This is a genomic window from Pedobacter sp. CFBP9032 (assembly GCF_034045265.1).
Classification (GTDB): domain Bacteria; phylum Bacteroidota; class Bacteroidia; order Sphingobacteriales; family Sphingobacteriaceae; genus Pedobacter.
In genome coordinates this window covers 1-115,343 of the sequence record NZ_JAXCWE010000005.1, presented here as the reverse complement: position 1 = coordinate 115,343, position 115,343 = coordinate 1, and the positions used below count along the sequence as shown (strand labels likewise).

Here is a 115,343-nt window from a genome sequence, read left to right as displayed (position 1 = left end):
TATATGTGTTTCGGCTTGTAACTGGTTTAAATCACCACCTGAAATTGGAAAAGTACTCTCAGAGCACTTTAAAAACAAGATTTACAAAGATTTCGATACTGTTGCTTATGATAGTATTTTCGTTAAAACACTAGATAGCCTCTCCAAAGGTTTTATCAATCCTAAAACAGTCAAGGCTTTTTACGAGCAAAACCACCGGGAACCCCGATTGGTTACTAAATTCTACGTTAACGGTGAATTGGATTCACTTACTTCCTATTTAGAGAATAGTAAAGTTCATGGTTTTAATCCCGAGATATTTAAAGTCGCACAGATTAAATCATTATTAAAAGACCTTTCTGACAATCAATTTAAGAAAGTGGAAGACACTTATCCTGTTATTGCCCAGCTGGAAGTGCTTTCTGCAAATGCTTATTTAAACTATAATAACTTCCTGAAATACGGTGTAGTGAATCCCAGAAATATCTTCTCAAGGTATTATATTAAAGTTAAGCGTCCTGATAGTGCAGGAATGATCAGGTTGCTGGCATCCGAAAATATTCTGGATACTTTAAAGGCTGCTCAACCTACATCTGAACAATACAAAGGCTTGCAACGCGCTTATCTAAATGCCAATACAGAAAGTGAAAAGCGAATTTTGCTTTTAAACATGGAGCGTTTCCGCTGGAAAATGCCTGAAACCGGAACGAATTACGTTCAGGTAAATATCCCCGATTTTAAACTGACCTGGTTTGATAAAGCAGATACTGTTATCAGCATGAAGGTTTGTGTAGGCGGGAAGCGTGAAAACGGTTATGAAGATAAGCTGAAAGCCTTTGCAAAATCAGGCAATTTAGATGATAAACCGAAGAACCACGAGACGCCATTATTGTTCAGTAAAATTAACTCTATTCAGGCCAATCCGGTATGGAATATTCCAGTAAGTATTGCGCAAAGTGAGATCTATTGGATGGCTCGAAAAGACCCTTATTATTTGTCGAATAGTAACATCAAAGTTTACTATAAAGATAAGCTAATCGGCGAGCCGGATACGATCAATTGGAACCGGTATTCCAGAGATAAACTACCCTTCAAATTTAAGCAGGGATCTGGTAATGGAAATGCGCTTGGAAAGTTCAAATTTATCTTCGACAATGGCTCCAGTATTTACCTTCATGATACGAATAATAAGAACGGTTTTAACCTCACCAACCGGGCAATTAGTCACGGTTGTGTACGTGTAGAAAAGCCCTTAGAATTTGCCGAAAAACTAGTAGGTGATACTTATACTTATGATAAGTTAAGAGCCGAAGTTGATCTTCCTCCAATTGACAGTGCACACGTGAAATGGTATAAGAAAAGATTGGCTGCAAAGGCCGATACTACAAAGGCATTTCAGTTAAAACCAGCTTGGTTTGGTCCAAAAAAAGCGGTGCCTTTATTGATTACTTATTTTACAGCCTGGTCACAAAATGATCATATCGAGTATCGCCCCGATGTTTACCAGATGGATGAAAAACTTTGGGTGGCGATGAAGAAGTTTAGGTAGATTGTATTGACGTAGATTGTTTCATAGTATAGTTGGTAACTTTCATCAGATAAATCAAGCGAACTCCTGTCCTGATATTTAAATTTTAGGAGGTCTAATCGCGCATTAGATTTAAGAGAAAGAAATTTCTTAGCTTTGTGTTGTTCTTACACAAATTAAGAAATGATCAATCAAAATATTAAAATCGCTGTTGATGCCATTGTTTTTGGCTATGAGAAGGGAACACTTTATGTACTGGTGGTGAAGCAGCGTTTTGGTAAACTGGCCGATCGATGGGTTTTACCTGGTGGTTTTATCAAAGATGACGAACCGTTACTGGCTGCTGTAGAGCGAGAGCTTAAAGAAGAAGCAGGAATAATGGTTAATTACCTCGAACAGTTGGGTACTTTTGGAGATGACATCAATCGGGATGATCGGTTCAGGGTGGTTTCTGTAGCTTACTTTGCTTTGGTAAATCCTCAGAACTTTATTTTAAAAGCAGATACAGATGCAAAGGATGCGAAATGGTTTCCTTTAAATCAACTACCACAATTGGGATACGATCATAATGAAATGGTTAAGCTGGCACATCTGCGCTTAAAAAGTAAATTAACTTATCAGCCTATAGGGTTCGACCTTTTAGATCAGGAATTTTTATTCTCAGATCTGGAAAACTTGTATTGTTCCATTCTCGAAAGGGATATTGATCGAAGAAACTTCAGAAAAAAAATTCTCAGCTTCGGAATTGTAAAAGAAACTGGCAAATTAGTTAAAATAGGGGCTAGTGGCAGACCAGGTAAGCTTTTTGTTTTTGATAAGCCAAAATACAACCAGCTTTTGAAAGAGAATTTTCAGTTCGATATTAGGTTTGCGTAAAATAAACACAAATTATTTTTTGTTATTTGAAAATGATTTCTATATTTGTGTAAATAATACGCAAATATATGTTGAATTTAGATCCGAGTTTCACTCCGCTAGGCGAAAACAACTCAATAGTACACCAGTCCTTTTTGTTCGCAGGTGGCGAACCGCACATCAAAATTTCTGATAAATTCAATCAGAACGAACCAGTTACCATTACGCAAAGAATAAATTCTTTCAACGATTTAGGGTTAATCTGTATCACTGTAGATGCCTTGAAGCGAATGGGTGTGAAGGAAATTCACCTTTATATTCCTTATTTCCCTGCAGCCAGACAGGATCGGGTAATGATTCCCGGTGAACCCCTTTCTGTAAAAGTGTATGCAGATATTATTAATGCATTAGCGTTGGCAAGTGTTACTGTTTTTGATCCACATAGTGAAGTAACCCCTGCATTGCTTAATAATTGTATCACCATTTCCAATCACGAATTTATTAAAAAAGTGATAGAGGAGATTGGAACTGATGTAAAGTTAATTTCGCCTGATGGTGGTGCTTTGAAGAAAATCTATAAAGTTTCTGAGTTTCTAGGCGGTGCCGAGGTGGTAGAATGTTCAAAAAGCAGGGATGTTAAAACAGGGCGGCTTTCTGGTTTTAAAGTGTATACAGACGACCTTAATGGTGCTGATTGTTTAATCGTAGATGACATTTGTGATGGCGGTGGAACATTTAATGGTTTAGCTGAAGCACTTCAGGCAAAAAATGCAGGCAAACTTTATCTGGCCATTAGTCATGGTATTTTTAGCAAAGGCTTTGATGACTTAAGCAAATACTTTGAACAAATTTTTACTACAGATTCGATTAAACAGGTGGAACATCATGGCGTAACGCAAATCAAACTCCAGGCTATTCTGTAATTTGAAATTTAATATCACGGTTCAATCCTAATTTACAGTTTTTAAACCCCCGGTTTGCAAGCACTCCTTCGAAAGGAGGGAATTATGATCGCCAGTCTTTCCTTAAGGGAATACCCCAAGGGCGTGGTGGTTAAAAACTAAAAAATAAGATGTTTAAAGGGTATTCTAATACATTTATTAATCGAATCACAGCTTATACTTACCAAATCAATATCAAATGAAAAGCAAGATTATTCACAGCGGGCTATTTGGTTTAGCCATTGGAGACGCACTCGGTGTACCGGTTGAGTTTCAGTCAAGAGCCTCTTTGAAACAAAATCCGGTTAAAAAGATGCAGGGTTTCGGTACCCATCACCAGCCGGAAGGTACTTGGAGTGATGATAGTTCACTTACCTTTTGTTTGGCTGAAAGTCTTTGCAATGGTTATGATCTGAGAGATATTGCTAAAAAGTTTCTGAAATGGTACCATGCCGATAACTGGACACCACATGGTAAAGTATTCGATATTGGTATTGCAACGAGTAAAGCCATTAATGAAATTGCCAATGGAACAGATCCGGTTTTGTGTGGCGGTAATCGCGAAACAGATAATGGAAATGGCTCTTTAATGCGGATTTTACCAATGGTATTTTATCTCCGCCATGAGGCTGATCTTCAAACCATCTATGAGCGCATTAAACAGGTGTCTGCTATTACTCATGCACATTTCCGCTCCGTATTTGCCTGCTTTATTTACGTGGTTTATGGCTTGCAATTGTTAAAAGGTTGCGATAAAAAAATGGCTTACCAAAACATGCAGGTTATGGTGAATCGATTTATTGCAAAAAATGCTTTTGAACCCACAGAAATCGATTTATTTAAACGGATTTTAGACAGCGATATTTCAACAGTTCCTGAAGCCGAAATCTTTTCTTCTGGTTATGTATTGCACAGCCTGGAAGCAAGCTTCTGGTGTATTCTTACCACAGAAACTTATCAAGATGCAGTTATAAATGCCGTTAACCTTGGCGAAGACACGGATACCACTGCCGCCATAACTGGTGGCCTTGCGGGCCTGATCTATGGCTTTGAAGGTATTCCGGCACAGTGGATAAATGTATTAGTAAAGCGAACAGAAATTGAAAAACTTTGCAACGAGCTGGAAACGAAGCTGATTAAGAGCCCGAAGTATACGGTTTCAACCATTAAAGAAACGGATGAATTCTTTTTCTTTTGGGAACACCAGGCATCGAATGGTGGAACGCTCACCAAATCCTGTTTAACCCAATGGTGGGCTGCTCCTTTTGTAGTCGATCAAATTGAATATAAAACCGCTGAACATTGGATGATGAGCAAAAAGGCAGAACTGTTTAATGATCAAAGTACATTAACTAAAATTTTAGCGGCTACCTCGCCAGAAGAAGTTAAAAATTTGGGCAGGCAAGTAAGTAATTATGATGATGTGATCTGGGCTGAAAATAGATATGAAATTGTAAGAGAAGGCAATTTTCATAAATTTAGCCAGCATAAAGTGCTAGGTGATTATTTAATCAATACGGGGAAGAGGATTTTGGCAGAGGCGAGTCCGGTGGATAAGATTTGGGGTATCGGCCTGGCGGAAGAAAATCCTGATGCGAAATATGTTGACCTATGGAAGGGATTAAATCTGCTAGGTTTCGCATTAATGGAGGTTCGAGACCAAATACAGCTTAGTTAATAAACCCTTCCAAAACTAAAAGAAAGTTTGATTAAGCAATCAGGCGTAGACGATACAGAAAAAGTAAATATGAACAGAACATTGGTAATAGGAGATATTCATGGAGGCCTGAAAGCATTGATTCAATTATTTGAACGTGCTGAAGTATCAACGAATGACCAATTGATTTTCTTAGGTGATTATGTAGACGGCTGGAGTGAATCAGCTCAGGTAATTGATTACCTCATTCAGTTGGATCAAACACATTCGTGTATTTTTATCAAAGGCAATCATGATGCGTGGTGTATAGACTGGCTTTCGGAGGGGATCATTGATGAGGTTTGGTTTGCTCACGGTGGAAAATCGACTATAGCCAGCTATCAACAGCGATCGGATGCAGGAAAGCAAGCACATCTTGAGTTTTTTAACAAAATGAAAGACTACCATATTGATGAAGAAAATAATCTTTTCATTCATGCCGGATTTTCCTCTATGCATGGTCCGGAAAAAGAACGTTATTCTTCCAATTATTCATGGGATAGAACACTTTGGGAAATGGCATTAACGGTAGACAATAAAATTGATCAGGACTCGCCACTTTACCCGAAACGATTACGCCTTTATCGTGAAATATACATTGGACATACACCAACACTTTATTATGGTGTGGATATTCCCATGCAAGGAAGCAACGTCTGGAATATAGATACCGGCGCTGCTTTTACCGGCAAGCTCAGCTGCCTTGATCTTCAAACGAAAAACTTCTGGCAAAGTGATGCATTGCCGGATCTTTATCCAAATGAAAGAGGGCGAAATAAAAATTAACCAATTTAACAGAAACCATAAAAATAGAATATCATGAACCCATTATTATTAACAGACGGATACAAAGTAGATCACCGCAGGCAATACCCTGACGATACTACACTGGTTTATTCAAACTGGACACCCAGAAAAAGCAGGCTGGATCAAGTAAGCCACGTTGTTCTTTTTGGTTTACAATATTTTATCAAGAAATATATAATCGAAGATTTTAATCAAAATTTCTTCAATCAACCTAAAGAAGAAATCCTGAAAAAATACTCGAGAAGAATTAACAATTATCTTGGTGAAAACTTAGTTGGAACACAGCACATAGCTGATTTGCACGATCTGGGTTATATCCCAATGGTTTTTAAATCTTTGCCAGAAGGTGCTGAGGTGCCACTTCGGGTGCCGATGTTTACCATGTATAACACTTTGCCAGAATTCTTTTGGCTCACCAATTATTTTGAAACCTTGTTATCTGCTGTGGTTTGGTTGCCCTGTAACTCAGCCACTATTGCCAAACAATATCGGGCAATTATGGATAAATATGCTGCGGAAACATCATCAGTGCCAGAATTTGTAGATTGGCAGGGACACGATTTCTCCATGCGCGGAATGGGCGGGATCGAAGCAGCAGTAACCTCGGCCGCTGGCCACTTGCTAAGTTTTACCGGAACAGATACTATTCCGGCGATCGATTTTCTGGAAGAATATTATAATGCAAATTCAGATTTGGAGTTAATTGGCGGTTCCGTGGCAGCTACGGAACACTCAGTGATGTGTATGGGCACGAATACAGGTGAATTGGAAACCTTTAAAAGATTAATTCTGGAAGTTTATCCAAAAGGCATTGTATCCATCGTATCCGATACCTGGGATTTATGGAAAGTACTCACTGTTTACTTACCAGCTTTGAAAGATGATATTATAGCACGGGAAGGAAAAGTAGTGATCAGGCCAGATTCCGGAGATCCGGTTGATATCATCTGTGGGAATCCAAATGGTAAAGATGATAATGAGAAAAAAGGTGTAATTGAATTACTTTGGGATGTTTTCGGCGGAAAAACTAACGATAAAGGTTATAAGGAATTGGTTCCGCAAATTGGCGCTATTTATGGCGATAGCATTACAACAGAACGTGCTACCCTCATTTGCGAACGTTTAAAAGCTAAAGGTTTTGCCTCTACCAATGTCGTTTTTGGCATTGGTTCTTTCACTTATCAGTACAATACCCGCGATACTTTTGGTTTTGCAATGAAAGCTACCTATGGTGAAGTAGCTGGCGTTGGACGAGAAATTTTTAAAGACCCGATTACAGATGATGGTACTAAAAAATCTGCAAAAGGTTTATTGCAGATTTTCAAAAACGCTGCGGGCGAATATGAATTAAAAGATCAGTGTACCTGGGAAGAAGAAGCGCAAGGCGAGCTAAAAGAAGTTTTTAGAGATGGTAATTTATTGATCGATTATTCTCTCGCTGAAATTAGAGAAAGGCTAAAGAATAGTTAACTTCGCGAAGTTTTTAACCGACCAGCATCAGTGTTGGTCGGTTACTGTATGAACGATATGTTAAAAAATGCAAGAAAATCCAACCTTTAACCATCAGGCTGATATTGTAAATAGTGCCGTGAGGTTTATTAACTCATGGTTTAAACAGTCAAAATCAATAACAGGAGAATTGAGCGACTTCTTCATTTTACCAGGCGGTAAGGTGATTGGAAAGGATGTGATTATCGCCAGATTAAAAGGCATCTTTGGACAAGCTGACGAATACGTGGGTGGAAGATATGATATTATCGATGTGCATTTTGAGTTATTAAGCGAAGGAAAAGGAATGGGATTTGTAGAGGGAGTTGTTGGCTTTAGGTCAATGTTAAAGAAGCAGTCCAAAATAGTTAGTGGTCCTTTCAAACTATATTTCGCATTGCAAAATGGCCAATGGAAAATTGTAAACATCGAGTTTCCGGGTTTTGCCTATTGAAATTATTTGAAGTAACATTGATAAAATAAATAGGGAATTTGATACCCGCTTACATAATTTTTCTATCTTTGGTTTTTAATGAATTTCCTTTATCCGGGCTTTCTTTTCGCACTATTATCGGTTGCAATTCCGGTCATCATTCATTTATTCAATTTTCGAAAATTTAAAAAGGTTTATTTCTCCAATGTTCAGTTCTTAAAAGAAGTAGAACAGCAAAGTTCATCAAGGGAAAAGCTTAAAAATTTACTCATTCTTTTCTCGAGGATTTTAGCCATCGTTTTCTTGGTACTTGCTTTTGCACAGCCATATATCCCGGCAGGCAAACAAAAAAATAGTTTGTTAAACAATGTGGTCAGTATTTATATCGACAATTCTTACAGTATGGAAGCCGTTAATAAAGATGGCAGCCTATTGGATGAAGCGAAGCGAAATGCAAAAGAACTGATTAAAGGCTTTGGGATAAATGATCGGTTCCAATTACTTACTAATGATTTTGAAGGAAAACATCAACGCTTATTGAACAAAGAAGAATTTCTTAAGGCACTCGATGACGTTGAAATTTCTGCCACTTCCAGAAATCTTCAGCAGATTTTAAACAGGCAGGGAAACGTACTCAGTGGACCAGCTAATAAGTATAGCTTCGTGTTATCAGACTTTCAGAAAAACATCTCTTCAGCTAAGAAACTGAATACAAACCCTGATATCCAGTATTCTTTTCTAAAATTAAATGCCACCGCGCTGGCCAATATAGCGGTAGATAGTGTGTGGATGTTATCGCCAAATCACCAACCGGGTGCCAACGAAAGACTGGTGGTTCAACTTCGAAATTATTCGCAGGAAGCAGCAAAAAATATTTCGTTAAAATTAACAGTTAACAATCAGCAGAAAGGTTTGGGCGCAGTTTCCATTCCAGCAGAAAAGACTGTCCGCGATACATTGAATTTTTCTGGTTTAACAGCAGGCTGGCAAAAGGGTGTGATCAGTATTAAAGATTTTCCGGTTACTTTTGATGATACATTATCCTTCAGTTTTCAGGTTGATCAAAGTCTGCCTGTTCTCAGTATTAATGGCGCCATGGCAGGAAACTACATTAAAACGCTTTTTGCGGCCGATGGCTATTATAAGCTTACTGAAAATGCAGAACAGAATGTTAATTATAACGGGTTTTCAAATTACAGACTGATTGTAATTAATGGACTGAAAAACCCATCAACAGGTTTAGCACAGCAGTTAAAAACCTATTTAAATGCTGGAGGTTCAGTGGTGATATTTCCAGATCTGGATGCAGATATTAAGGTCTACAATTCCTTTTTAACAGCCTTATCACTGCCTGCTATTCAAAATTTAAATAAGGAAGAAACGAAGGTTGACCAGATCGACCTTCAACATCCAATTTTTAAAACGGTTTTCGAAAATATTCCAAAAAATCTGGATTTACCAGCAGTTAGCAGATATTTCTCTTTTGTTGAAAGCAATGGAGCCAATAAAGAAAATATTTTATCACTACCCGGTAGAAAACTTTTCTTCTCAAAATATGGTATAGGCAATGGCTCGGTATTTTTATCTGCAACAGGTTTAAATACAACCGATGGAAACCTAGCTCGTCACCCGGTTTTTGTACCATTAATGTATCGTTTGGCATTAAGTGCCGGCGCAGAAAGTTCACTTTATTATAATCTTGGAAGTGAAAATGTTTTATCAGGAAAGAAGCTCACCCTCGGCAAAAACCAAACTTTAAAGCTAACTGCCAATAACTTCGAAACTATTCCTGAAATTCGTCAGGCAGATGGAAAAACATTAATTTACATTGCCGATCAAGTTAAAAATGCAGGTTTCTATAGCCTTACGCTAGCGGATTCTACATTAGCGGTTTACGCATTTAATAGCAGCAGAACAGAATCTGATATGCATTACCTCAGCAAAACCGAGCTGAGTAATTTAGCAGGAAAAAGTAATTTAAAGATTTTTGATACCGAGCAAAATGCTGTAAAACTCACTGCTGGCGCAGATAAAATCGGACAAACGTTATGGAAACTTTGCTTAGTTTTGTCGCTGATTTTTATCGCAGCAGAAATTCTCCTTATCCGATTTTTTAACAACAATAAAAAAACAATATGAATCTCCTGGTTAAAAATGTAATCATTGCCGATCCGCAAAGCAGTTTCAACAAGCAAGAATGTGATGTTAGGGTAGTTGATGGTCTAATTCAAAACATAGGTAAATTAACACCAAAACCTGAAGAAAGCGTTTTTGAAGCGGCAGGTGCTTTTCTTAGTCCTGGTTTTTTTGATTTGAACTGTGTGGCTGGCGATCCGGGCTTCGAAACGAAGGAAGATATTCAAACGCTTACCGAAGCTGCAAAGGCTGGTGGCTTTACTGGTGTGGCCTTATTGCCACAGGCAAATCCTGTTGTGCAATCAAAATCGCAGGTAGAATATATTATCAATAAAGCTAAAAATAACCTGGTTGATGTTTTGCCGATAGGTGCAATTAGCCAGAACCGCGAAGCCAAGGAACTGGCAGAATTATTTGATATGCAACAGGCTGGTGCCGTTGCTTTTTCTGATGGAGATAAAGCATTGCAAGATGACGGCTTTATGAGCCGAGCATTGCAATATGCAAAAGGCTTTGATGCCTTATTAATGGTTTATCCTGAAAATAAATCCATCGCCGGGAAATCTCAGATTAATGAAAGTAAGAACTCCGTGTTGTTGGGCATGAAAGGTTTGCCGGCTTTGGCCGAAGAAATGCATATTGCCAGAGATATTTTTCTCGCCACCTATAATGAAACAAAAATCCACATCAGCAATATTTCCACAGCGGGTTCGGTCGCTTTAATTCGGAAAGCAAAGAAGGATGGTGTTCAGGTTTCTTGTGATGTAACGGCACATCACCTGGTTTTTACGGAAGAACTGCTCGCCGATTTTGATAGTAATTATAAGGTGAAACCACCATTACGTGGCAAAGCGGATGTGAAAGCACTTATTGCTGGCTTAAAAGACGGAACGATAGATGCGATCACTTCGCAGCATCGTCCGGAGGAAATAGAATTTAAAAATGTCGAATTTGAAATCGCTCATTACGGAATCATCGCTTTGCAAACCGTTCTTCCTTTGTTGCTGAGAGCTGGTTTGGATATAGGTTTAATCGCAGAGAAATTAGCTATAAATCCACGTAAATTACTAAATTTAGCCATTCCGGTTATCGCAGAAGGGGAGAAGGCAAACTTTACCATTATAAACCCAACAGAAAAATGGCTTTACAATGCGAAGACTAATTTTTCTAAATCTGCTAATAGTCCGCTTTTGGGCACAGAGCTTACCGGAAAAGTGATTTTGGTATACAATAATAATCATTTTTTTGAGGGTTGAAAGCTAAAAGACTAAAGCTGAAAGGTTAAAGCTAAGATTAATAGAAAAAGGTAAAGCAATTTTCCAGGGCTTGATACTTAATACTAAATACTTGATACTAACAATATGGATAATAGGGTAAAAAAAGCGCTGGTCGCATCATTAAATAAATACGCTGAAGTTGCGGCGATTAATGTTGAAGGTTTCGAAACGGAATTATTGGCAGCATTCGAACTGGATACTAATTTTTTAGATAAAGTGACAGCATTTGATGCCGTTTTCGATTCACATCCGAAATTTGAAGAATTACGTGAAGTGTTTTTCGATTTACTGATGGTAAACTTCTTTAGTAGTGATGTTCAGAAACTGGAAGAAGATTATCTGGAGACTGATGAATGGGCAAAAATTGAGGAAGAAACAATCGACCGGGGAACAGAGTTACTAAACCTTTTACTTTATATCAAAGAATGTAAAGACGAGGATATTGATCCTGAATTGGGCGATTTCTTAAAAGAGTTCTTGTTGGTAGAGGATGATGAGTTTCAGGATGAATTTGAGATCTATGAAGAGATGATCAGCAATCAGCAATTGGCTGAAGGCAGTGTGGAAGAAATTTGCAAAACTGCGCCAACCTTAAATATCAGTGAAGAAATGCAGGATTTGTTTGTTCCTTTTATGGTGTTTTTCCTTGATGTAGAAGGTAGCGCCACTACAATTAAAGAAATAATTCAATTTAGCAGTAACAAATCGTTCGATTCTGCGACTTATATATTAATTACAACAATTAATAGCTAAACTAAACATTCTTTATTATGGACAAAAGTGCTCAAATTTCCCAGTTATCCCTTAAGTATGGTTTCATATTAGCCGCTGTATCAGTGGTGATATCCTTAACCATGCATTTCATCAATCCGGTTTTGGTTTATACCAATGTAATGGCCTCAATTGGTATTTTCGTTGTGTTTATTGCCCTTTTGGTCGTTTCAGGTATCAATATCCGTAAGGAAATCGGTGGGTTCTGGACGTTTGGAGAAGCTTTTAAAGCCTTTTTAATTATCTCTTTAATTTTGGCAATTACGGCTACGCTTTATAATTTCATATTAATGAAGTTTATTGATCCGGATCTTCCGGCAAAAGCAGCAGCAGCGATTGAAGATGCGCAAAGAGCGATGATGGCTAAATTTGGCCTTGGTAATGATGAAATTGATGAGGCGATGGCTAAAGCAGGTAATATGCAGGAGAAATTGGAGCCAAGTTTCAAAAATACCTTCACTAGTTTTGGTGTTTCCATTGCTTCTTATGGTGTAATCTCATTAATCCTGGCTGCGATCTTAAAAAAGAAACCACCAGTTGTTTTTAATACTTTCCCAACAGAAGCTTAATTCACTTATAATATTTGGAACGTGCAGGTTTTATCATTTAATTTGATGAAATTTGCACGTTTTCAATAATACGTCATTGCGAATGAAGCGTAGGGATGAGCAGAGCGTGCGGCAATCTTAAGTTAATAGATTGCTTCGTAATACCTCCCCGCAATGATGAAAAGGCCCAATAAATGGATATATCAGTTGTAGTACCCTTGTTTAATGAAGATGAATCTTTGCCAGAGTTAACCGCATGGATTGATAAAGTAATGACAGACCATCAATTCAGCTACGAAATTGTGCTGGTTGATGATGGAAGTACAGATAAGTCCTGGGAAGTAATAGAAGCATTAAGGTTACAGAACCCGGCAATAAAAGGGATAAAATTCAGAAGAAATTATGGTAAATCTGCTGCGTTAAACGTAGGCTTTGAGGCTACACAGGGCGATGTTATCATCACCATGGATGCCGATTTACAAGATAGTCCGGATGAAATTCCGGAACTCTACCGCAGAATAAAGGAAGAAAAACTCGACCTGATCTCCGGCTGGAAAAAGAAAAGATACGATCCCATTACTAAAACTATTCCTACCAAGTTATTTAATGCTGCCACCCGTAAAATGAGTGGAATAGAATTGAATGATTTTAACTGTGGTTTAAAAGCTTACAGAAGCGACGTTATTAAAACCATCGAAGTTTATGGGGAAATGCACCGCTACATTCCCGTGATTGCGAAATGGGCTGGTTTCAGTAAGATTGCAGAACAGGTAGTAGAACATAGAGCAAGAAAATACGGTACCACTAAATTTGGTTTCAGCAGATTTATCAACGGATTTTTAGACTTACTTTCTATTTTCTTTGTTGGTAAGTTTGGTAAACGACCAATGCACTTCTTCGGTTCGTTAGGTGTGTTGAGTTTCTTCCTCGGGATTATCATGTCGCTTTATACCTTAATTGAAAAGCAATACTTAATCTGGAATGGTTTAGCTTATCGTGATGTAACGCAGCAACCACTCTTCTATTTGTCATTAGTGGCTATTGTAGTGGGCTCGCAAATGTTTCTGGCTGGGTTTATCGCCGAATTGTTATCCAGAAATGCACCAGAAAGAAATCAATACTTAATCGAAAAAGAACTTAAATAAGCTTAAAGACTAAAGCTTAAAGCAAAAAGCGCTTTGGTCTTTAGTTTTTCCGCTTTCAGCTCCAAGAAATGTTTTTCTCCATCATCATTCCGCTTTATAATCGTCCGCAAGAAATTGATGAGCTTTTGTATACCTTAACCAAGCAAACTTATACCAGGTTTGAGGTTTTGGTAATCGAAGATGGTTCTGTTCAGGATGCGAAGGCCATTGTGGCTTCTTATGCTGACCGCCTGGATGTTAAATATTATTTTAAAGAGAATGCCGGACAAGGTTTTGCGCGTAATTATGCCTTTGAAAGGGCCTCTGGTGATTATTTCATTATATTCGACTCTGATATTCTGGTGCCTGCTGATTATCTCGAAATTGTAAGTAATTACCTTCAGGCACATCAGCTGGATGCCTATGGCGGGCCGGATGCAGCGCATGAAAGTTTTACACCAGTTCAAAAGGCGATTAGCTACGCCATGACTTCTCCTTTCACAACGGGGGGAATCCGTGGGAATAAAAAACACGTCGGTCAGTTTCATCCAAGAAGTTTCAATATGGGTGTTTCAAGGAGGGCCTGGGAAAAAGTAGGCGGTTTCATTCTAACGAGGCTTGGCGAAGATATAGAATACAGTATTCGGATTCATGAAAATGGATTTAAGATCGGATTAATTCCAGAGGCAAAGGTTTACCATAAAAGGAGAACCAGTTTTAGTCAGTTTTACAAGCAGCTACACTTCTTCGGCAGGGCAAGGATTAACATTTACAAACATTTTCCAAAAGAATTGAAGCTGGTTCATTTCTTCCCGGCAATTGCCACAGTGGGGATGATTGGAACATTCCTAATGAATTTTATCTATCCGCCTTTGGCTTATATGTTAGATTTCCTGGTGCTATTGTATTTTATGTTGATATTTTTTCACTCCTGGTCTGTAAATAAATCGTTAAAAGTTGCATTTTTGAGCATTATATCTTCGTTCATCCAATTAACGGCCTACGGTTTAGGTTTTATACAGGATTTATTTAAAAGAGTGCTTTTTTCAAGGGAATAGAAATAATGGGGAATAGGAAATAGAGAGGATAAAGAAATGGTAAATAGGGGGTGAGCAGCGAAACATCGAACAGCATGAACGAAAACAGAATAACTAAAGAACTGGAAAACTAAAATGATCAACTACCTAAAAGAAAGTACATTTGCAGTTAATGATGTCATCCGTAAGGCATGGAGCATTATGACGAAACATTATTTTTCGATTGCTACACTGTGCTTCCTCATGTTTATCACAGCGAGTGCATCCAGTCTGATGGCTTTTTTTATTAAAGATGTAAGCCGCGTTTTAAGTTTTTTTATGGTGATTATTTTCACCATGCTGTATTTTACACTCAATCTTTCGTTGTTTAAATATATTTTTCATCTTATTGATAATGAGGATGAAGATGTGACCATTGTTGGTACATTACCCACAAGACAACAGATCATTAGATTTTTAATTGCTACGCTTTATTTTATTGGCTGTATCTTATTTATTGGCCTTATTTTGTTCCCGGTGTTATATGTGCTTGATCCGGTGTTGAGGTATCTGGTTCAGATAGGTTGGGTAGAAAGTTTTCAAGCCACGGGGGTTATTATTACGCAGATTGCAGTGGGAATTGGTATTCTTGCCTTATTTATTACCTGGTTAAGGATTTCATTTTTCCCCTTTTTTATTATTGATAAAAACGTTCCCCCTTTCGAATCCATTAAACTGAGTTTGGCCATTACTAAAGGAAATTTCACTAAAATTTTGTTGTTGTTACTGGTTTTGGGTGGTGGATATTTGATCTATTTATTATTTAATTTTTTACATTGGCCGTTTGTAGCTTTTGTTGTCAATATTTTGAGTTCGTTTATTATTGTTCCATTATCCAGCGTAGCCTTAACAGTAGCTTATCGTAAAATTGCAAGTGAATATAAGGGCGATGAACATCCTGATATTTTGCATAACATCGTATAACTTATGGCAGTTTCAGTAGATAAAATTTTAAGCAATTTAAATAATTTTACAGATTTGGGAAGAAAAAGGGCTTTAGAACTTAGCAATCCTTACTATTATCATTTTATACAAGCATTTTCAAGATATGCGTTTAGAAATGATAGACTAAGTGAGGCTGCATTTAACATTATTAGTTTAAATGTAGATTTTCCTAATTAATACTTTAAAATTCAACTATAACTATGGGATTCAAGGCAGCATTAAGTAAACCCTTTGCCGCATTTGCAGTTTGGCAAATCAACAAATGGAAAAAAAATGCCGTTGCTTCCCAAAATAAAATACTTAAAAATCTGATTGATCAGGCAAAAAACACTGCTTTTGGAAAAGATCATCGGTTTGCTGAAATTACCAATTATAGTGATTTCAAGAAGAATGTTCCGGTTCAGGATTATGAAGGACTTAAACCTTACGTAGATCGGGTGGTTAACGGTGAGGCTGATGTATTGTGGAAAGGCAAACCACTTTACTTTGCTAAAACATCTGGCACCACCTCTGGTGTAAAATACATTCCACTTTCTAAAGAATCAATGCCAGAGCATATCAAAGCCGCCCGAAATGCTATTTTAACTTATATCAACGAAACCGGGAAGGCTGATTTTGTAAATGGGAAAATGATTTTCTTACAGGGAAGCCCGGTTTTGAGTGTTAAAAACGGCATTAATGTAGGTCGTTTATCTGGTATTGTTGCACATCACGTACCGGCATATTTGCAGAAAAATCGTTTGCCCTCTTATGAAACTAACATCATTGAGGATTGGGAGCAAAAAGTGGATGCAATAGTTAGCGAAACCATCCACGAAGACATGACCCTGATTTCTGGAATTCCACCCTGGGTACAAATGTATTTCGACAAGCTTTCTGAAAAAACAAATGGAAAGAAGGTTGGCGAGATCTTCAAAAATTTCAGCTTGTTTATTTATGGCGGTGTCAATTTTGAACCTTACCGGGCGAAGATTGAACAAAGCATCGGCAGGAAAATCGATTCCATTGAAACCTATCCGGCATCTGAGGGGTTTATCGCCTACCAGGATGCTCAGCAAGATAAAGGCTTATTATTATTGGCTGATGCAGGTATCTTTTACGAGTTCATTCCTGCAGATGAATATTATAATGAAAACCCAACCAGATTAGCACTCGGGGAAGTTGAATTGGATGTTAACTATGCATTGATTTTAAATACCAATGCAGGTTTATGGGGCTATAGTATTGGTGATACCATTAAATTTGTTTCCAAAGATCCCTATAAAATTGTGGTAACCGGGCGCATTAAACACTTTATCTCCGCATTTGGGGAGCATGTGATTGGTGAAGAAGTGGAGCAGGCTTTGTTAAGTATTGCAAATGACGAAAAAGTAGAAATTACGGAGTTTACGGTTGCACCACAGGTAAATCCAGAAGTGAATCAGCTCCCTTATCATGAATGGTTTGTGGAGTTCTCCTCTGCGCCGAATGATTTGGCTGCTTTCAGTAAAAGGGTAGATGAAGCTTTGCAAAAGAAAAATATTTATTACTTTGATTTAATAGAAGGGAACATCCTTCAGCCATTAATTATACGTACGTTGCAAAAGGATGCTTTTGTAAATTACATGAAAAGTGAAGGGAAATTGGGTGGACAGAATAAAGTACCCAGGCTAAGTAATGACAGGAAGCTGGTAGATGGGTTGGAGAAATATATTGTTTAATCTCCATCGTCATTGCGCGGAGGTAAGACGCGGCAATCTCATTTGAGCTTTCGTCCTGGCCGGACGGGCCGTTTTCTTTTTGATGTCAAAAAGAACCAAAAACACCGGCTGAAAATTTTTGTTTTGAAGTTTCTGCCTGGGCTTAATTTGTGCATGCCCAAAAATTTGTTAGGCCGAAATTAGGTAGAACGGGGAAACATTACTTAGGCCAAGTTAAGTGGAAATGCCACATTAAAATTTATGTTGTTCAGAAAAACAACTAGAAAAAAAAGAAGATTTGAAAAACATAACCATATTAGGTTCTACAGGAAGCATCGGTACGCAGGCACTCGAAGTGGTTCGGGATAACCCATCGATTTTTAAGGTCTCTGTATTATCTGCATTAAAAAATTCAGCATTACTGGTTCAGCAGGCGATCGCCTTTAAGCCTGATATAGTGGTCATTTGCGATGAAAGTCAATATTTATATGTTAAAGATCAATTGTCGTCTTTTAACATACAGGTTTTAGCCGGCGAAGAAGCTTTGACTGAAGTGGCCGCCTACCCCAAAAGCGATATTGTATTAACTGCATTGATGGGTTCGGTAGGACTAAAGCCTACAATAGCAGCAATTAAAGCCGGGAAAAACATTGCGCTGGCAAATAAAGAAACTTTAGTAGTTGCGGGTGAATACATTACTGCGTTGGCTGCCGAGCACCAGGTGAAAATTCTTCCTGTTGATTCGGAGCATTCGGCAATCTTTCAATGTTTGGTGGGTGAGGCGCAAAATGCAATTGAGAAAATTTACCTTACTGCATCCGGCGGGCCATTCCTTGGTAAAGGAAAAGATTTTCTTTCCACTGTAAAAAAAGAACAGGCCTTAAAACATCCCAATTGGGTAATGGGTGCTAAAATTACCATCGATTCTGCAAGTTTAATGAATAAGGGGCTTGAAGTTATTGAGGCAAAGTGGTTGTTCAATCTTGATGTAGACCAAATCGATGTGATTGTACATCCGCAGTCGATTATTCATTCGATTGTGCAATTTACGGATGGATCTATGAAAGCGCAAATGGGGGTTCCGGATATGAAACTACCTATTCAGTATGCCATAAATTATCCCGACAGGCTAAAAAACAATTTTAAGCGTTTTAACTTTCTGGATTATCCGAATTTCAGTTTTCAGAAGGCTGATCTGGAAACTTTCAGAAATCTGGACCTGGCTTTTAAAGCGCTAAGAAAGGGAGGAAATATGCCTTGTATCTTAAATGCGGCGAATGAGATTGTAGTGGAAGCATTTTTGGAAGATAAAATCGGTTTCCTTCAAATGAGTGAAGTTATTGAACTATGCATGGCGGAAATTAACTTCATTGAAAAACCACAATTGACCGATTATTTAGAAACTGACAAACATAGCCGTATCTTAGCCGGCGAATTAGTAACAAAAAGTAAAATTTAACATCTAAAATAAAATATTTAGCATAGCATATGAATGGATTGATTATGGCGGGGCAGCTGCTGCTCGGATTGTCTTTATTGGTAATATTACACGAATTAGGGCATTTTCTGGCAGCCAGGGCATTTGGTATTAAAGTAGAAAAGTTTTATTTATTTTTTGATGCCTGGGGTTTTAAACTCTTTAGTTTCAAAAAAGGAGATGTAGAATATGGTGTGGGATGGTTACCACTTGGTGGTTACGTAAAAATTGCCGGAATGATTGATGAGAGTATGGATACTGAGCAAATGGCTCAACCTGCTCAGCCTTGGGAATTTCGCTCAAAACCTGCATGGCAACGTTTAATTGTAATGCTTGGTGGTATTATTGTTAATGTTATAGTAGGTATTTTCATCTTTTGGATGCTTACTTATAATGTTGGTAAAAGCTATACCGTTAACGGAAAATTAACCGATGGTATTTCGGTGGGTACCCTGGGTAAAGAAATTGGGTTAAAAAATGGAGATAGAATCCTCGCGATTAATGGGAATAAATTAATTCGTTTTGAGGATGCTATTTCGAGCAAGGTATTATTTGACGGGGCACAATTAACCATTTTAAGAGGGAGCCAGACTTTATATGTCTCCGTTCCGGATACGATTCTAAATAAGTTATCAAAGAACGATAAGGAGAATTTTATTAGTCCGCGTTACCGGATGGCCAGTGTGGCCACAGTGCTTGCGCCAGATGAAAAAGCAGATCAGCAATCATTCCTGGATCGGGTTTTCGGGCGTAAATTCGTGAAACCAGTTTATCCGGCGTATTCGGCAGGCATTAAAGTTGGTGATAGTATTTTGGCTGTAAATGGAAAGCCGATAACTTTCTTTGATCAGTTTAAGGAGGAGGTTTCTGCTAACAAAAACAAGCAAATTTCCATTCAGGCTTTGCGTAAAGGCAAGCCAGTTAATTTTAATTTAAAAGTGGGACCAGAAGGCACCATTGGTATTGCACCTAATTTTATCTTTCCTGAAACGGCTCACGTGGATTATGGTTTCGCAGAATCTTTGCCGGTAGGAGCAGGGATGGCCTGGAGTACATTCGTAGATAATGCAAAGGGAATTGGTAAAATGATTACCGGTAAATTGAGTGCGCGGAATATCAGTAGTCCGATTGGGATTGCAAAAGTTTACGGAAGTACTTTTGACTGGGTAAAATTCTGGACTTTAACCGGTCTGATTTCGATGGCATTGGCTTTTATGAACTTATTGCCGATTCCTGGCTTAGATGGAGGGCATGTAGTGTTTTTATTAATCGAGATGGTGCAACGGAAGCCAGTGAGTGAGAAAGTGTTGGAGAAGGCTCAAATTGTAGGCTTCGTAATCTTAATTTGTTTAATGGTGTTTGCTTTTGGTAATGATATTTTAAAATCTTTCGGTAAGTAAAATCTAATTTATATTATTGCCGCAGCTGCGCAGATTTGAACAATCGATCTGAACGGCTGCGGCTTTTTAATTTAATACCCACTATGAGCGAAGCACCAACACAACCAGATTATTTTGAGTTTTACGAATTGCCTGTTCAATTTAATCCGGATCAAGATATTGTAAAAGCCAAATTTTACGCTTTTAGTAAAAAGTTTCATCCTGATTTTTATGCGAATGAAAGTGAAGACAAACAGCAGGAAGTGCTGGAGTTATCTACCTTAAACAATAAGGCCTATCAAACTTTAAGTAATGCGAAAAAGCGGTTGAAGTATGTTCTGGAACTTAAAGGCATTGTTGCAACAGACGAAGGCTATCAACTGCCTCAGTCTTTTTTAATGGAGATGATGGATGTGAATGAAGCTTTAATGGATTTGGAGTTTGAGCCTGATGCATCGAAACTCGATGTGGTTAAAAAAGATATCGCACTTATTGAAAAGCAGCTGGAAGATCATTTAGGTAGTTTATTGAGCCAGTTTGATGAGCAGCCAGAAGGATCGGACAACCTGCTTCCGCAAATCAAGGATGTTTACTACCGACAAAAATACATTACCAGAATCAGATCGCGTTTGGCTGAATAGCCGGATCCGATTTTCATTACTTTCTTGTTATCTTAATGCGGGATAGGGTTTCTACATCGCCAAATTTTATACTGCTTCTGTTAACTGTGCCTGTGGGCAAAGCCAGGTTATACTGCAGGCGTATGCGGGGCATTGGTACTCCTGCCGTAAGGCAAGGGGCGACTTGATGCAGACTGAAGGTGGACTTGACGTGGAGAAAAGGTGGTTTTAACGTCTCGTTGCAGAATGATTTATTCCAGGTAGATTTAAGTTAATAAAAATTTTTCTTTATTTTATCACTTGTTATGGTTTTGATTTGCTTTCTGTTGGTTGGCCGCTCAATCACATTAAATTGTCAAATCATTTTTTGTTTTCGTTGAAGACCCGGCTTTCCCTTATTTTCGAAAAAAAACGGATTCATGAGTTCACTATCGATCTTTCGTAAAGTTGCTGTTGCTGAGGGGATTTCCTACCTAATGTTGTTATTTGTTGCCATGCCTTTAAAATATTGGGCTGATCTGCCATTGTATGTAAAATATACCGGATGGGCACATGGTTTATTGTTTGTGCTTTACGGGGCAACTTTAATTATGGCCTGGCAAGAGCAAAAGTGGAAATTTGGTAAAGCGGCTTTAATTTTTCTAGCCTCGTTATTGCCATTTGCACCATTTATAGTAGATAGAAAGTTAAAAGACGAAAGACCTGAAATTGTAAATGGCAGTTTGTAAGGAGGTTATGGTGTATTTGAAATGAAAGTGAAAATATTTTTGTGATTTACGCTTTCATTTTCTACATTTGCATCCCGTCCAACACATGCCCGGATGGCGGAATTGGTAGACGCGCTGGTCTCAAACACCTGTGGGAAACCGTGCCGGTTCGACTCCGGCTCCGGGTACATTTTTTTCTTAGGGATCCCCAAACGGGATCCCTTTTGATTTTACAATCAAATTACATTTTGGCAATCTTCTACACCTTAGCATTGTGTATCTCAAGAATGCTTCAGTCTTAACGTAAGCTATTATCATTATTCCACCGTTTTTTGATAGAAAACGAGATGAGTATTTGAGAATAAAGGATCACCGTTGTTTACTAGATTAATTCCGATAACGATGATTCTATAAAAGTTATTGATGACGTCAAAAGGGTGTACTAGTATCATCTGTTAAATGAAGTATGCTCATTTACATACTCAATAAAGTTTCGCTCTGAAGTCACGAATACACTTGTTTTCGCGAACTCTGCATTTCCATTATAAAGTTTGACACTTTTTTCCCCGGCATTTAACCTTACTAGCTGACCTGCCGTAATTCCCAAAGGTATATAGCCATAAAACTCGCCATAGCCCTTTTCTAATCTGTAGGGATAAAGCCATTTCGGGTCTGAGATATTAAAGTTTCCCTTGTTTGATGTGATCACTGTAAATTTGATTACACCATAAGCGCGATCTGTCGATCTGTTATAGGAAATAATACGTCCGGTGAAACAGATATTATTCTTTTCTAAAACAGTCTCAGCGGGTTTTTTTTCATCTTGATCTCCGTAATATTGCCAGACTGTGATCAGACATACAAACAGAACCAAGAAAAACATCTTTTTAAATCCCATTTTTTTACATTTACTTAATTTGTCAACAAATATATCGCAGCTGCAGAGGTTTGATGTGCATTCATGTTACTATGCATTATTCACGTTGGGTCATACTGCATTAACAAAAGATGCTTTAACAGTGAAATACTGTCATCAAGTAAAGGTGACAAAATTTATATTAATATTTTAAACTGTTGAAGGATACTCTTCCTAATAAGTGCAGATTAAGATGCGGGTCAAATTTCTTCACCTGAATATTAATCGATATATTATTAATGAAGCAATTTATCTCTATATAGTTCATGCTGATGTATAAGATTTCAATTAAACGCAAGTTCAAGTAATCGCTTATCATTATTCCTTCCTATTTTTGTAACTATACAACAAGTATCTCGTTATTCGACCGTCATTTGGTAGCGTTCCGTTTATTGAGAATTATCCGCTTGCCGCTCCTTTGATCTCAGTAATAATTCATTCTTTGATAAACCAATAGCTTGTCGACTCTTTCTTGATTTCTAAGTTCTAGGTTTTAGTTTTGGTGTGATGCTTTTCTTAAACTTTGTCAAGCATTAAAGTAAAGCTGTTTTGCAAAAGGCAGGCAACTTAAATAGTATGTGTTAAAATACCATACGAAATAGCAACAATGAAGGCGCCAATAGTACTAAACATAGCATAGATTAAGGCATACTTGGTATCTTGTCTTTCATATTTTAAATCATTTTGGTTCACTTGGAAACAGTTAGTGCAGTTAAAATAATAGTATTATTAATATTTAATTTGTTGGAAAGATCTAACGCTATCCAACTTACATAAATAGCCCCAGAACAAAATGTTTTGTATATTTAACTAAATCGTTATTGATGAACATAATAAAAATATTCGAAAGTAAATAAACTGAAAATAGTTTAGCTTATTTTACAATTGTGGGCAAGCGTGCGGTAAGGAATAAACCGACTATAGATAGCATACTTTTAATGAAAATTAGACATGAGTATTTTCAAAAATTTATTTAGGCACTCAACAAATACTAACCCTAAATATTCAGGAGGGCCTAGGCCTAGGCATGAACTAAATGTAGAAGGCGACTTTTATGTAGAAAAGGATTCTTGTATCCTGTGTGGTGCGCCTGAAGTAGAGGCAATAGGCTTAATGGCGAATTCTGACGGAGGTTGTTATTTTATTAGACAGCCTGAGACAGAAGAAGAAATCGAACAAGCAATAAATGCTATTGCTGTCTCTTGTGTTTCCGCCGTTAGGTATGGCGGAACAGACCAAAAAATAATTAAAAAACTTTATTCTTTAAATTTAGAGTTGGAGTGTGATTATAAATTGATAGTTTAATTCAAAATGTATAATACGCAGCCTATAACAGCAGGTTTAAGGGATGCCCTATCATAATGCTTTTACTTCCCTTCTAGCAAATTAAACACGTTTGTACTTGTAGGTGAGAGAACCTATACTTCGGTCACAGCTAAAAGTTGCAAGATCGTAGTCTCACATTAATAAAAACTTCTCACTATTCCCTCCATATTTGGTAATACGAAGCCAATGCACCATTATTCCACCGTTAAATGATTATATCTCCAGTTATGCTTTATTGATTTGAAGATTGCTTCCGATAGGACCACCCGTATAAGTATCGGTATGTGCTTTGTGACTGATAGACTTTCGCTTGTAAGGACGTAGCTCTAGCCCTTTATTGTGCAATACAATTTTAAAATGTGCTCTACAGATATCGAGTTTAAACTGCATCTTGCATATTTAAACGTTTAGCCAATTAAGCCAGCAAGTACCCCAAAGATTAATTAATGGATGATATTCTTACAATAGCACTTATTTTACTTGCCTTCCTCGGACTACCGATAGGATTTGCTTGTTTACTCTACTTTGTTCCTAAAAAACTTGGCCATCCTAAGATCGGGAAATATTTAGCTTTTACATTTGGATTGATTGTTTTGGTGGGTATCCTGTGGACTGTGTTTCAAGACCAGCTTTTCACACCCGCAAACGCAAAAGATCTTTTAAAAGAACAACAAATAGTCTTAAAGGATGAATTTAACATACAAGATAACCGATCAAGCTCTGCAATCGGCGACTATTATCACACTTTTACATTAGGAATATCTAACCGTGACAAACAACGATTAATAGCAAAAATTAAAAGCGCACACGACTTTAAGCGCAACACGAACGAAAATGAAAGTCTGCTTTATTCACGTCAAAACCGCTATCTGGGCCCGAAGGTCGTTCAAAATTTTGAAACCGAAGATTCGTACGTTAGAGAATACTTTCAACCAAGTGGGAAAAGAGGCTATGCACCTACTTTTAGAAGAATATCTGTAAGCAAAATAGAGAACAAGCTAACATTTGAAGACATTGATGAATAAGTAAGCGCTTTTAACAGCATAGATATAAGAGCTAAATTACTTCTAAAAAATTTGATTGGAATAAACTTAACTACTAGAAACCTAAGACATCATCAAGCCGAAAAACATTAATTAGTCCCTATATCACAATTCCCTCGTTATTTTATGAGTTTCAGGGAGATTGGACTTAGTAATTTTATAGTTTGCAAAGCCGCTTACTTTTATCCTGCTGACCTCGGCCTTTTTCCTAGATTTTCATAAACTCATTCCATTAATCAAATGAAATATTTAGTTTTTGATAATGAGTTTTTGATAATTTGAATTACCAAAAGCTTGGGCAATAAATTACTATCAATTAGAAAGTCAAGTTTTTCGGTTCAAAGTTTCCCGGTAAAGTTTTTTGGAGAAATAATTACTAAAATTTTTGGATCAATTATATGAATCCTTTCAATTTTAAATCGTCCACTATTTGTTCAATAAGCAATAAAAAGGCTTTTAAATATTGAAAGTAGTCCCGCTGATCGGTACAGATCCCTCTCTAAATCATCTAGAGAGGGATTTTTGTTTTTTGCCTATTTTGCAATATTCCTGTATTGCGTGGAAACAAAGATTGTGGTTCGATCTCCGGCGGGGGAGACCCAGACGGACTAAGGTCGAAACATTGGACTATGCGTTTTAGCAGCTCCCCTTTAGGTTCTGATTTTTTATCCGTCAGGTTTGTCCAGAAAATGGTATGCAGGATATACGATGAGAGGTGATAGAATAGCTTTCTAGTTCAATAGTCTATCGTTTCAATGTTGTTTTCATTCAAAGACTTTTTAATCATCAGCAAATCCTTGTTCGCTCCTTTAACGGCTCCGCCAAGATGAAAAGTATAGTGCAGGTTTAACGTTTCTTCGTCCATGTAGGGCTCAGGAAAATTTTGCTTATATGGCCCTGCCAAATGGATACAATTGCCATTGGCATCTACCAGTTTATCCATTCCATTTTCCGTAAGAATGTTACTAAAAACAGCATTGACAGGTAGTAAACTCGCCTCGCCTAAGATGGCAGAGGTCTTTAAAACTCATTTCTTTTCATCACAAAAATGTTTTAAGTATTATTCCGATTATAGCTGATGCTAATATGAGATGTGGTTCTTTTAGTTTTTTGATGTAGATCAAAGCAAGCATACTAAATATAGCGATTAAGACCGTAGGAATATCTACAATTGCCCGCATTGCAATAATAATTACCGCCCCAACCAGCGCACCAATAACTACCGCTGTAATGCCGTCTACAAATGCTTTGATACTGGTGTTCTTTGCGATCTTTTTAAATGAAGGAGCAAGTGCAACGGTAAAAATATAACATGGTAAAAAAGTGGCAAAAGCCGCTACACAGGCTCCGGGAAAACCAGCCACAAGGTAGCCGATAAAGGCGACAGTAATCACAACAGGCCCCGGAGTGATCATCGCAACGGCTACAGAATCCAGAAATTCATGTTCTGTAAGCCAGCCAAATTCCTGAACTACCCCACCATGCAAAAAAGGGACAATGGCAAGACCACTGCCAAATACAAATGCACCTGCCTTTAAAAAGAACCATCCAATTTCCTGCAAAGTCTTTCCATCATAATACCAAAAGCCAATTCCAAGTGAAATTATAGAGGGTGCGGTTGTCGGGCGTTTGATCCATTTTGGTGGTGACTTAACAACTATATAGATCAGGCCACAGCCCGCAAAAAGCAAAATATTCTCTTTTTCAGTTAGAACCGTAACCACAATTCCAGCCAGATAAAAAATCCACAGGAGCCATTTGGATTTGATTGCCTCAAGATTAAGGCTACTCACGGATTTAATAGTCAACTTATACGCACTAATAGCAATAATACCGATCACAGCGGCACTTACGCCGTAAAATACAGCCTGTATTCCCGGCAAACCACTATAAAGTTTATAAGCCATGCCCAATAGGACGACCATAATAAAGGAAGGGAGCACAAAAGCAAGTCCGGTTAAAGTAGCACCTATGATTCCGTAGTGGACAAAACCTACATAAATACCCAGCTGGGCTGCCAATGGCCCAGGTGCCAGTTGTGCCAGAGCAAGCCCTTCTTTATATTCCTCTTCCGTAATCCATTTCTTATTTTCTACTAAATCCCGGTACATATATCCTACAAGTGCAACAGGGCCACCAAATCCCCAGGTGCCCAACTTTAAGAAATAGGTGGTCATATCGCTTAGTTTGTAACTGGCTTTTTCTTTCATAGTAAAAGGTTTAAAAGGAGACTCCAAACTGGAAACCAATTCCAAATGAAGAGGGAAGATCGTTTCCAAACCGGGCAGGTAATGGAACAGCAATAAAATAGCTGCTGCCAGTATTTTTTTTAACCACCTTATTAAAAACAGGCGTTATCCCGTAACGTCCCGATGTCTCAAAAGCCGCACGGCCAGCAAAAGTGAAACCATTACCAAGTGCAACAAGTACACCGGGATGGAACAACACATTGTTTACTTTGCTTCCGGCCCCTGTTGCTTTTACAAAGGGTACAATTTCGCTGCTGAAGCCTATTTTTGCACTTTTCCAAATGTTGATGCCGATGGGCATTCCGACGATATAACTGTCTTTAAAATTGGTATGCGTACCCTCGGAGCTAAAAGTTACGATAGGATGGACAATGCCCACATATCCGGCAAGCTTTGGGTAAGTTTGTGGTGCCTGCCCGAAGGTATTAAAGGCAATAAAGGCTGTCAGAAATAATATTAGCCCTATAAATTTGTGTAACGGTGTTTGCATAGCACAAGACTACAACATCCATTTGCAGTAAAATAGAACGGAACTTACTCTTGGTACAGAATTTACCTGCCTAATAGCTTTTTCCTGAAATTAGCAGGTGTTGACCCGGTTTCCTGTTTAAAAATGCGTGTAAAATGGCTTTGATCAGAAAATCCTGTCAGATATGCAATTTCAGAAAAGGAATAATCAGTGGTTTCAATGAACACAATCGCTTTGTCTATTCTAAGTTTTCGGATATACTCACCGAATGACAGGTTATCAAAATATTTAGAAAACTCTCTGGAAACATAAGAAGGATTTACATTTAATTCCTGAGAAATCCCAGTCAGGCTCATCGCAAGGTTAGTGTCAATCTGATCCTGTATAATGGTTTTCAATTCAGTTGCCCATGCAGGTACTTTGCCAGTATTTTCTTTTTTCAGAAACTTCTGGTAAACATCAACCAATAATTGTTCAACAGGGCTTTCCGTGTGTTTTTCATTTTGAAGGTGTTTTGCCCATGTATAAAGTGCATCGTAAATAACTGTTCCTGCCTTTAAGAGCTCTAAGTCATCTTTAATGTTATACGCCATTCCGGCAGCAATCGCCCAAAGACCAGAGGCTTGACTGGCAAGATTATGACGGTCTGTATCTGCACCTCTTACGATTGGTGCCATCGCCTGTAACGCAGGATCATTCAGTTTATACTTTTTTAGGATTGCATCAAAAGTACATCGTCCATTTTGATGGGTAAGTTCAACACCCAAAACGTCAAATGGAATTGCATCCAGTTCTTTCGCTTTTTCAAGAACCTGATCGAATGGGACGTAAAAAAACACGGCATCTTTATCTATGAATTTCTTAATAAGCCAGGGACAAGCAATGCGGTCTATTTTTGGTCTTTCACGGGTAATCCAATTCATCTTTATCTTTAACAATTGATCAAACTTATGATTATTTCTTGATCCATTAATCAGCCATAAATATTTAGTTAATAAATATGCTGCCATTACAAATCCATTGGGGGAAGAACATTGAAGTGAGTGATTATCTGAGTTTGCGCATAGAAAAATATCTTTGGTTATCATTTCTATAATCACATTTGTTTTCTTATGCGTTTTAAAGCGGTATATGGGCTATTTTAAGTAGATCTTCTATAGATTGGTTCGACCTTAATACGTCCGGGGGTACAGATCCCTCTCTAAATCATCTAGAGAGGGATTTTTGGTTCTTGCTTATTTTCTAATATGCATATACTGCCGGGAAATGCTGATTTTGGTTCTATCACAAAGGCTTTTAATACGAAACAGGGCTATTTATGAGGCGGTGATTAATTTCTATAATAGGTAGGCGTAGTGTGAGCTTGTTTCCGAAAAAAGTGGTTAAAATGAGATACGTCTTTAAATCCTAGGTTGTAAGCGATTTCAGATACACTCCACGTAGTATGTTTCAGTAAAATGATAGATTCCTTTAAAATCCGTTCAAACAAAATTGTACTTGTAGACTTACCAGTCCTCTCTTTTAAGATTCTATTTAAATAATTGACATGAACATTAAGGGCATCAGCAAAATGACTCGCTGTGCGCAGGTGTTTGTGACTAGCGGTGTCCACAGGAAACTGTCGATCCAACAATTCGTTAAACACATTGTGCAATCGCTCTTTTGAAGAGCGCGCGTGATGCCTTTCTGTAGCCATCTGCAAGGTGTTTGCATAATGCATTAATTCGTTGAGGTAATTCCTGATTAGGTCATCCTTTAATGAATAATCAGAACGTTGCTGTTGTTCAATTTTTGAGAAGATTGCCTTTACTTCCTTTTCCTGATTTTCATCAAGCAGAAAAAGCGGCTTGGATTCATTATTAAATAAAGGACTATGCCTTATTCCCTTATTAAAGTAAGTATCATAATAGAGTTCAGTAAAGATCATATAGCCGGCATTTTCTTCTTCCTTTATCTGCTCTATCGTATAGGGAATCCAGGGATTAAAAAAGGAGAGCGTACAGCCAGAGACTTTTATACTCTCATCCCCATAATGAACAATATACTCACCACGCAATAGGCTCACCTTAAAGTAATCTCTTCTTCTGTAAGTAATCGGTGTTCCAGATAAGCAATCGGAAGAACTAAACAAACGGAAAGGCTTGTGCGGTGTTTGTTCTTGGTTGGACAGCAGTCTTAAGGTTTCAAAGTCTTCTAGCTTTTCGCTTTTATAGATCAAGTTATTTTTCTTATCCTGTTTCATTTTAACGCCGATGTTTTGGAGCGTTAAAGCTGCTTAAGATTTCCAAGCAGCCTTAAAAACATAAAATTACAAAAAATTATGCTCCAGTTGCCTGGTTCACCATTAATAAAGCCTCTTCTGGCGAGCGAAGATATGTTTGGTAGATCTCCTCGGAAAGTCCGGGGCGAATCTCATATTCATGATTTTCTATCCCTATGATCAAACGCTCAATAACGGAGCTGGCCGATACCTTAAGATCAGATTGAACGGCCTTCGAAAAAGGAGAATCGACCAGTGGCGCCATCAGTTCATACAGCTTAATTGAAGATTTTTTTCTTTGCAGCACCAACCTCAATCCTAAAATGTAATTGTGCAAAGCCGCCTTTGTTGCACTATAAGTTGGATGAGATAGATCTGGTGCAAATGCCACTCCTGAAGTGGTTATAATAAATGCGGCATCTTCTTTAAGCTCAAGTAGCGGTGCTAAGCGATGCGTTAAATAGACAGCTGGGTGAAAATTAGTCAACATTTCATTCATACTTGCCTCATATGCCTGGCTATTGTCAAGCAATGCATAATTTTTAGCCACACCTGCGTTCAGAAAAACAACATTTAGATCTCGAAAGTTTAGCTTGATGTTCTCTACCAAAGAATGTAATTGGTCCGCTTGTGAAAGATCACAAGCAATATAATAGGCATTTTTTAATTTTGTAGCTTCTTCCTTTAATCTTGCTTCGTTACGTGCAACCATCACCACCCGGCTGCCCTGTGCCGAAAACCATTTTGCAGCCTCGAGCCCCATTCCGGTGCCTGCGCCAGTGATAAGTACAGTGCTTTCTTTGAAATTCATATCTATTTTTTTGTGTTTAAATATTCTGGAATAAATCGTTCACGCATATAATCTACGTAGGCTTGATCGTTACCATCCTGCATCTTACCTAAATAAAGTTCTGTATCCTGACCTGCCTGATATCTCAACTGATCAGTTTCATCAGTTGCTGCAGTAAAAATGGTTTCTGCTATCTCTTCGGGCTGGGAAGCCATTGTATCATATTTAGCCCAATTTCCTAAACCAATATTTACAAATTGCTCGTATTCAGGTATTTCTCCGCCCGTGACTACTGCTCCACCAACAAATTTTGTCACAGTTGATCCTGGCTCTACAATTTTTGTTCTTATTCCAAAGGGAATCAGTTCATAGGAAATGGCTTCGGTTAACCCTTCGAGTGAAAACTTTGTTGCATGGTAGATGCTGCAGGTTGGAAAGGTAACTCTTCCGCCTTGCGAAGTAATGTTGATTATTGTTCCTGACCGTTGTGTTCTGAAGTAGGGAAGAATGGCTCTCAAAACACGCATGGGACCAAAAACATTAGTGTCAAATATTTTATTCACCTGATCTTCTGTCGCCTGTTCAAATACGCCAAATATTGCAGCTCCAGCGTTGTTTACTACGGCATCAATTTTTCCGTATTTATCGATACCAGCAACTATAGCATTGGCAATAGATGCTGATTTCTGAACGTCCAAAGCAACAACAAGAACATTATCCAATTGGTTTAACGCTGTTTCCTTTTCTGGTGCACGCATCGTAGCGATTACATTCCAACCTTCGTTGTTAAATTTTAGCACCGCGGCTCTTCCTATTCCTGAAGATGTACCGGTAATTAATACTGTTTTCATTTTAATGATTTAAATTTTGAAGAATAATATTATTCAGTTCGTTTTTTAACAGACCTGCTGCTGCAGCCGCATAGCCTTTTGTTGCTACAAGTTCAGCATGGTTTTGTAAATCCTTTTCAGATGCCCATTTTTCAATGATGTAATAGGTAAAAGGAATATTGTTTGCAGTAAACACTTCGTAAGCGATATACCCGGATTCCTCCAGAGTTTCCTCTATAAGTTTCTGGAAAATATCTTCTAATTTAGCTGCAGAGCGCATGTCCTTTGCTTGAAATTTGGTGATTATTGTAACCATAATTATACTTGTTGATTATTATGGCACAAAGGTATCATGGTATTGAATGCAAGAATTGTTCAATAAAAACTAAGGATTGTCTGATTCAAACTTTAATAGATGATTAAGTCAAATGTATGCGAAGTATAGAACGCAAACTGTTTCTAGCCTAATAGTCCTCGTAGCTTAAAGCTAAAGATGTGTAATTTCATCCAAGACAGATGATAGAGATCAGTTGGTATGGAAAACAATATGTTTGTGCTTTCGAAGGATTGATATTTAAATGAATAATCATTATTTCTTAGTTTAATGAAAATCTAAATTGGAGAATTCAAAAAGAGAGCTCAAGCATATAAAATCCTAGCTGATGTTTTTACAATTCTTATAAACTCATTTCATCAATCATTTGTACGCTTTAGACAGGTATTAGCGTGATTTTAAGAAGATCATCTTTAAATTTCTGCGGCTTCATTAAGGCCTTTGCTGTTTCCCTCACAAATTGGACTTGATGGGTAAAGAAGCTTAGGCCTTTTAATACCGTTTCGTTAGCGTCATGCAACTTGTTACCTGCTAGATTATCATTCGTATGCTCTGTGCAACGATAATATAAGTAATAGCTTTTGCGGCCTTTGGTATATCCAGCGGTCATTCTCTTTCCACACCAGCATTCGATAATTCCCCTCCATGGAAAATCTTCGGTCGGTTGCACTCGCATTTTTCTCTTGCTATTCTTCAACATCTTCTGCGCTAGCCAATATTCCGCATCTGAGATTATTGGTAAATGAATAGATTTAAAACTCCAGAACCCTCAGCTATATGATAATTTGTTATAGGAATAGTTGAAATATCTTATTATTGATACGGCTAGCCAATAAATTTAGTGAAAGAAACTTGAATTCAACATCCGATATAATACACAAAAGTGGTTTAACTGCTGCGGAATTTTTCCAAAGTTCATTCATTACGGTTTTCGCGATTTGTATAGTAAATGGATAAACCGGTATAAATTGACTCCGTCTCACCAGCAATAGATTTTTTGTAGGTTTTTGATTGGCTGCATATTTGTAAACTGGCGAGAAGGGGCCAGATGGATTGCTAAAGTAAATAACCAGCCGAGTAATCTTTTATAAGTTGATATTGGCAGACTTTTGCTGAAGTTCATATACGATATTTCGAATTTCAACAATGTGAAGACCAATACAGCATGGCATAAAACAGATGCTAATAAAGCCACTAATAACACTCGCGTGTCATGGCCAACATCTGCGAACATCCAGAGCATGCATTTAAAAAAAAACAGCGACAAAGCTTTGCACATCAATAGCATCAATGGCTGTTCATTCAGTAAATAAAATAATGGCCAGCTGAAAAATGGCCTTTTAACTTTAATATATGGATTGATTTGGTGTCTTTCTTCCTTTAAAAAACCAAACGTTACTGATCGATAAGAAAGGAATGATAAGCCAATTGCCAGCGCAACTAAGACGGCCAAAATAAAAATCAGGCTAAGAAAAAAGCGGTTATAAACACTTATCCCAATCAAAGCAAGAACATATATAATTATGGGTAAAAGAATTACGCAATATAAAGCCAGCCATAATTTTAACTGGGGGCTCTTGTACAGGGTGCCTACTTCGTTAATAAATTTATACTGAGCTAAGGCTAGTTTTTGCTTGATAAAGTAATGAACTTTAACACAATATAATACCCAGGAAACAAATACTATTGCAAGTCCGACTGGAGATGAAAGCCCGGCCAATAATAAAGATTTATGGTAACTGATTAATTGTGAGGGTTCAACAACTCCAAACAGAACATAAAATCCCATGAGGAAAAAGCCCGCATGCTGCTGATAGAACTCTTTCGCTAAACTGTTTATTAATAACCTCAACATTAAAGTTGAATAATTTGTTTATTAATGATTTGATATACATTATCTACTTTTAATTGATCATTGCTAACTTCCTGATGTGAGGAAATAAGAAAACTTTTTCCTTGTGAGGCTTTCTCTGTAATCAGGTTATTAAGCTTATCTGCTGATAGAATATCAATTGTGATTAGCGGTTCATCTAAAATGAATAAGTCAGCATCACCGACAAGTGCACAAATCAATGAAAGTTTTTTTAGCATGCCGCTGGAATAACTTCCTACTACATTGTCGAGGAAAGGTGTAATTTCGAAATGGTCAGCAAGATCTTTAGCTTGTTTTCTATCCGCCTTTCGGGTTTCGGTATAAAAATCAATCAGTTCTTTTCCTTTAATAAATAAGGGGTATTGTGGCTCAGCTTCAGCAAAACTAATTTTAGAGCGGAATTTTACCGGTTCTTTTCTTAAGTTCACTCCATTCAATTGCACTTCACCTATAAAAGGTATTTGCCCAGATATGATTCGGAATAAGGTTGACTTGCCAGTGCCATTTCCTCCTTTTAACCAGTAAATTCCCTTATTGACATTCCACTCACTGAAGTTTAGTACCTCATGACTACCGTATTTTTTGTTGATGTTAGTTAGGGTAAGCAAATTAGATTTTAGGTTATGATCAACTAAAGCCTCATTTGTTACTTAATTTTTATGAAAACTGGAATAAAGTCAATAGAACTATTCTCATTATTCCCGCCTTTGAAAAGACGGTCCTGGATGATTTGACCATAATTAAAGCTTTACGACAAAAAGAGAAAATTCAAACGGGCCTGTGCTAAATCTTGTATCTCCATTATCACACCTTTTTTTGATAAATAAGAACTTAACACATTAGGTTTGATTCGCATATCATCACTTTTAACGACAGTAAACTACAATTGAGCTAATGATCTGTCTCGGTATTGCCATTTGGGTATCAAAAAACCACATTTATAATAAACTGATCAGTTTATTATTACCTTTGTACCAATGGGAAGAAATAAGGAATTTGATTATGATCAAAAATTGGATGTTGCAATGAATCTCTTTTGGGCGCAGGGCTACCATAGCACTTCTATAAGTGATTTGGAAAATCATATGGGAGTTAATCGAAGTAGTATTTATCCTACTTACGGAGATAAAAAGGCTTTGCTTATGAAGTGCTTGGATAAATATTTAAAACTTAAAGTATCAGAATACAAGAATATTCTCAATGGCAGCCAATCAAATGCTGTCGAAAATTTGAAAAGGATTTTACGATTGGCAATAGATCAAAGTATCAGCGAAGGCAGGACATGTTTAGCTGTTAAAATTGCCTTTGAAATTTCTCCAACTGACGAAGAGATTATAGGTTTATTATCCCAAAATGAAAAAATCATTGAAAAAATCTATTTTCAAATCTTAAAGAGTGGACAAGAGGCAGGGGTTATAAAAAATAACCTAGACATAGAAGTAACAGCTGCTTTTTTTTCATGTTCCTCTGGTGCATTATTAAAAAAATATGCGCTGAATAAAAATCGAAAAGAAGTTTATGATATGATAGAAATCCTCATACAAATGGTTAAAGCCTGATTACAGGATACATTGTTAACTTCTTTAAGAAAGTAATTATGAGCATAACCTTCTCAAAAACAAAGTTAAAAAAGCATTATTAAACAAATAAAATTTTTTATCCATTTTTAAACCGATCAGTTTATTATGAATTTAATTACGAAAAAAAAGATAGCTTACATGGGTTGCCTCGGCGTTATCGGTATCATAAGTACCGAGTTTGGTATCATTGGTATTTTACCCCAAATTGCTGAACATTACGATATAAATATTGGAACAGCCGGTTATCTCTTAAGCGGATTTGCATTAGCAATCGCTATCACTGGGCCTTTCATGGTGTTAGTTGCATCTAAATTTGACAAAAAGAAAGTAATGATGTACGCTTTAGCATTATTTTTAATTTCTAACTTTTTATCAAGTTTCAGTCCGCCATTCTGGTTATTAATGATACTTAGAATACTGCCAACAATTTTGCATCCGGCATTTTTCTCCATGGCAATTGCTGCTGCAACAAAAGATACTGATCAGAAAACACAGATGCAATTAACTAGTATAATAATTGGAGGTATAGCGCTTGCACAGGTGACTATTATTCCCCTTACAACATTTATAGCCAGTATTTACATGTGGCAGCTGAGCTATGTTATTCAAGGCACTGTAATCCTTGTCACATTATTGGTTATTTTCAAATACTTGCCATCCATGCCGAACAAAGAAGTGAAGTCATTCAAAAATCAATTGAGCATACTCGTACGACCAACGTTTATTGCGGGTACAGCATTAAACCTATTATTAATAACGGCTTGGTTTTGTTCGTATAGCTATTTTGCCGACTACCTTTCAAAAGCAAAAGGTTTAAATACACAACAAATAAGCTACATGCTACTTTTATTTGGGGTTATGGGGGTAGTTTCAAACTTTGTAGCAGGTCGTTTATTAGGAAAACACATGGCGTGGACTACCTTCTTTTTCATTATAGGTACATTTCTATTGCCGTTTGCATTTGAATATATTAGTGGTTCAATAAGCAGTATTGCATTGGTAGTGGGATTTTGGGGAATTATGTATGGTCCTTGCTTTCTGATAGGTGTTGGTTATATGGTATCTGCGGCTCCTGATGCTAAAGAATTTGCAAATAGTCTGCAAACCTCTTTTGGGAATCTGGGTGTATCTTTAGGTACCGCTACAGGAGGATTGTTCATTAATCATTACGGTATACAAATCACTCCTTGGGTGGGGGTTGGTTTTGGTGTGCTTGCTATTATCGTGATCTTTTGGCGAGCCTATTTAGATAGAGCTATCAAAAACAGCAATCAAAATAAAATGACTAATCTTGATGTCTCTACATATCATTAAGCCGTCCTAAAGAAAAGATTAACTATGACTTTGTGATCAGGTCAGGCTTTTACTGGTTTTCTCTTAATAATTATTAGTATTCCCTCGTTTACCAGCAATAGATTTTTTGTAAGTTTTTGATTGGCTGTAACTTTGTAAGTTAGCGAGAAGGGGCCAGATGGATTGCTATTTCCAAGCATGGTTAACAAGTTGCTCAAACAAAAGGACCTTTCTATGGTTTAGATTGGGAATATCCATAATCACACCCATGACAAACCTGTACCAATCCCCGATTTTTCTGTTGGCTTCTGTCGTCATGGTTATGCTCTTTATGGCTCCGACTTTTGCACAGTCAAAAACCGCTATGAATAGGAAGGCCTACTCGGACTATAAAAAGGCATATGCGGGACTAAATGGCGTGTACCAAAAGATTCTGAAAGGCTATTTAGTGGAAACTACTTTTATTAAAAAATTCAGGAATGCACAGCGGCTCCGGATCCAGCTTCGTGATGCAGAGCAGGTTTCGAAATACCCCAACAGCGGAACCTATGGTTTGGTGTCACTCATATGCGAATCGATATACCTGGAAACGCTGACCAGAGACCGGATTAAATTTTTAAACGTATGGGTTACCGCAATCGAAGAAGGTGAAATTTGCCTGGGCTCGGTCAGCATAAAATCATAGCACATTCCGGTCTTTCAATGATGCATTAATCAATCCTATCAATTCCTTATACTTTTACCTAACACCAATAATAATGACTTTTTCTCAGCTCTTAAAACGATTCTTTTGTCTAATCTTATTGATCAGTATATTCACATGCTGTAAGAAAAAGGAAGATCAACCCCAACCCGAAATAGATGTGCCGACCGTGGTTACAGGAAAGCTATACGGATCGCCTTTTACGGCAAAAGTGACACTGGAGCGTTTTACAAAATTTGGTATGAACAACTACCGCCCCGAAGACCTGTTCAGTATATACCTGGCAGGAGATGGATCTAAAAACTGTAGCTCACCATTGAGTGATTTTTCGATACGCCTGACGGTGCCCAAAAAGATAGGTACTTTTTCGGGCAATGATACCTATATCCTGGTTAATGATCCGGGCGACCCAAGCGGTCAGAATGGTGCATTATTCTCTTCAGAACAAACCATTATCACCATCAGTTCCATCACAGGGGATAAGGTGAGCGGCCGAGTTAATGTGAAATGGCCGGAACAGAATATTGATTTTAAAGGGAACTTTGAGGCTCCCTTTTGCAAATAGGATCAGAGAATTTTACTTTCAAATAGCCCTTTTTAGATGAATTTACCTTCGATCAGGTTAGTTATTCAATATACCAATAATTTATGAAGCATATACTCAGATCATCCTTTCTGGGGGGACTATTATTAATCTCGCTCACTTCTATGGCCCAGAAGCGTTTCACGCCCGAATGGAGCAAGGGGATTGTGTGGTACCAAATTTTTCCAGAACGGTTCAACAATGGCGATCCTGCAAATGACCCCAAGGCTGAAGACCAGGACGGTGCTTACCCATTTGACACCACATCCCCTTTTCAAATTCATCCCTGGACGAGCGACTGGTATGAGTTGCAGCCTTACGAGCAGCGAAATGGTAAGGATCTTTACTACAACCTGCAACGTCGCCGTTATGGCGGGGATTTAAAAGGCGTTATCGATAAACTGGATTACATCAAGTCTTTAGGGGTTGACGCTATTTATATGACGCCTGTTTTTTGGTCTCCATCCTCTCATAAATATGACGCGTTGTGTTACCACCACGTTGATCCCACTTTTGGGCCCGACCCTAAAGGCGATATAGCCTTAATGGAAAAGGAAAATCCGCTTGATGTAAAAACCTGGGTATGGACAAAGGCCGATCTTTTAGCCTTGAGGCTGATTAAAGAGGTTCATGCCCGCAATATGCGCATCATTTTTGATGGTGTTTTTAACCACATGGGTGTAAAAAGTTTTGCCTTCCGCGACGTGGAGAATAATCAGCAGGCTTCGCCATACGCTGATTGGTTTTCTGTGAAAAGCTGGAACGATGCTGCCAAGGGCACTACTTTTGATTATAACGGATGGTTTGGCGTTAAGACATTGCCAGAATTTAGGGAAGATGATTATGGTATCGTGGCTGGCCCCAAACAATATATTTTTAATGCCACTAAACGCTGGATGAACCCCATGGATAAAGGCATTAAAGACGGAATTGATGGATGGCGCCTGGATGTGGCATATGATGTGGGGCATCCCTTTTGGAAAGACTGGAGAAAATGGGTACGCAACATCAACCCAACCGCTTACCTGACTGCAGAGTTGGTGTATCCTATCGATCAAACAAGGCCCTACCTACAGGGTGATGAGTTTGATGCGACCATGAACTACAATTTTGCTTTTATTATGCACGATTTTTTTATCCAGGACAAAACCGGGTCTTCCGTAACGGCGTTCGATGCCCGTTTGAGAGAACTACGTGAGGCGTTTGGAAATGATGTTGCGCTAAATATGCAGAATCTGATGAATAGCCATGACGCTACACGACTGGCAAGCGCGGTTGCAAATCCTGATGGCATGAAATTCGGCGATTGGGGAAATTATTTTAACTGGAGCCAGAAGAGCAATAACAAGAATTATAACGCGCGCAAGCCTACTGCCAGTCAGATACAGACACAAAAACTGGTTGCTGCTTTTCAGATGCTATATTTGGGCTCACCTATGATTTTTTATGGAGATGAGGCAGGAATTTGGGGCGGCAATGATCCTGATTGCCGCAAGCCCATGATTTGGGAAGGCAAAAAATACGATCCTGAAACCTATAATCCGAACCAGACCAAGCATGAGGCTGACCATGTTGAATTCAATAAGGAGCTATTTGACTGGTACCAAAAGTTTATGGGGTTGCGCAAAAGGTATAAATCCTTGCAACTTGGAGACTATACTACAATTGAAAAAAATGATCTGCAAAGGTTCTACGTTTTTAGCCGTAAATATAATAGAGAGGAAGTACTTGTGCTTGTAAATCGGTCAGATAAGCCTATACAATATAAAAATGCAATATTGGAGGAAAGCAGGTATAGGGACGTTTTTTCAAAAAAAGTGCTTAAATCCGTAACTGTTGCGCCTATGGATCTCGTGGTGCTCTCTAAATAAATCTTTCAGGATAAATAAAGAGGTTCACATTTGAACTTGTTAGGGGAGTGTAAGCTTTTTTGGAACAGCTGGCATAAATCCTAAATACATCACTAAGTTGAAAGGAGTGGGGCTTTGCTATTCGGTCAATGCTTTCGTTTCATCAGTGCTTCAATTGATTGAAGGAGCAATTTGTTAACAGCCGTTGATTTCGGCTTGAAGCCTGATTCTGAGGCCTAATTTAATTTATTGATTACGTAATCAGGGATAATCTGGAAAAGGATGATTTAATTTAAATCTTCGTTTTTTTTTAGACAAAATCTAAACTCTACGATTCTCAGCTTATCAAAAACGACCATAGATAATAATTATCTACCCCTTCCATAAAACATAATGTGAGGAGCCAATAAATAGCCAATTGTCTGCTTTTAATGTAGTTATTAATCTTAATTTAAACCTTTATTTAACGGGTGACGAGTGTCTAAAGATTTTTAACATCTTATCCAAGGCATCATCGGAATGCATTAAATTACCATTATCAAGCGATTGTTTGGCTGCCTTTGCTGCTCTATACCGCATACTTTTTTCATAATCAGCAATGGCTTCTTGTAATGTTGGGTATTGATCAGACGATAGACATTCGCTTAATTCCAATGCATCAAACATAGAAGTGTTTGCACCTTCCCCTGCAAAGGGTGGCATGACGTGTGCCGCATCGCCAAGCAGGGTTAAATTGGGCAGCGGTTCCCAGTTTTGATCTAAAGGCATACAATAAATTCGACGCGGAACAGCTGGCATTATTGCATTATCAAAGAGTTCATGCCAGATACTGCTCCAGTCGGCATATTCTTTTTTAAACCAGTTCAATAATTGCGTCCTATCAGAAAAATCCAAACCACTATATTTCGCCCAATTTTCATCAGGCTTAAAGCTTGCATAAAAACAAAGGTCGCCATTGCCTTTCTGACCTCCTAGTATATTCCTTCCGTTTCCATAGGCCATTATTTTGCCGCCATTCATCAGTTCATAAATGTGAGGTGTTGCTTTTTTTGCATTTTCAATATTTATTTCAACCATGGTAACGCCGGAATAAAAAGCCTTGATTTCCGTAAGGTATGGGCGGATTTTTGAATTCGCACCATCTGCTGCAATCACAAGGTCTGCGTAAACAGATGAACCATTTTTAAAATGCATTAGCCATCCTTCATTTTCCTTTTCCATCGAAATAAATTGACTGTCCCAGACAACTGTTTCCTGTTGCAAAGCGCCTAACAATACTTTTCTTAATGCACCACGGCCTATTTCAAGACGAGGCGGCTCACCGCCAAGTTCTTCATTTGATTTGTTTTCATGGTCGCTGAAAAAAACTTCAGCTTGTGCATTAACAATAACCTTTTTATCCGCACCTTGAATAACATGTTTCTTATACTCCTCTACCAATTTTGCGCTACGTAGCGCTGCCCATCCAGATTCTTCGTGCATATCAAGTGGCGATCCCTGCACCCTGGCATATTCATTAATATCACGTTCATATACCTGTACGTTTACACCTTTAAGCTGCAAAAGCCTTGCTAAGGTTAAGCCTCCAGGACCTCCACCAACAATGGCAACCTTTTTATTTTGAAGTAACATCGTTCGATTTTTTAATTATAATTCAAAATTGCCGACTATCTTAGAGATAAAATAATTGCATTGGACTTAAAAATAGCTCTATAAGACTTTTATGGGAGAAATAAAACGCGAAACGGAACCGAATGTCCTGAAAAGTTTCGCCTATTCACTAGGGACGGAATTAAAAAACGGGAGGTTAGACATACCCGGAAAATTTGGAACTGGTTATTGTGCAGGATTTATTTTTAATGCGCATATCCGAATGCTTATCCTCAATTATGAACTTAATGAAGAGCTGGTTATTGAGAATCCGGACATCAATGTTACTGCAAAAACAATACTTTTCAAGTTTCAAAATATTTTCCCTGGGGCCGAAGTATTACTTTCAGGGAACAAGGCTAGCACAACACCTACTGTTCTAATTGCAACGACTAGCTTTAGCACAGCGGTTGTAATTCCGATACATACCAATACCGCCACCATCAATATAGAAGTGGATGCAGATTATTTAAAAGGACTTTTTAATCCGTCAAAAGAATCGCTGGTTTTACATGGACTGTTACAGAACACGCGGCCCTTACTGTTCGAACAAATGATTTATCCATTTTTGTACAAAGTTGTGGATGAAATTTTGTCTGAATCTGTAGAAGAAACGTTCAAGTTATTTTTTTTAAGGGTAAAGGCTGAAGAACTGGTATGCAGATTACTAATGGAACTTGAAAAGCGGGAGTCGAAGCAGTTGTATGGTTTAAATAGTCGTGATATCGGGGCCTTATACAAAGCTAAAAGTCAAATGTTCGCGCATCTTGACACTCCTCCCGTTCTTAAAGAACTGGCTGCCTATGCTGGTATGAGCCCAACCAAGTTTAAACGTTTATTTAAACAAATCTTCGGAAAAAGTAACTTTGCTTATTATCAGGATTTCAGAATGAAGGAAGCTGCCGTTTTATTGAAACAGCAAAAGCTATCGGTTGCAGATGTAGGTTATAAGCTCGGCTTTACTAATCTGAGTCACTTCTCAAAAGTCTTTGAAGCACATGTGGGGCTGAAGCCAAAACAATATAGTAAGTCTTAAGAAAGGACAGATAAAAAATATCATTGTTTCAAAATTAACTATCTTTCTAAGATCTTCCTTTAAAAAGACGGTCTGGGCTAATCTAACTTTAATTAAAGCTTCACGGCAAAAAGAGAAAACTCGGGTTTATGCTACAAATCTTGTATACTCCTTATTCCACGGTTTTTTGATAAAGCGGTTCCAGGAAGTTTGTTAACATTTTTAAAAGATTTGGCTTATTATCTTCAACTGTCATTTAGCTTATGCAAATCAAGGAAATAATGCATCGTATAGTCACAACATTCAGGATTTCGATAGCAAATGTACTGGAAACTTAAAAATGGGTAATCGTTTGGTACTTAAACATCAATAAGCTTGCGAATTCTAATACTTAGCATATATGTCACAAAAAATCAGTTCAATCATATTAATAAGCTTAGTTTCATGCCTCCTAGCCTGCAATTCCGAGAGTCATAAAACATCTATAGAGCTACCGCCTAGGCTAATCCAGACAGATACGAATAACGAAACGCAGTTTATAGCAATAATAAAAAATTCAGCAACAAAAAAGACCATTCAGTTGACCAAAAATGACTTAGCAATAATTGATCAACAAATAAAAGTTGCAGTTAGCGACTACAACATCGAAAGGGAACGGTATCTCAAAAAAATTAGATTGGAAGACCCAACAACGACGATAAAACGAGAAGACTTCTTTATCGACCTAAAAAATTATAAGCGCCAGTATGTAGCACACATAAACGTAAAAAAACAAAAGGAGGTTTGGGTAAACTGCTTTTGTAGCCATGAAGGCAATGATGAATGGAAATCCAAAATCATAGAAGTGAGAGACGGTGGTAAATGTTATTTTAATCTAAAAATTATTATTGTGCAAAAAAGCTATTACGAATTCATGGTTAATGGTATAGCCTAACAACCCTTTTATGATAGAATTAATATTTCGATCAATTAAGTATGCTGCTACCATGTTTGTTTTTCTATCATTGTTCCCTGATTTGTTGATAAGTTTCAGGAGGTAGGGCTTAAGAATATTACAGTAACCAAAATTGCCTACTATTGTCCTAATGTACTCCGCTTTTTTCCTTCTTATAGTAAACTCATTTCATTAATCAAATTTAATTTTTAGTTTTTGATAATGAGTAAATGATAAAATGTAAAGGCAAATTAAAAGTTCGTTTAGTAAAACATTTTTTGTCCTTGCCGTAATTGAAACATTGATTTACAGTTGAAAGAACAATATACAATAGGGGATAGATACTTTTATTTCTGGATCTTGTTTCTATTTGCGATACCTGACATTAATTTATAGCTGAAAAATCGCAGGGCTGTATACCTTCGCCTTGCTAAATAAAGTTGACAGCGTTTTCTAATTTAGAATAGCGTAATTTGTTTTTCCAAATTTATGCCAAATGAACAATCATCTTCGTCATAATCTATTTGAGCCAAACGGCAGTTTTTTTTATTTAATTTAGATTTTTCCATTGAAGAAGGCGTTGAAACTACGAAAAAGATATATTGTATTATTGGTATTTATGGCCCTGTTCATTTATAATACCTACTTTCCTTCTTGGCTAATAACAGGCTCTTATACGAGTAGGGTAGATAACTCATTTGCAATAGCCGGAATAAAAAACAATGAAAATTTACTCATTAATAGTGATGGTACTTACAACAGTGATGCTTGGAGTAAAGGAACTTGGAAACTCCAACATGATTTTTGGGGGACAAGAATTATTTTCCACTCTAATAATGAAGGTTCCAGCATGTACTTTTATCGGAGCATGTTTTTTAGTAAACCACGAATAGTAATCTTTAGAGATTTGAACTCCGAGTTTCGTAAAGATGAATAACTAAAGGCAATAAAAAGCAAAGGATAGACTATCTCGGATACTAAATGTTGGTTTTTTGATACAAATCACTGTTTGTCTGGGGAATTTCAGCATTTCTTTAGTAGAACAAATACAATAGTCTAGATATTATTAGGAGAATGTAATAGGTTGAAGTTATCTTGTTTGATACTTATCAGATGACAAAAATTATTAGCTTAATCAAACTTATTTTTTCGTTTTAATATTTGCTCCCGCTCTTCTGAAAAGTAACTATAAAGACTTCTGATGAAAAAGGTGATCAAGAAAAAAATTACAAACATGATTGCCATTAGTACCCAATTTATTTCTTTTTTTGATTCAAATAAATTAAATATTAAAAAGCAAAGTGTTGCTATAATGAGTGACTGTTTAAAATTCTGAATAGTAAATTTCTTTTTCATAAATCTATCTTCCAAGTAACCATAAACAATAATCTATTCAGAAGATTTGCATGTGCACATAAAGTATAGTTTAAATATAGGATTTAATAAAATAAAAAAAAATCCTATATATATACTATAAATTTAGTTTCTGGCGATTTAGCTCGAAAATGTATTTTGTTGAGAATCAAAAATTTATCGTCAGATAAGAATTTACCTTTCTTTCGTAAACCTTTGTACTATATACCCTTTTTTGTTCATTTGTGTAAAATTAGTCATTTCTAAAAAGTTAATTCGATAGTTGAATATTTGATATTTTATGGTAGATTTAATTGAAATAACTAATAAAGATTCAATTTACTGTAAGGAATATTTATTAGTTACAACCTAAATTTAACTCTCTTAATAATGACGAACTCATTTAATTCTAATGTCGACTTAAAAATGCTATTAATAAGATTTTCGCCTGTTACGCTTTACTTTATCATGGTTTTATTTTTTGAGTCTTTCATCATCACGTTGCCAATTTTAGCGCCCTTTGTTTTAAGTTTGGCTCAACTTGCTAGGGCAAAGTATAGATTAACTGATACGGGTCATCTAATTGTTACTTTCGGCTTTTCTAAGTCAACAATCGACATTCAAAACATAACGAGCATTGTTTTTAAGAATAGCGTTTCTTTCGGAGAGTGGTTTCATACCTATGCCAACTCAACAAATGGTTTATTAGTAAGCTATGATGGTAATAAAGAAATAATCATTTCACCCAATGCCAAGGAAGAGTTTTTGACAGAAATTGAGAAATCAAACAAAGAATTTAAGCATGCGGGATTACGCTTCTAAGACGGGTTTTATTTAAGTTGCAGTGACGTGGTTTATTGACATGTTCAGCTTTAAAAAGCATAATTATTTTTAACCAGATTGTAGTCATGGCCCAAACATGGTGATATAAATGTCTTGTTTTTGTGATAAGAATTTTTTGAATTGCCAAGGTTTGACAAAAATGATAACCGCTGAAATAAAATTTAGAAATGAACGAATATTAAGTTCGTTTTTTATGAGACAATTCTTTAACTTTCTCTAGGTATTTGAATTGGTTTGTTCAATGACTTGATAATCCAGGGAAATACCTAATTTAGAAAAAATAAATCTCTTGATAAAACTAACGCCCATCAGGTTCGAAGGTAAATTAAAAGGAGGCTCAACTAAGCCCTGGAATGTTATTTGTATTAATGAGCATTCAAAGGAAATTGAAGAAATTGCCTGTGTTGTAAAACTTTTTACTCCCAGTAATATATCTCAGAGTTGTCACATTGCTAAAGAATTCATTTGTAGCGAGCTTGCCCGTGAGTTTGATTTAGATTGCCCTGAAAGTTATCTGATTGATATAAACGCGGCGGATTTTCGCTCAACACTAAATAAAACCGAGCTGGCTGACCTCGATACAAAGTATAAAGGCATCACTTTCTGCAGTAAGCTCGTAAATGCTAGTTTGGTGAATGACGAGCTAAAAAAAACTAGTTTTAATATATGGGATTGTGCCACCTTATTTGCTTTTGATTGTTTGATAATGAATGCGGACAGAGGCGGGCACCATAATAAGGCAAATTTGCTCATGGATGATGATGGGTTTATTCTCATTGATCATGAACTATGCCTTCACTTTTTAGATGGAGAGAGTTCCGCTGCGTTTGATAAAATTCTTGAAGACTTTAATCGCGGACGTTGGCAATCGATTTACCTTAAACATCTATTTTATCCTTTGTTAAAAAACTATAGAGGGACAAAGAAGAAACTGTTTGATACATTCAAGGAATATCTTGATAGACTGGAAATTAACAGGATTGAACAATTAATTGAAGAACTAAAAACACACGGAGTAAACGCGGGAGAGAGTACTCGATTAATTCAGTACCTTTATGCCCTAAAACAAAATAGCCACAAATATTGTCAAATAATGTTAAGTTTGGTATCATGACAAAAGGAATCTTCACATATGCACTATTGCAGTACCATCATTCTCAGATTTTGGGAGAGGTACTCAATATTGGACTGATTGCATATTTTCCTCATGAACAAAGGCTTGAGTTTATTTATCCTGAAAAATTAATACGTTTAAAATATGCTTATCCAAACGTTCCCGAAAAAACAATAAAATCTTATTTTAGATACTTTAAGGAAAGAATAGATAACTTAAATTTAAATCCTGACTTGTTTTTGGAAAAAGATCTGGAAATCGGGCTGCATAAGTTTTTAGAGAAAGAATTCCTTGCGCCAGATGCCTCTGCTTTGCAATTTGGGAATTTTAGAACCTCGGTGCTGTATACTCCTGATATTGTGAAAATAACCGATCAACTATATAACCTATATTTTTCTGTTTTTCAGGTTCAGGGTAGCAATCAAAAGCGTGTTGATGAATCTGTGCTGCTTAGAAGGTATAAGAAATATCTGGGTGATTTTCTAAACGAGGGGACGCTAAGCACGGCAAAAAACGTATTTCTTGATTATGCGATTGAGCCGCAGTCTAATGCACCTGTAAAATTTGATATTGCCTGGAAATCTGACACAGATTTACACCTGGTAAAGCCGGTAAGCTTTGATTTATTGCGCCCAGAGTCTATTCAACGGAAGGCTTGGCAATATTTTGGTCAATTTGAGGACCTCGAAGATTTCGCAACTAGGAACGATTACTTATTTGACGTAATTCTGGCTAAACCTAAGAGCAATAAACTATCTAAATCCTATGATAATGCGATTCGCCTGCTCGGAAAACCTAAAAGGGTTAACTTAATTGAGCTAGACAACTTACAATCATATTCGCAGCAGACTATAGAATCCTCTCTATTTTAGGTTCTTGATCTCAAGTCGAACGTTTTTAATAGTTATTAATTCTTAAATATTTTTTAGTTCATCGTTCTCAATAACTTTCATTTATCATTCTTAATAGAAAGATTTACAATATTATCAAGCACATTGGCATTTCCATTATCTATAATATCTAACTCCTCAGGTGTGAATGCGCTATGAGGCCAGACAAAATTATGTTTCTTGTATTCTTTCATATAATTGATCAACCCTTCCTGTAGCTATTGAGGCACCTAAAATCTTAACAAAATATTTATAAAGTTTATTACGATCGTCTTCGATAAACCGCTTTTGTTGGCTCTGCTCCTCAATTTCAAAATTCCACCTGTTCGCCGGTGAAAATCCTCGGTAGGGCGGCCCTCCAGCAATCTTAAATACGTTAATCAAAGTTGTAACACAAAAGTGAGATACGACTCTTTTGTCATCAACACTTTTTGGCTAACTTTGGCGGATTGAAAAAGCGCATTACTTTTACTATTTTGGTACTGTATTTATTCTCCACTACGGAGTTTAGGGAAATACTTAAGCTTCCCGTGCTGTTTCAACATTTCAGTGAGCATAAGCAGCTTGACCAGAATTTAAGTTTTTTTGGTTTCGTTTATGATCATTATAATTCTGTACCGCATACCGACAATGATCAGGAGAGAGATGATCAGCTACCATTCAAAACGATTGATATGAGTAGTTTTTTAACGCCTGCAATTCCTGTTTCGCATCTTAATACTTTCGAAAAGGCTGTTCGGATAATCATCAGAAATGATGCATTCCATTACACGGAAGGTCATGTTCCAAGTGCGGATAGTGGCAAAATCTGGCAACCTCCCAAAAGCATTTCCTTCATCAACGTTTAGGACATGCCCTCTTTTTGTGGTCATTCCTTTTTTAAATTGAGAAAGATCATATTCATTTTTTATGCTTGATAAAATCATTGGGTTTTCTGTAAAGAATAAACTCATCGTGGCGTTGTTTACCATCGCCTTAATTATATACGGAGTTTTTGAACTCTTTAATTTACCGGTAGATGCTGTGCCTGATATTACCAATAATCAGGTACAGATCATTACCGTAGCGCCTTCTTACGGCGCAACTGATATTGAACGATTGGTCACCTTTCCTGTAGAACAGGCCAGCAGCAATATTGCCGGGATAAAGGAAATAAGAAGTTATAGCCGTTTCGGTTTATCGCTCGTTACACTGGTATTCAATGATGATGTAGATGTTTACTGGGCCAGGCAGCAGGTTTCCGAACGCCTGATTGTGGTGCAGGAATCCATCCCAGATGGGATTGGAAAGCCAGAAATGGGCCCAATATCCACCGGGCTGGGCGAAATCTATCAATATGTGGTCAGGCCCGAAAAAGGTTATGAGGGGAAGTATGATATAACTGAACTTCGCACCATTCAGGACTGGATAGTTCGCCGTCAGCTGCTGGGTGTAAAAGGCGTTGCCGAGGTGAGCAGTTTTGGCGGTAAACTGAAACAATATCAGGTCGCCATCAGCCCGGGCAAGTTGCAGTCGCATGGAATTACCATTGCTGATATTTTTGATGCGCTGGAAAATAATAACCAAAATACGGGCGGGGCCTATATCGAGAAGCAATCTACTGTGCTTTACATCAGGAGTGAGGGATTGATTGGCAACAAGGAGGATATTGGGAATGTGGTAATCAGGACCAACAAGGGTGCTGCGCCTTTACTAATCAGAGACGTTGCAGAAGTAGTGATTGGTTCTGCAACCAGATACGGAGCGCTAACTTATAACGACCAGGGTGAAGTTTCTGGCGCCATTGTGATGATGTTAAAAGGAGCCAATAGTAATGTGGTAATTAAAAGTATCAAAGAAAAGATTGCCGAAATTCAGAAAACCCTGCCCAAAGGCGTAGTGATTGAACCTTTCCTGGATCGCACCGATATGGTAACCAATGCGATCAGTACCGTACAGACCAATTTATTGGAAGGTGCGCTGATTGTGGTTTTCGTGCTCGTGCTTTTTTTGGGGAATTTCAGGGCTGGTTTGCTGGTGGCCTCTGTGATTCCTCTATCGATGTTGTTTGCCGTTATTATGATGAACCTCTTTGGGGTGAGTGGCAACCTGATGAGTTTAGGCGCACTGGATTTCGGTTTGATTGTGGATGGAGCCGTCATCATCGTTGAGGCGGTCATGCATCAGCTTAGCCACAACAAAAGGTTTGCAGGACTAACCTTGCTTTCTCAACAGGAAATGGACAAGGAAGTAAAAAGCGCCTCTTCAAAAATGATGAACAGTGCGGTTTTCGGACAGATTATCATCCTGATCGTTTACCTGCCCATTTTTGCCTTACAGGGTATTGAAGGGAAGATGTTTAAACCGATGGCGCAAACAGTGGCCTTTGCCCTGCTTGGTGCATTTATCCTCTCATTAACTTACATCCCGATGTTGAGCAGTATTTTCCTGAGCAAAAAGATCAAAACCAGGCAGAATTTTTCAGATCGGATAATGGCTAAAATCGAATATCGATATCAATCCTTGCTGACAAGGGCATTGCGCATCCCGAAGATCATCATCGGGTTCGTTGTTTTTCTATTTGTGGTTGCTGTTATTCTGCTGAGCAGGATGGGAGGAGAATTTATTCCATCAATCGAGGAAGGTGATTACGCAGTTGAAACGAGGGTGCTTACGGGCAGTAGCTTAAACACCACAATGGAAAATGTACAAAAGGTTGCAGGTATTTTAAAATCCAGGTTTCCCGAAGTGATTAATGTAGTGGCCAAAATAGGAAGCAGTGAAGTGCCTACCGAGCCATTGCCAATGGATATGGGCGATATGATCATCAATCTAAAACCCAAATCGGAATGGACAACAGCCAAATCTTTCGATGAACTCTCTGAAAAGATGGGAGCGGCGGCAGCTGAAGTTCCAGGTGTAACCACCAGTTTTCAGTTCCCGGTGCAGATGCGATTTAATGAACTCATGACTGGCGCCAGGCAGGATGTGGTGTGTAAGATTTTTGGAGAAAACCTGGATACGCTGGGGATTTTTGGCAAGCAGTTGGGCAACCTGGTCAAAACTGTAGATGGTGCCACTGAATTGTATGTGGAGCAGATTACGGGTACACCGCAGATCGTGATTAAATACAACCGGGCAGCTATCGCACAGCATGGTCTTAATATCTCGGAAATCAATAGAAATATTAATGCAGCGTTTGCCGGACAGAGTACAGGGCTGGTATTTGAGGGAGAAAAGCGCTTTGATTTAGTGGTGAGGTTGCAGCACGATCAGCGGAAAGATATTCAGGATGTTCAGAATTTACTGATCCCGACACCTGCCGGGATACAGATTCCTTTAAACCAGGTTGCATCAGTAACACTGGTTGATAGTCCAAGCCAGATTCAGCGTGAAGATACGCGGCGAAGATTATTGGTTGGTTTTAATGTGAATGGCAGAGATGTGGAAAGTATTGTAGAAGAACTTCAGGAGAAAGTAGCGGCGCAAATTAAGTTGCCTGCTGGCTACACCATTAGCTTTGGCGGCTCATTTGAAAACCTCAATGAGGCCAAATCACGTTTATCTGTTGCGGTACCGGTTTCATTGGTTCTGATATTTTTACTCTTGTATTTTGCTTTCAATTCAATCAAATATGGATTGCTAATTTATACTGCCATTCCACTTTCGGCAATTGGTGGTATTTTTCTGCTCTCCATTCGAGGGCTGCCATTCAGCATCAGTGCCGGCGTTGGCTTCATCGCACTTTTTGGTATTGCCGTACTCAACGGAATCGTATTAGTGGCAGAATTTAACCGGATCAAAAATTCCGGAGAAACCGATTTAAGAAAAATTGTAACCAACGGAACGGTAACCCGTTTAAGGCCGGTACTGATGACCGCTTTCGTGGCCTCACTTGGTTTCTTGCCTATGGCGCTAAGTAATGGTGCAGGTGCATCCGTCCAAAGACCTTTGGCTACAGTAGTGATTGGTGGTTTAATGATTGCCACCCTACTTACTTTATTTGTACTGCCTATTCTTTATGTTGCCCTTGAAAAAGGCATTAAGGCTAAAGTTGCAAAACCAGTTATCGCCTCGATTTTAGTGTTGACGGCTTTTCAGCCAGCCAGCGCTCAACGAAGAATTTCCGTTGAAGAAGCTGTTGAAACAGCCGTGGCGAATAATTTATTGATCAAAAACCGTCAATTGAGGGCAGAACAAGCCAAGCTGCTCATTAAAACAGGAAGTAATCTTCCTAAAACTGTTATTGGGGCGGAGTACGGCAATTTCAATAGTCCGCTTACCGATGATAAGTTCAGCCTCTCTCAAACTTTGAGCTTACCAACTGTATACAAAAGGCAAACCAGGCAGCTGAGCGAAGAGTGGAAGGCTATTTTGATGGAGGTCGATGTGAAAGAAGCAGAAATTAAAAAAATCACGAGGTCTGTATTTTATGAGCTGCTGGTAATTGATGGGAAGGAGAAGCTGTTGAAAAGAATGGACTCGGCCTATACCGCATTTCTAAGGGTTGCTACACTGCGCCTTAAAGCCGGGGAAACCAATATGCTCGAAAAGGCATCAGCCGAGAATCAGTTGTCGCAATTAAAAATTCAGGAGAAAAACCTTGTTAATGAAAAAGAATTACGATTACGTGAACTGATGCTTTTAATGAATACCAATGAAAAACCTGTGCCCATCTCAGATAAGTTAAAACTGGATGTAATGCCAGCTGACAGTTCAACACTCGCCTCCCATCCTGATTTGATTTGGCAAAGGCAGCAGGAACAGGTTGCTGCAGCATCAATCAAAGCAGAAAGTGCAAAGCTCTTGCCTGATATTTCTCTCGCATACAACAATATGAGCCTGCAGGATGGAATCCGATATAACCGGGGGAATAGGTTTCAATCCGTTCAGCTGGGCATAGAAATCCCAGTGTTTGCAGGTGCCCAGCGGGCGAGGATAAAATCTGCCAGAACGCAACAGCTGATCGCTAAAAATGATACGGATTACCGTAACAAACAATTGCATACAGAATTTGAAAGCGTATTTAGGCAGGTAGGTCAATATGTAGATGTAGTGGAAGAATATGAGAAAACTGCGTTAAAAAATGCAGTCGCCGTAACGCTAACTTTAGATAGACAGCTTAAAAACGGAGAGATCAACTATCTGGAATGGACCATCCTCAATCAACAATCTTTACAGGTGCAGCTCGATTATTTTGACGCGGTAAATAACCTGAACAACAGCATCATTAATTTAAATTATCTTCTATCAAAATAACAATGAATTTTAAGTTATATCAACAGTTCTTAGCCTCTGCAGCCTTTTCTGTATGCTTATTTGCCTGCAGTAGCAAGGAAGAAAAAGTAACGGAAGAACCTAAAAAAACAAATAGTGATCTGGTGTATCTGAATGCGAAAGAAGCTAAAAACATCAACCTGGAAGTTGGCGAAACGAAACTTCAGGATGTGAGCAGGGTGCTAAAATTAAGCGGACAAATAGATGTTCCACCTCAGAATCTGATTTCGGTAAGCATCCCTTTGGGCGGTTACTTAAAATCGACAGAAATGCTGCCGGGAACGAGGGTTCACAAAGGGCAGGTATTGGCGATAATGGAAGATCCTCAGTACATTCAACTTCAACAGGATTACCTGCGGGCAAGCAACAGACAAGCTTTTGCTATCAAAGAATATGAACGCCAACGGGAACTGAACAGTACCAAAGCCAGTAGCGACAAGGTGCTTGAACAGGCAGAAAGTGAGTTGAAAAACCTAAATGTGGAAACTAATGCTTTAGCCGCTAAACTCAGCATGATCGGAATCAATAGCAGGAAACTGACGGACAGAAATATTTCGCGTTCGATCAGAATTTATTCGCCTATTAATGGTTATGTAAGCAAGGTAAATATGAATATTGGTAAATATGTAACGCCATCAGATGTGATGTTTGAACTCATCAATCCTGAAGATATTCATTTAAACTTAACGGTTTACGAAAAAGATCTGGACAAGGTTTCCATCGGACAAAGGGTAATCTCCTATACCAATAATAATCCCGATAGGAAGTTTAGCTCCAGCATTATTTTGGTCAGCCATTCCCTAAACGAAAACAGAAGTGCCGAGGTACACTGTCACTTCGATCAGGAAGATAAAAGCCTAACGCCTGGTATGTACATGAATGCTGAGATTCAGTTGAATGCCAAAAGAGAGAAAGTGCTACCAAATGATGCTATCGTTAATTTTGAAAATAAGGACTATGTATTTATCAAAGAAAACGATTCCAGCTTCCGCATGACTACTTTGCAAAAAGGGGTGTCGGAAAATAATCAAACTGTGGTTGGAAGCAGTTTAGATGGGAAGAAGATCGTTTTACGTGGTGCATATTCTTTATTGATGAAGTTAAAAAATACTGCAGAGTAAAGCAGAAGAAGGTACTCTGGTGAAGTTTTATATTTAAATCATCACTATACTAGATAAGTACTATTCAAATTTTATTCAACTGAGATAAAAAAATTGAATAGTACTTACACTTTTCCAGATGAGGTAAAAAATGATGGTTAACCGAAAAGTTTCATTTTTTGATGACTGCTAATAACTGTACATCCAGATGGTGTTGATATTTGTAAATCAATGATACCAACTTTTAACATTATCTTTTTTCCTGCTGATAAAGTTTATTTTGATAGAGAAATGAAGCCAGTTGATAATAAGAGATCGTTTCATTTGTTAACTTTTCATCATTGGGAACTTTTGTAGACTCACCTGTTTTGAAATCCGGACGAAACGTATTTACTTTTTTATTGGGATCAAGTACCACCAGTTTGCCATCTCGTATGTAGCCAAGGCTTTGATAAGTGCTGATGAATGCCCGCTGTTCTACATCTTCCATTTTAAAAACATCATGGCCAAAAAACTTACTTTGATACCTGAAGCTGAGATAACCTAAAATAGTAGGGCCAATATCCAGCTGCGCGGTAAGTTTATCAAATTTTGATGGCGCAATATGGCCAGGCGCATAAAAAATCATAGGAATATGGTACTTGTCTACCGGCAGTTCTACCTTGCCTGCACTGGAGGCACAATGATCTGCTACAATAACAAACAGCGTATTTAAAAACCAAGGCTTGTTTCTTGCCTCCCTTATGAATTTTCCAATCGCATAGTCTGTATATTTCACTGCACCTTCTCTACTGGTTTTAGAAGGAATATCTATTCTTCCTTCAGGATAGGTGTAGGGGCGATGATTGGAAACAGTCATGATTTGCGCAAAAAATGGTTTGCCATTTTGATAGTCTTTATCTAGTTCCCGTATCGAAAGTGTAAACAAATCTTCGTCTGCTACTCCCCATATATTAGAATAATGGATTTCAGAATCCTTCAAAGCGCTTCTATCAGTTACCTCATAGCCGTTATTGGAAAAGAATTCTGTCATATTATCAAAATATCCATACCCTCCGTAGATAAATCTTGAATGGTACCCTTTGGAACGAAAAACACTGCCAAGGGTAAAAAGGTTCCGGTTATCAGGGCGTTTTACGATAGATTGTCCCGGAGTTGGAGGTATGCATAGGGAAAGCGCTTCGAGTCCTCTTACCGTTCGGGTACCTGAAGCATATAGGTTAGTGAAAAGCATTCCTGCTTTTGCCAGCGTATCGAGTTCTGGTGTGATATGCTGATTATTACCAAAACTACCCAAAAATTCAGCACTCAAACTCTCCACGCTAATGAGCACCATATTCATTTTGTTTTCCCGCAGTTTATTATCTACCAACCTGGAAGTATAGCTATCTCTTTTAGTATCTGGTGCTTTACTCAAGATAAGATGTATAATAGATTCTACTTTTGATATGGGTAATGTTTTATAAAAAGTGTTGTAATCAAGCTGGTTATTCCAAAAAGCGAAACCAAAATCATACATGCCATTGCCGGAAAGCTCATTGACATACTGATTGCTACTAAGGTATTTCCATTTATGGCTTATTCCAAAATAGACCAGAACTGGCAGGGCCAACAGTAAAAGAGCGTATAAACTTCGTTTTTTGAAGCGCTGCTCAACATGATTTACCGGCCATATCAATTTTCGTAGCAGAAACAGCACTGCCACAACAAGCACAATCATGATCGATAGTATGGTGTTAATTGGATAGGATTGACGGATGTTCCCGATGACCTCGGTGGTGTATACAAGATAATCTACAGCTATAAAATTATACCTGACTGAAAACTCTTCCCAAAAAAACCATTCTGATACGGCATTAAATAGTAGTGAGAGTAAAACGATAAAAAAATAGGCAAATAGCAATATTTTGCTGGTTTTTTTACGATACCATCTGGCAGGGAAAAGCCATAGGTATACAACCAGTGGTACGCATGCGAATGAAGCAGCAGCCATATCGTATAGGAGGCCAATCATAAATATTTTTATAATATTTAAAAACGACCAGTCTATGTTGCGGGCAGAAAATAAGACAAGTGCAATTCTGGTTATTAAGGAAAAGCAGCATAGCAACACCAACGCGAGGAGAACAGGTGAGAACCTGTGGCTTAAAAATTTGGTTATTTTAGTCATTAATGAAACAGAGATTCATGAAGTTATTTGAATCATTTGCACGAATGTAGGCCCCAAATCTGTAGCAATTCTGTAGGCATATCTCTCAGGTGAGTTCATAATCCTGCCGATGTAGATTTGAGAATAAAATTAAACTGAAATGTAAGGGGTTGAAAGCAATTAAACAGGTTCATGTCACGTGAAAAATGCTCAAAGCCCATCTGGTTTTGAACGTCTGAAGTCACCCCCTAAAAACCATTCAATCACGTAAGCGTTACAGTAAAATCACCACACTGCCACCAACAATCATCAGGCCTCCGATTAAAGTTTTGGTTTCGATTGGTTCTTTTAGGATAAGAAAAGCAAGCCCCATTGCTATGGCAACACTAAGCTTATCAATCGGGGCAACTTTAGAAATATTTCCTGTTTCCAAGGCCTTAAAATAAAAAATCCAGGAAAGACCGGTTGCCACACCAGACAAACCAAGAAAAATAAGATTATTTTTACTTAAGGTTTTTAGCTCAGAAATTTCCCCGCTTGCCAGCACAATTCCCCATGCAATAAATAGAACAACCACCGTTCGTATTGCGGTAGCCAAATTTCCATTTACCCCTTTTATTCCAATTTTAGCAAGTATAGCGGTGGCTGCGGCAAAAAAGGCAGAAAGAATTGCATAGTATTTCCACATGATTTTTGTTTTTTAACCAGAATAAAAATACCACTCAAATCTGTAGACAAACTGAAGAATCACAAATAAAATGATGATAAATTAGATTGGTAATGTTTTAATTTAAAGTTGCACACGTGCTACAGATTTTCTTCAGATTTGAAACTTATTCTTGTCAGCATTAACATAAATTATGAAGAATGAAATTCTTTTGAGGAAAGTGGCTGTTTTTGTGAAGGAATGTCTTCAAAGTAGACTTTCGCTTCAGATGTATTTCCACAACTTCGGACATACTTTACTGGTCGTGAATGGAGTAAAGCGCATTGGTAAGGCAGAGGGGCTTAGCAAGGACGAACTTTTTATCCTGGAACTTGCCGCTTTTCTTCATGATGTAGGATATACCGAGAAATACTGGGGACACGAAGAGGAGAGCGCCAGAATTGCAGCAGAATTTTTAGGCGCAAATGGATTAGCCCTGGAAAAAATAGCGCTTGTTAAAAAGTGTATTGTCGCAACGAAATTTCCACAACATCCTGTAAGTAAATTAGAGCAGGTGATTTGCGATGCTGATTTCTACCACTTTTCCCTCCCTGACTATCAGGATTACGCAGGCCGGCTGAAAACGGAATGGGAAACAAATCTCAATCTTTTTTATACCGATGTTGAATGGGATGAATTAAATTTGAAGATGTTATCAGCCCATGTATATTTTACTGATTACGGTGAAAATATACTTCAGCAAAAAAAAGCGCTTAATATTGCAAAACTTAAAAGCCGCTTTGAATAACTGACTTGTATTATCTATCCGTTTTAAATATAAAATGTAAATTAAAAAAATGAAAATACTGATTGTTGAAGATGAGCATGCCTTGTACGAAAGCATCTTTGCTTATTTTACCGGAGAGGGGAACATATGTGAACATGCTCCAGATTTCGATACGGCCAGTGAAAAGATTGAACTTTATAGTTATGATTGTATCCTTTTAGATCTCGGTTTACCGGGGGGCGAAGGGCTGGAACTCTTATCCAAATTGAAGAAATCTAATAAAAAGGATGGTGTACTGATTATCTCTGCCAGGCATTCTCTGGATGACAGGCTTTCAGGACTTGATATCGGAGCAGATGATTATTTAGTTAAGCCTTTTCATCTTTCAGAATTGAAGGCAAGGGTGAGTGCGATTGTACGCAGGAAAAATTTTGATGGAGATAATGTTATTACTTTCCATGAGATTAGGGTAGACGTATCTGCAATGAAGGTTACTTTGAATGATAAGACCCTTACCCTGACCAGAAAAGAGTTTGATCTGCTCGTTTATTTCTTATCCAATAAAAATAAAGTTGTGACAAAAAATGCAATGGCAGAACATCTTTGGGGCGATGAAATGGATTTGTCTGATGATTTCGATTTTATTTATACCCATGTAAAAAATCTGAAAAAGAAACTGGCAGAAACAGGTGCAAAGGATTATATCAAATCTGTTTATGGCATCGGTTATAAATTTACAGATGCATGAAGTTATCTACCCGCTACAACAGGGTTAATATCCTGACCTCTTCCATTATCCTGGTGATCACCGGAATAATTTATTATTTCTTTATCCACCTGATCCTCACCAATAAACTGGATAAGGATTTAGTCGTAGAGGAAAATGAGATCAGGCAATACACCAGGACTTATCAAAAGCTGCCCCTTCCGGCAAGTTACCTCGATCAGCAGGTTTCCTATCGCGAATTGCCCGCAGATGCCAACAATATCCGGGAATTTAGCAATACGACCTACTTAAACCCAATTGAAAACGAGCAGGAGCCAGGAAGAAGTCTGGTGACGACTCTTCGGCTAAAAGGCCAGAACATTCAGGTTACCATTACAAAATCAAGGGTAGAGTCTGAAGATTTAGTAAGGGTAATCCTGCTAATCACACTAGGAGTGACGCTGATTTTACTCGTCTCCCTAATCATCATTAACCGTTTTGTAATGAGCAGGCTCTGGATGCCCTTTTATAACACATTGAAAAGAATGAAAGCTTTTGAAGTGACCAAAATGGAATCACTAAATAGCGATACGACAAAAATAGATGAATTTATTGAGCTTAACCAATCGGTAAATGCCATGGCCGACCGCGTGAAGAAGGATTACAGGGAGCTCAAGAGTTTCACAGATAATGCTTCACACGAAATGATGACCCCTCTGACGGTAATTAATTCTAAACTTGATTCGCTTTTGCAGACCGAACCCTTTACCGCCCAGCAAGGCACACTGCTGGAAGATATCTATCAGGCAACGGGTAGGCTTTCTCGGCTGCATCAATCCCTTCTGCTACTGGCTAAAATCGAAAATAACTTAATTACCGATGCACAGGAAATCGATTTAAAAGTTTTGATAGAATCCAAAGTAAGGCAGTTTCATGAACTTTTTGAAAGAGATAGCTTGATTGTTCAAACTAAACTGAGCAATAAAACAGTCAACATGAGCCGGTATCTTGCAGATATTTTATTAAATAATCTCTTTAGTAATGCGGTAAGACATAATCAACGCGGTGGAAAGATTTTGATCGAGCTCACTGAAACTACACTCATCATTTCTAACACAGGAAAGGATTTTAGCGGGAAAGACAGGCTCTTCGACAGGTTCTCAAAATCAAACGAATCTGAAGGCATGGGACTTGGTCTGGCCATTACCAAACAAGTCTGTAACCTATATGGCTATCGGATCAATTACCAGCAAATTAACGAATTACATATTTTTTCCGTTTTTTTTAATCCTGCATCATAACTTCAGAATTCCTACATAATTGGCTTATAGTTTTGATGAAAAATAAAAACTATGAAAAAGATTTTTGGAATTTTTTTATGGATGGGCGTTATGGTCACCGTTACATTCGCACAGAAAGTTGCAGCGGCAAAAGTACCGGCTGCAGTGAAAACTGCTTTTGCAAAAAATCACCCTGGCGTTAAGGTAAATTGGGAGAAAGAAAAAGAAAATTACGAAGCTGGCTTTAGTGTAAGTGGCAAAGAGACTTCAGAAGTTTATGCTGTATCTGGATCCTTAATAGAAACAGAAGTTTCTATCAAAACAAGTGAGTTTCCGGCAGCTGTAATGGCTAAGCTAAAAGGTATGAAAATTACCGAGGCTGCCAAAATTACCAAAGCTGACGGTACTGTCAATTATGAGGCCGAAGTAAAGGGAAAAGACTTATTGTTTGATGCAAACGGTAAACCTGTAAAATTTTAGTATGGCTAAGTACTTTTATATCATGTTGCTGTCTGTTACGGTAACATGCTCTTCATTTGCCCAAAATGTAGATTCGTTAAAAAATACGGCCAATTCAGATTCCCTGAGAAGATGGTATTCCGGTAATCCTATTCCAAAAAAGCAATTTAAAATAACCTCGTTCATCGCCCCGGCTGTTCTGGTGGGTTATGGTTTCGCAGCAGTTTATGATCATGGTGCCTTAAAACAGCTTGATTTGAGTACAAAAGCAGAATTACAGGAAGACCATCCTTTGTTTGCAGCCCATGTTGATGATTATTTACAGTTTGCCCCGGCGGCGGCTGTTTATGCGCTTAATCTTTCAGGTATAAAAGGCAAACATAACCTGTTTGATGCCTCGATGCTTTATGTAACTTCTGCAGCGATTATGGGGGTATCCACTCATTTTGTTAAACAGGGCGTTGGCAGGATGAGGCCCAATAATAATGGAGAAAATTCATTTCCTTCGGGCCATACTGCATCCGCTTTTATGGCTGCTGAATTTTTACACCAGGAATATAAGGATGTTAACCCCTGGATTGGTTATGCAGGATATTTTGTAGCCACAGCCACCGGAACGTTAAGAATGTACAACAATAAACACTGGTTTAGTGATGTTGTTGCTGGTGCCGGATTCGGGATTGCCTCTACCAAGATTGCCTATTTGGTTTACCCTTACATGAAACAAATATTCAATAAAAAGAAAGACAGCAAGTTTACTTTGATGCCATATTACCAGCCCGGAGCATCAGGCCTAATGCTTTCCGGAAGATTTTAATTTATAAGCAACTCCACTTAAAGAGGCCATATGTAATGCCTAGCTAAGCCTTTAGCAGAATTGCAAATATTTTAAATGGCGGAATAAATTTAGCACATGAGAACGAAATTCAAATATTTTTCCATTGTTGTACTTTGTAGCGCTTCACTTTTCGTGCAAGCGCAGGAGCCAGCAAAAAATCTTGATTTTTTTCTTAACCAGGCAAAAATCTCCAGTCCCGTACTTAAGGATCTGGAAAACCAGCGTAAATCGGCAGGTATCGACAGCCTTATTGTTAAGGCTACGGGAAAGCCTCAAATTACCGGAACTTCAAGTGGATTGTATGCACCGATTATTCGTGGTTATGGTTATGATGAGGTGATCACGAACGGGCAATCGTTAGATGCTTTGCTCAACGTGAATTACGATTTACTGAATAAGAAACGTATCAACAACCAATTGCAGGGAGTAAAATTGCAAAGCGATTCCATCAGGTACGCGAGCCAGCTGTCTACCTTCGATTTAAATCGTTCCATTGCCGACCAGTATATTTTAGCTTTTGCCAGTCAAGACCAGGTTGATTTTAACATTGAGGTTGTTAATTTACTTAAAAAGGAAGAAGCTTTGCTTAAAACTTTAACCAGGAGTAATATTTACAAACAATCTGAATATTTAACGTTTTTGGTTACCCTGCAACAGCAGGAATTAGGCTTACAACAAGCTGCTTTGCAGTATAAAAATGATTTGGCAATCCTAAATTATTTATCCGGAATTACCGATACCACATCGGTTCGTTTAGAGGAGCCGAAACTTAAATCAGATAAGCTTTTCTCAGAAACGAGTTTTTTCAAAAGGAAATTTGAATTGGATAGTTTGAAGAATGAAAATCAAAGAAATTCCATTATATTAAATTATCAACCCAAACTTGGCGTATATGCCAATGGCGGTTATAACTCATCGTTAGTGCTCCCGCCATATAAAAATTTTGGAAGCAGCGTAGGGTTTACATTTTCTGTTCCGATTTACGATGGTCGACAGAAAAAAATGCAGTTTAACAAACTGAATCTGGCCTCAGAAACCATATCGAATTACAGGGAATTTTTTGTTCGGCAACAAAGTCAACAACTCAACTTAATCCGTCAGCAAATTGACCAAACTGATAAGCTTTTCGTGAAAATTAACGACCAAATCAGGCTTAGTAAAGGTTTAATAGATGTGGATAGCAAACTGATGCATACCGGAGATTTACGTGTGGCTGATTTTGTAATCGCCATTAACAATTACATGTCTGCACAAAACCTGCTCAAACAAACCACCATTAACCGATTGAAACTGATTAATCAATACAATTATTGGAACCGATAATGAATAAATATTTAAAATTGATTTATGGCAGCATGGCTGTTGCAAGCATATTTTCTTCTTGTAGCAGTTCTGCACCTGAAGCTACAGCAGATACACCATCCCCGGTTATACCCGTACAGATTACGCATGTGGGAGATAGTTCTCTTGCTGAATATGTGGAGCTTTCTGCAACGTCTGCTTATTTAGAAAAGAGTTTTGTAAAGGCAAATATCAATGGTTATATCGAAAAAGCAAACGCACAAACCGGCCAAAAAGTAGGCAGCGGGCAAAATCTTTTTACACTGATTACCAAAGAAGCAAGATCGATTGGAAATGCCATCAATAAGCTCGACCCTGGTTTTAAGTTTTCTGGTATTTCTACTATTAGGGCAGAACAAGGCGGAATTATCGTTCAGGTTAATCACCAAAAAGGCGATTATGTGCAGGATGGTGAGGCTTTGGCAACCATCAGCAATCGCAATAGCTTAGTGTTTTTGTTAGATCTGCCTTACGAACTTAACCAAATCATCAGGCAAAACGGAAACCTGAATATATTGTTGCCCGACGGAACTTCGTTAGCGGGTGCGGTTTCAGGGACAATGCCTGCCGTAGATTCATTGGCGCAAACCCAGCGATATATTATAAAAGTTCCATCTGGAAAAGATATCCCCGAAGGATTAATTGCAAAGGTGAGATTAAGCAAGCTTACCCATCCAAATGCACAGGTGTTACCCAGATCTGCGGTATTGGCCAACGAAACGGAAGATGAATTTTGGGTAATGAAACTCATTAACGATTCTACAGCGGTAAAAGTAAATGTGAAGAAAGGCATCGACAACAGCAATACAACGGAGGTCTTGAGCCCTAAATTTTCCAAAATGGATAGAATTATAACATCCGGTAACTATGGAATTGCCGATACAGCAAAAGTTAGAATTCAGAAATAGCCATGAAGAACTTTTTTATTTCTCATCGAAACCCTATTCTGGCCGTTCTCGTCATCATTCTAATTGGAGGAGTTTATTCTTTTCAGCAGCTGAAAACCGGGCTTTTCCCTGAAATCACCTTTCCGAAGATTAAAATTATTGCCGATGCTGAGCTGCAACCAGTTGATAAGATGGTGGTAACGGTAACACGTCCGCTGGAAAATGCGGTAAAGCAAGTGCCAAATCTACAATTGGTAAGGAGTACCACCAGTCGTGGAAGTTGCGAGCTTTCGGCATTTATGAATCCAGGCGCAGACATCAATTTAAGTCAGCAACAAATCGAATCGCAGATTGCCAAAATCAGTGCAACATTGCCAGTGGGGGTAAACATTTCGGTTGAGAAAATGAACCCCTCCATTTTACCTGTTAGCGGCTATAGTTTGGAGAGCAATAATTATTCGCCGGCAGCACTAAAAAAGATTGCTACCTATACCGTGAAACCTTTTCTTTCGCAAGTTTCCGGTGTGTCTGAAATTCGGGTAATCGGTGGGAAAAGTAAAGAGTTTTGGCTTGAGCTTGATGTGGCTAAAATGCAAACGCTTGGTATATCGCCAGATCAAATTAGCGCTGTCCTTTCACAAACCAATTTTATAAAATCAAACGGTTACTTAGCCGACCATAATTATTTATACCTTTCGGTTACCGATGCAACGGTAAAAACCAAAACTGACCTCGAAGACCTCGTGCTCACCAGAAAGGGAAACCGTACCATAAAAATTGGCGATATTGCCAAGGTTAGCATACAACAAAGTGTAGAATATACGCGAATAAATGCAAATGGTAAAGACGGAATTCTGATTGCCGTTATTAAACAGCCTAACGCCAACCTTGTTGACCTTTCGAGCCAAATGGCCACAAAGGTTAGCCAGCTTGCAACCATACTTCCTGCGGGAATTACCATCAAACCCTATTATGTACAAGCCGATTTTGTAAACGAATCGGTCAGAAGTGTTCGCGATAGTTTATGGATAGGATTAGTATTGGCGATCATTGTCGCCATTATTTTCCTGCGTTCGCTCAAAGCCAGCGCAACGATATTAATTACCATTCCGGTAACGCTGTGCTTAACGGTAATTGTACTTTATTTTATCGGTTACTCCTTAAATATCATGACTTTGGGTGCGATTGCAGCGGCGATCGGATTGATTATTGATGATGCCATTGTGGTGGTAGAACAAATCCACCGTACCCACGAGGAGCATCCTGATGAACCCACTGTTCCTTTACTTGGAAGAGCGATTCATTATCTTTTTCCTGCGATGTTGGGATCATCAATTAGTACCATTGTGATTTTTGTGCCTTTTGTACTGATGACAGGGGTTGCAGGATCTTATTTTCAGGTAATGACCAACACGATGATTATCACCCTGGTTTGCTCATTTTTTGTAACCTGGATTGGCTTACCCGTAATTTATCTGTTGCTCACAAAAGATTCACATAATAATGCATCAGGCAAGCAAGCTGTTGTACATGAAGTTAAGCCACAAAACTGGGTACGTTATTTCATTCAGCGACCATACATCAGTTTTGTTTTTATATTGATCTTAATTGCTTCCATTGCAATCGTTTTTCCTCGTTTACAAACAGGATTTTTACCCGAAATGGATGAGGGGAGTATTGTTTTGGATTATGCATCGCCTCCGGGAACATCACTTGAAGAAACCGACAGGATGTTAAAGGAAGTGGAGAAAGAAATTGTTAAAATTCCTAGTGTTCAGGCTTATTCGAGAAGAACGGGTACGCAAATGGGGTTTTTCATTACCGAGCCCAACACAGGTGATTACCTCATTCAACTTAAGCCAAACAGAACAAAAAGTACCGATGAAGTGATTTCTGAAATCAGAACGCACATCGAACGTACACAACCTGCATTAGTGGTCGATTTTGGCCAGGTGATAGGCGATATGCTCGGCGATTTAATGAGTTCTACTCAGCCAATTGAGATTAAAATTTTTGGTAACGACCAGCAAAAATTACAAGGATTATCAAAGCAGGTAGCAGATTTGGTTTCCAAGGTAAGCGGAACGGCCGATGTGTTTGATGGGATTGTACTGTCCGGGCCAACTGTGAATGTTCAACCAAATTTTGCCATGCTTGCTCAATATGGGGTAACGCCAGCATCGTTTCAGTTACAGTTGCAAACCGCCATGCAGGGTAATGTTATCGGCGATTTGTATGATAAACAACAGCTTTCGCCCATCCGTATGGTTTATCCTGGCAGTAGAAAATTTAGTATTGCTGATATCTCGAAGATGAAGATTTTTCTCCCCGGTGGAACTGCTATTCCCATTCAGAATTTGGCTAAAATTGAGCTTAAATCTGGTAGTGCAGAAGTGAAAAGGGAAAATTTGCAAACCATTGGTGCCATTACCGCCAGATTAGATAACCGCGATTTGGGAAGTGTGATGACAGCTATTCAATCAACCATCAAATCAAAAGTAAACCTGCCTTCGGGCTATCACATTGAATACGGTGGTGCCTACAAAGAACAACAACAGTCTTTTTCGGAGTTGTTGACCATCCTTATTGCTTCAAGTTTATTGGTTTTTAGCGTGATTTTATTCCTTTTCAAGGATTTTAAAATTGCATTTCTGATACTTCTGATTTCTGTTTTGGGAATCTCAGGCAGTTATGTGGCGCTTTTTATAACAGCTACTCCACTAAATGTGGGAAGCTATACGGGATTAATTATGATTGTGGGGATTATCGGAGAAAATGCAATTTTCACTTTCTTACAGTTCAAGGAGTCGTTGAATGATAAAGAGATAGATGATGCGATGACTTTCGCCATTTCCACTCGCCTAAGACCTAAATTAATGACCGCACTTGGGGCAATTATTGCGCTGATGCCGTTAGCATTAGGCATTGGAGCCGGGGCGCAACTTCATCAACCATTGGCAATTGCTGTAATTGGAGGATTTATTGTGGCCTTACCATTGCTTTTGGTTGTACTGCCAAGCCTTATCCGTAAAATTTATTCAAACCAAAATCGCTTATAGAAGAAAATAGGTCTGATTGCTGCCGGGACAGCATTTCTGATCGCAAGATGAATGACTTAAGTCGTCTCATTTAGTAAAAATCATTCACAAATATTTAACAAATTTTAATTCAAAACTTCAGGATGTCTTCAGATTTAGTCTATAGTTTTGTTACAGGCGCTTGCTTTTTTTTAACTCATTCATTAATTGATAGCCAAAGCATGCGGAACGTTAAAGCCTTTTTACAGATAGCATTTTTACGCAGATTTTCTACTTTAAAAGTTTATTCCTAAAAATCATGAAACTACTTTTTATTACGCTAATCACCTTGTTTACAGTTCCAGTATCATGGATGGGAGACTTTACCGAAGCCCAGAAACAAGCTAAAGCCACACACAAGCAGATCCTGATCAATTTTTCAGGTTCAGACTGGTGCGGTCCATGCATCCGCCTGCGGAAAGAAATACTTGAATCTGAAACCTTTGAGCAGTATGCAGCGGCCAATCTTTTACTGGTCAGGGCCGATTTTCCAAGGCAGAAGAAAAATCAGCTTCCAAAAGAACAGGTCAAACTCAATGAATCATTGGCTGAGGTGTATAACAAGAATGGTAAGTTTCCCTTTACCGTTCTGGTTGATGAAAATGGAAAGGTGCTTAAAAGCTGGGAGGGGTTTCCTGATGTAAGTCCGCAGGCTTTCGTTTCAGAAATCGACAAACTAAACAAATAATTCACAAATGGCTAAACCTGTTTCCGTAAACCGGATGCTAAAACTCATGGGAAACCGGTTCGAGTTTACTGTGATTGCTGCGAACGAGCAGGAGGGTAATGTAGCTATAAATACTGCTATAGCGGAGGTGCAAAGGATAGAAAACCTGCTCACCACATTCAGCGATCTCAGCCAAACAAGCCTGATCAACGCACATGCCGGGCTAAGTCCGGTAAAAGTAGAGGAAGAAGTAATCAATCTGATCGAGCGATCTATCAGGGTATCAGAAATCACTGATGGTGCTTTCGATATTACTTACGGATCGATAGATAAAAGGCTGTGGAACTTTGATCCGGATATGACCAGTCTTCCTGATGAGGCAACCGCCCTGAAATCTGTTGGACTCATCGATTACCGAAACGTGATCTTGAATAAGGAGAAATCGACTGTATTTTTAAAAAATAACGGCATGCGTATCGGTTTTGGTGGAATTGGGAAAGGCTACGCAGCCGATAAGGCAAAGTTGGTGCTGCAGAAACTGGGCATTAAAAGTGGAATTGTAAATGCAGCCGGCGACCTGATTACCTGGGGCACGCAAGCCAGCGGCCACCCATGGACGGTTGGTATTGCTGATCCGGAACAAACCGATAGACCCTTCTCTGCACTAAAAATCAGTGATATGGCAATTGCCACTTCGGGCAGTTATGAAAAATTTGCGACGATTAATGGCAAACGTTATTCGCATACTATCGATCCCAAAACCGGACTTCCGGTAAGCGGCGTAAAAAGCGTGAGTATCATCTGCCGAAGTGCCGAGCTTGCTGATGCCCTGGCTACACCGGTTGTGGTAATGGGCGTAAAAATAGGGTTGGAGCTGATAAACCAGATTAAACAAGTAGCCTGTGTTGTTATCGACGATAATGATCGGGTGTATACCTCAGATAATATTAATGTGATATAAGTATGAAAATTTCAAGAACATTTTTCCTTTCGATGGTTACCGCAATTTCGCTGGGCAGTTTGCTTGGTGCATGCAGCAGCGTAAAGCCTTATCAGAAAAGTAAAGTTAACGATGCCGACATGATTCTTTCGGCCCGAAAGGTCCAGAAATTTGAACAGAGTTTTCAGCTTTACCGCGAGGGTGCTTCAGGTGCCAATGGGGGCAAAAGCGGTGGTGGTTGTGGCTGTAACTAATTTTAGGCTCAGAAAATGAAAAAAATATATCTCCATGTGCTTTTGATGTACTTCGGTATATTAAGCACTTATGCGCAGACCAGGCCTGAGCCTGCCAAAGCAGACAGCAGTAAATACCAGTCGAGAAAACTTAAAATTGATGAAATTAACCTGGTTTCGGCATATTATCATCAAGATGGAAACAACTCTGCAGTAACAGGTGGAATCGGTACCGAGAAACTGAGCGATTTTGCCAATACCATAGATTTGCAGATGTCTAAGTTTAACAAAAAAGGTAAGAAAAACACTTTTATTTTTGAGCTTGGTGTAGATCATTACACTTCTGCCTCTTCTGATAAAATCGATCCGAGTACCATTTCTTCAGCATCTTCTGCAGATACCCGTATCTATCCCTCTTTAAACTGGACACAGTCTAATGAAGAAACAGGTAATTCCTTTGGTTTCACAGGATCTTATTCAACAGAATTCGATTACCAGTCAATGGGAGCAGCCTTTAATTTAACCCGTTTATCAAAAGATAAAAATACCCAGTTTGATTTTAAACTCCAGGCATTTCTGGATCAGTGGACAGTCATCCTGCCTATAGAACTCCGAACCGGAAATACCGGAAGGGGCGGCGAAGCATATGATACCGCACCAAGGAATTCCTTTAGTGCATCTTTCTCCTTAGCCCAGGTGATTAACCAGAAATTCCAGGCTTCGCTGATTTTGGAACCTTCTTACCAGAAAGGCTTGCTTGCCACAAAATACCAGCGCAATTACTTTACAGATGGATCTCTTCGCTCAGAAACTTTACCAGATAAGCGTTACAAGCTGCCTATAGGATTGCGTATGGCCTACTTTTTGGATGACCGGTTTGTGATCCGCACTTTTTACCGTTATTATATGGATAACTGGGGAATAAAGGCGCACACTGCAGAGCTTGAAATACCGGTTAAGATCAATTCATTTTTCTCTATAAGCCCATTTTACAGGTATAATAACCAGGTGGGGACTAAATATTTTGCGCCTTATGGTCATCATCTTTCGTCACAGCAGTACTTCACCAGTGATTATGATCTGTCTACACTTACCAGCGATTTTTATGGTGCAGGTATTCGGTTTGCACCTCCAAAAGGTGTTTTCGGATGGCAAAGATTAAATATGCTTGAGTTAAGGTATGGGCATTATTCGCGCTCCACAAGTTTAGTATCCAATATTGTGTCTCTGAATTTAAAATTTAAATAGAAAAGCTTATCTGAATTGGCCTTTTTCCAGTAGAGAAATGGTACTAAGCTGAACTTTGTTTAGTCTTTCCTGAAGTTCCAGGGCTTTGTTCTTTTCATTGAGCAAAGCCCTCAAACGGTCAACTTCTTCTACTAATTGTTTTTTTTCATGTGATTCAATGCTGGAGAAAATCTTTCCACTTTCATAGTAGGTGAAAAAATTGTAGTTCAAGATTTCGCAGATGCGAACAAGTGTGAGTATATCTATCGTTGCACTGTTCATTAGCTCTTGCGCTTTGGATTTGCTGATCTCTAGCGCATCTGAAAGAACAGAAACAGAAATGTTTCTCTGTTTCATCTCTTTCCAGATCATTAGGCCTATATGAATACTCATTACTATTTTAATGTATTTAAGGAATGAAATTACACAAAGGTTGAGAAATGTTTATTCTTTTTCTAGTAATGATATTTAGTCTAAATATCATATCAGTGCCGCAGCCACATGTTTTTTATTTTTGCGCTTCATCTAAAAAATTTACAAATCCGTCTAGCGGTTTCCCCAGGGCGTTACTATTTGTTGGACTATTTAAAAAAACGCTTTATCATAACTGTTTTTAGAATAATTACGCGACTATCAATTAAAATGTCAGGTTTTTTGGTTCAAAGTTTCCGATGGAGGTTTTTCTGAAGAGATTATGTTTAAAATTTTAGACTCAATTTTAAATCATCTGCTATGGGTTCAATAAGTAATAAAAAACTTTTTAAGGATTGAAAGTATTTCTACGGATCGGTACTAATCCCGCTCTAAATCACTCAGAGAGGGGTTTATTTAATTTTATACAACATTATTATTTTGGACATCTAATTTGGAACCGCCAAACATCAGATTTTGTAAGTGTTTGTATCCTGCTGATGCTAAAATTTTTTTAAGGAGGTTGTATTTAATTTTTAACCTTGTAACTTGTATGCACTTAACTGAAATGCCTGCCATATGAAAGATCTGGGACTCGGTTTTACGCTTGTAGATAGGAGCATTTATCTGTATGATTCGGAAAAATTTACCAGCCTCAAAAAGACAATCGATTACGATTCATTTGAGATGGTCGAAGCTTTTGAGGACAAGACTTTTTACTTCAGGGATAAAAATAGGGTGTATGTCACCAGCTATATGTGCAATGCTTCTGTTATTGAGGGAGCAAAGCCTGAAACATTTAAAGTTATAAATGCCGAAGATGGCATTGGTTATGACGGGAACCATTATTATTGGTACGACACGTGCCTGCCATATGATTACAGCAAGGCAGAAAAATATAATGAGTATTATCTGCGGGCAGGTGATAAAGTTTATTTTCTTAAAGATATTGTGGAAGGAGCTGATACAAAGACCTTCAGCATTATCTGGCAGAATGTTGCCCGGGACAGGAAAAACCTGTTTTTCAGGGGCAGGAATGTGCCTGACGTGGATGTTGACACTTTTAAGAAAGTGCCTGGCTGTTTTGATGCTGATCATCTTGACCAAAGCCACACTTATTATGCAGCCGACCGAAACAATGTTTATTTTGTGAATACCATAGGCAAAGCCCTGAAGAGGCTGACCGGTGTAAAGCCTTCGGACTTTTCGGTAAAGATTGTCGATAACAGGCTCTACGGGATAACCAGTAAGGACATTTACTTTTTTGGCATTAAAAAGAAAGGCTTAGAGCTAGGATAGAGCGGGCATTCTTTGAATCAAATTATTGAATAACTAATATAAAACTTAGGCCATGAAATTCTGATTTACAATAAAAGTATTGTTTTTTGAGATTAAATAGACTAACGATTTATGAATAACATCACCGAAAGCTTTAAGACAATTCTTGTCAAGCAGAAGGATTAAAATTACCATTTCCCTAACATACTTAGAAAATCTGCAAGCCTTCAAGAAATAGCTAAAACAGAAAACACTTTGGGCTTAAATTTTAATGACGAGTTGAAAGAACTGTATTTGTTTGCAGACGGAACGAATATTGATAGCGTAACCCCTTCAGGCCTTACAGGGCTGATACCTATACACAACTTCCTATCATTGGAAGATGCGGTTATCTATTATAATCAAAGCATGGAGTTTGAAGAGAGTTTCCGGAATTGGACAAAAAACTTTCAGCCTGCCAAACAATTGTTTCCATTTTTAGAGGATGGGGCGGGTAATTGCTATTGGGTTGATCTAAATGAAAAGACGTCAAACTATGGAAAAATATTCTGGACGAATACGTTTGGTACCGATCCTGATTATACTTATGACTCTTTGACAAATATGTTTGAAGTTATTGCTAAAGCATATATTACGAACATTATATTCTTGGATAGTGATGGTTATCTGGATTGTGACTTCAAAGCGTTTGATAAGCTTTCTGAGGAAAAGTAATCAAAAATAGTCATTTCGGATTATTTCTTTGACATTAAACTAGCAAGGCGCTAATCATATATTAGCGCCTTTTAAACCAAAGTGTTTAGCTATTTTATAGCATTCGATCTTTTTCATCAATGGCCAGATCATTGATGCTTGCGAACCGTTTCTCCATTAGTCCGTATTTATCAAATTCCCAAAGTTCATTACCAAAACTGCGGAACCATTGCCCTTGATGGTCATGCCATTCATATTCAAAGCGAACTGCTATGCGGTTGTCAGTAAATGCCCAAAGTTCTTTTTTAAGCTTGTAGTCGAGTTCTTTCTCCCATTTAGTTGCTAAAAATACTTTGACTTCTTCGCGTCCCGAGATAAATTCCGACCTATTGCGCCATTCTGTATTAAGGGTATAAGCCATACATACCACTTCAGGATTGTGGCTATTCCACGCTTGCTCTGCAAGCATAACTTTCTTCACCGCAGAATCATAGCTAAACGGTGGTACTGGGTTTTTTATTTCCATTACTTTATTTGATTTATTTGTTATTTGTGAAAGTCCGTATTACACTCGAAAATCTTATTTTGGAAGGGTGGAGAGAAACTTCAGTATTTCATTTCCGATCTCCTGTGCATGGGTTTCTAACGCAAAGTGGCCAGTATCATAAAATTTTACTATTGCGTTAGGAATATCTTTTTTATAGGCCTCAGCTCCGGCTGGAAGAAAAAATGGATCTTTATTTCCCCATACCGCAAGCAATTTTGGTTTATTGGTTCTAAAATACTTTTGAAACGATGGATACAACTCCACATTTGTTTTATAGTCTTTCAACAGGTCAAGCTGAATTTCTGCTGATGCTGGCCTATCTAAAAAATGCTGGTCCAAAATGTAAGCTTCGGGGGCTATAAGGGATGAATCGGTAACACCAGTAAAATACTGGAATGCTGTTCCTTCCTTGCTATAAAAAGACCTCAGCGCATCTCTGTTTTCCTGGGTGTCATTTTCCCAATATTTCTGAATTGGATTCCAACCCGTACTCAATCCTTCTACATAGGCATTGCCATTCTGCGAAATAATCCCCGTAATTTTCTCTGGATTTGCAAGTGCCAGACGAAATCCGGTCGGTGCACCATAATCGAATACATAAATTGCAAACCTTTTTAAACCTAATTCATCTACAAAACCCTGCATTGTTTTAGCCAGATTTTCAAAAGTATAGGTATAAGTTTTACGATCTGGTAAATCAGTATATCCAAAGCCAGGAAGATCAGGAGCTATAACGCGGTATTTTTTGTTTAAAATCGGTATCAGATTGCGGAACATGTGTGATGATGTCGGATAACCATGCAATAATAATATGGTGGGTGCTCCGGCTGGGCCAGATTCTCTATAAAATACGCTGAGTCCGTTTACATTTACCTTGCGGTGATGAACAACCCCAACTTCTAAAGCCGGAATTGTTTTAACTGTGCTTGATTGTGCCATAATTTCTGTTCTCCCTAATAAGCCAGTCAGCATGACCGTGAAGGCTATTTTTAGTTTTTTCAATTTTTTATTCAAAAGTAAACCTGATATTTAATCTTTCAAAATGATTTATAAAGATACTATGTATCTCAATTTAAGATTTATGAACACGAATGACCTTAACTTATTTGAAGCCGTTGCGCATTATGGCAGTTTTACAAAGGCTGCTGAAGCGATGTTCACAGTTCAATCCAATGTAACTACCCGTATAAAAAATTTGGAAGAGGAGTTTGGCGCACTGCTTTTTACCAGAAACAACCGCAAGGTCGAATTAACTCCAGAAGGTGAAAAACTTATTCGCTATACCAAGCAGTTCAACCATATTTTGGATGAGGCAAAAAGGTCGATTGGTAAAAGTGACATCGTAAAGGGCCAGATTAAAATTGGATTTTTAGAAACCATGATGACCCTGAAAGGGCCTGAACTTGTTAATGAACTTGCCGCTAAATTCCCTTTTGTTGACCTGGATTTTAGATCCGCGATGAGAGACAGCTTAATCAGTGATGTTTTGAATTATAAACTAGATGCAGCATTTATCCCTGCTCCACTTGACATTCCTGAGCTTGAACAAATTAAAATAAAGGAAGAACAGGTCGTAATTGTTGCGCCAGCGCATTGTAAAAACCTGGATATTCTTCTTAAAAAAAATCCGCTTAAAACAATAGTTTTCGATCAAGGCTGCGTATTCAGGGCTAAACTTGACTCTTGGCTTGTAAGCAAAGGCATTGCCCAATATCATAAAACAGTAATGAATTCCATTGAAGGCGTTGTTAATTTCATTGCATCTGGCATTGGGTTTAGTGTGATGCCAGAAGAAATCATAAGTACGTTTTATAGTAATAGAAATATAAAAACATTCCCCCTGCCAAAGGAGTTGGGCCTTATGACCACGATTTTGGTCTACAGAAAAGATGTGCCACTTTCCCCTGCTTTAGAAGCTTTTATCAGCATCAGTGGTGGAACAAAAATGGAGTAACGGATTCAATAGCGTGATTCTAGCTAGCTTTTTGTATTCTTTTACACTGATTAAATTAAATCTTATTCAGAGCAGGATCCATATTCAAAACGGATTCCAAGTTGAAAGACTAAAGTGGATTTCCTTCTTACGGCAGGTATTTACGGTAAATGGGCTGCATCTGAAATAATACCATTCCAGATCTAAAGTTGATAGGCGGCAATTTTAGCGGTGTCTTTATGTTATGGTGCGTGCACGCCATTCTCAAAACGCTATTCCTAATGGCAATGATCTGATTGATTTGCAAAATCTTTAAATCGTTATCTTTTGCCAAATCGCTGATCCTGCAGTCTGTCATACTCTTTAACGTAATCTGGGTTTTCAGTACCCATAATACGATCCCATATTCTAAAATATAACCCGTAATTACCTTTAAACTTACTATGGTGTAAATTATGGTGCACCGATGTATTCAGAACTTCAAATAACCAAGTGTGGCGGAACCATTCGGGCGTGATTTCATAACCCAGATGACCATAAACATTAATAATAAATGAAGCGATGGTAAACAACAAAACGCTAAGGGGATGCAAAGGCAAAATAAAAACGAGTACAAGTAATATTGCGCCTTCTGTAACAGCTTCAAGTAAATGAAAACTGTATGAAGTCCAGGGAGAGGGATTAGTGCTTTGATGATGTACAACATGGGTGAGCTTAAAGAGTTTTTTATGATGCAGTAAACGGTGCATCCAATAAAAGTACGTATCATGAAGAATCAGGCAAAACACCACACTTAATGCAAAGTACCATGCTGGATAGTCGCTAACCTGATCATAAATTCTGGTATAAGATCTGAGTGGCGTAAATAATAATGCCACAGCAATGATCGTGAAGATGAGGTTGCTTTGCAAGGAGTGCCATACCTCACGAAGGAAATCTTTTTTTACGGCCTGCTTTTGCTGGATTTTTGACCGATTTGCTTTTGCTGGCAGTAGCAGGTAGAATAAGATAAAGGGGATACCTGCCAGTACAAAATACCGAACGGTTGAAATACCGAATATCCTGACCACTTCTTCTATTATTTTTTCCATAATTGTTTAAAATTTATGATTCAAAAATAGAAGGTGAGCGATGACAAACTGCTTAACAAAAGTTAATTTATAGGCTTAACAAAGGATAATTAATGTTATGATTTTCCCTTAGTATGCATCCTTTTCCGGATTCGGCTTAAAGATACGGGAGTAATGCCGAGCATAGAAGCAATGTATTTATCAGGCACGCGATTGATCAGATCAAAGCGTTCGGCAAGAAGTTCCCGGTAGCGTTCTTCTGGAGATTGGGTTACAAAAGATTCCATAATTTTAAGTGAATCTGCCAGCATGCGCATGAGGAAGAAGTTGCGCAACGGTTCGTATTCCGGGTGGTTTTTTAAGATATCTTCTAATACATCATAATCGATCTGTAGCAGCGTAACAGGCTCCAGCGCCCTGTAAATAAAACGAGAGGGCTGCCGATGAATGATTGTATCATGTGATGCGATAAATTGCCCTTCACAGCGTAAGAATAGGGTGGCTTCATCACCATTATCTTTCACAATATAGGAACGTATAATGCCTTGTTCGATAAATGCAAGTTTACGGCTGGTATCACCTGTGCGAATATACGCCTCGCCGGCTTCCAGCAATACCCGGCTGGCCATATCAAATAGCGGCTGAGTGTCGGTAGGCATCACTCCGGCCAAATCAAATAGTAATTGTTGTAACATGTCTATGGAAGCGCTCATATAAAAATTGCTATTTGACCCTAACAAGGCAGGGCACAATTTAGAAATTACTTGCCATGCCTGCAAGAGTGTTACTTTCAATTTGCCAGATTTTTCGACTGGTAATCTCAGAATTAAAGTACATAGCAACATTCTAAAGCTGTAAAAAATAAGGCTGTTAAAGGCAACTAAGCACTCATCATCATTTCAATGGACGGTAAACCGCAGGCTATTGAAATATAATTGATTTATGGCAAAACTTAAAAATAACACTTTGGTCTCCGGCTCTTTTTAGTTTCGATATAATAACCTACAGAAATTTCGTGCGAACCGTAATCGTAATTACTCAGCTTATTCAGGCTATAATCATAACCATAACCAATACGCAGGTTAGACCGGATAAAGAATTCGCTGATAAAACCAGCTGCCGCCTTACTGTTCAGACCACGCTGCAGATTTTCTTTAGGGTAAAGTTTTACCGAGGTTCGATAAACTGCACCCAACCAGAAACGTTCTTTGATTAATAAAAACGCATTTAAATCTAATGAGGTTGGGCCATGTAAATCATCTTTAATTAAAAAGGTGGGTTTAAAAACAAAATCGTCATTTACAGGAAATGCCATGCCTGCAGCGAGGTAGAAATGGGGTTGAACTTTTACGTTAAGCGCATTGTAATCATTAAATATGGATAAGCTTTTAGCCAGGAGATTGTTGGCCGAAAACCCGATAAAAAACTTTTCGTTAGAATAATGTACACCAGCCCTTACACCAGGCATGGTTTGACTTACCACTCCATTAATAATGCGGTTATCTCCTTGTTCGATAGGATCTAACAAGTTACCGTTTAAGGAAGATTGGATTACGCCTACGCCTAAACCAAAGGCAAGGATATTGGTTTCGGTACGATCTAGTTTTATCCGGTAGGCAAAGTTTGCCGATGCGTTTAAACTATTTTGTGCGCCTATCTTATCTTTGGTAATCATTAGACCAATGCCTAAACTTTCATCATTAATGGCCTCATCTGCTGATAGGGAAAGGCTTTGTGGCGCACCCCGAACGCCTGTCCATTGTGTTCTTGCAAAAGCCTGGAGGTAAAGTTCTTCCTTATAACCCGCATAGGCAGGGTTAATGTACAGGCCATTAAATACATATTGGCCAAACTGGGCATCCTGCTGCGCCAAAAGCTTTCCAGCTGATGTAAGCATGATTAAAACAAAAAATATTCCTCTCAAAATGTTCATGTTTATATATTTTATCCTATTTACCGTATTACGGTTACATAACCTTTGTAGTCTTGCCATGCTGAAGTTCCGTTTCTTACTTTAATTATATAGAAATAGGTTCCGTCTGCCAGTCCCGGAGCAGTCCAATCGTTCAGGTAGTGATTGGATTGGTAAACCGTACTTCCCCAGCGGTTAATAATGGTTACTTCATTTGATTCAAAGGATTCTAGGTGCTGGATATAAAAAGTTTCGTTTTTGCCGTCCCCATTAGGCGTAAAAACATTTGGTATTCTTAAACCTGAAATCTCTTTTTGATCAGTTGATGTATTATTGGCGAGGTTCGGATCAAATTCCGTTGCCGTAACCACTGCCGTATTGCTCACCATACCTGGCTGTTTAGACCTTACTTTAACTACCAGTTCTGCAAACTTACCATTGGCCAGTAAAGGGATGTTCCAGGTAATGGTCTGATTTAGCTGATCGAAGGTGGCTAAGCCATCTGTGGGTTGCCCCAGGTTTTCAAAAGATAAGTTTTTTGGCAGCACATCTTTCATCACCAGTTGGGTAGCATCATCGGTACCATTATTTCGAACGTTGAGGTAATAGTCAAAAACCTGGTCAACCACTACTACCTTTGATTCGGATCGCTTGGTGATGGCGACATCTGCAACAGGCTGGCGTAGCATGGTTACTTCTATTTCATCAGATATCTCAGACATACACCCAAGCGTATTCCATGTGGCCACTCTATAAACCCCAGGCGTTGCGGTAATTAGTGACGGTCTGTTTTGCCCATTAACCAACACATTATCCTTATACCAGATATACGAAGATCCCCCTACCGAATTTGCGCGCAAAACCACCGACGATCCTGGTGTGATCGCAATCGTTTGCCGCCCTTCGGGAGCAGTCTGGCCCATAGCTGTTTGTATAAAAAACAACATTATAGCCAATGACAGAAAGGAGGATATCCTTCGCCTCATTTATACCTTATATTTCAGAAATGTAAACCTTCTCCTTAGAAAGTAACTGCTGTGGCAGTACCTGTAAGGGTTCCTGGTACAATGGTTGGTTTTGTTGGCTTAGGCGTAACTGTAATATCATGATCAGCAACTTGCGCACAATAGTTTTTGCCGCCAATTACATAACCTACTTTTAACCTGTGTTTTTTTGTTCCAACTGTAGCAGGCGCTGTTGGGGTATAATCTTTTGTTGTTATGCCAGGTATTGCAGTTTCTACATTTGCTCCATCCACTGTATACCATTGGTAGGCAAAGGCTTGAGTATTAGCATCTGGACTTGATACGTTGCCTATTTGAGCAAGCGGGCTTTCCAAACAGAAATTGGCAGGTGTGAAATCAACCAACAAAGGTTTAAGCACATAGACTGGTATTTCCTGTAATTCAGATTCGCAGGCACCCGCTGTGGTAGATTTAGAACTTAAATAATAATAGCCGGTATTTAAATCAGCTGCAGCGATTTTACCCGAAACTAAGGTGATACCTGTACTTGGCGTAGTGGTTTGAGTTGCACTGTACTTTACAATCCACTCTTCCCCTGTAGGAGCATTGGGTAAGGTGAGGTCTGATCCTTGACAGAATAAACTCACCCCAATAGTGGTTGGGAGTACCTGAGCAGATACCTTTGTGCATGCGCAGATGATTACGAAAATAACTGCGAAGATTGTTTTTGTAGTTGAATTGTTCATGGGGACTTTTTTTTTGTTTGATTAATATTGTGATGTAGTTTGTACCAGCACATGTGGCGCTGATGGTTTTGGATTTATTTTAATGTTGAAATTTAGCTGAGTACTGCAACCTGTAGCATTTTTAAGGGTAAGTATGCCTGCATGCATACCCACCGGGGCATTAACAGGAAGATTAAAAGGGATACTTCCTGCTGGTAAAGGCTGGTTGGTAATGGGCGCAAAACCTGCGGTTTTCCAGGTAATGCTATAGGTTACAGGGTTATTTAATTGGTTCGTATAACTTAATGATAAGGCGGTAAAGCCCTGGCAAATTTCGGGTTCGGCACCAAGCGTTAAATCTGGGAGGGCACTTACCGAAACGATAAAATCTGTTTTTTTCTCTTCGCAACCCTTTGCAGTAGCGGTTATGGTTGCGGTACCTGCAAATGTATTGTTCCAGGTTACTTTGCCGCTGGTGGCATCAATAACGCCCGCAGCTAAAGGCAATAGCATGTACACTATTTCTTTAGTGTTACTTGCTGTTGCCACGTAAGTATCTGTTCCGGCACCGATACAGCGCTTGTCGGTTAATCCGCCATTAAAAACAGGTGCTCCAACCTTTCCGTTCACCGTGATATTTCCGGTTATGGTTAATGCATTTCCGGCAGTACCCTTTACGGTATAAATTTTTGAAGGCCCTGCGGTGGTTGGTGTCCCGCTAATAGTTAATTTCCTTGCTGTACTATTGTAAACCCCCGTTATCCCATCTGGTAAACCGGAAACGTTAACATTGGTAGTGCCAGCAGGAATATCGAAAATAATATTATCCATCACTGTACCTACACAAATCACTCTATCTCCAGAACCCGTATTGGTCGTAACCGAACTCCGGTCATTATTGGTTACCTGATCAGGTTGGGCGCCCGTAATGGTAGCGGTATTTATATTCTGACCTGTTTTGACCACCTTCGCCGTAATCTTTAAGCTTATGCTGGCATTGCTTGCCAGATCGCCGATGGTCCATACACCCGAAACCGGATCATAACTTGTGCCTGTGGGTGCTGTGCTTGATACATAAGTAAACCCATTGGTTAGGAGATCTGTAACTGATACCCCAACGGCATTGCCATTGCCTAAATTTTCGGCCTTCAGGGTAAACTCCACATTGCTGTTTAACTCCGGATAGGTTAAGTTAACCGTTTTAGTAATGGAACGGTCGATATTACAAAGAGAAATGTTTAAGGGTAAAGAAGGGGCACTGATACCACATTCTAACTGTGTAGTTACACTGTAATTTCCAGATGATGTGGCCACATACGTATTATTAGTAGCCCCATTTATAAGTTCGCCGTTGAGATACCATTGGTACGGACCTGCATTTGCGCCAACTGTTAATGTTGCGGTAGTACAATCGGTTTGACTTGAAGTGGGCTGTTCTGCTTTTTCGGGGAAACGGGAAATAAAATTAGACATCGAAAACGAACTACTTTGCTGCACCATCGAAACCGTAAGCCGGCTTGCACTTGTGATTACAATCGTAGCCGGCATTCCAATATTAGTGTGGGTAAAGCTTACTAGAGATAAGCCTGTATTGCCCAATGGTTTACGAGTGGCTATGCCTGCTATCGTTTCTATGTCTTCATTATTGTGAGGTGGGGTTCCATTTGTAGTCAAAAAAATTCTATCCGTGCTACTGGTAATAATATAACCAAAGTAATTAAGGTCGGTATTTTGATTATAGGCCGTAAACTTTGCGGTTTCTACCTTTTTAGAACCGGAGCAACTGGATATCGGGACTAAAGTAGCTACATCTACTTCGCAACCTTCTCCACCAGAAGCCCCAGCTGTACCTGAAAAAACTTCAATATTTTTTGTTGCAGAAATCCACGTTGAAGAATATCGTCCGGTATTATTCACCGGATGATACGATCCGTTCAGATAACCGTGATTGAAAGTTTGTTTATCTCCTGCTTGCGCCAGAATGTATGTAGTTAATCCTTGCTGAATGCCATTTTGATCAAAATTGATCACCGTTATGCTGGTGTTGGCCTCGGTTGCAATTACTGTAGTTTGTTCTGCAGTCATATTCCCTTCACCTCTAACTACTACATACTCTTTTCCTAATGAGGCAATTGGTGGAATGGGATTGTATGCACCATCACCACAACCTCCCGGTACATCTAAATCTGCAGCGGTGTTCATTACCGCAGATTGCGACGATTCAACTAAAGTTCCGATAGGCGCATTAAACAGATAACTCTGGCCTATGTTTAATGTAGCTGTAGCCACACCACCTATTTTAACGATGGTGTTATTTTGGGTGGCCATAATGCTATAGATTGGTGGGTGTGATGAATTTGCTAAATTTCCATCGCGATAATAACCTACCCGAAAAGATGTTCCGATTGCTGCATCTCCGAAACTAAAGAGCGAAGCATTTCCTTTAATATCTGCATCACTACCGTCATCCCCTAAATTATCAGAGGCTACATTTCTTAAGTTCACTGAAATAGTTCCGGTAGCTTTTACTATTAGCCCTGCTCCGGTAAGTACTGTATTAAGTTTATGCGCTGGTACATTTTTAGGTAATCCGGTAAAACGTTTCACGTAAGGAGTACCCTGTGTGCAGGTAAAATTAAATAATACTGTACCGTCACTTTTGGATATCGTTCCGGTAACGGTTCCACTTTCTGATGCAATGACGATTTCGTTTGCCTTGCTCCAGTATTGCCAGGGCGCAGGGGCAATATAATGTAGCGCGTAACCAGGTGGAGATAAAAGTTTGCTGAAGTTTATGGTTTCTGAATGTGGAAAAACAGATAAATTTTTTACGTAGAAATTTGTTTTGCTTTCACAGCGCACAGCAGTAATATTTACCGCACAAAGCAATATTAATCCTAGTAAACAGTTAAATACAAATAGTAGTAAGGTTTTAATCATAAGCAAACCATTATAGAGCCCATAATGTGCCTAACATGGTTCTGAAATTTATTAAAGCGTGGAGCACATTTTAATAAACTTTACACAATCAAGTCAATAACCTTTTAATCAGTATTAATCTGTTAATGTAAACGGAAATGTATGGTTTTTTGGGGATCTTAGAAGCTAATGTAAAGAAAAATTTAGCAGTAAAATATACCATCAATATTAATTTTAAAGCACCTGAGGGTAGTTTAACGCTAAAATTATGCAAAATAAAATAGCCTGTATTTCTACAGATACGCGAATTAGAAAGAAATGATTTTAATTTGTTAGTTTCTTAATTTTTCACCTATTGTAAATTACTTTTAGTCAAGTTTTTATAAGGTTTGTTTGCTTTTTCTTAACAGCGAAGAAGGCCAGCAGGTCTTTTTTGTGAAAAAAATTTCCAAATCATTATTAATGATAAACTAAAACGGTAACATCAAGCTTTATCAGTCATAAATTTCTGGAAGTTAGTGGGGATAACCATCTGAAACAATTCCCTTGCAATCTGGCTTCCGTGGCAAATAGTTTCACTACTTAATTTCCGCCTACTCCGGCTTCCCTGGAAAATAGTTTCACCATTTAACTTCCTTGCACTCCGGCTTCCGTGGCAAATGGTTTCAACACTTAATTTCCGTGCTTTCCGGCTTCCGTGGCAAAAAAATTCACCATTTAATTTCCGTGTACTCCGGTTTCCGTGGCAAATAATTTCACCATTTAATTTCCGCGCACTCCGGCTTCCGTGGCAAATGGTTTCAACACTTAATTTTCGCGTATTCCAGCTTCCGTGGCAAATAATTTCACCATTTAATTTCCGTGTACTCCGGTTTCCCTGGTAAATAATTTCGTCATTTAATTTCCGTGCATTCCGGTTTCCGTGGCAAATAGTTCTACCTTTTAATTCCGTGCATTCCAGCTTCCGTGGCAAATAATTTCACCATTTAATTTCCGTGTACTCCGGTTTCCGTGGCAAATAGTTTCACCATTTAATTTCCGTGCTCTCCGGTTTCCGTGGCAACTAATTTCATCACTTAATTTCCGTGCACTTCGGCTTCCGTGGCAAAAAAATCCACCATTTAATTTCGGTGAACTCCGGCTTCCGTGGCAAATAATTTCACCATTTAATTTCCATGTACTCCGGTTTCCGTGGCAAATAGTTTGACCCTTTAATTTCCGTCTACCCTAGTTTCCGTGGCAAATAGTTTCATCATTTAATTTCCGTCAAACGGAATTCGTTTTAAATTAAACTCCTTCCGTTCAACGGATGTATAGTCTGACTGTTATCAATAATGCAACCTACAAATCGATTCTGGTATCAGGTTCTGGATTAAATTAAGCTCATCTTGATTTTTAATGACAGATTATATCGTATCAATTTATTTATTAACCAGTTTTAATGCACCTTCGCTATACCTTGCCCCGGTATCAGGAAACTGATTTAAAAGATTATCGATAGCTTTAAAATCATCTGCCGATAAGGTAACGTCTATCGCGCCAACATTCTCTTCCAGGTATTTTCTTTTTTTGGTTCCCGGGATTGGAATAATATCATCACCCTGGCCCAATACCCAGGCCAGCGCAAGTTGAGCCGGGCTAATTTCTTTGCTTTTTGCGATGTCGGCAAAGCCATGTACCAGTTTCATGTTGTTCTCGAAATATTTGCCTTCGAAACGGGGTAAGGTTCTCCTGAAATCTGTTTCGGCAAAGCTATCGGTTTGGCTGATGGCTGTGGTGACCAGGCCCCGGGCCAATGGGCTGTAGGGAATTAAACTGATCCCTAGTTCTCTAACGGTTGATAATATTTCACCTTCTACATCTCTTGTTAAAAGAGAATATTCGCTTTGCAGTGCCGCAATAGGATGAACGGCATGTGCTTTTCTGATAGAAGTTGGTGAAGCTTCGGAAAGGCCCAGATAGCGAACCTTACCTTCTTTAACCAACTCAGCCATTGCCCCGACCATATCTTCAACAGGTACATTCGGGTCTATTCTATGGGCATAGTAAAGATCTATAGTTTCTATTTTAAGCCTTTTTAAGCTTTTTTCTACTGCTGTTTTGATATAAGCCGGAGAACCATCAAAATAGGTGTTGACAGCATTGCTCGAACCTGCCTCATCATTTTTAAACCTGAAGCCAAATTTGGTTGCAATAAAAATCTTATCGCGGTTTGGAGCCAGAACTTTCGATATCAGCGCTTCATTATCTCCATTTGCATACATGTCTGCCGTATCCCAAAAGTTTATACCCAAATCCAATGCTTTGTGTAAGGTCGCAATTGACTCTGTATCATCTGTTGGACCATAAGCGAAACTCATGCCCATGCAACCTAAGCCTAATGAGGAAAGTTGCTCACCTGTTTTACCCAATTTTCTATATTTCATAATGTTTAAATTTTATTAGTCAAAATTTGTTGATAGCGTTATTTCTTTCCAGGTATCGATTTCGTCTTTTTCTTTTTTTCGCTGATCGATTACCAATTGATAAGCATCAGGACCAAGCAATAAATGCAGGGGAGGATTGGGGTTTCTTGATAATTTAAAGAGAATGGCCACCAGCTTCTCCGGATCTCCTTTTTGTTTGCCACTTAAGTTGGCTAATGTTTTCGCAACAGTTGCCGAATTATAGGATGCTAAAGTATTCTTTGCAAAGGCAATTGCACCTTCTTCCCATAAATTTGTTCTAAATTCTCCCGGTGCAACAACGGTTACTTTCACGCCAAAAGGTTTAATTTCTTCATGCAGGGATTCTGAAATGCCAATTATAGCAAACTTCCCGGCGCTATAACTTCCTGCATTTGGATAACCGACATAACCTGCGCTAGAAGAGATGTTAATGATGTAGCCTGATTGCTGTGCCCTTAAATAAGGCAGTGCTGCCCGAATCACATTAACTGTTCCGAACAGGTTGACATCTAAAGTTGCCCGAAATTCCTGATCGGTTAACTCCTCGATGCTCCCACCGAGAACATAACCCGCATTATTAACCACTACATCTAACTGTCCAAATTGATCAATCGCCTGCTTTACCGCACTTTTTACATTTTCATCATCTGTAAGATTAACTTTTAGGGCGAGAAAATCACTTTCATATCCCGTAACCTTACTTTTGAGGTCATCTGTATTTCTTGTGGTTGCAACCACGCGGTCGCCGTTAGCTAAAACCAGTTTAACCAGTGCAAGGCCTAAACCGGTTGAAGCACCTGTGATAAACCATACTTTTTGATTGCTCATGATCTATTTCCTTGTCTTTATTAAACAAAGTTACATTGCAATAGCCAGCAAAGGATTAAACTAATCTAACCAAAAGTTATAAAAATCAAACTATTCAGATCTAAAGGACTTTGGGGTAATCAGCGTATGCTTTTTGAAAAAATTGTTAAAATACGCCGGATATTCAAAGCCCAGGCAATTTGCTATTTCAGCTACATTCCAGTCCGTATGTTTGAGCAAAGCCTTAGCTTCTGCTATAATTCGCTCTGCAATGTGCAAGCCCGTTGTTTTTCCGGTAATCTGCTTTACCGCACGATTTAAATAATTTACATGTAGCGATAGTTTAAGGGCAAAATCATTTGGTGTTTTCAACGATAAATAATGTTGGGGCGTATCTATCGGGAACTGGCGCTCCAAAAGTTCAAGAAAAAGATTTGTAATTCGTGAACTTGCATTGGTATGTTTAAAATAATTTTTTGCAGGCTGCATTTTTAAAGCCTCATGAATTAAGAGATGGACGTACGACCTTAAGAGTTCTGTTTTATGCAGGTATTCGGTATCAATTTCCTGCATCATCGATTCGAAGATAGAATTTACTCTTTCCTGCTGTTTTTCATCCAGAAAAAATACGGGCTCGCTGCCTACTTTAAATAGTGGAGATGCTAAAACGCTGGTATGGTGACTTTCTGTATGAATAAAGCTCTCTGTAAATAAACAGAAATAACCACTCTGATTTTCTGAGGATGGCTCCCAGGAATACGGAATCATTGGATTAGAAAACATCAATGCCGGACGATCAACCTTCAAACCTTTGTTGGCATAATAAAGTGTTCCCTCGCCGATAATGAATGAGATTTTATAGAAGTCGCGACGATTGTAAGCAGTTACAGATGTGCCACAATTATAGTTGCGCTGTTGTACATTAAACTGTTTAGGTTTATAGGCTGGTGCTGATGAATAATCAGGTGCAAGACGTGTGTAAAACTCTTCTATCGTTTCTGTTTTCATAACTTAAAGTTATAAAAATCAAACGATATGTTTAATAGCTTTGTTTGCAAAAATAGCTGTCTCATAAATTCAAAACGTTATTCTGAGCGCTAGAAGTTTATTATCCTTATCAAGAACATAATAGCTATCAAAGTCGGTTTTTTATGCTTAAAGCAAAAGGTTGAAGTAAATTAATTTAGGGTAGTAAGTCATCTTATAGTTTTCTGAGTGAATTTCAGTTATTTGTTTATCTATTTTGATGTCAATTTGTTGATCAAGAGCCATTTGATTACAAAGGAATTCATTATTCAGTCGAACTGTTTTACTGATGTTTGGTTAATTGCGTATAAATTAATCCCTGTTTATGTCCTTTCAAAATTTATGAAGCCACCGAAAGGGCAATAATCAGCAAAATAAAATTTTACATCCGCCTAGTCAACAGCGAAATCTTTATGGGTTTCGTTTAAAGAATGCCAGGTTGGATTATGGTCAAAAATAAAAGTGGATTTAAAGTGAACAATTTCTAGTTTTTAATCATTGGGAATGATCGATTAATGAATCACATGAATTTTTAAAACTATTTGTTTTTCTTAAATTGGCGGGATGAACTCAAATGTATTAGATACCATCGGCAGTTTTTCCGATTGGGAAAATACACTATTTGAAAAGGAAATTAAGCTTCGCCGGATTGGTAAAAACGAAGTCCTGCTGGAAGAAGGAGAAATTGCATCCTCTGTTTTCTTCATCCTGGAAGGCTCACTTTTTCAACACACTAAAACAGATGAAAATGTCCAGAACATTATAGATCTTCATCTGGAAAATGAATGGGTGTTGAATCACAAAAGCTTTGTAAGCCAGCAGCCTGCCGATACTACCATTTCTACATTTACCAGTGCATATATTTTAGAACTTAGTCTTGAATCCATTCATCGCCTCATTGGGCATTCCCAATCATTTCTTAAGCTAAATAAGATCATGGAGCATGCCGTATCCAGAGTGGTGTTTTTTGATAAAAATTCCACACCGATAGATAAATATCTTTATATTTTAGAGAACAGACCTCAGTTAATTCAAGCTTTTCCATTAAAAATGATTGCGTCTTATTTGAAAATTACGCCAGAAACACTTAGCCGGGTTAGGGAAAAGATTATTCGGATGCCTGGTATTTCTTGATTGTAATCAACTACGCGTCTAAATCGGGTTCAATATCTTTGTTCCCTTACTAATCGTGAATAAAATATGGAATACAATGCACTTTCAATCCGGCCATTTATTGGTGCAAAGGATTTTGAACAATCCCGCGGTTTTTATAGAGACCTCGGGTTTACCGAAAGTAAGATATCGTTGAAGATGTCACTTTTTCATAAAGAAAAGGTAGGGTTTTACCTTCAGGATGCATTTGTGCAGGATTGGATCGACAATACGATGGTGTTTATTGAGGTCGAAAATTTAGATCATTTTTACCGTGATATACTCGCTTTAAATTTGTCAAATAAATATCCAAAAGTAAAACTACTTCCGATCCACGAAGCCCCTTGGGGAAGAGAATGCTTTCTGCATGATCCTTCTGGTATTCTTTGGCATTTCGGGGAATTTAAATAATAAGTTATGGATGATCTGGAAGTGGGTGAGTTTTGGAATGAAAATGCCGGGGTCTGGACTAAATTAGCAAAAATTGCACGTGATATTTAAAAGGATCAGCTCAATACTTCAATCTAACGGTTTAATAAGCTTAGTTTAGGTATTGGTTATGATTTGGCAGTCTGCGAAAGTCATTTAAGATAAAAAGATTAATTATCAGGATTTATGATTTCTTAAGTATATTTGGATATAAGCCGTCGTAGCACGAACCCATCCTTTACAGCCTAGCAGAAAATAAGACTGGTTTAAATCGATCACCTAAAAATAAAATCATGGCAGTATTTAATCCCTATTTACACTTTACCGGTAACACCGAAGAAGCCTTTACTTTTTACAAATCTGTATTTGGCGGAGAATTTGTGAAGATTGCGCGATATAGCGATCTCCCTCAGTCTGATGAACATCAGGTGCCAGATGCATTTCTTGATAAGATCATGCATATTGCGTTGCCGCTTGGACAGGGTAATTTTCTGTTCGGCTCGGATGCCATGTTGGAAAGTGCAGATAGAAAGTTTACTGCCGGTGATAATTTTCATATTGCTATTAGTGCTGAAAGTAAAGCGGAAGCAGACAAGTTATTTGCCGGACTCTCAACTGCAGGGAAAATTGAAATGCCTATTGCAGACAGTCCCTGGGGTTCTTATTTTGGTATGCTAGCTGATCAATTTGGCATTCAATGGACGATTGATTTTGATCCAAATGTGTGAATTGATCATGTAATTGCATTTGATGGGTAAATAGGGTAGTAGCACAACAGTTTAAACTTTTGTATTTGATTAGATGAGGTGTGTATCTGCCTCATGGTTGAGGTTAGTCTTTGTTCTGGCTACTTCTGCTGATCTTCGATTGACTTAAGATGAGCATCCGTATGGCGAAAACAACATGAAATCGAAGCTATAAAAACTGAGTGGCGAGGTCATTTGATGATTCATCATTCCGTCTTTCGTAACTCGCAGATTTTTTGTGGTTTAGCGCAAAGCAGAGTTTGTAGCTATATTAAGTTATAGGATATTTTGTCATCTGATTGTATAATGCCTCCTGCAATAAGAACCGGATCTGACTGGATTCCGTTTATTTATATGTTAGAATTAAATCAATGGGACGATTAAGATTCATCAATAAATGCATTAAACTAATTGCATTTATTTAGTTACGAACGAATATTCTGGATAGGATTTCGGTAAATGAAGCCTTGCATTTTTGCAGGGCTTCTTTTTTAAATGATTTTATGAAGTAATTATTTTTTGGAGATCCATAGATTTGGACTTTATGCTACCCCTCATAAACTGGGGTATCTTTTAAAAGTAACAGCATACTTTCTGGTAAATAAGGCCTTCCGCCTGTAGCTGGCACGAATGTTCCGGTGAATACACCTTTAGTCATTACTTTATTATTCAGTAAAATGGATTGTTTAAAATGAACCTTCGGTAGGCCTTTACTATCTCCATACAATGCGCAGGTTACCGTAAACTCATCGCCTCTTTTTAAGGATCTTAAAAATTGAATGCTGTAATTAGAAAGTACCATATGAATTCCTTTTCTTGCTTCTTCTTCAAAATCAAAACCAAGAACTTCTTTGATAAACGCGTGTCTGCAATATTCCATGTAAAAAGGATAGTATAATCCATCCATAATATTCTGAACATCAATATGCTCATTTTTTACTGTGTAGGTTTTTGTAAATTCCATTTTTTTGAAATATTTGTTTAAGTTGTAATTTTGCTATTTTTCTTTAAAACGTAAAGTGCTCTCCAAAAAGTCTTAGTAAATAAAACTAAATATTTATGTTGCTTAAGGTGCTTCTTGCTGTGAAAAGGATTTTCTCTAGAAATGGAGTCGTTATATTCATCATTTTGCAAATTTCAACATTGGAGTAGTGATCAATTGCATATAAGTTAAATATGAGACGTTGTATCAAAGGGAGCTTCTGTACGGCTGATAACAGGTGATGACTGGCTAAACTCCTTTCAAAAGCAAAATTATCAAACGAATCATAAAGCATTGATTTCTCTATGTTGCCTGCCATTTCATTTTTATAATAAGTTATTACGCTGTGGATCATAATCATTTGAAGATTTTCGGAAAATGTCTCTTTTGGTTTGGGTAATACAGAATTGGAGAAGAGTATATAAAAACCGTTATTCATTATTTTTACACTTTCAGTCCGATTGGTGGCATAACGGATGCATATTCCCATTGCGCTGCTATAGTATCGCTTATATATTTCCCTTTGGGCATTTCTGTCGCCAGTTTTGCAACGGGAAAGTAGCTCTTGCAAATCCTTTTCTTCTATTACTTTGATCATAATACTTTTGATTTGCTAGTTTTCTTTAGCGAAATATTCATCTTTTACGCTAAATGATAGTTTATTGCTAAATTTTACTTCTTTATTTTGATGCGCTAATTGAAATTGAAAGTTAAAGCGTAAATTTGAAGCGAACAAGAAGGTACTTTTTGGTTATTGAATTAATTCGAGGTAACTAATGCTGATTATGAGGGGTTTATGGTAGAAAATAATTCAGAAAATTTTGGAGGTCAATGTCCTGTTCGCAGTTTACTTGATAGAATAGGGGATAAATGGCCTATACTGGTCATTTCCCTTTTGGGTGAATTCGGAACTCAACGCTTTAGCGAATTGAGTCAGAAAATTGGCACCATTTCTCAGAAAATGTTAACCATCACGTTAAAACACCTGGAAGCCGATGGTTTGGTTACGCGAAAAATGTATCCTCAGATTCCACCTCGTGTAGAATATACGCTTACAGAACTGGGAGAAAGTCTTTTACCAATAATAAAATCTTTGGTTGATTGGGCAACAATCCACATTCCTGATGTTGAAGAATCTCGGGAGCGGTATAAAAATAAAGGGATTAGTAAGTAATCTATCTGGCTATTGTGTTTGTTTGATAAAACTATGATCTTGCAGCAACACTGCATAATTAAATTCCTTGTGTTTTTTAAATATGCCAATCATATGTAATTGACCATAGTTTTGTTGTATTCCGGGTTACCATAAATTTATTTTATACTAGGTATGTAGATTTATCCAGCGGTAAATATTAGAAGTTGAGGCTTTTTTTAATACACATTTATCAGTATTGTGACTGTTAAAATTTTCTTTTAATTTATTGCTTAATTAACCCTTCTTTTAAATTTATCTATAGGCTCCATTGAAAATCATCATCCTGATGGTGTTAACTTTAACACTATTTCATACCGTACCACCCAGCATTAAAGCTAAAACGTCTGTCTCTACCTGTTATGGCTATAATCCATGTACGGCCTGTTCAAATTGTAGCAAGTGTAAAAATTGTGGTGCTGGTGGTAGCTGCGGTGTATGTGCTGTGAATAGTGTGAGAAAAATTAATACTTTTTCAGGCAATGGTACAACGAAAACAAAAACGGCTAATTATGTAGGTCGATGTAAAGCGATTACAAAAAAAGGAAGCCAATGCAAGCGAAGTGGAAATGGAGCAGGATACTGCTGGCAACACGGGAAATGATAACCAATGCAGCCTCGTTTATCTCCTTGGTTGTAAGATAAATAACGTAGCTTTCGTTTCTGGATTTGAGACAAAAAACCATCTTTACAACGTACGCAGGAAAATCATCAAAATAGGCAAGTCTTTATGGCGTGTCTATTTGTTATAAGGACTTTGCAATTAATAATCTAGTATCATGGCCTCACTATTTTGTAAAATAGGTACTGTTAAAGCTGTTCTGTTTAAGCTTCAGTATTTTCTTTCTATAGATGCGGAGCCTGACGTGTATTATTAAAGGCATATCCTTTACGTGAGTCATATTAAATATCAAAGTATTTGATCTCTTCAGTGTATTTAAATTGGCTTGTTTTTAAAATTTTGTTTGTCAATCAATAAAAACTAAATTTCTCTTTCTTGCAGATATCAACGTATCTAGCGCTGATTGAAAAGTAAAAACCTTAATTATCTATTTTATTTTATAAATCATTCATTACCATATAATTAGTATTGCTAATACTAGTTTTGAAATTTCCGGTATAAACAAATTTGGAATATTACAGTTTAAATGTTACATTCGTGTATTATAATTAGGTATTAATAAGAGTCTTGCGATCACCGTTCTGAAGCCGTTAACGCAAGTCAGCAGATTAATACCCACAGCTTAATTGTATGTGCTATATTTGCGCTTCAAAATAGTTGTGGGCTCTGCTGTAATTCCATGTTAACATAAGGCTTCAGAAACTTTTTAGTGATCATGGTTTGAAGAGCCCACAGTTATTCATTCCCTCAAGACTCATATTCAAACAATATGAGTATGAACCCAAAAGTAAATCAAGTGTATTCAATCCCTTCGCTTAATCCCAAAGCGGCACTTCTTTTTGCGTTCGTATCTCTTTCAAAACATTCTATTTATGCCACCCATCCCAAAAAATGTCCATTTAACGATTTGTTTGCCTTGAAGCCAAAGATCCTGTTTAGTTTGGAGGGCAATTCCTGTGCTGCTTTTACTTCTAGTTTAGAGGTATAATAGAGGTTTAGGCAGCCAGGTTTTGTTTTTAATTATTATTAGGCACTAGACGCAGAGAGAAATTAATTAGATTCCATGTACTGCTGTGTTTCCGAAGCAACTTTTACTAGGAAATATTTAGTATGATGCGTAAATATTTTTTTGCCACGGAAGCACTAAACGCACGGAAAAGGCATTTAGGTTCCGTGTACTTCTGAGTTTCCGTGGCAACCTTTACTTTGATATGTTCAACATGATGCCTAATTTTTTTGCCATGGAAGCACTAAACGCACGGAATAGGTAGGTCAAATTCCGTGTATTTCTGTGTTTCCGTGGCAACTTTTACTATGAAATATTTAGCATGATGCTTAATTTTTTTGCCGGGGAAGCACTAAACGCAGAGAAAAAGTAATTAAATTCCGTGTACTTCTGTGTTTCCGCGGCAACTTTTACTATGAAATGGTTAGCATGGAGCGTAAATATTTTTTGCCGGGGAAGCACTAAACGCAGAGAAAAAGTAATTAAATTCCGTGTAACTCTGTGTTTCCGTGGCAACTTTTACTGTGAAATGGTTAGTATGACGCATAAACATTTTTTGCCACGGAAGCACTAAACGCACGGAAAAGGTGATTTAGATTCCTTGTATTGCTGTGTTTCCGTGGCAACTTTTACTGTGAAATGGTTAGCATGGAGCATAAAATATTATTGCCACGGAAGCACTAAACGCACGGAAAAGGTAATTTAGGTTCCGTGTACTTCTGTGTTTCCGTGGCAACTTTTACTGTGATATATTCAGCATGGTGCATAGAATATTTTTGCCACGGAAGCACTAAACGCACGGAAAAGGTAGGTCAGATCCCGTGTATTTCTGTGTTTCCGTGGCAACTTTAGCATGGAGCGTAAACATTTTTTTTGCCACGGAAGCACTAAACGCACGGAAAAGGTGATTTAGGTTCCGTGTAACTCTGTGTTTCCGTGGCAAGTTTATTCTGAAATGTTAGCATGATGTATAAAAAGGTATTTGCCACGGAAGCACTAAACGCATTTAGATACAAACGATACCTGCCATTGGTAATTTGATTCAGGATCGTCTTTACTAAAGATTTCTTCGATAAGTTTTCTAGCTAGCGGTATAGGCAGGGTAAGTATTGTGGCTTTTTCTTTTTTGACATTTACCAAAACACAAAATTTTCGTTCAATTTTCCTTTACGGTTTCCCGTAAGGAAAGCCTGCGGCTGCGCTATACTTTTGATTTATAATTAACACAACAAACATATTATCCGCAAAGCAGATGGAATTAAAATTAAAGTTGGAGCAATTACACCAACGGGTGAACGGCTTAAAAGACCAGATAAATACAGAAGAAGCCACTAAGAATGCATTCGTGATGCCTTTTATCCAAATTTTAGGCTACGACATATTTAATCCTACGGAAGTAATTCCAGAACACATTTGCGATATTGGTACTAAAAAAGGAGAAAAAATCGACTACGTCATCAAGAAAAATGGCGAGCCCATTCTGATCTTCGAATGCAAGCATTGGAAGGAAAAAGCCGACGCACATAATTCACAACTCCATCGCTACTACCATGTTTCTAAAGCAAGGTTTGGCGTCTTAACCAATGGTACCATCTATAATTTTTACATGGATTTGGAAAAACCCAATATAATGGATGAGAAGCCTTTTTTTACCATTGATATTGAGGATCTTAAAGATAGTTCCATTAAAATTCTGGAAGGATTTACAAAAACAGAATATAGCCTCGAAAGTATTTTAGATTCTGCAGAAAGCCTGAAATATATTAAGGCTATTAGGAAAGAGTTTGAAAATGAAATCGAACACCCATCTGATGAATTTGTAAAATTATTGGTAAACAGATTCTTCGATAAGCCACTCACGGCAAGCAGAATGGTCACTTTTAAGGAGTATGCTAAAAAAGCACTTGTACTTTCCAAAAATGAGTCCATCAGTTCCATGTTAAAGTCTGCATTGAGCATTAATGAAACCATCGATAAAACGGAAGAAGCCAAAGTAAAGCCAATTAATGAAACGGCTGATAATAAAATCGTTACCACGGAAGAGGAAATCGAAGCTTTTCAAATTGTTAAGGCAATTCTTCGGGAACGCATTCCATCTTCCAGAATCGCCGCCAGAGATACCCAATCTTATTTTGGTGTATTGCTTGATGATAACAACAGAAAGCCAATTTGCAGGTTTCACTTTAATACAGCCAATAAATATCTCGAAACTTTTGCTAACGGTAAAGATGCCGGAGAGAAATTCCTAATTGCTTCTCCGGATGAAATTTACCAGTACAGGGGGCAACTGCACCAAACGCTCGATCAGTATCAATAGAGGCGTGCTTTAAACCTATAATCCTGGCGATAAAGGCAAATCTGTTCGTTCTATGTACCAGTTATTAGCTTTAATCCTTTAAGCAGCAAGAGCATACTATAAATTTTATTTCAAAGAGATATCAAATCGCTTATGAAAATGCATGATCAATTAACAATAACATATTCTTTTATGGTACACATTTATTAAGAAAATGAAAACAAAAGGTTCTCAATTTTGGGCTATTGGAGCATTGCTCATAGCCTTATTATCCCTTACTTTCTTTACGGGCTGCCGCGATAAAGATTCAGACGGTGATGGCGTGCTTGATGAAAAAGACAACTGTAAGGATGTAAAAGGCCCTAAGCCTGAAGGTTGCCCATTGCCACCAAAAATTGGACAGGTTAACCTCTATCTCGAAACCTCTGCAAGTATGGGTGGATATTTTGCAGGATCTGCAGAATTTAAGCAAATTGTTTCTGATCTAGCGGTGAAGATTGATAAGGAGATCTCTCCCGTGAAGATCCACTTCATCTCAGACAGCATCAGAACTTACCCATTTGAAGCGACGAAATTTAGCAGTGATATTGCAACCACTAAAATTGCTCTCAGTAATAGTTCAGAGCTGCATCACATCTTTAATGATATTGCTAAAGCCACAAAAGATGGCGATATCTCCATCTTCGTTTCCGATTGTATCTTATCTTTTCCAAATGCAGCGGTAAAAGCCAATGCAGAAGTGAATAGGCAAGCGGCATCAGGGACACTAAAAAATAATGTTTATGCAACATTCATTGATTTAAAGGGCCGAAAACAGGCAGCCAGTTTATATGCCTTTAGTTCTTCCTTTTTTGGAAAATATTATGACTATCAGAATGTTAAAACTTTAGTTAAAGGTACAGTAAGACCTTTCTATGTGTGGGTAATTGCTAAAAATAACGTTTTGCCCGTGTTTGATGCCAAACTCGCCAATATTCCAAATTTTAAGCCTGAGCAGGAAATTCATTTTGGATTGCTTGATCAAAAAATTAGTAACTATCATATCCTAACCCAGTTGGGCATGAAAGGTGACTATAAACTGATTAAGGCAGGAAAAGTAAGTGATTCGGGAATAGAAGATGTAGAATTAGAAAAAAATCAGACCATCGAATTTTCTGCTGTGGTAGATTTAAATTCCCTGCCACCATATGCTAAAAAGTTAAGTTACCTCCAAGAGCATTTAAAAGTCGAAGCCATTGGCTGTAGCGCCAATGTTGATATTTCGGAGCGTTTGCCCGTTGTTACGTTAAAAAGCAAAAATCAAATCGCTCATTATGAAAGGGCAAGTCACGTGATAAAAGTAAATATCACACAGCTTCGTCTAGATCAGGCAACGCTTAATCTGCGTGTACCCTTAATATATGATTCCTGGTACCAGGCCTGGTCAACCATGAACGATAAGGACGTTAAAAAATTAGGAAAAAAAACATTTGCTTTCGAACACCTAGTCAATGGCGTAATGGAGGCATACAATAACGAAGGTAAAAACCTTGTTGATCTAAAATTTCAAATTAACAAATAACAGCAATGATTTTAACTATTTTCTCAGGGCTTTATGAGCTCATTGCGGGTGCCAACCCTGCAGTTCCAGAATATGATGAAGAAGTTTACCAAACCGTTGGGCAGATTACATTAATAGTAGTTTCAGCCGTGGTTCTTCTCTTTTATTTATGCTTAGGCCGATGGAAACCTATTTTTCACAAATTCGGGCACTGGATATTTACACTCCTCTTGACTATGTGTACAGCCTTTGCAATTGCCTACGTTTCTGCTAGAGATATTATTGGCGAAATAGACAGCTACATGTATCGCTTTTGTTTAATGAACGCAGTATTCGCTGCAATTATATTCATCATACTATCTGTAGTCATTAAGCCAATGTCTGTTTTTTCCAAAAGAACTCCCTTTTAATTTTTAGATATGATAAGAAACACATTTATATTCGGAATAGGTGGTACAGGTGCAAGGGTAGTACGGGCACTCACCATGCTTTTAGCTGCAGGTTCCAAACTAAACGATACGAATAAGGTAATCCCGGTGATTATAGACGTAGACGCGAAGAATGCAGATACCACCAGAACGCTTAAAGCACTTGAAGCCTATAAGTTGATTCGTAAAACAGCTTATTCACCACAACGCAGTGCTGATGGATCAGACCTTTCCAACGGCTTTTTCAATACCAATTTAAATACATTAAGTTCATTACAAGCGGAAGGGGCAGAGAAAATTAACGATTCCTTTCAGTTGAAATTTGATAACCTGGAAACTTCGTTTATTAAATATGTTGATCCTAATGAAGAACTGGTGAGTGATGTAACCATGGATATGCTGCGGGCACTCTATGATGATACCCCATCTGATCATCCACGTTATGAAAATACAGAACTTAACCTCCGCCTTGATGAAGGCTTTAAAGGAAATCCAAATATTGGATGTGTGGTTTTTAATGGGTTATCCTCCCTTAAAGAATATCAGTTTGTGGCAAAAAGCATCAATCCTCAGGATCGGATATTTATCGTCAGCTCCATCTTTGGAGGTACAGGATCTTCAGGTTTCCCCCAACTGATTAAGTTAATTAAGGGTGATGATCGGCTTCGGAATATTAAACTAGGTGCCCTAACCGTAATGCCTTATTATAAAATTGAAGCGAAGAAAAAGGCTGGTGGCGATGGGAAAATCAGTTCAGAAAGCTTTGATGCCAAAACAGAGGCCGCCTTAAGTTATTATGCCAAGCACATGGCGGGGCAACTTAATGCACTATACCATGTATGGGATAAGCCAACCAAACAATATGAATATCATGCAGGTGGAGATCAACAGCTAGATCCGGCACATTTGGTAGAGATGATCGGGGCAACGGCTATTATTGATTTCATCAACAAACCAGATGAAACACTTGCACTGAATGGTGTAACCAAATATTTCGATTATGGTATTATTCAGGATAGTGCTACTGTGGATTTCAGGCATTTCTATAATTGGTCTGGCCAACAGGTAATGAAGCCTTTGGCACATTTTGCCTATGCCATGAAAATTTATCTGGATAGTATCCCTCAACTGCAAGGTGAGGTATTTTATAAAGATTTGTTGAAAGATCATATTCATACCGATTTATTTTATCAAACCCTTTCTTCCTTTTTAGGTACCCATTTTAAGGGATGGCTGAACGAAATGGCATTAAACGAACGCAGTTTTCAACCTGTACAACTTGATGAAACATTGAATGGATTTATAACTGGGAAGCCAATTCCAATTAAAAAGATTCTGGGTATTGTGCGTGATGGAGGTTTAAGTCAATCATTCATTAGCGAAAAAATGGGAAAAATGGAAGATGAGCTTAGAAAAACCATCCCTGACCCTGAAAAAGAACGAAGATTTTTACAATTACTAAACCAAATCGCAGCAGAATGCTATAGTGTTTTAGGTGCCTTACCAACCATGACTGAATAAAAAGGATATGCCATATACATTTAGAAAATACAGCGGCTATAATGCCAACGAAATTAAATGCTGGTCGCCAACCGGGTTGATCAGAGTAGATAATTTTGAAATAAGCGATACACAGTCTAAACGCGGTGCATCCAAAATCGGAACTTCAATTCCATCGCCCATGGCCAGGATGGAACTTTTTGATACGGCCTTTCAAATGGTTTCATCAGACAGCCAGAGGAATGGGCTAGATGGTTCTTCTGTATATCACCAATTGGTTTCAGATTGTTTGGACATGATTCAATTGCTATTTAATACCAATTCATCTGATATTGGCACGGGCAAAAAAATATGGTTTAAAGAATGGCGGGTGCAGGAAAGCTTAAACCGCCTAAAAAGTAAACCTACAGATCATCCTCACCAGCTATTAGGTAAAGCCTTTTCACTAATATTTGATGCGCAAGCTACACCCTCTGGCTTTTCCGGAACGGAAAGCATTTACCTCATCTATTACGAAAACAGGTTAATGGGTGGAACTTCTCCGCTAACCTTATTTTTTACCTCGCCCAACTGGGATCGTTACATTGCCGATAAACAAATTGCCAATGTACCGAAGGGGAGTGATGGCGTTCCATTCTTTGGAGATAAACACCGTGCACTTTTTGAACGCGACCGTTCTTTTGTAGAATACCTTTATAAATTATTATTGAGTAACCCGGCAGGATTTGCCCATTGTGTTGGCCTCAGACAATACATTAACAAAACCATTGAACGCTATTTTCCTGATTTTACACATCAATTTGCAGATTGGGGCCCAAATGGAACAAAAAAACTGGGAGATGAATATTCTCCATTTAAAACTGATATCGGGTCTAAACTGCTCAAAGTAAACGAGATTTTCTTCTACCATCAAAGTGAAGAAGTAAAACGCAGAAAAATTAAAAACGTAAGCGATTTCGTGATCCAGGCTTCTAACCAAAAATATGCCTTGCAACGAGATAAAGATGGAAACCAGATCCATGTAGAAGCACCACTGGTATTGGTAGAAGGCATGAACTTTCCTGGCGATTACATGGAAGAGCATGCTGCCTGGGATGCAACAACCAGAATTAATTATTTCCTCCAGCAACATACCCCGCTATTTGAACGCAGATTGCCCCAAGGTGATTCACTTACCGTTACTTATCCATTCCTGACCACAGGAGATTTTCTGGAGGACTATTTAATGGAAATGCCTTTTAAGATTAACCGGAATAAGTTTTTTACTGGCGTTGGGGGCGATTTTAAATTTCTGCTACCTGTTAAAAAGGAATATTTTAATTTCTTCGATTTTGAAGATTTGAAACGTAATCTGGAGATTAAAGCAAGCCCCGGCCAGGTTGTAGTCACCTTAAAAGTACCGATTAAAAACAAGAAAGGCGTTAGGGAAATTACTTTTACCAAAACCTATTCAGAAAATCAGATTAAAATGTGCAAGGCTGATATTGGGATCTTTCCTTTTTACAAGATCAGCGAAAAAGATCCAGCATATAACTACCTGAATGACTTTACCATACTCCTGGCAGAAAAAAATGATGAACTTCAACTAGAATCTTTAAATTTCTACAACTATGATCATCTGGTATGCGCTGATAATAGTCAGCCAGAGCACCTGAAAGCCACCGTTATTGAACGCACTACAGCTGCGGATATAGATGGAGCTGCATTAACAGAATCGAGGTTTTATAAGTTAAAAGAATCTTTTGATTACATGGAGCTGCGATACCAGGATAATGGGCTTGATGTTACTGGAATTGTTATTCCAAACTTTGAAGGAAGAGTATTTAATAAACTTAACCTAAATAAAGCCATTACTTTTGCGATTGATTTTGGCACCTCCAATACGCACATCGCATTCAAAGAAAAGAGTTCACCACTACCTCTACCTTTTGAAATTGATGAGGCCGATCAACAAATGGTCATGCTCAATGAGCCTTTGGCATCTGCAGATTTAGGGAATAGATTTGATCATTTTGGACAACTTACGGCACTCCAACTAACAGTGAATAGAGAGTTCATGCCGAGAGTGATCAAATCAAAAGGACATTCTACCGTTTCTTTCCCTTTTAAAACAGCTACCTGCGAAGTTTCTACATTCAATAATATGGATAAACAAGCTGCAGCGCTTTTCGGGCACATCAACATTGGATTTAATATTGAGCGGGAAGAAAACACAAACAATAGTGCTGTATATACCACCAATTTAAAGTGGCTACTGGAAAACAACATTGAGGTAAGTAAAATGATTGCGAATAAAGCCAGGGTAACGCTGTTTTTGAAGCAACTTATGCTACATATCCGAACAAAAGCCATTCTAAATTTCTGCAAACCCGAACAGCTTGATGTGCTTTGGTCTATTCCATCTTCAATGGATCGTAAAACCCGTACCGAACTCACCAAAATTATACAAGAAGCCTACCTGTCTGTGTTTCCAAATGCCGATCAGAAAAAGATTGATACGATAAATGAGCCCATAAAAGAATCTGTTGCGCCATATTTCTTTCTCACTAAAAATGGTAGTGGCATCCAGGACGGCGCAAATGTAGTGAACGTAGATATTGGTGGAGGCACAACAGATATCATGATGTTTATGGAGTCTACCGCTAAGCGATATGATAAGTATCTGGCCAGCTCTTTTCGCTTTGCTGGAAATGATATTTGGGGAAGCGGCTACAAGGGAAACCTTAAGGATAATGGATTTATCCGCAATTATCAAACCTTTCAAAAAGAAAATAATATTGAAACCAAGGATAACAAATACCTGTTAAATGCGCAAAGAGATAACAATTTGAGTTCTGACGATCTGATTAGCTTGCTTTTTAGGTATGATAAAAGCTTTGGCTTCAGTGAATCCATCACCAATGGCAATCCGAATTTATCTATCGTGTTATATTTACATTATAGCGCAATTATCTACCACATTTGCCAGATTATTGAAACCAAAAAATACCCTTTGCCACAGTATTTATCCTTTACGGGTAAAGGTAGCCAATACCTTAAATTACTCTGTAATGGAAGTGAGAAGGAGCTTAACAATTTCACTAAATTGCTATTTGAAGCTTACAGCAGCCAGAGCATACCGGCTTCATTTCAGGTTCATGTAAACGAAGACCCTAAGGTAATTACAGCCAACGGTACAATAGAATACTTTGGCGCCGATCTTCAGGATCAGTTTTTAGAAATCTCAAGAGATGCAGATTTTTCTGTAACGGACAGTGACCCAAGAAAAAAATACCAGGAATTTGTACTGTCTGGAGATTTGCAAACAGGCAGTGCAGCTGGCATTGCTAACACCATCAGCGATACCCTTGAGTTGGATAATGCAGTCAATATTGGCGTATTGAAAAATGTAAATGAATTTATAGAACGCACGCTCGCCAATAAAAAGATTGTAGACTTCCTGAGCGATTTCAAAATTACAAATTCCAAAATAGTTTATAATGAGCTGAAATGGAATGGCGGTGTGTTTGATGGTGAAGGACTAGTTTACGATAGTTACAGGAAGATGCTTAAAGACCTGCACAAGCTGGATCATGAGCAACCGCTTCCTGAATCGCTGTTCTTCTATGCATTTAAAGATACCCTTTACCGTTTGTCTAAATCTATCACGCAATCCAATCCATCTTAACTTATGTATAAAAAAATAGTATTGCTCCTGGTCTTTTTGGTTGCTATTTCAATTCAAGGCCAAAGTCAGCCTCTTGCCCGTAGGGTAACCGAAGCAAAGATGAAAGTAATGGAAGCTTCACTGGCATTTCTAACATTGGATAGTGCCGACGGGAAACCTATAAAACAGCGTATCTGTGATTCCTGTAAAGATTATGCTTCATTAAAAAAGTTCGTCAGTATTAATAAAATTAGGGAGGGTAATAGTTTGATAAGCCTATGGAAATCATGGAAAATAGATACATTGGATGAAGCTAAAGCAAATACTGATTTATCTTTATTTGCATCTAAAGTAGATTCTTCCATAACTACTGGCAATCATGAAGAAAGGAAACAAATAAGAGGATATGAAGAATATCATGAACAAATTATTACTTTAAAGATTAAACCTAATGTAGCTTCTCAAAATTCTTCTACAGAAATTTCAACCGTCAACAGTTTAAAAAATGATTTTCAAGCTGATGCAGAAACGCCTTCTAAAAGCGGCTCTTGGTTTTATAGTGCGAACATGCTCTACGGAGCATTAGGTATAATCGTTCTTTTACTGGCCTTCATACTATTTAGAAACAATAATGATCAACAAAAAGGTGGTAAACTTTTAAAAGATCTTAAACGCATCAGGGAAGAAAGAGATCAGCTTCGGCATGAAATTGAAAACCTGAGAAATGCGCTAAATGAGGTCAAAGCTTTAAGAGAAGAAGATAAATTTGAGCTTGATAAGTTAAGAGAAGAATTGAGTTCAGCCACATTAAAACAAAAAGCAGAAGAAGAAGAAGAAGAAGCCAGTAATACGGTGGTTTGGGATAAACCAGAGGCACCACAAAAAATACAGGAAACATTTTACAGCCGTTATGCAGATCTGGTTGATGGTTTTTCTGCTTCAGAATTACTCACCAAGGAAGGTAATGATACCGTTTTCGAGATTACCATCCTCTCACCCAATAAGGCGAGTTTTAAAGTAAGCAGCAACCCGGCAGCACAGAAATATGCGTTAAGTAATGCTGATTATTTTCTAGAACCAACCTGCCATTATGATACACTGCCCTCTGGCACCATCATTAACGAATCACCAGGTTCATTAACCTTAATAGGCGGAAAGTGGGAAATTAAGGAACAGGCAAAAATCTCATTCAGATAAGTTAAAATGGAAGAACTTAGCGCATTTAAGAAGACCATCAGGAACCTATTAGTTGAAAAAATTGGCATCCTGTCTGATTCAGATCAAACCCATTTAAAAAAACAGGCACAAACGCTTGGTTTGGATAACCGTCAGTTCAGTTCTTTATTACAGGAAATTCATCTAAGTATCAACTGGGATGCTTTGAGGGATGAGCGACAAGGAAGGGATCGGGTGGTAAGGCCGATTCATATTTTTGGAATAGAAGTAATGAGCCTGGAAAAGCTGGGCGAAGTACTCTATAAAAATAGGGTTAAAGCCTTAAAATACCTGGAAGATGCAGTGTTTCTTAAAGAGAATGTAACCTACCTCAGTCATCAGAATGTTGACCTGGCCATGGAGATGATGGATCTCCATACCGGAGAGCGGAATAGCGAAAAACGTTTTCTCAAAATATGTTATCAGTTAAATGCAGAACTGCCATTTAAAGTAGGAGAGGAGTCTTTCTCTACTGTTAAGGAACTTCTGGATCGTGGTTGGATGGGCCACGACTTTTTTAGTGAGCTTTATAATAAATTTGCTGTCGGGCACCTGCAAATCTGGATCCATCGCCGCTTTAATGATCTCCTTACCATATTACCTGCGGGCGAGTCCTTTCAGGATTTTCTTTATTTTGTATATACAATTGAGCCGGATTATCCTTTTTATGTAGAAAACGAACTTTTCTTACAGCCAGGAGATTTAGTGACAAGGGCAAGAAGAGATGCCAGCTTTTGGTTACCACTTTTAGCTACTTTTGATCATGGTTTATTAGGCATATGGCTCGAAAGAAAAGGGATGGGTGAAATCATTTCTAAGTTTAAAAAGTACGCAACAGAACTCCGGGCAGTAGAAAAGAAAAGTGAAGACCTTTCCCGAAATCTGGTACAAAAACTGCTTGAAGTGTTGGCGCCAGAAATGGAAGTTCCTGATTTATCAGCTGCTGTAGAAGAACTTTCATTTATTAATATTCAGGATAAACCACTTTTTCACCCAATTGTCGTCCACCTACACAACAAAGGATTTGTACGTGCAAAAGTTGGTTTTGATCATGAGACTCGCGGAGTCTGGATTTCTCCCAATAGTTTGACTTTGTCTGATCTTGAAGGAAAGGATTCCGTTACATTCATTTTAAATGTAGATCCTTCAAAGCTGATCAAAGATCATTTATATACACTTTCGCTGAAAATCCAAACCGATTACCAATCCATCTATATTCCGGTTGCCCTTAAAACCGTGTTCCCAATGCGGGGATTTATGCTTTGCCTGTTAAGATACAGTGGTTTGGGTGCAATATTTCTATGCATCATTAGGTTGCTAACTGCGGCAGCCAATAGCGGGAATAGCTGGCTTAAACCACAGTTGGTTTGGAATAACATCAGTGCGCAGGTTCCCTCCAATCACCTGATTTATATCTTAATATTTATCATAGCCATTTTGGTTCCGTTACTGGCATGGCCGAGAATTAAAAAAATAGAGCAAATATGAAACCACCAGTAAGACCATTTATCGTACCTGAAAGTACAAAAGACAAACATGCATGGAAATATATAATCGCAGGTATGCTCTTACTTATTTTTCATAATTTCTTCGGTGCGCTAGCGTATAATGCCTTTGTATTGATTGATCATGCTTTTAGTCTGTTAGGTGCAAATTCTCCGGTATTTATATGGAGCCTTTTTGGATTGCTGATTGGCGCTGTGTTTGGAACGGTAGTGGCTACAAAAAAGTTCAAGCTTGATAAAAAGATAAGTCTTTTTGGAGGTATTCCTATAGCGATTTTAATTGTTGGACTTTTACTTGCATCCGGACCATATGGACAGATGAGCCAGAGAACAGAGGAACTTTTAGCTAAGGAAGAAAACAACAATCAGCTGGTAGATTCAAGTCAGTTGAGTGCTGATGCTAAAACTCAGATTCAACCTAAAAAACGATCACAGCTACTGAATAAGAAAGTTGAGTGGAAAGCTGAGCAAAATCTTCCAAAGCCTGAAAGCTGTGAGAAAAAATTGACTGGAGTTAGTGTTACGGTCAGATCAGATAGTGTGAGGCTTTTCTTCCGTACCACTCAAGAAAACGGTGGCGAATGGAGCCGTTGGGAATCTATATTTATTCCCCAGCCTGGTCAGTATGCGCTATCAGGATCTGGCGGCAAGGTGATTGCTAATGGAATCCAATATTTCTATGAGGCCAAACAAGTAGCCACAAGATCTTCCAGCGATCCTTTTAGCAGATCACTCTGCAATGGACCGCTCACCATTGATACTTATTAATTGAATTAAAAAAATGAATAAATAATAACTAAAAATATATGTCTAAATATATACTTCTCGCTTTTTTTTTAGCCTTATGTGCAGGTACATTACAAGCGCAAAACCAATGGAAGCCAAAGGGTACGCTCTATTCTGATAAAAATATCCATGTTGAAATCGAATACCTGCTATCTCTTGATGGCTGTACAGGTCAATCATCCTATTTCAGGTACAGGATAACCCGGATCAAACCCATAAGGGATTATTATATCAATTGGAGATTTGATTTTTTTAATTGCGATAATGAATTAAAAACCCAGATTAATAGCCTACATATCTTCAAAAAAACCAAAGCAGGCGTCATCACGCCAATAGAAAATTCTTTTACGTCTAAGAAAATGTCTAATTATTTTAATGAAGTAAGGGTAGCTGATGATTTACCAGATATCGGATCATACCAACCTAAGGCAGCATTTTCTATGGAGCCTATTGCGATTAATGGCAAAAAAGATATTCAAAGTGGGGACTCCACCATCTTAATCTTAAAAGGAGGGTACTTGAGGCCCGGTGCAAGTTGGATGTGGTATGATGGAGCGTGTGATGGAACGTTATTAGGCAAAGGCACAAGCATTAAACTTTCGCCTGACCGAACGACTACTGTATTTGTTCGTGCATCAGATACTAATCCTGCTTCCTGTATTTCTACGGAGATCAAGGTGAAACAAGGAAGCTTGGCAGCAAAAACCATTTTAGGGAGAAATATCATATGCGAAGGCGAACAAAATATTACTTTGAGTGTAAGTGGTGGCAAACTGTTTGGTCAGGCTAAATGGGTTTGGTATGTAGGCAGTTGCGTTGGAAATAAAATTGGTGAAGGATCATCCATAAATGTTTCGCCAGAAAGAACAACCACTTATTTTGTCCGTGCAGAAAATGGTAATGATCAAACCGTTTGTCAGTCTTTTCAAATCGTGGTTAACAATAAATCTAACATTCCTAATGGTATAGAAGGTACTCAAAGTATTAGCTATGGTGCTGAAAGTGTTTTAAAAATTGGGGGTGGCTACCTGGCACCCGGTGCGCAATGGGTTTGGTATAAGGGAAGCAAACCGGCCTTACAGCAAGTGGGGATAGGAGCAACACTTTCAACCGGACGATTATATGCAGATGAAGTTTTCTCTGTAAGGGCCGAAGGAGATTGTAACCAGACCGAATTTATTTCCAGGACAATCTCCGTAAGTAATAAGCCTTATCAAGACCCCATAAATAGATCTGGCAAAACAAGTTTTATTGTGAACGGCGGAGTTATTTTTACGGAACCTTCAAATGTGGGGAAAACAGATAACTATAAAATCACCATTGGTAGCGGAGGCCGAATAGGCTGGTTTGCAAGCATAAAGCTAACCAGCAAAAACAATACGACTGCAGCATTCCAAACCAATGATGTCAACTTAACGGATTATAATGTGACTGGTTATTACAGCTATAATGGTGAAATCGTTAATAAAAGATCGGCCTACACAGCAGGCATCTTTTTGGGTGGATATAAAGTTTCAGCTTATCTGGGCGGGGGCTATGGTACCAGGACATTATTGTGGGGAATTGATCAGTATCAATATGGCGATAATGGTTCTTATGACAAAAGTTACGCATCTCATACGGGCGAAAGTTATAAAGGAGCGGAGTTAGAGCTTGGACTAATGCTTCGCCTGGGGTTCTTTAACCTGATGGGTGGAGCAAGTAGTTTACAATTTAAGTATACAGATTTTAATATCGGGGTTGGATTCAATTTATAAATAATGAAAATACAAAATATAATATATGTTATCATCCTGGCTATTGGTTTAATGTCTGGCTGTGAAAAAGGAATGGTTGTACCTGTCGGGAAAAGTAGTATGATCACTGTTGCTAAACCAATTGCATCATCTGTTACGCAAGTAAGTGCCATGATCAATACAAATATTGATGGCGGTCAAAGTAACGATGTAATCGAAAAAGGAATCTGCTGGGGAACAACTATTAATCCAACCACTTCATCTTCCAATCGTGGTACGGGTGATGGAACGGGATCAATATCCGAAACAATTACCGGGCTAATACCAGGAACGAATTACTATTTGCGGGCTTATTTTCAAACCAGGTACGAGATTGTGTACAGTGAAAATATCCAGTTTAAAACTATTAATTATCAATTGGCGACAGTTGTAACCAATAGTGTTAGTAATGTTACGCTAACTGGGGCGCTAGGAAGTGGAAACATAGTTTCAGCTGGTGGCGGATTTGTAAGTACCCGTGGTTTATGTTGGAGTACCAGTACTTCTCCAACCATACTAAATAACAAAATTGCTTCAGGAAGTGGAACAGGTTTTTTTAATGGAGATATTTCCTCGCTCAACCCAGGAACAACCTACTATGTCAGAGCATATGCTACTAATCAGGCTGGAACGGCTTATGGCGAACAAATTATTTTCACTACCACTCCAGTAAAACTGGCTACAGTAAGTACGGTTTCCATAAATTCGATTAGCAGAAATGCTGCAAGTATTTCTGCAACAGTAACTGCAGATGGCGGCGGAGCAATTTCATCAAAAGGTTTATGTTATTCGGCAAGTACATCCTTACCCACAATTTTTTCTAACAGTTATACCAATAACGGTTCGGGAATAGGCGCTGCGGGCGGTACACTTATCGGATTAGCTAGTGGCACAACCTATTATGTTCGTGCCTATGCAATAAATTCGGCGGGTACATCCTATGGAACAGTTACTTCATTCAGAACAACTTTATAAACATAAGAAGGTTCACATATTCGCATAATTTACCAACGCTCTAAGCAAGCTGCCTGTAGAGTTGGTGATTTTTGAATTAAACTAGACTCAATTCTTCATTGTAAATTAATCCGTTGAATGGTTTGGTTAAATGGAAGCATCCTTCTCTGCAATTAATCTCCTGATGCGGCCGAATCTTTTTTCAAGCTTAACCGATTTTTCTTCAGGCAGCGGCACATTTATCAATTTACCACCGCGTAGCGTGGCACCAATTACAATGCCTCCGGAGATCAAAACGAAATTTTTAATAATGTATTGGCCCAGTAGCGTTGGAACAAGTAAAGAGTGATGAAATGTTTCATGCGGAAAGAAAACGAGTGGTAAAAAGGTGCCAGCCATTTGCATGTACAACAAGATTAAGGTAAGCCTAAGCCAGGCTTTGGTGATTAACCCAAGGCCAATTAAACATTCCCAAATAGCTAAAATAGGCATTGAAAAAGCGGGTTTAACTATGCCAAAGGTTAATTTTAAAATGGTACGACCAGCAATTTCTTCGGCAGAACTTAAACCCGGGAAAAACTTAAGTACACCAAACCAAACGAATATAATGCCAAGGCAAATGCGTAAAATATTCATGCCATTTCTTGCCTTCCAGGCAACAATTCTCTTCTCTGATATTCTTCCGATGCTGAACATAATGCCTGATTTAGGTATTTAAAGATATACGCAAATAAAGATGTGGTAGTTTAGTCCTGAAAGTTGTGATCAACCTTTAATGGCCTATAAAAAAAGCGCCTGGTATTTTAGTCATACCAGGCGCTTTTTTGTGTTTATAAAAATGCTGTTTTTATGGAATCAACTTCCCTTGGCGAAGTTGATCAAATAACTCAAAAAAGGTTTCTTCTGTATCTTGAAAAACGTTAAAACCTAATTTTCTGCTCTTTGCCATGTTGGTCATTACTTCAATAGGTCTACCTAGGTCAAGATCTGTGTGCCATGCACTGGCCAGTCTGTTTAGTGAGTTTTCCTGAAGTCTATATTTTTGTGCAATCTCTAACCAAAGATCAGTGTCATTTTCCATTTCTTTTTCCAGTGGATGAATTTCTCCTTCAAAACCAATGGCCTCCACCTCAAAATAATCCGCTATTTTATGCCATAACCTGCTCCAGCGGAAAACATCACCATTTACTACATTGAATGCTTCATTTTTCGCAGCTTCGGTAGTTGATGCCCAGATTAAATGTTCGGCAAGAATGCGTGCGTCAGTTACATCAGATAGGCCATTCCATTGTGCAGCAGAACCCGGCCAGGTAAATTTCCGCCCTGTCTCTTTGCAAATAGTGGCATAAGTAGCCAGCGTTGTACCCATGTTCATTGCGTTTCCAACAGTCTTTCCAATTACGGTATGTGGTCTGTGGATGCTCCAGCTATAACCATCCCGTGTTGCTGCAGCATAAACCTCGTCTTCCTGAGCATAATAGAAATTTTCAATATTCAATCGCGGATGTTCTTCTCTCAGAGGTGTTTCCGGTAGAAAACCTTTAGCTGCATAAGCCTCAAACGGACCTAAATAATGTTTTAATCCTGTAACCAATGCTACATGTTGTACCGATTTTTTTTCTGATAAAACATCCAGAATGTTGCGCACCATTAATCCGTTTACACGAATGTTTTCTGCTTCGGTATCATTCCGCATCCAGGTGGTAATATAAATATGGGTTGGCTTGATATCTTTCAGCGCAGTTTTAAGGCTATTAAGATCCAATAAATCTGCAGCAACGGGCTCCAGGTTTTCAATATTAGTATTTGGCTTGCGGGCAAGGCCGTAAGTTTTCCAACCGTTGGAAATGAGTTTTTCAGCTAGATTGCTTCCTGTGATGCCGCTTGCGCCGACTACTAGGGCTATGTTTTCCATTTAAGTAATTTTAAAAATTCATTAATTTTTAAGATCAATTCATCGTTTGATGAAAGTTCTTCAGTTACATACAAATTTATACTTACTCGCGTTTTTAAGTGTTGACCTGCATCAAATAATACACTTGATTTGCATCAAGAGTTTTTCTAAAGAACATAGGATTTTGTGCTGATGAAAATTATCTTTGTAATCATTATCCCACCTATGTTCGATATACTTTTTAGTCATATTCAGGAAAAAGTTTCGCTTACTACTACTGATAAAGCTACTATACCCAGTTTTTTCATTCCAAAGAAACTTAAAAGGCGGCAGTATCTTTTGGAAGAAGGTGAAGTTTGTAAATCCCTTGCCTTTGTAACTAAAGGTTTGCTAAGAACCTACAATGTTGATGGAAAAGGGAATGAACATATGAATGTTTTTGGATGGGAAGGATGGTGGATCTCAGATTTTAATAGTTTTTTATCAGAAGAGCCAGCATTGTTTAATATTGATGCCATAGAAGATTGCGAATTGCTTTTACTTTCTAAAGCAGATTACGAGGCACTCACATTAGCTGTGCCTGTAATGGATCGATATTTTCGAATTCTTTACCAAAATAGTATTGTTACTAAAGAACGCCGTTTGATGAGTTCAGTAACCCACACGGCCGAAGAAAAATATCTGGAATTGATAGAATCAAATGCGCAAATTTCAGAACGACTTTCTCAAAACCTCATTGCATCTTACCTGGGCATTGCCCCTGAAACACTCAGCCGAATTAAAAAAAATCTTTCTTCCAGAAGGTAAATGGTTACCTATGCCAGTAAAGGAGGAAAGTAAAAAAGATATCTCGTTAATTGAGATACCAGTTACTCTTTCATTAACTTACTTACATGGCTTTCATCGGTAAGACCAAACGCTGCTGCAATTTCCTTTAACCTAAATTTTCCGGTAGCCAGGCGTTGTTTAATTAATTGGTTTCGATAGGCCTTAATGTATTCGCGAAGGGTAGACCCGGTATTTTTTTTAAAATAAGGGCCGATGTAATCTTTTGTGAGTTTAAATTGCTCAGCCATTATTTCTGCCTTAAGTTTCTCTGGCTGGTAGATATTTTTATGAATATAACAAAACACAGCCTGAAGGTCTGCCTTTCGGTATGCTGTTGATTTGATTTCAGGCATATTTCGCTGTAAAATATGAGCAATGGAAAGGGCCTGCATCCAGATCAGTTGCTCATTCCTTAGCAAATCTTCTTTTAACGATATGATGACATCAAAAAGTATATTGATACTTAACTGATCCTGTTGGTCAAAAACAAAAGCAGATAAATGGGTCTCGCGGCTTTTTATCAGGTATTCTAAATGACGGATGCCCGAATGATCAGAATTTCCATCCTGATAAAGATACAGATCGATAAATTTCAGGTAGATAAAACGTGTTTTTTTCTCAATTACAAAGGAATGCGCCTCCTCAGGTCCGATTAGAAAAACTTCGCCACCCTTGTAACCTATCTCGACCGAATTGATAAAATGGTAGCCAGATCCATGCTTAATGTAAATTAATTCGTAATGGTTATGCTGATGAGTAGGGTGTACCCATTCGGCTACTTCAAAATCAGAAATTTTAAGGGGTTCGAACTGTTTGTAACGCTTAATCATAGATAAGTACAAACTTATCATAGATTGATACATAAAGTCAAATTATTTTTCAGCAGAACTTTGATTTGTCGCACAAGCCGACCTTAATTAAATAATTATTATATATGAAACAAGAAAATATGGCACTCGTGGTGGGTGCAAATGGTGTTATCGGCAGCAACCTCATTTCGCATCTGGAAAGTTTGGAAGATTGGAAAATTATCGGACTATCCCGGCGGGGAGGGAAAAGTAATGCTAAAACCACTTATCTGTCCGTAAATCTTTTAGATGCAGATGATTGTAAGGAAAGGCTAAAAGATCTAACAACCATCACCCATATCTTTTATGCAGCATATCAGCATCAGGATACTTGGTCAGAACTAGTTGCGCCAAACTTAGCCATGCTCAAAAATGTGGTAACCGTAATTGAAAATGTTGCAGATCATTTAAAGCATATTAGCTTAATGCAGGGATATAAGGTTTACGGGGCACATTTAGGCCCTTTTAAAACGCCAGCTAAAGAAACAGATGGTGGCCACATGCCACCCGAATTTAATGTAAATCAGCAATTATTTTTAGAAAAACAGCAAATTGGGAAAAGCTGGTCGTGGTCTGCCTTGCGTCCTTCGGTAGTGGGCGGTACGGCAATTGGCAATCCGATGAATTTAGTATTGGCCATAGCCGTTTATGCAACGATCTCGAAAACACTCGGGCTTCCGCTTCGCTTTCCTGGAAAACCAGGTGCATATGATAAGCTGATGGATATTACAGATGCCGGACTGCTGGCGAAAGCAACCGTGTGGGCGGCAACGGATCCGCTATGTGCTAATCAGGCTTTTAACATTACCAATGGTGACCTTTTCAGATGGAATGATTTATGGCCAAAAATTGCCCGTTATTTTGAAATGGAAGTAGCCCCGCCATTAAACATGCCACTGCAAACTGTTATGGCAGATAAAGCTGAACTATGGGAAACCATTCAGGAAAAAAATAACCTGGAAAAGCATGCTTATGATCAGGTTTCATCATGGGCATTTAGCGATTTTGTATTTTCATGGGATTATGATTTTTTCTCAGATGGAAACAAAGCAAGGATTCTTGGTTTTCATCAATTTATGGATACTGAACAAATGTTTTATAAACTATTTGATGAGTTAAGGGCAAAGAAAATAATTCCATGATCGGTATGGATAATCATCCTGCAACTTGAAGAATAAATCAGTTTCACTAAACTTTGAAGAAGAAGAATAGCTAAAAAAGGTTTCGAAAACAATCGCTTTCCAAAGCGGGTTAATTTAATATGGAGATTAAAAAACGAACAGTTGTAATTACTGGTGCTTCGAGCGGAGCTGGTAGGGCTATCGCGCTACAATTTGCCCGCAAGGGAGATCGGTTATTTCTCGCTTCGAGAAATTTATTGGTTTTAGAGGAAGTAGCCGACGAATGTAGAATCTTTGGGGCGGAAGTTAAATACCGTGAAATAGATGTAACTGATTATCATGCCATGCTAAATCTTGCAGCAGCTGCTGATGAATTTGGGGCTGGCATTGATGTTTGGGTGAATAATGCTGGCGTACTTGCCGTTGGAGCTTTTGATGAAACGCCAATGGAGGTTTCCGCACAAGTGCTAAAAACCAATTTACTTGGTTACATGCATGGTGCACATGCTGTGATGCCGTATTTTAAAAAACAGGGTAAGGGCATCCTGATTAATAATATATCTATTGGGGGTTTTTTAGCAGTGCCAATGGGTGCGGCCTATTCTGCCAGTAAATTTGGCCTAAGGGGTTTCGGCCAGGCATTGAAAGCAGAGCTTGCCGATTATCCAAACATTTTTGTATGTGATGCATTTCCCGCTTTCTTAGATAGCCCAGGAATCCAACATGCTGCTAATTATACCGGTAAACACCTCAAGCCAGCGCCTCCGGTTTATGATCCTGAGCGACTTGCCCTGGCCATTGTAGACTTAGCTGATCATCCTAAAAAAGAAAAAATGATGGGTAGTGTTTCTGTTTTACTCAGATTTTCTGCTGGTTTGTTTCCAACACTTACCCAACTTATTGCTGGTACGGTAATTAAAGGTTATTTAAAAAGAGCAGATCCGATTCCAACAACGAATGGAAATATTTTTACCCCTGTTGCCTATGGTAATGCCGTTCATGGGGGCTGGGGTATTCCAGGTAAACCGAAAGCACACCGAAAATATATTGCAGGCGTTGCCGCTTCTTTAGCGGTACTTGCATTGGTAAAAGTGTTTGGTAAGTAATTTAAACGGCAAATAAAAAGCGGCATTTCGAAATGAAATGTCGCTTCTATATCAATTTTCAAGTTTTGGATAAAAATTATTCTTCTGCAGCTTCAGCATTTATTGAACTTACTGCAATCTGAGTAAGGGCTACATCGGTTTCTTTTTCATTTTCCAACGTTTGATTAAGCAAATCTGCTACCTCTTGATGGCCCATGTTTTCTGCGAAAACCTTCAGCGTTCCGTAGGTTGCTATTTCATAATGTTCTACTTTTTGAGCTGCCAAAATTAATCCGGCATCGCGGATCATTGTTCCCTTATCCGTATCTGCAATAATGCCATCTGCCTCTTCTAAAAGTCCGGCCATTGCATCACATTTTTTGGCAGAAGCTTTCTCACCTAATAAGTCAAATACTTGTTCCAGCGTTTCAATATGCTGTTGCGTTTCTTGTGTATGTTTCTCAAATGCAGCAGCAAGTTCTTCGCTGGTTGCCGCTTTTTTCATTTTTGGAAGCGCCTTTACCAAATGTTTCTCTGCCCAATAAATATCCTTTAATTCATCAACAAAAAATTCATGAAATTCTGAATCTTCCATTTTGCCTGTTTTAGTAGTTGCGTTTTTACTTGTTGATGCTTTACTGGCTGGGGCTGTTTTACTTGTGGTTGCTTTTTTAGCAGTTGTTTTTGTCGTTGCCATAGTTTTTTATATAGTATGATGTGTGAATAGAACCCTGCCTGTTGGAATAAGGTTTTGGCTATTTTAATCTTATTTTAATTCCAGTACTTCATATAGGTATTAATTGTACACCAATAATTATTTACTATTTATTAAAGTAGTTGCTGGAACTGGCAGGCCCTCTTAAAAATGTTAAACTTTTAAATTCTAAACCTTGTTTTCTAAATACACAACTTAAAACAATTAAGAATGGAAACAAAAGAGGACTATAATCCAATTCCAGAACAGCGGAAAGGAAGCAAGATCGATGCGGTAGAAAGCCGTACTTTTGGAACAATAAGTGAGGCCGCAACGTTTTTCGCAATAGCTTGTAAGCGGTTATTAAGTATTAACAAATGGGGAGATTTATCTGGCTTATCAGATTTTCAGCTTTTCGATGAGCATGGTGTATCTGTACATAGAGAGGGTGCGCAAGGCGATTACATTAGAATTGATATTCCAGGTCCTGGCCCAACAGCCGGAGATGGTTTCGACTGGGTAAGAATTGAAGAAATTGTACAGGTAAATAATGGTGAAGAGGAGCTTGTATCCATTCGGGTTCGTCCAAGTGCAAAGCCTTTAGCTGAAGAAGATTCTCCTGCACACTTTCTACAGGCAGATGCTACATCAACCTTTATTGTGCGCCGCGAACAACGGGTGGTCAGCGCAGAAGAGCATGGCAGAAATGAACAGGCAAATACAGACACTGAAAGTCTTTTAGATAATGGGCGAAACCTACTGGTAGGAGGTGTCGCCAAACTAGGGTTGTCTTATCCACAATGGAAGCTTCTGGTAAAAGGAATAATGGCTTCTGAATAAAAAAAAGTGATATGTTGACTGAAATTTAAATGATTGAGCTCATTATCAATCATTTAAATTTGAAATTCAATTAAAAATGGTGTTTAAAAAGCTATTTATCGATATAATTTTTTAAATAACGTGATTTTATGTGTTAGTAACTCTTGATTTTAATAAAGATCGTAACATTTTTATTTTCGAGGGTTCTTTTTATACCTATTTATTTAAAACAGAATAATATGAAAAAGCTAAGTTTAATTGCGCTCAGCGTAATCGCCCTGTCGTTTACGGCATGTTCAGGAAAAAATGCAGATGGTTCGAGCACGGATAGTGATACTACCACCATGCAGACAGATACAACAATTACTAGTGACACTACTCAAATGGATAGCACCACTACTGCTACACCAATGTAGAATTCAAAGAGGAGGATAGAGGAAAGAGGTCGTATCTTAAATTTGAAATGTCATATTTGGTATGATGCACAAGGAGATATTTGCCACGGAAGCACTGAACGCACGGAAAAGGTAAGTTGGATTTTGTGTACTTCTGTGTTTCCGCGGCAACCTTTACTATCAAATGGCTAGCAT

Annotated in this window: 103 protein-coding genes and 1 tRNA gene (1 of these 104 running past the window's edge); 70 read left to right on the top strand and 34 right to left on the bottom strand. The window is 38.3% G+C overall.

Going from position 1 to position 115,343, the window contains the following annotated elements:
- From SOM16_RS11110 to SOM16_RS11010, 21 genes are all read left to right on the top strand, one after another.
- On the top strand, positions 1-1,528 hold the 3' portion of the coding sequence (locus SOM16_RS11110; RefSeq protein ID WP_320464079.1) for a L,D-transpeptidase family protein. The gene continues 35 nt to the left of window position 1, outside the view; only the last 1,528 of its 1,563 coding nucleotides appear in the window; its start codon lies off the left edge, out of view; its stop codon occupies positions 1,526-1,528.
- Between the two features lie 162 nt (positions 1,529-1,690).
- Positions 1,691-2,383: an NUDIX hydrolase gene (locus tag SOM16_RS11105; RefSeq protein ID WP_320464078.1), complete on the top strand. Its 693-nt coding sequence runs from the start codon at positions 1,691-1,693 to the stop codon at positions 2,381-2,383.
- 68 nt (positions 2,384-2,451) lie between these two features.
- Positions 2,452-3,285: a ribose-phosphate diphosphokinase gene (gene prs, locus SOM16_RS11100; protein WP_320464077.1), complete on the top strand. Its 834-nt coding sequence runs from the start codon at positions 2,452-2,454 to the stop codon at positions 3,283-3,285.
- A 217-nt stretch (positions 3,286-3,502) separates the two neighbouring features.
- Complete coding sequence (locus tag SOM16_RS11095) at positions 3,503-4,981, top strand: ADP-ribosylglycohydrolase family protein (protein ID WP_320464076.1); 1,479 nt, start codon at positions 3,503-3,505, stop codon at positions 4,979-4,981.
- A 27-nt stretch (positions 4,982-5,008) separates the two neighbouring features.
- Complete coding sequence (locus SOM16_RS11090) at positions 5,009-5,785, top strand: metallophosphoesterase family protein (protein WP_320464075.1); 777 nt, start codon at positions 5,009-5,011, stop codon at positions 5,783-5,785.
- 33 nt (positions 5,786-5,818) lie between these two features.
- Complete coding sequence (locus SOM16_RS11085) at positions 5,819-7,276, top strand: nicotinate phosphoribosyltransferase (protein WP_320464074.1); 1,458 nt, start codon at positions 5,819-5,821, stop codon at positions 7,274-7,276.
- Between the two features lie 67 nt (positions 7,277-7,343).
- A complete protein-coding gene (locus SOM16_RS11080; protein WP_320464073.1) occupies positions 7,344-7,748 on the top strand; it encodes a hypothetical protein in 405 nt (134 codons plus the stop codon).
- Between the two features lie 78 nt (positions 7,749-7,826).
- Positions 7,827-9,866, top strand: a complete 2,040-nt coding sequence (locus SOM16_RS11075) for a BatA domain-containing protein (protein ID WP_320464072.1) — start codon at positions 7,827-7,829, stop codon at positions 9,864-9,866.
- Positions 9,863-11,119, top strand: a complete 1,257-nt coding sequence (locus tag SOM16_RS11070; protein ID WP_320464071.1) for a dihydroorotase — start codon at positions 9,863-9,865, stop codon at positions 11,117-11,119. The genes SOM16_RS11075 and SOM16_RS11070 overlap by 4 nt, the downstream gene beginning before the upstream one ends.
- Positions 11,120-11,224: 105 nt before the next feature.
- Positions 11,225-11,893 (top strand): hypothetical protein, encoded by a 669-nt coding sequence (locus tag SOM16_RS11065; RefSeq protein WP_320464070.1) that lies wholly within the window; start codon positions 11,225-11,227, stop codon positions 11,891-11,893.
- A 17-nt stretch (positions 11,894-11,910) separates the two neighbouring features.
- Positions 11,911-12,480: a DUF4199 domain-containing protein gene (locus SOM16_RS11060; protein WP_320464069.1), complete on the top strand. Its 570-nt coding sequence runs from the start codon at positions 11,911-11,913 to the stop codon at positions 12,478-12,480.
- A 173-nt stretch (positions 12,481-12,653) separates the two neighbouring features.
- Positions 12,654-13,604: a glycosyltransferase family 2 protein gene (locus tag SOM16_RS11055; RefSeq protein WP_320464068.1), complete on the top strand. Its 951-nt coding sequence runs from the start codon at positions 12,654-12,656 to the stop codon at positions 13,602-13,604.
- 68 nt (positions 13,605-13,672) lie between these two features.
- Positions 13,673-14,641 carry a glycosyltransferase gene (locus SOM16_RS11050; protein WP_320464067.1) on the top strand — a complete coding sequence of 323 codons (969 nt, stop codon included), beginning with the start codon at positions 13,673-13,675 and terminating at the stop codon, positions 14,639-14,641.
- A 114-nt stretch (positions 14,642-14,755) separates the two neighbouring features.
- Complete coding sequence (locus tag SOM16_RS11045; protein ID WP_320464066.1) at positions 14,756-15,583, top strand: hypothetical protein; 828 nt, start codon at positions 14,756-14,758, stop codon at positions 15,581-15,583.
- Between the two features lie 3 nt (positions 15,584-15,586).
- Entirely contained in the window at positions 15,587-15,781 is a 195-nt protein-coding gene (locus SOM16_RS11040) for a hypothetical protein (protein WP_320464065.1), read from the top strand.
- 23 nt (positions 15,782-15,804) lie between these two features.
- Positions 15,805-17,304: a GH3 auxin-responsive promoter family protein gene (locus SOM16_RS11035; RefSeq protein ID WP_320464064.1), complete on the top strand. Its 1,500-nt coding sequence runs from the start codon at positions 15,805-15,807 to the stop codon at positions 17,302-17,304.
- A gap of 277 nt (positions 17,305-17,581) precedes the next feature.
- On the top strand, positions 17,582-18,742 hold the full coding sequence (locus SOM16_RS11030) for a 1-deoxy-D-xylulose-5-phosphate reductoisomerase (RefSeq protein ID WP_320464063.1): 1,161 nt from the start codon (positions 17,582-17,584) through the stop codon (positions 18,740-18,742).
- Positions 18,743-18,771: 29 nt separating this feature from the next.
- On the top strand, positions 18,772-20,160 hold the full coding sequence (rseP, locus tag SOM16_RS11025; RefSeq protein WP_320464062.1) for an RIP metalloprotease RseP: 1,389 nt from the start codon (positions 18,772-18,774) through the stop codon (positions 20,158-20,160).
- 83 nt (positions 20,161-20,243) lie between these two features.
- A complete protein-coding gene (hscB, locus tag SOM16_RS11020; protein ID WP_320464061.1) occupies positions 20,244-20,780 on the top strand; it encodes a Fe-S protein assembly co-chaperone HscB in 537 nt (178 codons plus the stop codon).
- A gap of 398 nt (positions 20,781-21,178) precedes the next feature.
- Complete coding sequence (locus tag SOM16_RS11015; RefSeq protein ID WP_320464060.1) at positions 21,179-21,487, top strand: DUF3817 domain-containing protein; 309 nt, start codon at positions 21,179-21,181, stop codon at positions 21,485-21,487.
- Between the two features lie 87 nt (positions 21,488-21,574).
- A tRNA-Leu gene (locus SOM16_RS11010) sits at positions 21,575-21,654 on the top strand.
- A gap of 260 nt (positions 21,655-21,914) precedes the next feature.
- On the opposite strand, the gene SOM16_RS11005 is transcribed toward SOM16_RS11010, so the two are convergent.
- Positions 21,915-22,364: a hypothetical protein gene (locus tag SOM16_RS11005; RefSeq protein WP_320464059.1), complete on the bottom strand. Its 450-nt coding sequence runs from the start codon at positions 22,362-22,364 to the stop codon at positions 21,915-21,917.
- Between the two features lie 969 nt (positions 22,365-23,333).
- Here SOM16_RS11005 and SOM16_RS11000 point away from each other — a divergent pair.
- On the top strand, positions 23,334-23,687 hold the full coding sequence (locus SOM16_RS11000) for a ferredoxin (RefSeq protein ID WP_320464058.1): 354 nt from the start codon (positions 23,334-23,336) through the stop codon (positions 23,685-23,687).
- Positions 23,688-23,933: 246 nt separating this feature from the next.
- Here SOM16_RS11000 and SOM16_RS10995 read toward each other — a convergent pair whose 3' ends face one another.
- Entirely contained in the window at positions 23,934-24,098 is a 165-nt protein-coding gene (locus SOM16_RS10995; protein WP_320464057.1) for a hypothetical protein, read from the bottom strand.
- Positions 24,099-24,154: 56 nt separating this feature from the next.
- Here SOM16_RS10995 and SOM16_RS10990 point away from each other — a divergent pair, with 56 nt between their 5' ends.
- The gene (locus SOM16_RS10990; protein ID WP_320464056.1) at positions 24,155-24,733 is read left to right on the top strand and encodes a hypothetical protein; all 579 of its coding nucleotides are present in this window, start codon (positions 24,155-24,157) and stop codon (positions 24,731-24,733) included.
- 754 nt (positions 24,734-25,487) lie between these two features.
- Here the strand turns inward: SOM16_RS10990 and SOM16_RS10985 are convergent.
- From SOM16_RS10985 to SOM16_RS10940, 10 genes are all read right to left on the bottom strand, one after another.
- Complete coding sequence (locus SOM16_RS10985; protein ID WP_320464055.1) at positions 25,488-25,694, bottom strand: hypothetical protein; 207 nt, start codon at positions 25,692-25,694, stop codon at positions 25,488-25,490.
- A 97-nt stretch (positions 25,695-25,791) separates the two neighbouring features.
- Entirely contained in the window at positions 25,792-26,961 is a 1,170-nt protein-coding gene (locus SOM16_RS10980; protein ID WP_320464054.1) for a chromate transporter, read from the bottom strand.
- Positions 26,962-26,971: 10 nt separating this feature from the next.
- Positions 26,972-27,490 (bottom strand): hypothetical protein, encoded by a 519-nt coding sequence (locus tag SOM16_RS10975; protein ID WP_320464053.1) that lies wholly within the window; start codon positions 27,488-27,490, stop codon positions 26,972-26,974.
- A 62-nt stretch (positions 27,491-27,552) separates the two neighbouring features.
- Positions 27,553-28,479, bottom strand: coding sequence for a chromate resistance protein ChrB domain-containing protein (locus tag SOM16_RS10970; RefSeq protein ID WP_320464052.1), 927 nt, complete (start codon positions 28,477-28,479; stop codon positions 27,553-27,555).
- 320 nt (positions 28,480-28,799) lie between these two features.
- Positions 28,800-29,711, bottom strand: coding sequence for a helix-turn-helix domain-containing protein (locus SOM16_RS10965; RefSeq protein ID WP_320464051.1), 912 nt, complete (start codon positions 29,709-29,711; stop codon positions 28,800-28,802).
- Positions 29,712-29,787: 76 nt separating this feature from the next.
- Positions 29,788-30,540, bottom strand: coding sequence for an SDR family NAD(P)-dependent oxidoreductase (locus tag SOM16_RS10960; protein ID WP_320464050.1), 753 nt, complete (start codon positions 30,538-30,540; stop codon positions 29,788-29,790).
- A 2-nt stretch (positions 30,541-30,542) separates the two neighbouring features.
- The gene (locus SOM16_RS10955) at positions 30,543-31,370 is read right to left on the bottom strand and encodes an SDR family oxidoreductase (RefSeq protein WP_320464049.1); all 828 of its coding nucleotides are present in this window, start codon (positions 31,368-31,370) and stop codon (positions 30,543-30,545) included.
- Position 31,371: 1 nt separating this feature from the next.
- Positions 31,372-31,665 (bottom strand): putative quinol monooxygenase, encoded by a 294-nt coding sequence (locus SOM16_RS10950; RefSeq protein ID WP_320464048.1) that lies wholly within the window; start codon positions 31,663-31,665, stop codon positions 31,372-31,374.
- A gap of 997 nt (positions 31,666-32,662) precedes the next feature.
- Positions 32,663-33,538 carry a hypothetical protein gene (locus SOM16_RS10945; RefSeq protein ID WP_320464047.1) on the bottom strand — a complete coding sequence of 292 codons (876 nt, stop codon included), beginning with the start codon at positions 33,536-33,538 and terminating at the stop codon, positions 32,663-32,665.
- Positions 33,538-34,164: an ABC transporter ATP-binding protein gene (locus SOM16_RS10940; protein WP_320464046.1), complete on the bottom strand. Its 627-nt coding sequence runs from the start codon at positions 34,162-34,164 to the stop codon at positions 33,538-33,540. The genes SOM16_RS10945 and SOM16_RS10940 overlap by 1 nt, the downstream gene beginning before the upstream one ends.
- A 369-nt stretch (positions 34,165-34,533) precedes the next feature.
- On the opposite strand from SOM16_RS10940, the gene SOM16_RS10935 reads away from it, so the two are divergent.
- From SOM16_RS10935 to SOM16_RS10915, 5 genes are all read left to right on the top strand, one after another.
- Positions 34,534-35,115, top strand: a complete 582-nt coding sequence (locus SOM16_RS10935; RefSeq protein WP_320464045.1) for a TetR/AcrR family transcriptional regulator — start codon at positions 34,534-34,536, stop codon at positions 35,113-35,115.
- Between the two features lie 126 nt (positions 35,116-35,241).
- Positions 35,242-36,450 (top strand): MFS transporter, encoded by a 1,209-nt coding sequence (locus tag SOM16_RS10930; protein ID WP_320464044.1) that lies wholly within the window; start codon positions 35,242-35,244, stop codon positions 36,448-36,450.
- A gap of 157 nt (positions 36,451-36,607) precedes the next feature.
- Positions 36,608-37,114, top strand: a complete 507-nt coding sequence (locus SOM16_RS23180; RefSeq protein WP_341850290.1) for a lysozyme inhibitor LprI family protein — start codon at positions 36,608-36,610, stop codon at positions 37,112-37,114.
- 118 nt (positions 37,115-37,232) lie between these two features.
- The gene (locus tag SOM16_RS10920; protein ID WP_320464042.1) at positions 37,233-37,697 is read left to right on the top strand and encodes a hypothetical protein; all 465 of its coding nucleotides are present in this window, start codon (positions 37,233-37,235) and stop codon (positions 37,695-37,697) included.
- A gap of 83 nt (positions 37,698-37,780) precedes the next feature.
- A complete protein-coding gene (locus SOM16_RS10915; RefSeq protein ID WP_320464041.1) occupies positions 37,781-39,586 on the top strand; it encodes a glycoside hydrolase family 13 protein in 1,806 nt (601 codons plus the stop codon).
- A gap of 438 nt (positions 39,587-40,024) precedes the next feature.
- Here the strand turns inward: SOM16_RS10915 and SOM16_RS10910 are convergent, their stop codons facing one another.
- A complete protein-coding gene (locus SOM16_RS10910; protein WP_320464040.1) occupies positions 40,025-41,197 on the bottom strand; it encodes an NAD(P)/FAD-dependent oxidoreductase in 1,173 nt (390 codons plus the stop codon).
- A 91-nt stretch (positions 41,198-41,288) separates the two neighbouring features.
- Between SOM16_RS10910 and SOM16_RS10905 the strand changes: the two genes are divergently transcribed.
- The 8 genes from SOM16_RS10905 to SOM16_RS10870 all read left to right on the top strand — a co-directional run bounded on the left by SOM16_RS10905 (position 41,289) and on the right by SOM16_RS10870 (position 53,741).
- Positions 41,289-42,251 carry an AraC family transcriptional regulator gene (locus SOM16_RS10905; protein WP_320464039.1) on the top strand — a complete coding sequence of 321 codons (963 nt, stop codon included), beginning with the start codon at positions 41,289-41,291 and terminating at the stop codon, positions 42,249-42,251.
- Between the two features lie 379 nt (positions 42,252-42,630).
- Complete coding sequence (locus tag SOM16_RS10900) at positions 42,631-43,164, top strand: hypothetical protein (RefSeq protein WP_320464038.1); 534 nt, start codon at positions 42,631-42,633, stop codon at positions 43,162-43,164.
- Between the two features lie 1,779 nt (positions 43,165-44,943).
- Complete coding sequence (locus SOM16_RS10895; RefSeq protein WP_320464037.1) at positions 44,944-45,339, top strand: PH domain-containing protein; 396 nt, start codon at positions 44,944-44,946, stop codon at positions 45,337-45,339.
- A gap of 310 nt (positions 45,340-45,649) precedes the next feature.
- Positions 45,650-46,474 (top strand): HipA family kinase, encoded by an 825-nt coding sequence (locus tag SOM16_RS10890; RefSeq protein ID WP_320464036.1) that lies wholly within the window; start codon positions 45,650-45,652, stop codon positions 46,472-46,474.
- Positions 46,471-47,346, top strand: coding sequence for a hypothetical protein (locus SOM16_RS10885; RefSeq protein WP_320464035.1), 876 nt, complete (start codon positions 46,471-46,473; stop codon positions 47,344-47,346). The genes SOM16_RS10890 and SOM16_RS10885 overlap by 4 nt, the downstream gene beginning before the upstream one ends.
- Positions 47,347-47,813: 467 nt before the next feature.
- Positions 47,814-48,212 carry a hypothetical protein gene (locus SOM16_RS10880; RefSeq protein ID WP_320464034.1) on the top strand — a complete coding sequence of 133 codons (399 nt, stop codon included), beginning with the start codon at positions 47,814-47,816 and terminating at the stop codon, positions 48,210-48,212.
- A 61-nt stretch (positions 48,213-48,273) separates the two neighbouring features.
- Entirely contained in the window at positions 48,274-52,602 is a 4,329-nt protein-coding gene (locus SOM16_RS10875; protein WP_320464033.1) for a CusA/CzcA family heavy metal efflux RND transporter, read from the top strand.
- Between the two features lie 2 nt (positions 52,603-52,604).
- Entirely contained in the window at positions 52,605-53,741 is a 1,137-nt protein-coding gene (locus tag SOM16_RS10870; protein WP_320464032.1) for an efflux RND transporter periplasmic adaptor subunit, read from the top strand.
- Between the two features lie 229 nt (positions 53,742-53,970).
- Here the strand turns inward: SOM16_RS10870 and SOM16_RS10865 are convergent, their stop codons facing one another.
- Together SOM16_RS10865 and SOM16_RS10860 are read right to left on the bottom strand one after the other, a co-directional pair.
- Positions 53,971-55,734 (bottom strand): LTA synthase family protein, encoded by a 1,764-nt coding sequence (locus tag SOM16_RS10865; protein ID WP_320464031.1) that lies wholly within the window; start codon positions 55,732-55,734, stop codon positions 53,971-53,973.
- A gap of 409 nt (positions 55,735-56,143) precedes the next feature.
- Positions 56,144-56,557, bottom strand: a complete 414-nt coding sequence (locus tag SOM16_RS10860; protein WP_320464030.1) for an EamA family transporter — start codon at positions 56,555-56,557, stop codon at positions 56,144-56,146.
- Positions 56,558-56,729: 172 nt separating this feature from the next.
- Here SOM16_RS10860 and SOM16_RS10855 point away from each other — a divergent pair, with 172 nt between their 5' ends.
- From SOM16_RS10855 to SOM16_RS10800, 12 genes are all read left to right on the top strand, one after another.
- Positions 56,730-57,323: an HD domain-containing protein gene (locus SOM16_RS10855; RefSeq protein WP_320464029.1), complete on the top strand. Its 594-nt coding sequence runs from the start codon at positions 56,730-56,732 to the stop codon at positions 57,321-57,323.
- A gap of 49 nt (positions 57,324-57,372) precedes the next feature.
- The gene (locus SOM16_RS10850; RefSeq protein WP_320464028.1) at positions 57,373-58,050 is read left to right on the top strand and encodes a response regulator transcription factor; all 678 of its coding nucleotides are present in this window, start codon (positions 57,373-57,375) and stop codon (positions 58,048-58,050) included.
- Entirely contained in the window at positions 58,047-59,309 is a 1,263-nt protein-coding gene (locus SOM16_RS10845; RefSeq protein ID WP_320464027.1) for an ATP-binding protein, read from the top strand. Before SOM16_RS10850 ends, SOM16_RS10845 begins: the two co-directional genes overlap by 4 nt.
- A gap of 51 nt (positions 59,310-59,360) precedes the next feature.
- Positions 59,361-59,768 (top strand): hypothetical protein, encoded by a 408-nt coding sequence (locus SOM16_RS10840; RefSeq protein ID WP_320464026.1) that lies wholly within the window; start codon positions 59,361-59,363, stop codon positions 59,766-59,768.
- Between the two features lies 1 nt (position 59,769).
- The gene (locus tag SOM16_RS10835; RefSeq protein ID WP_320464025.1) at positions 59,770-60,564 is read left to right on the top strand and encodes a phosphatase PAP2 family protein; all 795 of its coding nucleotides are present in this window, start codon (positions 59,770-59,772) and stop codon (positions 60,562-60,564) included.
- Positions 60,565-60,660: 96 nt separating this feature from the next.
- On the top strand, positions 60,661-61,908 hold the full coding sequence (locus SOM16_RS10830) for a TolC family protein (RefSeq protein WP_320464024.1): 1,248 nt from the start codon (positions 60,661-60,663) through the stop codon (positions 61,906-61,908).
- The gene (locus tag SOM16_RS10825) at positions 61,908-62,834 is read left to right on the top strand and encodes an efflux RND transporter periplasmic adaptor subunit (protein ID WP_320464023.1); all 927 of its coding nucleotides are present in this window, start codon (positions 61,908-61,910) and stop codon (positions 62,832-62,834) included. The genes SOM16_RS10830 and SOM16_RS10825 overlap by 1 nt, the downstream gene beginning before the upstream one ends.
- Before the next feature lie 2 nt (positions 62,835-62,836).
- Positions 62,837-65,872 (top strand): efflux RND transporter permease subunit, encoded by a 3,036-nt coding sequence (locus SOM16_RS10820; RefSeq protein ID WP_320464022.1) that lies wholly within the window; start codon positions 62,837-62,839, stop codon positions 65,870-65,872.
- Between the two features lie 277 nt (positions 65,873-66,149).
- Positions 66,150-66,578, top strand: coding sequence for a thioredoxin family protein (locus tag SOM16_RS10815; RefSeq protein ID WP_320464021.1), 429 nt, complete (start codon positions 66,150-66,152; stop codon positions 66,576-66,578).
- 7 nt (positions 66,579-66,585) lie between these two features.
- A complete protein-coding gene (locus SOM16_RS10810; protein WP_320464020.1) occupies positions 66,586-67,518 on the top strand; it encodes an FAD:protein FMN transferase in 933 nt (310 codons plus the stop codon).
- Positions 67,519-67,520: 2 nt separating this feature from the next.
- On the top strand, positions 67,521-67,751 hold the full coding sequence (locus SOM16_RS10805; RefSeq protein WP_320464019.1) for a DUF4266 domain-containing protein: 231 nt from the start codon (positions 67,521-67,523) through the stop codon (positions 67,749-67,751).
- Positions 67,752-67,766: 15 nt separating this feature from the next.
- Positions 67,767-68,978 carry a DUF3570 domain-containing protein gene (locus SOM16_RS10800; RefSeq protein WP_320464018.1) on the top strand — a complete coding sequence of 404 codons (1,212 nt, stop codon included), beginning with the start codon at positions 67,767-67,769 and terminating at the stop codon, positions 68,976-68,978.
- A gap of 6 nt (positions 68,979-68,984) precedes the next feature.
- Here SOM16_RS10800 and SOM16_RS10795 read toward each other — a convergent pair whose 3' ends face one another.
- Complete coding sequence (locus tag SOM16_RS10795) at positions 68,985-69,350, bottom strand: helix-turn-helix transcriptional regulator (protein WP_320464017.1); 366 nt, start codon at positions 69,348-69,350, stop codon at positions 68,985-68,987.
- A gap of 597 nt (positions 69,351-69,947) precedes the next feature.
- Here SOM16_RS10795 and SOM16_RS10790 point away from each other — a divergent pair.
- Both SOM16_RS10790 and SOM16_RS10785 read left to right on the top strand, forming a co-directional pair.
- Complete coding sequence (locus tag SOM16_RS10790; protein WP_320464016.1) at positions 69,948-70,667, top strand: DKNYY domain-containing protein; 720 nt, start codon at positions 69,948-69,950, stop codon at positions 70,665-70,667.
- Positions 70,668-70,850: 183 nt separating this feature from the next.
- Positions 70,851-71,360, top strand: coding sequence for an SMI1/KNR4 family protein (locus SOM16_RS10785; protein ID WP_320464343.1), 510 nt, complete (start codon positions 70,851-70,853; stop codon positions 71,358-71,360).
- A 94-nt stretch (positions 71,361-71,454) separates the two neighbouring features.
- Here SOM16_RS10785 and SOM16_RS10780 read toward each other — a convergent pair whose 3' ends face one another.
- Positions 71,455-71,865, bottom strand: a complete 411-nt coding sequence (locus tag SOM16_RS10780) for a nuclear transport factor 2 family protein (RefSeq protein WP_320464015.1) — start codon at positions 71,863-71,865, stop codon at positions 71,455-71,457.
- A gap of 54 nt (positions 71,866-71,919) precedes the next feature.
- Positions 71,920-72,888 carry an alpha/beta hydrolase gene (locus SOM16_RS10775; RefSeq protein ID WP_320464014.1) on the bottom strand — a complete coding sequence of 323 codons (969 nt, stop codon included), beginning with the start codon at positions 72,886-72,888 and terminating at the stop codon, positions 71,920-71,922.
- A gap of 40 nt (positions 72,889-72,928) precedes the next feature.
- On the opposite strand from SOM16_RS10775, the gene SOM16_RS10770 reads away from it, so the two are divergent.
- Positions 72,929-73,840 carry a LysR family transcriptional regulator gene (locus SOM16_RS10770; RefSeq protein WP_320464013.1) on the top strand — a complete coding sequence of 304 codons (912 nt, stop codon included), beginning with the start codon at positions 72,929-72,931 and terminating at the stop codon, positions 73,838-73,840.
- A gap of 299 nt (positions 73,841-74,139) precedes the next feature.
- On the opposite strand, the gene SOM16_RS10765 is transcribed toward SOM16_RS10770, so the two are convergent.
- The 10 genes from SOM16_RS10765 to SOM16_RS10720 form a co-directional block, all read right to left on the bottom strand.
- Positions 74,140-74,910, bottom strand: coding sequence for a sterol desaturase family protein (locus SOM16_RS10765; protein ID WP_320464012.1), 771 nt, complete (start codon positions 74,908-74,910; stop codon positions 74,140-74,142).
- Between the two features lie 95 nt (positions 74,911-75,005).
- Entirely contained in the window at positions 75,006-75,683 is a 678-nt protein-coding gene (locus tag SOM16_RS10760) for a Crp/Fnr family transcriptional regulator (protein ID WP_320464011.1), read from the bottom strand.
- A 158-nt stretch (positions 75,684-75,841) separates the two neighbouring features.
- Entirely contained in the window at positions 75,842-76,822 is a 981-nt protein-coding gene (locus SOM16_RS10755) for a type IX secretion system membrane protein PorP/SprF (protein WP_320464010.1), read from the bottom strand.
- 20 nt (positions 76,823-76,842) lie between these two features.
- A complete protein-coding gene (locus SOM16_RS10750; RefSeq protein ID WP_320464009.1) occupies positions 76,843-77,724 on the bottom strand; it encodes a gliding motility-associated C-terminal domain-containing protein in 882 nt (293 codons plus the stop codon).
- A gap of 98 nt (positions 77,725-77,822) precedes the next feature.
- Positions 77,823-78,512: a hypothetical protein gene (locus SOM16_RS10745; protein WP_320464008.1), complete on the bottom strand. Its 690-nt coding sequence runs from the start codon at positions 78,510-78,512 to the stop codon at positions 77,823-77,825.
- A gap of 21 nt (positions 78,513-78,533) precedes the next feature.
- Entirely contained in the window at positions 78,534-81,431 is a 2,898-nt protein-coding gene (locus SOM16_RS10740) for a hypothetical protein (protein WP_320464007.1), read from the bottom strand.
- 463 nt (positions 81,432-81,894) lie between these two features.
- Positions 81,895-82,383 (bottom strand): hypothetical protein, encoded by a 489-nt coding sequence (locus SOM16_RS10735; protein WP_320464006.1) that lies wholly within the window; start codon positions 82,381-82,383, stop codon positions 81,895-81,897.
- Between the two features lie 448 nt (positions 82,384-82,831).
- Positions 82,832-83,836 (bottom strand): aldo/keto reductase, encoded by a 1,005-nt coding sequence (locus tag SOM16_RS10730; RefSeq protein ID WP_320464005.1) that lies wholly within the window; start codon positions 83,834-83,836, stop codon positions 82,832-82,834.
- A gap of 15 nt (positions 83,837-83,851) precedes the next feature.
- On the bottom strand, positions 83,852-84,685 hold the full coding sequence (locus SOM16_RS10725) for an SDR family NAD(P)-dependent oxidoreductase (protein ID WP_320464004.1): 834 nt from the start codon (positions 84,683-84,685) through the stop codon (positions 83,852-83,854).
- Between the two features lie 90 nt (positions 84,686-84,775).
- Positions 84,776-85,672 (bottom strand): helix-turn-helix transcriptional regulator, encoded by an 897-nt coding sequence (locus SOM16_RS10720; RefSeq protein ID WP_320464003.1) that lies wholly within the window; start codon positions 85,670-85,672, stop codon positions 84,776-84,778.
- Positions 85,673-86,254: 582 nt separating this feature from the next.
- Here SOM16_RS10720 and SOM16_RS10715 point away from each other — a divergent pair.
- The 3 genes from SOM16_RS10715 to SOM16_RS10705 all read left to right on the top strand — a co-directional run bounded on the left by SOM16_RS10715 (position 86,255) and on the right by SOM16_RS10705 (position 87,999).
- A complete protein-coding gene (locus tag SOM16_RS10715; protein ID WP_320464002.1) occupies positions 86,255-86,824 on the top strand; it encodes a Crp/Fnr family transcriptional regulator in 570 nt (189 codons plus the stop codon).
- Positions 86,825-86,890: 66 nt separating this feature from the next.
- Complete coding sequence (locus tag SOM16_RS10710) at positions 86,891-87,253, top strand: glyoxalase (RefSeq protein ID WP_320464001.1); 363 nt, start codon at positions 86,891-86,893, stop codon at positions 87,251-87,253.
- Between the two features lie 311 nt (positions 87,254-87,564).
- On the top strand, positions 87,565-87,999 hold the full coding sequence (locus tag SOM16_RS10705) for a VOC family protein (RefSeq protein WP_320464000.1): 435 nt from the start codon (positions 87,565-87,567) through the stop codon (positions 87,997-87,999).
- Positions 88,000-88,564: 565 nt separating this feature from the next.
- Here SOM16_RS10705 and SOM16_RS10700 read toward each other — a convergent pair.
- Positions 88,565-88,981: an acyl-CoA thioesterase gene (locus SOM16_RS10700; RefSeq protein ID WP_320463999.1), complete on the bottom strand. Its 417-nt coding sequence runs from the start codon at positions 88,979-88,981 to the stop codon at positions 88,565-88,567.
- An 85-nt stretch (positions 88,982-89,066) separates the two neighbouring features.
- Complete coding sequence (locus SOM16_RS10695) at positions 89,067-89,597, bottom strand: sigma-70 family RNA polymerase sigma factor (RefSeq protein WP_320463998.1); 531 nt, start codon at positions 89,595-89,597, stop codon at positions 89,067-89,069.
- Between the two features lie 198 nt (positions 89,598-89,795).
- Here SOM16_RS10695 and SOM16_RS10690 point away from each other — a divergent pair, with 198 nt between their 5' ends.
- The 11 genes from SOM16_RS10690 to SOM16_RS10640 all read left to right on the top strand — a co-directional run bounded on the left by SOM16_RS10690 (position 89,796) and on the right by SOM16_RS10640 (position 107,485).
- On the top strand, positions 89,796-90,173 hold the full coding sequence (locus tag SOM16_RS10690) for a helix-turn-helix domain-containing protein (protein ID WP_320463997.1): 378 nt from the start codon (positions 89,796-89,798) through the stop codon (positions 90,171-90,173).
- A gap of 2,898 nt (positions 90,174-93,071) precedes the next feature.
- The gene (locus SOM16_RS10685; RefSeq protein WP_320463996.1) at positions 93,072-94,136 is read left to right on the top strand and encodes a type I restriction endonuclease; all 1,065 of its coding nucleotides are present in this window, start codon (positions 93,072-93,074) and stop codon (positions 94,134-94,136) included.
- 193 nt (positions 94,137-94,329) lie between these two features.
- On the top strand, positions 94,330-95,676 hold the full coding sequence (locus SOM16_RS10680) for a hypothetical protein (protein ID WP_320463995.1): 1,347 nt from the start codon (positions 94,330-94,332) through the stop codon (positions 95,674-95,676).
- Between the two features lie 5 nt (positions 95,677-95,681).
- On the top strand, positions 95,682-96,065 hold the full coding sequence (locus SOM16_RS10675; protein ID WP_320463994.1) for a hypothetical protein: 384 nt from the start codon (positions 95,682-95,684) through the stop codon (positions 96,063-96,065).
- Between the two features lie 9 nt (positions 96,066-96,074).
- Positions 96,075-97,604: a tubulin-like doman-containing protein gene (locus SOM16_RS10670; RefSeq protein ID WP_320463993.1), complete on the top strand. Its 1,530-nt coding sequence runs from the start codon at positions 96,075-96,077 to the stop codon at positions 97,602-97,604.
- 7 nt (positions 97,605-97,611) lie between these two features.
- Positions 97,612-101,250 carry a hypothetical protein gene (locus tag SOM16_RS10665; protein ID WP_320463992.1) on the top strand — a complete coding sequence of 1,213 codons (3,639 nt, stop codon included), beginning with the start codon at positions 97,612-97,614 and terminating at the stop codon, positions 101,248-101,250.
- Between the two features lie 3 nt (positions 101,251-101,253).
- Positions 101,254-102,426, top strand: coding sequence for a hypothetical protein (locus SOM16_RS10660; RefSeq protein ID WP_320463991.1), 1,173 nt, complete (start codon positions 101,254-101,256; stop codon positions 102,424-102,426).
- 6 nt (positions 102,427-102,432) lie between these two features.
- Positions 102,433-103,932, top strand: coding sequence for a hypothetical protein (locus SOM16_RS10655; RefSeq protein WP_320463990.1), 1,500 nt, complete (start codon positions 102,433-102,435; stop codon positions 103,930-103,932).
- On the top strand, positions 103,929-104,717 hold the full coding sequence (locus SOM16_RS10650) for a hypothetical protein (RefSeq protein WP_320463989.1): 789 nt from the start codon (positions 103,929-103,931) through the stop codon (positions 104,715-104,717). Before SOM16_RS10655 ends, SOM16_RS10650 begins: the two co-directional genes overlap by 4 nt.
- A 38-nt stretch (positions 104,718-104,755) precedes the next feature.
- Positions 104,756-106,492: a hypothetical protein gene (locus SOM16_RS10645; protein ID WP_320463988.1), complete on the top strand. Its 1,737-nt coding sequence runs from the start codon at positions 104,756-104,758 to the stop codon at positions 106,490-106,492.
- Between the two features lie 3 nt (positions 106,493-106,495).
- Entirely contained in the window at positions 106,496-107,485 is a 990-nt protein-coding gene (locus tag SOM16_RS10640) for a hypothetical protein (protein WP_320463987.1), read from the top strand.
- Positions 107,486-107,611: 126 nt separating this feature from the next.
- Here SOM16_RS10640 and SOM16_RS10635 read toward each other — a convergent pair whose 3' ends face one another.
- Positions 107,612-108,160, bottom strand: a complete 549-nt coding sequence (locus SOM16_RS10635) for a DoxX family membrane protein (RefSeq protein WP_320463986.1) — start codon at positions 108,158-108,160, stop codon at positions 107,612-107,614.
- A gap of 151 nt (positions 108,161-108,311) precedes the next feature.
- Positions 108,312-109,379: an SDR family oxidoreductase gene (locus SOM16_RS10630; RefSeq protein ID WP_320463985.1), complete on the bottom strand. Its 1,068-nt coding sequence runs from the start codon at positions 109,377-109,379 to the stop codon at positions 108,312-108,314.
- 171 nt (positions 109,380-109,550) lie between these two features.
- Between SOM16_RS10630 and SOM16_RS10625 the strand changes: the two genes are divergently transcribed.
- Positions 109,551-110,165: a Crp/Fnr family transcriptional regulator gene (locus SOM16_RS10625; protein ID WP_320463984.1), complete on the top strand. Its 615-nt coding sequence runs from the start codon at positions 109,551-109,553 to the stop codon at positions 110,163-110,165.
- Positions 110,166-110,227: 62 nt separating this feature from the next.
- Here the strand turns inward: SOM16_RS10625 and SOM16_RS10620 are convergent, their stop codons facing one another.
- Positions 110,228-111,016 carry an AraC family transcriptional regulator gene (locus SOM16_RS10620; protein WP_320463983.1) on the bottom strand — a complete coding sequence of 263 codons (789 nt, stop codon included), beginning with the start codon at positions 111,014-111,016 and terminating at the stop codon, positions 110,228-110,230.
- Positions 111,017-111,120: 104 nt separating this feature from the next.
- Here SOM16_RS10620 and SOM16_RS10615 point away from each other — a divergent pair, with 104 nt between their 5' ends.
- Together SOM16_RS10615 and SOM16_RS10610 are read left to right on the top strand one after the other, a co-directional pair.
- Entirely contained in the window at positions 111,121-112,176 is a 1,056-nt protein-coding gene (locus SOM16_RS10615; RefSeq protein ID WP_320463982.1) for an SDR family oxidoreductase, read from the top strand.
- 119 nt (positions 112,177-112,295) lie between these two features.
- Positions 112,296-113,261 carry an SDR family oxidoreductase gene (locus SOM16_RS10610; RefSeq protein ID WP_320463981.1) on the top strand — a complete coding sequence of 322 codons (966 nt, stop codon included), beginning with the start codon at positions 112,296-112,298 and terminating at the stop codon, positions 113,259-113,261.
- A 76-nt stretch (positions 113,262-113,337) separates the two neighbouring features.
- On the opposite strand, the gene SOM16_RS10605 is transcribed toward SOM16_RS10610, so the two are convergent.
- Positions 113,338-113,937: a ferritin-like domain-containing protein gene (locus tag SOM16_RS10605; RefSeq protein ID WP_320463980.1), complete on the bottom strand. Its 600-nt coding sequence runs from the start codon at positions 113,935-113,937 to the stop codon at positions 113,338-113,340.
- A 228-nt stretch (positions 113,938-114,165) separates the two neighbouring features.
- Between SOM16_RS10605 and SOM16_RS10600 the strand changes: the two genes are divergently transcribed.
- On the top strand, positions 114,166-114,774 hold the full coding sequence (locus SOM16_RS10600) for a hypothetical protein (protein WP_320463979.1): 609 nt from the start codon (positions 114,166-114,168) through the stop codon (positions 114,772-114,774).
- Between the two features lie 218 nt (positions 114,775-114,992).
- Positions 114,993-115,169 carry a hypothetical protein gene (locus SOM16_RS10595; protein ID WP_320463978.1) on the top strand — a complete coding sequence of 59 codons (177 nt, stop codon included), beginning with the start codon at positions 114,993-114,995 and terminating at the stop codon, positions 115,167-115,169.
- Positions 115,170-115,343 lie beyond the last annotated feature (174 nt).

Bases quoted from the DNA above. Each gene is read 5' to 3' on its own strand.
- SOM16_RS11105 (WP_320464078.1), top strand. From the start codon at position 1,691: ATGATCAATCAAAATATTAAAATCGCTGTTGATGCCATTGTTTTTGGC.
- prs (WP_320464077.1), top strand. From the start codon at position 2,452: ATGTTGAATTTAGATCCGAGTTTCACTCCGCTAGGCGAAAACAACTCA.
- SOM16_RS11095 (WP_320464076.1), top strand. From the start codon at position 3,503: ATGAAAAGCAAGATTATTCACAGCGGGCTATTTGGTTTAGCCATTGGA.
- SOM16_RS11085 (WP_320464074.1), top strand. From the start codon at position 5,819: ATGAACCCATTATTATTAACAGACGGATACAAAGTAGATCACCGCAGG.
- SOM16_RS11080 (WP_320464073.1), top strand. From the start codon at position 7,344: ATGCAAGAAAATCCAACCTTTAACCATCAGGCTGATATTGTAAATAGT.
- SOM16_RS11075 (WP_320464072.1), top strand. From the start codon at position 7,827: ATGAATTTCCTTTATCCGGGCTTTCTTTTCGCACTATTATCGGTTGCA.
- SOM16_RS11070 (WP_320464071.1), top strand. From the start codon at position 9,863: ATGAATCTCCTGGTTAAAAATGTAATCATTGCCGATCCGCAAAGCAGT.
- SOM16_RS11065 (WP_320464070.1), top strand. From the start codon at position 11,225: ATGGATAATAGGGTAAAAAAAGCGCTGGTCGCATCATTAAATAAATAC.
- SOM16_RS11060 (WP_320464069.1), top strand. From the start codon at position 11,911: ATGGACAAAAGTGCTCAAATTTCCCAGTTATCCCTTAAGTATGGTTTC.
- SOM16_RS11055 (WP_320464068.1), top strand. From the start codon at position 12,654: ATGGATATATCAGTTGTAGTACCCTTGTTTAATGAAGATGAATCTTTG.
- SOM16_RS11050 (WP_320464067.1), top strand. From the start codon at position 13,673: ATGTTTTTCTCCATCATCATTCCGCTTTATAATCGTCCGCAAGAAATT.
- SOM16_RS11045 (WP_320464066.1), top strand. From the start codon at position 14,756: ATGATCAACTACCTAAAAGAAAGTACATTTGCAGTTAATGATGTCATC.
- SOM16_RS11040 (WP_320464065.1), top strand. From the start codon at position 15,587: ATGGCAGTTTCAGTAGATAAAATTTTAAGCAATTTAAATAATTTTACA.
- SOM16_RS11035 (WP_320464064.1), top strand. From the start codon at position 15,805: ATGGGATTCAAGGCAGCATTAAGTAAACCCTTTGCCGCATTTGCAGTT.
- rseP (WP_320464062.1), top strand. From the start codon at position 18,772: ATGAATGGATTGATTATGGCGGGGCAGCTGCTGCTCGGATTGTCTTTA.
- hscB (WP_320464061.1), top strand. From the start codon at position 20,244: ATGAGCGAAGCACCAACACAACCAGATTATTTTGAGTTTTACGAATTG.
- SOM16_RS11015 (WP_320464060.1), top strand. From the start codon at position 21,179: ATGAGTTCACTATCGATCTTTCGTAAAGTTGCTGTTGCTGAGGGGATT.
- SOM16_RS11005 (WP_320464059.1), bottom strand. From the start codon at position 22,364: ATGGGATTTAAAAAGATGTTTTTCTTGGTTCTGTTTGTATGTCTGATC.
- SOM16_RS11000 (WP_320464058.1), top strand. From the start codon at position 23,334: ATGAGTATTTTCAAAAATTTATTTAGGCACTCAACAAATACTAACCCT.
- SOM16_RS10995 (WP_320464057.1), bottom strand. From the start codon at position 24,098: ATGCAGTTTAAACTCGATATCTGTAGAGCACATTTTAAAATTGTATTG.
- SOM16_RS10990 (WP_320464056.1), top strand. From the start codon at position 24,155: ATGGATGATATTCTTACAATAGCACTTATTTTACTTGCCTTCCTCGGA.
- SOM16_RS10985 (WP_320464055.1), bottom strand. From the start codon at position 25,694: ATGGATAAACTGGTAGATGCCAATGGCAATTGTATCCATTTGGCAGGG.
- SOM16_RS10980 (WP_320464054.1), bottom strand. From the start codon at position 26,961: ATGAAAGAAAAAGCCAGTTACAAACTAAGCGATATGACCACCTATTTC.
- SOM16_RS10975 (WP_320464053.1), bottom strand. From the start codon at position 27,490: ATGCAAACACCGTTACACAAATTTATAGGGCTAATATTATTTCTGACA.
- SOM16_RS10970 (WP_320464052.1), bottom strand. From the start codon at position 28,479: ATGGCAGCATATTTATTAACTAAATATTTATGGCTGATTAATGGATCA.
- SOM16_RS10965 (WP_320464051.1), bottom strand. From the start codon at position 29,711: ATGAAACAGGATAAGAAAAATAACTTGATCTATAAAAGCGAAAAGCTA.
- SOM16_RS10960 (WP_320464050.1), bottom strand. From the start codon at position 30,540: ATGAATTTCAAAGAAAGCACTGTACTTATCACTGGCGCAGGCACCGGA.
- SOM16_RS10955 (WP_320464049.1), bottom strand. From the start codon at position 31,370: ATGAAAACAGTATTAATTACCGGTACATCTTCAGGAATAGGAAGAGCC.
- SOM16_RS10950 (WP_320464048.1), bottom strand. From the start codon at position 31,665: ATGGTTACAATAATCACCAAATTTCAAGCAAAGGACATGCGCTCTGCA.
- SOM16_RS10945 (WP_320464047.1), bottom strand. From the start codon at position 33,538: ATGTTGAGGTTATTAATAAACAGTTTAGCGAAAGAGTTCTATCAGCAG.
- SOM16_RS10935 (WP_320464045.1), top strand. From the start codon at position 34,534: ATGGGAAGAAATAAGGAATTTGATTATGATCAAAAATTGGATGTTGCA.
- SOM16_RS10930 (WP_320464044.1), top strand. From the start codon at position 35,242: ATGAATTTAATTACGAAAAAAAAGATAGCTTACATGGGTTGCCTCGGC.
- SOM16_RS23180 (WP_341850290.1), top strand. From the start codon at position 36,608: ATGGATTGCTATTTCCAAGCATGGTTAACAAGTTGCTCAAACAAAAGG.
- SOM16_RS10915 (WP_320464041.1), top strand. From the start codon at position 37,781: ATGAAGCATATACTCAGATCATCCTTTCTGGGGGGACTATTATTAATC.
- SOM16_RS10910 (WP_320464040.1), bottom strand. From the start codon at position 41,197: ATGTTACTTCAAAATAAAAAGGTTGCCATTGTTGGTGGAGGTCCTGGA.
- SOM16_RS10905 (WP_320464039.1), top strand. From the start codon at position 41,289: ATGGGAGAAATAAAACGCGAAACGGAACCGAATGTCCTGAAAAGTTTC.
- SOM16_RS10900 (WP_320464038.1), top strand. From the start codon at position 42,631: ATGTCACAAAAAATCAGTTCAATCATATTAATAAGCTTAGTTTCATGC.
- SOM16_RS10895 (WP_320464037.1), top strand. From the start codon at position 44,944: ATGCTATTAATAAGATTTTCGCCTGTTACGCTTTACTTTATCATGGTT.
- SOM16_RS10885 (WP_320464035.1), top strand. From the start codon at position 46,471: ATGACAAAAGGAATCTTCACATATGCACTATTGCAGTACCATCATTCT.
- SOM16_RS10875 (WP_320464033.1), top strand. From the start codon at position 48,274: ATGCTTGATAAAATCATTGGGTTTTCTGTAAAGAATAAACTCATCGTG.
- SOM16_RS10870 (WP_320464032.1), top strand. From the start codon at position 52,605: ATGAATTTTAAGTTATATCAACAGTTCTTAGCCTCTGCAGCCTTTTCT.
- SOM16_RS10865 (WP_320464031.1), bottom strand. From the start codon at position 55,734: ATGATTGGCCTCCTATACGATATGGCTGCTGCTTCATTCGCATGCGTA.
- SOM16_RS10860 (WP_320464030.1), bottom strand. From the start codon at position 56,557: ATGTGGAAATACTATGCAATTCTTTCTGCCTTTTTTGCCGCAGCCACC.
- SOM16_RS10855 (WP_320464029.1), top strand. From the start codon at position 56,730: ATGAAGAATGAAATTCTTTTGAGGAAAGTGGCTGTTTTTGTGAAGGAA.
- SOM16_RS10850 (WP_320464028.1), top strand. From the start codon at position 57,373: ATGAAAATACTGATTGTTGAAGATGAGCATGCCTTGTACGAAAGCATC.
- SOM16_RS10845 (WP_320464027.1), top strand. From the start codon at position 58,047: ATGAAGTTATCTACCCGCTACAACAGGGTTAATATCCTGACCTCTTCC.
- SOM16_RS10840 (WP_320464026.1), top strand. From the start codon at position 59,361: ATGAAAAAGATTTTTGGAATTTTTTTATGGATGGGCGTTATGGTCACC.
- SOM16_RS10835 (WP_320464025.1), top strand. From the start codon at position 59,770: ATGGCTAAGTACTTTTATATCATGTTGCTGTCTGTTACGGTAACATGC.
- SOM16_RS10830 (WP_320464024.1), top strand. From the start codon at position 60,661: ATGAGAACGAAATTCAAATATTTTTCCATTGTTGTACTTTGTAGCGCT.
- SOM16_RS10825 (WP_320464023.1), top strand. From the start codon at position 61,908: ATGAATAAATATTTAAAATTGATTTATGGCAGCATGGCTGTTGCAAGC.
- SOM16_RS10820 (WP_320464022.1), top strand. From the start codon at position 62,837: ATGAAGAACTTTTTTATTTCTCATCGAAACCCTATTCTGGCCGTTCTC.
- SOM16_RS10815 (WP_320464021.1), top strand. From the start codon at position 66,150: ATGAAACTACTTTTTATTACGCTAATCACCTTGTTTACAGTTCCAGTA.
- SOM16_RS10810 (WP_320464020.1), top strand. From the start codon at position 66,586: ATGGCTAAACCTGTTTCCGTAAACCGGATGCTAAAACTCATGGGAAAC.
- SOM16_RS10805 (WP_320464019.1), top strand. From the start codon at position 67,521: ATGAAAATTTCAAGAACATTTTTCCTTTCGATGGTTACCGCAATTTCG.
- SOM16_RS10800 (WP_320464018.1), top strand. From the start codon at position 67,767: ATGAAAAAAATATATCTCCATGTGCTTTTGATGTACTTCGGTATATTA.
- SOM16_RS10795 (WP_320464017.1), bottom strand. From the start codon at position 69,350: ATGAGTATTCATATAGGCCTAATGATCTGGAAAGAGATGAAACAGAGA.
- SOM16_RS10790 (WP_320464016.1), top strand. From the start codon at position 69,948: ATGAAAGATCTGGGACTCGGTTTTACGCTTGTAGATAGGAGCATTTAT.
- SOM16_RS10780 (WP_320464015.1), bottom strand. From the start codon at position 71,865: ATGGAAATAAAAAACCCAGTACCACCGTTTAGCTATGATTCTGCGGTG.
- SOM16_RS10770 (WP_320464013.1), top strand. From the start codon at position 72,929: ATGATTTATAAAGATACTATGTATCTCAATTTAAGATTTATGAACACG.
- SOM16_RS10765 (WP_320464012.1), bottom strand. From the start codon at position 74,910: ATGGAAAAAATAATAGAAGAAGTGGTCAGGATATTCGGTATTTCAACC.
- SOM16_RS10755 (WP_320464010.1), bottom strand. From the start codon at position 76,822: ATGAACATTTTGAGAGGAATATTTTTTGTTTTAATCATGCTTACATCA.
- SOM16_RS10750 (WP_320464009.1), bottom strand. From the start codon at position 77,724: ATGGGCCAGACTGCTCCCGAAGGGCGGCAAACGATTGCGATCACACCA.
- SOM16_RS10745 (WP_320464008.1), bottom strand. From the start codon at position 78,512: ATGAACAATTCAACTACAAAAACAATCTTCGCAGTTATTTTCGTAATC.
- SOM16_RS10740 (WP_320464007.1), bottom strand. From the start codon at position 81,431: ATGATTAAAACCTTACTACTATTTGTATTTAACTGTTTACTAGGATTA.
- SOM16_RS10730 (WP_320464005.1), bottom strand. From the start codon at position 83,836: ATGAAATATAGAAAATTGGGTAAAACAGGTGAGCAACTTTCCTCATTA.
- SOM16_RS10725 (WP_320464004.1), bottom strand. From the start codon at position 84,685: ATGAGCAATCAAAAAGTATGGTTTATCACAGGTGCTTCAACCGGTTTA.
- SOM16_RS10720 (WP_320464003.1), bottom strand. From the start codon at position 85,672: ATGAAAACAGAAACGATAGAAGAGTTTTACACACGTCTTGCACCTGAT.
- SOM16_RS10715 (WP_320464002.1), top strand. From the start codon at position 86,255: ATGAACTCAAATGTATTAGATACCATCGGCAGTTTTTCCGATTGGGAA.
- SOM16_RS10710 (WP_320464001.1), top strand. From the start codon at position 86,891: ATGGAATACAATGCACTTTCAATCCGGCCATTTATTGGTGCAAAGGAT.
- SOM16_RS10705 (WP_320464000.1), top strand. From the start codon at position 87,565: ATGGCAGTATTTAATCCCTATTTACACTTTACCGGTAACACCGAAGAA.
- SOM16_RS10700 (WP_320463999.1), bottom strand. From the start codon at position 88,981: ATGGAATTTACAAAAACCTACACAGTAAAAAATGAGCATATTGATGTT.
- SOM16_RS10695 (WP_320463998.1), bottom strand. From the start codon at position 89,597: ATGATCAAAGTAATAGAAGAAAAGGATTTGCAAGAGCTACTTTCCCGT.
- SOM16_RS10690 (WP_320463997.1), top strand. From the start codon at position 89,796: ATGGTAGAAAATAATTCAGAAAATTTTGGAGGTCAATGTCCTGTTCGC.
- SOM16_RS10685 (WP_320463996.1), top strand. From the start codon at position 93,072: ATGGAATTAAAATTAAAGTTGGAGCAATTACACCAACGGGTGAACGGC.
- SOM16_RS10680 (WP_320463995.1), top strand. From the start codon at position 94,330: ATGAAAACAAAAGGTTCTCAATTTTGGGCTATTGGAGCATTGCTCATA.
- SOM16_RS10675 (WP_320463994.1), top strand. From the start codon at position 95,682: ATGATTTTAACTATTTTCTCAGGGCTTTATGAGCTCATTGCGGGTGCC.
- SOM16_RS10670 (WP_320463993.1), top strand. From the start codon at position 96,075: ATGATAAGAAACACATTTATATTCGGAATAGGTGGTACAGGTGCAAGG.
- SOM16_RS10665 (WP_320463992.1), top strand. From the start codon at position 97,612: ATGCCATATACATTTAGAAAATACAGCGGCTATAATGCCAACGAAATT.
- SOM16_RS10660 (WP_320463991.1), top strand. From the start codon at position 101,254: ATGTATAAAAAAATAGTATTGCTCCTGGTCTTTTTGGTTGCTATTTCA.
- SOM16_RS10655 (WP_320463990.1), top strand. From the start codon at position 102,433: ATGGAAGAACTTAGCGCATTTAAGAAGACCATCAGGAACCTATTAGTT.
- SOM16_RS10650 (WP_320463989.1), top strand. From the start codon at position 103,929: ATGAAACCACCAGTAAGACCATTTATCGTACCTGAAAGTACAAAAGAC.
- SOM16_RS10645 (WP_320463988.1), top strand. From the start codon at position 104,756: ATGTCTAAATATATACTTCTCGCTTTTTTTTTAGCCTTATGTGCAGGT.
- SOM16_RS10640 (WP_320463987.1), top strand. From the start codon at position 106,496: ATGAAAATACAAAATATAATATATGTTATCATCCTGGCTATTGGTTTA.
- SOM16_RS10635 (WP_320463986.1), bottom strand. From the start codon at position 108,160: ATGTTCAGCATCGGAAGAATATCAGAGAAGAGAATTGTTGCCTGGAAG.
- SOM16_RS10630 (WP_320463985.1), bottom strand. From the start codon at position 109,379: ATGGAAAACATAGCCCTAGTAGTCGGCGCAAGCGGCATCACAGGAAGC.
- SOM16_RS10625 (WP_320463984.1), top strand. From the start codon at position 109,551: ATGAAAATTATCTTTGTAATCATTATCCCACCTATGTTCGATATACTT.
- SOM16_RS10620 (WP_320463983.1), bottom strand. From the start codon at position 111,016: ATGATTAAGCGTTACAAACAGTTCGAACCCCTTAAAATTTCTGATTTT.
- SOM16_RS10615 (WP_320463982.1), top strand. From the start codon at position 111,121: ATGAAACAAGAAAATATGGCACTCGTGGTGGGTGCAAATGGTGTTATC.
- SOM16_RS10610 (WP_320463981.1), top strand. From the start codon at position 112,296: ATGGAGATTAAAAAACGAACAGTTGTAATTACTGGTGCTTCGAGCGGA.
- SOM16_RS10605 (WP_320463980.1), bottom strand. From the start codon at position 113,937: ATGGCAACGACAAAAACAACTGCTAAAAAAGCAACCACAAGTAAAACA.
- SOM16_RS10600 (WP_320463979.1), top strand. From the start codon at position 114,166: ATGGAAACAAAAGAGGACTATAATCCAATTCCAGAACAGCGGAAAGGA.
- SOM16_RS10595 (WP_320463978.1), top strand. From the start codon at position 114,993: ATGAAAAAGCTAAGTTTAATTGCGCTCAGCGTAATCGCCCTGTCGTTT.